This window comes from Nocardia sp. NPDC047038 (assembly GCF_040644075.1).
In the GTDB taxonomy this organism is placed as follows: Bacteria; Actinomycetota; Actinomycetes; order Mycobacteriales; family Mycobacteriaceae; genus Nocardia; species Nocardia sichangensis.
Genome location: NZ_JBEYVQ010000002.1, coordinates 1,001,879 through 1,115,686 on the forward strand (window position 1 = coordinate 1,001,879; position 113,808 = coordinate 1,115,686).

At 68.0% G+C, this 113,808-nt stretch carries 107 protein-coding genes, 5 tRNA genes, 1 other RNA gene and 1 pseudogene (1 of these 114 running past the window's edge); 58 read left to right on the forward strand and 56 right to left on the reverse strand.

The features are described from left to right. Positions 1-54 precede the first annotated feature (54 nt). Positions 55-591: a GtrA family protein gene (locus ABZ824_RS12660; protein ID WP_355073072.1), complete on the forward strand. Its 537-nt coding sequence runs from the start codon at positions 55-57 to the stop codon at positions 589-591. Between the two features lie 134 nt (positions 592-725). After that, positions 726-2,636 carry a glycosyltransferase gene (locus ABZ824_RS12665; RefSeq protein WP_356963360.1) on the forward strand — a complete coding sequence of 637 codons (1,911 nt, stop codon included), beginning with the start codon at positions 726-728 and terminating at the stop codon, positions 2,634-2,636. A 102-nt stretch (positions 2,637-2,738) separates the two neighbouring features. On the opposite strand, the gene ABZ824_RS12670 is transcribed toward ABZ824_RS12665, so the two are convergent. The 7 genes from ABZ824_RS12670 to ABZ824_RS12700 all read right to left on the reverse strand — a co-directional run bounded on the left by ABZ824_RS12670 (position 2,739) and on the right by ABZ824_RS12700 (position 9,469). Continuing rightward, positions 2,739-3,590, reverse strand: a complete 852-nt coding sequence (locus ABZ824_RS12670; protein ID WP_355073068.1) for an NAD(P)-dependent oxidoreductase — start codon at positions 3,588-3,590, stop codon at positions 2,739-2,741. Positions 3,591-3,733: 143 nt separating this feature from the next. Then, the gene (locus ABZ824_RS12675) at positions 3,734-4,450 is read right to left on the reverse strand and encodes a hypothetical protein (protein ID WP_355073066.1); all 717 of its coding nucleotides are present in this window, start codon (positions 4,448-4,450) and stop codon (positions 3,734-3,736) included. A gap of 56 nt (positions 4,451-4,506) precedes the next feature. After that, entirely contained in the window at positions 4,507-5,553 is a 1,047-nt protein-coding gene (gene rsgA / locus ABZ824_RS12680; RefSeq protein WP_356963361.1) for a ribosome small subunit-dependent GTPase A, read from the reverse strand. Positions 5,554-5,825: 272 nt separating this feature from the next. Next, a complete protein-coding gene (locus tag ABZ824_RS12685) occupies positions 5,826-6,842 on the reverse strand; it encodes a glycosyltransferase family 2 protein (protein WP_356963362.1) in 1,017 nt (338 codons plus the stop codon). Positions 6,843-6,912: 70 nt separating this feature from the next. Further along, positions 6,913-7,749, reverse strand: coding sequence for an ABC transporter ATP-binding protein (locus ABZ824_RS12690; RefSeq protein WP_355073060.1), 837 nt, complete (start codon positions 7,747-7,749; stop codon positions 6,913-6,915). A 10-nt stretch (positions 7,750-7,759) separates the two neighbouring features. Continuing rightward, entirely contained in the window at positions 7,760-8,584 is an 825-nt protein-coding gene (locus tag ABZ824_RS12695; RefSeq protein WP_355073732.1) for an ABC transporter permease, read from the reverse strand. A gap of 282 nt (positions 8,585-8,866) precedes the next feature. Further along, positions 8,867-9,469, reverse strand: a complete 603-nt coding sequence (locus tag ABZ824_RS12700) for a bacterial proteasome activator family protein (RefSeq protein WP_355073058.1) — start codon at positions 9,467-9,469, stop codon at positions 8,867-8,869. A gap of 252 nt (positions 9,470-9,721) precedes the next feature. On the opposite strand from ABZ824_RS12700, the gene ABZ824_RS12705 reads away from it, so the two are divergent. Then, entirely contained in the window at positions 9,722-10,924 is a 1,203-nt protein-coding gene (locus tag ABZ824_RS12705) for a cysteine desulfurase-like protein (RefSeq protein WP_355073057.1), read from the forward strand. Positions 10,925-10,931: 7 nt separating this feature from the next. On the opposite strand, the gene ABZ824_RS12710 is transcribed toward ABZ824_RS12705, so the two are convergent. Beyond that, positions 10,932-11,936 (reverse strand): NAD(P)H-quinone oxidoreductase, encoded by a 1,005-nt coding sequence (locus ABZ824_RS12710; protein ID WP_356963508.1) that lies wholly within the window; start codon positions 11,934-11,936, stop codon positions 10,932-10,934. A gap of 117 nt (positions 11,937-12,053) precedes the next feature. Between ABZ824_RS12710 and ABZ824_RS12715 the strand changes: the two genes are divergently transcribed. From ABZ824_RS12715 to ABZ824_RS12725, 3 genes are all read left to right on the forward strand, one after another. Then, positions 12,054-13,232 carry an alpha-hydroxy-acid oxidizing protein gene (locus tag ABZ824_RS12715; protein WP_356963363.1) on the forward strand — a complete coding sequence of 393 codons (1,179 nt, stop codon included), beginning with the start codon at positions 12,054-12,056 and terminating at the stop codon, positions 13,230-13,232. Positions 13,233-13,363: 131 nt separating this feature from the next. Then, positions 13,364-13,774: a MarR family transcriptional regulator gene (locus ABZ824_RS12720; protein ID WP_355073728.1), complete on the forward strand. Its 411-nt coding sequence runs from the start codon at positions 13,364-13,366 to the stop codon at positions 13,772-13,774. Between the two features lie 24 nt (positions 13,775-13,798). After that, positions 13,799-13,883, forward strand: a tRNA-Ser gene (locus ABZ824_RS12725). A 251-nt stretch (positions 13,884-14,134) separates the two neighbouring features. Here the strand turns inward: ABZ824_RS12725 and ABZ824_RS12730 are convergent. Then, entirely contained in the window at positions 14,135-15,208 is a 1,074-nt protein-coding gene (locus tag ABZ824_RS12730; protein ID WP_355073726.1) for a nitric oxide synthase oxygenase, read from the reverse strand. A gap of 517 nt (positions 15,209-15,725) precedes the next feature. Between ABZ824_RS12730 and ABZ824_RS12735 the strand changes: the two genes are divergently transcribed. Beyond that, positions 15,726-16,757 carry a HoxN/HupN/NixA family nickel/cobalt transporter gene (locus ABZ824_RS12735; protein WP_356963364.1) on the forward strand — a complete coding sequence of 344 codons (1,032 nt, stop codon included), beginning with the start codon at positions 15,726-15,728 and terminating at the stop codon, positions 16,755-16,757. 71 nt (positions 16,758-16,828) lie between these two features. Beyond that, the gene (locus tag ABZ824_RS12740; protein ID WP_356963365.1) at positions 16,829-17,899 is read left to right on the forward strand and encodes an alpha/beta hydrolase family protein; all 1,071 of its coding nucleotides are present in this window, start codon (positions 16,829-16,831) and stop codon (positions 17,897-17,899) included. Here ABZ824_RS12740 and hisC read toward each other — a convergent pair. Beyond that, positions 17,896-18,969, reverse strand: coding sequence for a histidinol-phosphate transaminase (hisC, locus tag ABZ824_RS12745; protein WP_356963366.1), 1,074 nt, complete (start codon positions 18,967-18,969; stop codon positions 17,896-17,898). The genes ABZ824_RS12740 and hisC overlap by 4 nt on opposite strands. Before the next feature lie 116 nt (positions 18,970-19,085). Here hisC and ABZ824_RS12750 point away from each other — a divergent pair, with 116 nt between their 5' ends. From ABZ824_RS12750 to ABZ824_RS12760, 3 genes are all read left to right on the forward strand, one after another. Then, positions 19,086-19,790 carry a dienelactone hydrolase family protein gene (locus ABZ824_RS12750; RefSeq protein WP_356963367.1) on the forward strand — a complete coding sequence of 235 codons (705 nt, stop codon included), beginning with the start codon at positions 19,086-19,088 and terminating at the stop codon, positions 19,788-19,790. Positions 19,791-19,878: 88 nt separating this feature from the next. Beyond that, positions 19,879-19,968, forward strand: a tRNA-Ser gene (locus ABZ824_RS12755). A 34-nt stretch (positions 19,969-20,002) separates the two neighbouring features. Continuing rightward, positions 20,003-20,075, forward strand: a tRNA-Arg gene (locus ABZ824_RS12760). A 74-nt stretch (positions 20,076-20,149) separates the two neighbouring features. On the opposite strand, the gene ABZ824_RS12765 is transcribed toward ABZ824_RS12760, so the two are convergent. Then, positions 20,150-20,311: a hypothetical protein gene (locus ABZ824_RS12765; protein WP_356963368.1), complete on the reverse strand. Its 162-nt coding sequence runs from the start codon at positions 20,309-20,311 to the stop codon at positions 20,150-20,152. A 47-nt stretch (positions 20,312-20,358) separates the two neighbouring features. Here ABZ824_RS12765 and ABZ824_RS12770 point away from each other — a divergent pair, with 47 nt between their 5' ends. Together ABZ824_RS12770 and ABZ824_RS12775 are read left to right on the forward strand one after the other, a co-directional pair. After that, complete coding sequence (locus tag ABZ824_RS12770; protein ID WP_356963369.1) at positions 20,359-20,772, forward strand: hypothetical protein; 414 nt, start codon at positions 20,359-20,361, stop codon at positions 20,770-20,772. Further along, complete coding sequence (locus ABZ824_RS12775; RefSeq protein WP_356963370.1) at positions 20,769-20,975, forward strand: hypothetical protein; 207 nt, start codon at positions 20,769-20,771, stop codon at positions 20,973-20,975. Before ABZ824_RS12770 ends, ABZ824_RS12775 begins: the two co-directional genes overlap by 4 nt. Before the next feature lie 303 nt (positions 20,976-21,278). Here ABZ824_RS12775 and ABZ824_RS12780 read toward each other — a convergent pair whose 3' ends face one another. The 5 genes from ABZ824_RS12780 to dcm all read right to left on the reverse strand — a co-directional run bounded on the left by ABZ824_RS12780 (position 21,279) and on the right by dcm (position 25,517). Further along, entirely contained in the window at positions 21,279-21,995 is a 717-nt protein-coding gene (locus ABZ824_RS12780; RefSeq protein ID WP_356963371.1) for a maleylpyruvate isomerase family mycothiol-dependent enzyme, read from the reverse strand. Positions 21,996-22,448: 453 nt separating this feature from the next. Beyond that, a complete protein-coding gene (locus tag ABZ824_RS12785) occupies positions 22,449-22,841 on the reverse strand; it encodes a RidA family protein (protein ID WP_356963372.1) in 393 nt (130 codons plus the stop codon). 209 nt (positions 22,842-23,050) lie between these two features. Continuing rightward, positions 23,051-23,695, reverse strand: coding sequence for a DUF998 domain-containing protein (locus ABZ824_RS12790; RefSeq protein WP_355073724.1), 645 nt, complete (start codon positions 23,693-23,695; stop codon positions 23,051-23,053). Positions 23,696-23,958: 263 nt separating this feature from the next. Continuing rightward, positions 23,959-24,387, reverse strand: a complete 429-nt coding sequence (locus ABZ824_RS12795) for a very short patch repair endonuclease (RefSeq protein ID WP_355073042.1) — start codon at positions 24,385-24,387, stop codon at positions 23,959-23,961. Next, positions 24,384-25,517 carry a DNA (cytosine-5-)-methyltransferase gene (gene dcm / locus ABZ824_RS12800; RefSeq protein ID WP_356963509.1) on the reverse strand — a complete coding sequence of 378 codons (1,134 nt, stop codon included), beginning with the start codon at positions 25,515-25,517 and terminating at the stop codon, positions 24,384-24,386. Before dcm ends, ABZ824_RS12795 begins: the two co-directional genes overlap by 4 nt. A gap of 335 nt (positions 25,518-25,852) precedes the next feature. Here dcm and ABZ824_RS12805 point away from each other — a divergent pair, with 335 nt between their 5' ends. The 5 genes from ABZ824_RS12805 (at position 25,853) to ABZ824_RS12825 (ending at position 34,093) form a co-directional block, all read left to right on the forward strand. Beyond that, on the forward strand, positions 25,853-27,103 hold the full coding sequence (locus ABZ824_RS12805) for a KasA/KasB family beta-ketoacyl-ACP synthase (protein ID WP_356963373.1): 1,251 nt from the start codon (positions 25,853-25,855) through the stop codon (positions 27,101-27,103). Between the two features lie 111 nt (positions 27,104-27,214). Beyond that, positions 27,215-29,140, forward strand: a complete 1,926-nt coding sequence (fadD32, locus tag ABZ824_RS12810) for a long-chain-fatty-acid--AMP ligase FadD32 (protein ID WP_356963510.1) — start codon at positions 27,215-27,217, stop codon at positions 29,138-29,140. A gap of 285 nt (positions 29,141-29,425) precedes the next feature. Further along, positions 29,426-31,237, forward strand: coding sequence for an ABC transporter ATP-binding protein (locus ABZ824_RS12815; RefSeq protein WP_356963374.1), 1,812 nt, complete (start codon positions 29,426-29,428; stop codon positions 31,235-31,237). A 2-nt stretch (positions 31,238-31,239) separates the two neighbouring features. Continuing rightward, positions 31,240-33,429 carry an ABC transporter transmembrane domain-containing protein gene (locus ABZ824_RS12820; RefSeq protein WP_356963375.1) on the forward strand — a complete coding sequence of 730 codons (2,190 nt, stop codon included), beginning with the start codon at positions 31,240-31,242 and terminating at the stop codon, positions 33,427-33,429. A gap of 49 nt (positions 33,430-33,478) precedes the next feature. After that, the gene (locus ABZ824_RS12825; protein ID WP_356963376.1) at positions 33,479-34,093 is read left to right on the forward strand and encodes a putative glycolipid-binding domain-containing protein; all 615 of its coding nucleotides are present in this window, start codon (positions 33,479-33,481) and stop codon (positions 34,091-34,093) included. 328 nt (positions 34,094-34,421) lie between these two features. On the opposite strand, the gene ABZ824_RS12830 is transcribed toward ABZ824_RS12825, so the two are convergent. Beyond that, positions 34,422-35,372, reverse strand: a complete 951-nt coding sequence (locus tag ABZ824_RS12830) for a prephenate dehydrogenase (protein WP_356963377.1) — start codon at positions 35,370-35,372, stop codon at positions 34,422-34,424. 58 nt (positions 35,373-35,430) lie between these two features. Here ABZ824_RS12830 and ABZ824_RS12835 point away from each other — a divergent pair, with 58 nt between their 5' ends. The 4 genes from ABZ824_RS12835 to ABZ824_RS12850 all read left to right on the forward strand — a co-directional run bounded on the left by ABZ824_RS12835 (position 35,431) and on the right by ABZ824_RS12850 (position 37,136). Further along, positions 35,431-35,970, forward strand: a complete 540-nt coding sequence (locus tag ABZ824_RS12835; RefSeq protein WP_195079751.1) for a tRNA adenosine deaminase-associated protein — start codon at positions 35,431-35,433, stop codon at positions 35,968-35,970. Positions 35,971-36,013: 43 nt separating this feature from the next. Continuing rightward, positions 36,014-36,448, forward strand: coding sequence for a nucleoside deaminase (locus tag ABZ824_RS12840; protein ID WP_356963511.1), 435 nt, complete (start codon positions 36,014-36,016; stop codon positions 36,446-36,448). A gap of 66 nt (positions 36,449-36,514) precedes the next feature. Beyond that, a tRNA-Ser gene (locus ABZ824_RS12845) sits at positions 36,515-36,605 on the forward strand. Between the two features lie 75 nt (positions 36,606-36,680). Then, positions 36,681-37,136, forward strand: a complete 456-nt coding sequence (locus ABZ824_RS12850; RefSeq protein WP_356963378.1) for a deaminase — start codon at positions 36,681-36,683, stop codon at positions 37,134-37,136. A 3-nt stretch (positions 37,137-37,139) separates the two neighbouring features. Here the strand turns inward: ABZ824_RS12850 and ABZ824_RS12855 are convergent, their stop codons facing one another. Both ABZ824_RS12855 and ABZ824_RS12860 read right to left on the reverse strand, forming a co-directional pair. Continuing rightward, complete coding sequence (locus tag ABZ824_RS12855; protein WP_356963379.1) at positions 37,140-38,087, reverse strand: antibiotic biosynthesis monooxygenase; 948 nt, start codon at positions 38,085-38,087, stop codon at positions 37,140-37,142. Positions 38,088-38,092: 5 nt separating this feature from the next. Then, positions 38,093-39,322, reverse strand: a complete 1,230-nt coding sequence (locus ABZ824_RS12860) for an amidohydrolase family protein (protein WP_356963380.1) — start codon at positions 39,320-39,322, stop codon at positions 38,093-38,095. On the opposite strand from ABZ824_RS12860, the gene ABZ824_RS12865 reads away from it, so the two are divergent. After that, positions 39,311-39,544 carry a hypothetical protein gene (locus tag ABZ824_RS12865; protein WP_356963381.1) on the forward strand — a complete coding sequence of 78 codons (234 nt, stop codon included), beginning with the start codon at positions 39,311-39,313 and terminating at the stop codon, positions 39,542-39,544. The genes ABZ824_RS12860 and ABZ824_RS12865 overlap by 12 nt on opposite strands. 7 nt (positions 39,545-39,551) lie before the next feature. Here the strand turns inward: ABZ824_RS12865 and ABZ824_RS12870 are convergent, their stop codons facing one another. The 3 genes from ABZ824_RS12870 to ABZ824_RS12880 are packed head-to-tail and all read right to left on the reverse strand — an operon-like array spanning position 39,552 to position 40,838. After that, positions 39,552-40,169 (reverse strand): hypothetical protein, encoded by a 618-nt coding sequence (locus ABZ824_RS12870; RefSeq protein ID WP_356963382.1) that lies wholly within the window; start codon positions 40,167-40,169, stop codon positions 39,552-39,554. Between the two features lies 1 nt (position 40,170). Beyond that, positions 40,171-40,494, reverse strand: a complete 324-nt coding sequence (locus tag ABZ824_RS12875) for a hypothetical protein (protein ID WP_356963383.1) — start codon at positions 40,492-40,494, stop codon at positions 40,171-40,173. A 56-nt stretch (positions 40,495-40,550) separates the two neighbouring features. Further along, positions 40,551-40,838 carry a DUF6191 domain-containing protein gene (locus tag ABZ824_RS12880; RefSeq protein WP_356963384.1) on the reverse strand — a complete coding sequence of 96 codons (288 nt, stop codon included), beginning with the start codon at positions 40,836-40,838 and terminating at the stop codon, positions 40,551-40,553. Positions 40,839-41,008: 170 nt separating this feature from the next. On the opposite strand from ABZ824_RS12880, the gene ABZ824_RS12885 reads away from it, so the two are divergent. Next, positions 41,009-41,209 carry a hypothetical protein gene (locus ABZ824_RS12885; protein WP_039794406.1) on the forward strand — a complete coding sequence of 67 codons (201 nt, stop codon included), beginning with the start codon at positions 41,009-41,011 and terminating at the stop codon, positions 41,207-41,209. Positions 41,210-41,395: 186 nt separating this feature from the next. Next, positions 41,396-41,671 carry a hypothetical protein gene (locus tag ABZ824_RS12890; protein ID WP_355073016.1) on the forward strand — a complete coding sequence of 92 codons (276 nt, stop codon included), beginning with the start codon at positions 41,396-41,398 and terminating at the stop codon, positions 41,669-41,671. Between the two features lie 57 nt (positions 41,672-41,728). Here ABZ824_RS12890 and ABZ824_RS12895 read toward each other — a convergent pair whose 3' ends face one another. After that, positions 41,729-44,023, reverse strand: coding sequence for an MMPL family transporter (locus tag ABZ824_RS12895; RefSeq protein ID WP_355073014.1), 2,295 nt, complete (start codon positions 44,021-44,023; stop codon positions 41,729-41,731). A 203-nt stretch (positions 44,024-44,226) separates the two neighbouring features. On the opposite strand from ABZ824_RS12895, the gene ABZ824_RS12900 reads away from it, so the two are divergent. The 4 genes from ABZ824_RS12900 to ABZ824_RS12915 all read left to right on the forward strand — a co-directional run bounded on the left by ABZ824_RS12900 (position 44,227) and on the right by ABZ824_RS12915 (position 49,082). Further along, the gene (locus ABZ824_RS12900; protein WP_355073012.1) at positions 44,227-44,820 is read left to right on the forward strand and encodes a helix-turn-helix domain-containing protein; all 594 of its coding nucleotides are present in this window, start codon (positions 44,227-44,229) and stop codon (positions 44,818-44,820) included. 36 nt (positions 44,821-44,856) lie between these two features. Next, positions 44,857-45,360 carry an Rrf2 family transcriptional regulator gene (locus ABZ824_RS12905; RefSeq protein WP_355073010.1) on the forward strand — a complete coding sequence of 168 codons (504 nt, stop codon included), beginning with the start codon at positions 44,857-44,859 and terminating at the stop codon, positions 45,358-45,360. Between the two features lie 87 nt (positions 45,361-45,447). Further along, positions 45,448-47,181: an ABC transporter ATP-binding protein gene (locus ABZ824_RS12910; RefSeq protein ID WP_356963385.1), complete on the forward strand. Its 1,734-nt coding sequence runs from the start codon at positions 45,448-45,450 to the stop codon at positions 47,179-47,181. Beyond that, entirely contained in the window at positions 47,178-49,082 is a 1,905-nt protein-coding gene (locus ABZ824_RS12915) for an ABC transporter ATP-binding protein (RefSeq protein ID WP_355073006.1), read from the forward strand. The genes ABZ824_RS12910 and ABZ824_RS12915 overlap by 4 nt, the downstream gene beginning before the upstream one ends. Positions 49,083-49,348: 266 nt before the next feature. On the opposite strand, the gene ABZ824_RS12920 is transcribed toward ABZ824_RS12915, so the two are convergent. Continuing rightward, positions 49,349-49,855: an SgcJ/EcaC family oxidoreductase gene (locus tag ABZ824_RS12920; protein ID WP_356963386.1), complete on the reverse strand. Its 507-nt coding sequence runs from the start codon at positions 49,853-49,855 to the stop codon at positions 49,349-49,351. Positions 49,856-49,917: 62 nt separating this feature from the next. Here ABZ824_RS12920 and ABZ824_RS12925 point away from each other — a divergent pair, with 62 nt between their 5' ends. Next, a complete protein-coding gene (locus tag ABZ824_RS12925; protein WP_356963387.1) occupies positions 49,918-50,385 on the forward strand; it encodes a MarR family transcriptional regulator in 468 nt (155 codons plus the stop codon). 70 nt (positions 50,386-50,455) lie between these two features. Then, on the forward strand, positions 50,456-51,715 hold the full coding sequence (gene tgt, locus ABZ824_RS12930; protein WP_356963388.1) for a tRNA guanosine(34) transglycosylase Tgt: 1,260 nt from the start codon (positions 50,456-50,458) through the stop codon (positions 51,713-51,715). A gap of 62 nt (positions 51,716-51,777) precedes the next feature. Here tgt and ABZ824_RS12935 read toward each other — a convergent pair whose 3' ends face one another. Continuing rightward, positions 51,778-52,557: a queuosine precursor transporter gene (locus ABZ824_RS12935; protein WP_356963389.1), complete on the reverse strand. Its 780-nt coding sequence runs from the start codon at positions 52,555-52,557 to the stop codon at positions 51,778-51,780. A gap of 29 nt (positions 52,558-52,586) precedes the next feature. On the opposite strand from ABZ824_RS12935, the gene ABZ824_RS12940 reads away from it, so the two are divergent. Then, positions 52,587-53,105 (forward strand): DUF4190 domain-containing protein, encoded by a 519-nt coding sequence (locus ABZ824_RS12940; protein ID WP_356963390.1) that lies wholly within the window; start codon positions 52,587-52,589, stop codon positions 53,103-53,105. A gap of 60 nt (positions 53,106-53,165) precedes the next feature. Here the strand turns inward: ABZ824_RS12940 and ABZ824_RS12945 are convergent, their stop codons facing one another. The 4 genes from ABZ824_RS12945 to ABZ824_RS12960 all read right to left on the reverse strand — a co-directional run bounded on the left by ABZ824_RS12945 (position 53,166) and on the right by ABZ824_RS12960 (position 56,125). After that, positions 53,166-53,558 (reverse strand): hypothetical protein, encoded by a 393-nt coding sequence (locus ABZ824_RS12945; protein ID WP_356963391.1) that lies wholly within the window; start codon positions 53,556-53,558, stop codon positions 53,166-53,168. Between the two features lie 359 nt (positions 53,559-53,917). After that, entirely contained in the window at positions 53,918-54,622 is a 705-nt protein-coding gene (locus tag ABZ824_RS12950) for an RDD family protein (RefSeq protein ID WP_356963392.1), read from the reverse strand. Positions 54,623-54,668: 46 nt separating this feature from the next. Beyond that, complete coding sequence (gene gluQRS / locus ABZ824_RS12955) at positions 54,669-55,586, reverse strand: tRNA glutamyl-Q(34) synthetase GluQRS (protein WP_356963393.1); 918 nt, start codon at positions 55,584-55,586, stop codon at positions 54,669-54,671. Between the two features lie 56 nt (positions 55,587-55,642). Continuing rightward, positions 55,643-56,125: a DUF309 domain-containing protein gene (locus tag ABZ824_RS12960; RefSeq protein WP_356963394.1), complete on the reverse strand. Its 483-nt coding sequence runs from the start codon at positions 56,123-56,125 to the stop codon at positions 55,643-55,645. A gap of 423 nt (positions 56,126-56,548) precedes the next feature. On the opposite strand from ABZ824_RS12960, the gene ABZ824_RS12965 reads away from it, so the two are divergent. After that, on the forward strand, positions 56,549-56,758 hold the full coding sequence (locus tag ABZ824_RS12965; protein WP_356963395.1) for a DUF397 domain-containing protein: 210 nt from the start codon (positions 56,549-56,551) through the stop codon (positions 56,756-56,758). A 96-nt stretch (positions 56,759-56,854) separates the two neighbouring features. Here the strand turns inward: ABZ824_RS12965 and ABZ824_RS12970 are convergent, their stop codons facing one another. Continuing rightward, positions 56,855-58,495 carry a cytochrome bc complex cytochrome b subunit gene (locus ABZ824_RS12970; protein WP_356963396.1) on the reverse strand — a complete coding sequence of 547 codons (1,641 nt, stop codon included), beginning with the start codon at positions 58,493-58,495 and terminating at the stop codon, positions 56,855-56,857. A 174-nt stretch (positions 58,496-58,669) separates the two neighbouring features. On the opposite strand from ABZ824_RS12970, the gene ABZ824_RS12975 reads away from it, so the two are divergent. Further along, complete coding sequence (locus tag ABZ824_RS12975) at positions 58,670-60,160, forward strand: WS/DGAT domain-containing protein (protein ID WP_356963512.1); 1,491 nt, start codon at positions 58,670-58,672, stop codon at positions 60,158-60,160. 12 nt (positions 60,161-60,172) lie between these two features. Here ABZ824_RS12975 and ABZ824_RS12980 read toward each other — a convergent pair whose 3' ends face one another. Both ABZ824_RS12980 and ABZ824_RS12985 read right to left on the reverse strand, forming a co-directional pair. After that, positions 60,173-60,685, reverse strand: a complete 513-nt coding sequence (locus tag ABZ824_RS12980) for a hypothetical protein (protein WP_356963397.1) — start codon at positions 60,683-60,685, stop codon at positions 60,173-60,175. A 226-nt stretch (positions 60,686-60,911) separates the two neighbouring features. Beyond that, positions 60,912-61,391 (reverse strand): hypothetical protein, encoded by a 480-nt coding sequence (locus tag ABZ824_RS12985; RefSeq protein ID WP_356963398.1) that lies wholly within the window; start codon positions 61,389-61,391, stop codon positions 60,912-60,914. Between the two features lie 352 nt (positions 61,392-61,743). Here ABZ824_RS12985 and cutA point away from each other — a divergent pair, with 352 nt between their 5' ends. After that, positions 61,744-62,052: a divalent-cation tolerance protein CutA gene (gene cutA, locus ABZ824_RS12990; protein ID WP_356963399.1), complete on the forward strand. Its 309-nt coding sequence runs from the start codon at positions 61,744-61,746 to the stop codon at positions 62,050-62,052. Here cutA and ABZ824_RS12995 read toward each other — a convergent pair. After that, positions 62,033-63,082: a hypothetical protein gene (locus tag ABZ824_RS12995; protein WP_356963400.1), complete on the reverse strand. Its 1,050-nt coding sequence runs from the start codon at positions 63,080-63,082 to the stop codon at positions 62,033-62,035. The genes cutA and ABZ824_RS12995 overlap by 20 nt on opposite strands. 395 nt (positions 63,083-63,477) lie before the next feature. Between ABZ824_RS12995 and ABZ824_RS13000 the strand changes: the two genes are divergently transcribed. The 5 genes from ABZ824_RS13000 to ABZ824_RS13020 all read left to right on the forward strand — a co-directional run bounded on the left by ABZ824_RS13000 (position 63,478) and on the right by ABZ824_RS13020 (position 65,162). Then, a complete protein-coding gene (locus ABZ824_RS13000; protein ID WP_356963401.1) occupies positions 63,478-63,657 on the forward strand; it encodes a hypothetical protein in 180 nt (59 codons plus the stop codon). Between the two features lie 202 nt (positions 63,658-63,859). Continuing rightward, the gene (locus tag ABZ824_RS13005; RefSeq protein ID WP_356963402.1) at positions 63,860-64,111 is read left to right on the forward strand and encodes a hypothetical protein; all 252 of its coding nucleotides are present in this window, start codon (positions 63,860-63,862) and stop codon (positions 64,109-64,111) included. Continuing rightward, complete coding sequence (locus ABZ824_RS13010) at positions 64,090-64,434, forward strand: hypothetical protein (RefSeq protein ID WP_356963403.1); 345 nt, start codon at positions 64,090-64,092, stop codon at positions 64,432-64,434. The genes ABZ824_RS13005 and ABZ824_RS13010 overlap by 22 nt, the downstream gene beginning before the upstream one ends. Further along, positions 64,431-64,868 carry a hypothetical protein gene (locus tag ABZ824_RS13015; protein WP_356963404.1) on the forward strand — a complete coding sequence of 146 codons (438 nt, stop codon included), beginning with the start codon at positions 64,431-64,433 and terminating at the stop codon, positions 64,866-64,868. The genes ABZ824_RS13010 and ABZ824_RS13015 overlap by 4 nt, the downstream gene beginning before the upstream one ends. A gap of 9 nt (positions 64,869-64,877) precedes the next feature. Continuing rightward, positions 64,878-65,162: a hypothetical protein gene (locus ABZ824_RS13020; protein WP_356963405.1), complete on the forward strand. Its 285-nt coding sequence runs from the start codon at positions 64,878-64,880 to the stop codon at positions 65,160-65,162. A 244-nt stretch (positions 65,163-65,406) separates the two neighbouring features. Here ABZ824_RS13020 and ABZ824_RS13025 read toward each other — a convergent pair. Continuing rightward, positions 65,407-65,491, reverse strand: a tRNA-Ser gene (locus ABZ824_RS13025). A gap of 128 nt (positions 65,492-65,619) precedes the next feature. Between ABZ824_RS13025 and ffs the strand changes: the two genes are divergently transcribed. Then, positions 65,620-65,714: signal recognition particle sRNA small type (gene ffs / locus ABZ824_RS13030), an RNA gene on the forward strand. A gap of 214 nt (positions 65,715-65,928) precedes the next feature. Then, a complete protein-coding gene (locus ABZ824_RS13035) occupies positions 65,929-67,218 on the forward strand; it encodes an aminotransferase class I/II-fold pyridoxal phosphate-dependent enzyme (protein WP_356963406.1) in 1,290 nt (429 codons plus the stop codon). 228 nt (positions 67,219-67,446) lie between these two features. On the opposite strand, the gene ABZ824_RS13040 is transcribed toward ABZ824_RS13035, so the two are convergent. Beyond that, the gene (locus tag ABZ824_RS13040) at positions 67,447-67,887 is read right to left on the reverse strand and encodes an SRPBCC family protein (RefSeq protein WP_356963407.1); all 441 of its coding nucleotides are present in this window, start codon (positions 67,885-67,887) and stop codon (positions 67,447-67,449) included. Positions 67,888-67,895: 8 nt separating this feature from the next. After that, positions 67,896-68,702: a methyltransferase domain-containing protein gene (locus tag ABZ824_RS13045; protein WP_356963513.1), complete on the reverse strand. Its 807-nt coding sequence runs from the start codon at positions 68,700-68,702 to the stop codon at positions 67,896-67,898. Between the two features lie 173 nt (positions 68,703-68,875). Here ABZ824_RS13045 and ABZ824_RS13050 point away from each other — a divergent pair, with 173 nt between their 5' ends. The 3 genes from ABZ824_RS13050 (at position 68,876) to ABZ824_RS13060 (ending at position 71,905) form a co-directional block, all read left to right on the forward strand. After that, entirely contained in the window at positions 68,876-69,451 is a 576-nt protein-coding gene (locus ABZ824_RS13050; protein ID WP_356963408.1) for an HhH-GPD-type base excision DNA repair protein, read from the forward strand. 125 nt (positions 69,452-69,576) lie between these two features. Next, positions 69,577-70,287 (forward strand): hypothetical protein, encoded by a 711-nt coding sequence (locus tag ABZ824_RS13055; RefSeq protein WP_356963409.1) that lies wholly within the window; start codon positions 69,577-69,579, stop codon positions 70,285-70,287. A 343-nt stretch (positions 70,288-70,630) separates the two neighbouring features. After that, complete coding sequence (locus tag ABZ824_RS13060) at positions 70,631-71,905, forward strand: ROK family protein (protein WP_356963410.1); 1,275 nt, start codon at positions 70,631-70,633, stop codon at positions 71,903-71,905. A gap of 62 nt (positions 71,906-71,967) precedes the next feature. On the opposite strand, the gene ABZ824_RS13065 is transcribed toward ABZ824_RS13060, so the two are convergent. Then, on the reverse strand, positions 71,968-73,599 hold the full coding sequence (locus tag ABZ824_RS13065) for a DUF2207 domain-containing protein (RefSeq protein WP_356963411.1): 1,632 nt from the start codon (positions 73,597-73,599) through the stop codon (positions 71,968-71,970). Positions 73,600-73,951: 352 nt separating this feature from the next. Here ABZ824_RS13065 and ABZ824_RS13070 point away from each other — a divergent pair, with 352 nt between their 5' ends. Continuing rightward, complete coding sequence (locus ABZ824_RS13070) at positions 73,952-74,806, forward strand: neutral zinc metallopeptidase (protein ID WP_356963412.1); 855 nt, start codon at positions 73,952-73,954, stop codon at positions 74,804-74,806. Between the two features lie 137 nt (positions 74,807-74,943). Here ABZ824_RS13070 and ABZ824_RS13075 read toward each other — a convergent pair whose 3' ends face one another. The 4 genes from ABZ824_RS13075 to ABZ824_RS13090 all read right to left on the reverse strand — a co-directional run bounded on the left by ABZ824_RS13075 (position 74,944) and on the right by ABZ824_RS13090 (position 80,183). Continuing rightward, on the reverse strand, positions 74,944-76,260 hold the full coding sequence (locus tag ABZ824_RS13075; protein ID WP_356963413.1) for an ammonium transporter: 1,317 nt from the start codon (positions 76,258-76,260) through the stop codon (positions 74,944-74,946). A gap of 91 nt (positions 76,261-76,351) precedes the next feature. After that, positions 76,352-76,993, reverse strand: a complete 642-nt coding sequence (locus ABZ824_RS13080) for a TetR/AcrR family transcriptional regulator (protein WP_356963414.1) — start codon at positions 76,991-76,993, stop codon at positions 76,352-76,354. Between the two features lie 44 nt (positions 76,994-77,037). Further along, positions 77,038-79,284, reverse strand: a complete 2,247-nt coding sequence (locus ABZ824_RS13085) for an MMPL family transporter (RefSeq protein WP_356963415.1) — start codon at positions 79,282-79,284, stop codon at positions 77,038-77,040. A gap of 80 nt (positions 79,285-79,364) precedes the next feature. Then, entirely contained in the window at positions 79,365-80,183 is an 819-nt protein-coding gene (locus ABZ824_RS13090) for a hypothetical protein (RefSeq protein WP_356963416.1), read from the reverse strand. A 450-nt stretch (positions 80,184-80,633) separates the two neighbouring features. Between ABZ824_RS13090 and ABZ824_RS13095 the strand changes: the two are divergent. From ABZ824_RS13095 to ABZ824_RS13110, 4 genes and pseudogenes are all read left to right on the forward strand, one after another. Beyond that, positions 80,634-82,781, forward strand: a pseudogene (locus ABZ824_RS13095) (DNA polymerase III subunit gamma and tau); the annotation flags it as partial. Between the two features lie 1,235 nt (positions 82,782-84,016). Then, positions 84,017-85,231 carry an acetyl-CoA C-acetyltransferase gene (locus ABZ824_RS13100; RefSeq protein WP_356963417.1) on the forward strand — a complete coding sequence of 405 codons (1,215 nt, stop codon included), beginning with the start codon at positions 84,017-84,019 and terminating at the stop codon, positions 85,229-85,231. A 115-nt stretch (positions 85,232-85,346) separates the two neighbouring features. Continuing rightward, positions 85,347-87,497 carry a 3-hydroxyacyl-CoA dehydrogenase NAD-binding domain-containing protein gene (locus tag ABZ824_RS13105; RefSeq protein ID WP_356963418.1) on the forward strand — a complete coding sequence of 717 codons (2,151 nt, stop codon included), beginning with the start codon at positions 85,347-85,349 and terminating at the stop codon, positions 87,495-87,497. A 113-nt stretch (positions 87,498-87,610) separates the two neighbouring features. Continuing rightward, entirely contained in the window at positions 87,611-88,708 is a 1,098-nt protein-coding gene (locus tag ABZ824_RS13110; protein ID WP_356963419.1) for an esterase-like activity of phytase family protein, read from the forward strand. Here the strand turns inward: ABZ824_RS13110 and ABZ824_RS13115 are convergent. After that, positions 88,705-89,187, reverse strand: a complete 483-nt coding sequence (locus tag ABZ824_RS13115; protein ID WP_356963420.1) for a MarR family transcriptional regulator — start codon at positions 89,185-89,187, stop codon at positions 88,705-88,707. The genes ABZ824_RS13110 and ABZ824_RS13115 overlap by 4 nt on opposite strands. A 390-nt stretch (positions 89,188-89,577) precedes the next feature. On the opposite strand from ABZ824_RS13115, the gene ABZ824_RS13120 reads away from it, so the two are divergent. Continuing rightward, a complete protein-coding gene (locus tag ABZ824_RS13120; protein WP_355078730.1) occupies positions 89,578-93,159 on the forward strand; it encodes a protein kinase in 3,582 nt (1,193 codons plus the stop codon). 10 nt (positions 93,160-93,169) lie between these two features. Here the strand turns inward: ABZ824_RS13120 and ABZ824_RS13125 are convergent, their stop codons facing one another. Together ABZ824_RS13125 and ABZ824_RS13130 are read right to left on the reverse strand one after the other, a co-directional pair. Further along, positions 93,170-94,486, reverse strand: a complete 1,317-nt coding sequence (locus ABZ824_RS13125) for a class I SAM-dependent methyltransferase (RefSeq protein WP_355078729.1) — start codon at positions 94,484-94,486, stop codon at positions 93,170-93,172. Then, positions 94,483-95,925 (reverse strand): FAD-binding oxidoreductase, encoded by a 1,443-nt coding sequence (locus tag ABZ824_RS13130; RefSeq protein ID WP_356963514.1) that lies wholly within the window; start codon positions 95,923-95,925, stop codon positions 94,483-94,485. Before ABZ824_RS13130 ends, ABZ824_RS13125 begins: the two co-directional genes overlap by 4 nt. Before the next feature lie 206 nt (positions 95,926-96,131). On the opposite strand from ABZ824_RS13130, the gene ABZ824_RS13135 reads away from it, so the two are divergent. Then, positions 96,132-96,566 (forward strand): SRPBCC family protein, encoded by a 435-nt coding sequence (locus tag ABZ824_RS13135; protein WP_355078728.1) that lies wholly within the window; start codon positions 96,132-96,134, stop codon positions 96,564-96,566. 48 nt (positions 96,567-96,614) lie between these two features. Here ABZ824_RS13135 and ABZ824_RS13140 read toward each other — a convergent pair whose 3' ends face one another. The 3 genes from ABZ824_RS13140 to ABZ824_RS13150 are packed head-to-tail and all read right to left on the reverse strand — an operon-like array spanning position 96,615 to position 98,462. Then, positions 96,615-96,962 carry a VOC family protein gene (locus ABZ824_RS13140; RefSeq protein WP_356963421.1) on the reverse strand — a complete coding sequence of 116 codons (348 nt, stop codon included), beginning with the start codon at positions 96,960-96,962 and terminating at the stop codon, positions 96,615-96,617. A 12-nt stretch (positions 96,963-96,974) separates the two neighbouring features. Further along, positions 96,975-97,787: a MerR family transcriptional regulator gene (locus ABZ824_RS13145; RefSeq protein ID WP_356963422.1), complete on the reverse strand. Its 813-nt coding sequence runs from the start codon at positions 97,785-97,787 to the stop codon at positions 96,975-96,977. Positions 97,788-97,838: 51 nt separating this feature from the next. Continuing rightward, positions 97,839-98,462, reverse strand: coding sequence for a hypothetical protein (locus ABZ824_RS13150; RefSeq protein WP_356963423.1), 624 nt, complete (start codon positions 98,460-98,462; stop codon positions 97,839-97,841). Positions 98,463-98,673: 211 nt separating this feature from the next. Here ABZ824_RS13150 and ABZ824_RS13155 point away from each other — a divergent pair, with 211 nt between their 5' ends. The 3 genes from ABZ824_RS13155 (at position 98,674) to ABZ824_RS13165 (ending at position 100,312) form a co-directional block, all read left to right on the forward strand. Continuing rightward, on the forward strand, positions 98,674-99,009 hold the full coding sequence (locus tag ABZ824_RS13155) for a YbaB/EbfC family nucleoid-associated protein (RefSeq protein ID WP_355078724.1): 336 nt from the start codon (positions 98,674-98,676) through the stop codon (positions 99,007-99,009). A gap of 13 nt (positions 99,010-99,022) precedes the next feature. Then, positions 99,023-99,631, forward strand: a complete 609-nt coding sequence (gene recR, locus ABZ824_RS13160; RefSeq protein WP_063018922.1) for a recombination mediator RecR — start codon at positions 99,023-99,025, stop codon at positions 99,629-99,631. 63 nt (positions 99,632-99,694) lie between these two features. Beyond that, positions 99,695-100,312: a LysE family translocator gene (locus tag ABZ824_RS13165; RefSeq protein ID WP_356963424.1), complete on the forward strand. Its 618-nt coding sequence runs from the start codon at positions 99,695-99,697 to the stop codon at positions 100,310-100,312. 6 nt (positions 100,313-100,318) lie between these two features. On the opposite strand, the gene ABZ824_RS13170 is transcribed toward ABZ824_RS13165, so the two are convergent. Next, complete coding sequence (locus tag ABZ824_RS13170) at positions 100,319-100,963, reverse strand: hypothetical protein (protein WP_355078722.1); 645 nt, start codon at positions 100,961-100,963, stop codon at positions 100,319-100,321. Positions 100,964-100,984: 21 nt separating this feature from the next. Further along, the gene (locus ABZ824_RS13175; protein ID WP_356963425.1) at positions 100,985-101,191 is read right to left on the reverse strand and encodes a hypothetical protein; all 207 of its coding nucleotides are present in this window, start codon (positions 101,189-101,191) and stop codon (positions 100,985-100,987) included. A gap of 249 nt (positions 101,192-101,440) precedes the next feature. Here ABZ824_RS13175 and ABZ824_RS13180 point away from each other — a divergent pair, with 249 nt between their 5' ends. Then, positions 101,441-104,530, forward strand: a complete 3,090-nt coding sequence (locus ABZ824_RS13180; protein WP_356963426.1) for a circularly permuted type 2 ATP-grasp protein — start codon at positions 101,441-101,443, stop codon at positions 104,528-104,530. Continuing rightward, complete coding sequence (locus tag ABZ824_RS13185) at positions 104,527-105,471, forward strand: transglutaminase family protein (protein ID WP_356963427.1); 945 nt, start codon at positions 104,527-104,529, stop codon at positions 105,469-105,471. The genes ABZ824_RS13180 and ABZ824_RS13185 overlap by 4 nt, the downstream gene beginning before the upstream one ends. Before the next feature lie 153 nt (positions 105,472-105,624). Here the strand turns inward: ABZ824_RS13185 and ABZ824_RS13190 are convergent, their stop codons facing one another. The 6 genes from ABZ824_RS13190 to ABZ824_RS13215 form a co-directional block, all read right to left on the reverse strand. After that, a complete protein-coding gene (locus ABZ824_RS13190) occupies positions 105,625-106,182 on the reverse strand; it encodes a dihydrofolate reductase family protein (protein ID WP_356963428.1) in 558 nt (185 codons plus the stop codon). 125 nt (positions 106,183-106,307) lie between these two features. Beyond that, complete coding sequence (locus ABZ824_RS13195; protein ID WP_356963429.1) at positions 106,308-107,018, reverse strand: glutamine amidotransferase; 711 nt, start codon at positions 107,016-107,018, stop codon at positions 106,308-106,310. After that, positions 107,015-108,253 carry a Mur ligase family protein gene (locus ABZ824_RS13200; RefSeq protein ID WP_355078717.1) on the reverse strand — a complete coding sequence of 413 codons (1,239 nt, stop codon included), beginning with the start codon at positions 108,251-108,253 and terminating at the stop codon, positions 107,015-107,017. Before ABZ824_RS13200 ends, ABZ824_RS13195 begins: the two co-directional genes overlap by 4 nt. Positions 108,254-108,318: 65 nt before the next feature. Further along, positions 108,319-108,960, reverse strand: a complete 642-nt coding sequence (locus ABZ824_RS13205) for a pyridoxamine 5'-phosphate oxidase family protein (RefSeq protein ID WP_356963430.1) — start codon at positions 108,958-108,960, stop codon at positions 108,319-108,321. 612 nt (positions 108,961-109,572) lie between these two features. Then, positions 109,573-111,348 carry an FAD-dependent oxidoreductase gene (locus tag ABZ824_RS13210; RefSeq protein ID WP_356963431.1) on the reverse strand — a complete coding sequence of 592 codons (1,776 nt, stop codon included), beginning with the start codon at positions 111,346-111,348 and terminating at the stop codon, positions 109,573-109,575. A gap of 151 nt (positions 111,349-111,499) precedes the next feature. Further along, positions 111,500-112,450, reverse strand: a complete 951-nt coding sequence (locus ABZ824_RS13215) for an EamA family transporter (RefSeq protein WP_356963432.1) — start codon at positions 112,448-112,450, stop codon at positions 111,500-111,502. Between the two features lie 110 nt (positions 112,451-112,560). Here ABZ824_RS13215 and ABZ824_RS13220 point away from each other — a divergent pair, with 110 nt between their 5' ends. Further along, positions 112,561-113,490 (forward strand): LysR family transcriptional regulator, encoded by a 930-nt coding sequence (locus ABZ824_RS13220; RefSeq protein WP_355078738.1) that lies wholly within the window; start codon positions 112,561-112,563, stop codon positions 113,488-113,490. Between the two features lie 13 nt (positions 113,491-113,503). On the opposite strand, the gene ABZ824_RS13225 is transcribed toward ABZ824_RS13220, so the two are convergent. Next, on the reverse strand, positions 113,504-113,808 hold the final stretch of the coding sequence (locus ABZ824_RS13225; RefSeq protein ID WP_356963433.1) for an AAA family ATPase. It continues 1,327 nt past the right edge of the window; 305 of the gene's 1,632 nt are visible here — the last part of the coding sequence; the start codon falls outside the window, past its right edge — the gene reads right to left on this strand; its stop codon occupies positions 113,504-113,506.

Here is a 113,808-nt window from a genome sequence, read left to right on the forward strand (position 1 = left end):
GAGGCGGAATTTCCCCGCGCGGGCGCTTCGGCGCTCCTGCGGTACCGTCGGGCCGTGCCATCCAGTGAGTCCACCGCACCCGCGGACGAGCCAGTGACGCAGGAGACCGAAGCGATCGTTCGCAAGGTGCTCACCGCGCTGCGCAGAGGCGGGGCTTTCCTGGTGGTCGGCGCGATCGGGTTCCTGGTGGACGCGGGCACGTACAACCTCCTGGTCTTCTGGGGTGGCGAGGGCGTGCTCTATCACTACCCACTGCCGGCAAAGATCATCGCGATCGCGGTGGCCACGGTGGTGACCTATTTCGGCAACAAGTGGTGGACCTTCGCGCACAAGCGGACCGACAATCCCGGTCGCGAATACCTCTTGTACGCGGTGTTCAACGTCGTCGCGATCGGCCTGCAACTGGGCTGTCTCGGCTTCTCCCGCTACGTGCTCGACCTGTCCAGCCCGCTGTCGGACAACATCTCCGGTACGTTGATCGGGCAGATCGTGGCCGTGGTGTTCCGGTACTGGGCCTATGACAAGTTCGTCTTCACCGGAGCGCGAGCGGGTACCGGCAGCGCCACCGACAACGAATCGGCGAACGTTTAGCAATGCTTCGAGCACACGTCGGCGTGGCCGTACGGCGGGCAGCCGCACAGGGCGGTTGATATCCTCACCCCCGCCGTGAAGGCATCGAGGGGCGTGTCTGTCCCGTCCGGCACAATGAGAATTTCGAGGATTTCATGGATCAGTCGGCTATCGAGGCCGTTACCGAAACAAACGATCGCTCGACGGCCGCTGAGGCGCCTGCCGCGCTGCGCGCCGACCATCGGGCGCCGGACCGGCTCGTGCTCCAGCGCGGTATCTTCGCCGGTCCGTCGGCGAAGGTGAGCGACGAGCTGTACGCCGTCGTGAAAGGTGGCGCGCACCGGGAACGCCAGACCCTGCGTTTGGACAAGGGCGCGACCGCGCACACCAACACCTATTTCGGCCGGTTCGCCGCGAGCTACTGGCAGCGCTGGACCACGGTCACCGATGTGCGGGTCACCATGGTGCTCGACGTCGCCGCCAAGGCGAACATCCGTCTGGTGGCCTCCGACATCGCCGGTCACCGCAGGATCATCGATACCCAGCGGGTCGACGCGAGCGGTTCGGTCACCCTGACCGCCCCGCTGGACCAGTACGTCGACGGCGGCGCGCTGTGGCTGGAGTTCGACGCCATCGGCGGCGCGCTCGGCATCGCGGAGTTGAGCTGGACCGCCGTCGCGCCGGAACGCGTCCGTCCGGTCGCCATCGCGATCTGCACCTTCAACCGTGCCGAGGACTGCGCCGAGACGGTCGCGGCGCTGTCCTCCGACCCGACCGTGCTCGCCGCGATCGACGCGGTGTACGTCGTCGACCAGGGCACCGATCTGGTCGAGAACCGGCCGCGTTACCAGGAGGTCGCACCGGTCCTCGGTGAGAAGCTGCGCTACCTGCGTCAGCCGAACCTGGGCGGCGCGGGCGGCTTCACCCGGGGGCTGTATGAGGTGTCCGCGGTCAACGAGCACGCCGACGTCATCCTGATGGACGACGACATCCTGTGCGAACCGGAGACGGTGCTGCGCCTGAACGCGTTCGCCAACCTGACGGTCGAACCGACCCTGGTCGGCGCGCAGATGCTGTTCCTGCTCAACCCCGACTACCTCAACGTCGGCGCCGAGGAAGTGCATCTGAACCGGCTGCGGCACGGCCAGAAGGTGCCCAAGGCGCTGCGCAACACCAGCATGTTGAAGAAGAACCAGGAGCGCCGCGTGGACGCGGGCTACAACGCCTGGTGGACCTGCCTCATCCCGGCCGAGGTGGTCGCGAAGATCGGCCTGCCGATCCCGATCTTCTTCCAGTGGGACGACGTGGAGTACGGCATCCGGGCGCGCGAGCACGGTTTCGTCACCGTCACGCTCCCCAACGCCGCGGTCTGGCACGCGGACTTCTACTGGAAGGACTACGACGACTGGGCGCGCTACTTCAGCACCCGCAACTCGCTGATCGTCGGCTCGCTGCACACCGAGCTGGACGGTAAGGACATCTCGGGCCGGCTGTTCCGGGAGATGTCCGAGCAGCTGGTCGCGATGCAGTACGGCCTGGTGCACACCACCCTGCAGGGCATCGAGGACTTCTTGAAGGGCCCGAAGGTATTGCGGGACGGCGGTATCGAGGCGCTGGCCGCCGCGCGGACCAGCCGGGCCGACTACGCCGAGACGATCAAGCATCCGGCCTCGACGCCGCCGGTCCGTTCCGCGGACATCCAGTTGCGCCGTGCCGGTGGGGAACCCAGTCGCGCGAAGCTGGTGCTGATCAAGCGCGCGATCAATCAGTGGCTGGGCCGCACCCAGCACGGCATCATCGGCGTCACCAGGGAAGACGCCTACTGGTGGCATGTCTCGCTGTTCGACCACGTGGTGGTCACCGACGCCTCGCAGTCCGGTGTCCGGGTGCGTCGGCGCGACAAGGCCCGCGCGCTGCGGCTGCTGCGTCGGATGGTGCGTGTGCTGCGTCGCCTGCGCCGTGAGCTGCCCGCGGTCCAGGCGCAGTACCGCGCGGCCATGCCGGAATTGACCAGCCGCGAGAATTGGGAGCGGTTGTACGGGATCGAAGGTCAGCGCGACCGCTGAGTTCGTTGGTACATCGGGGACGGGCTGACCAGCCCGTCCCCCATTGCAGCCGCGAACGCTGCTGCCGCGGCAGCTGAATCTGGCCTGGAGACGCGGAGAGGCCTACAGGAAGAGGTCGGTGGTGAGTTCGCCGTCGCCCGGGGTGACGCGATACTTGTCCAGGTCGGTGATGCCGTGGGCGGCCAGGACATCGTCGTCGATGAAGAAGTTGCCGCTGGTTTCCTTGCCGGGCGAGGTGAGCACCAGGTATGCGGCGTCGGCGTAGATGTCGGGGGTGCGCGAGGTGGAGACCATCTCCTCGCCGCCGAGCAGGTTCTTCACCGCCGCGGTGGCGATCGTGGTGCGCGGCCACAGTGAATTGACGCCGATGCCGTCGCCTTTGAGTTCCTCGGCCAGCCCCAATGTGGTCAGCGACATGCCGTACTTGGCGATCGTGTAGCCCAGCGCCATGCCCGCCCACTTGGGGTCCAGGTTCAGCGGCGGGGACAGCGTCAGGATGTGCGGGTTGCGCCCGGCCTTCGCCGATTCGCGCAGATGCGGGATGCTCAGCTTGGACAGCAGGAAACTGCCTCGGCAGTTGATGTCCTGCATCAAGTCGTATTTCTTCATCGGCAGTGCGTCCGTGGGGGACAAGTCGATCGCGGAGGCGTTGTTCACCACGATGTCGATGCCGCCGAACCGCTCGACCGTCTGGCGCACCGCCTCGGCCACCGACTCGTCGACGCGAACGTCGCCGACGAACGGCAGTACCTGCCCGCCCTCCGCCTCGAGTTCCGCGGCGGCGGTGTGGATGGTGCCCGGCAGCTTGGGATGCGGCTGATCGGTCTTCGCGATCAGGGTGATGTTGGCGCCGTCGGCCGCGGCCCGCTTGGCGATCTCCAGCCCGATGCCGCGACTGCCGCCGGACATGATCATCGTCCGGCCCGCTAGCGGCTTGGATCCCGGTTCCGTCATCTGACCTGCTCCTTCGTTTCCGCCGCAGGCATCAGCCCGCGGCTGTACGCGCTTGCAGACTAAGCGTAAACCCGCTCGTTATGCAACCAGTTGCATAGGTGGTGCGAAGAGAGGGCACCGGCGTGCCGGTGCCCTCTTCCGGTTCAGGCCGTGGCGGCGATGAGCACGATGTTCAGCAAGAACATCAGGCCGACCAGGGCCCAGACGATGTACAGGAACAGCAGGCCCGGCGCTTTCTGCGGAACCGGTCCGATCGCGCCGTTGAGGAAGATCACAACCGGCGGCTTGTAGTAGAACCGCGCGGCCTGTCCCTCGGCGATCGGCACGGTCACGTTGGCCGAACCCATGTCGAACAACCACGGGGTGGTGACCCGGACGTGGTACTGGCCAGGGCCGACCGGGATGTGGTTCGCGCCCCAACGGGTGTTGGGCACCCGCTGTCCGTTGACCAGGATCTTCGGCTTGGTCAGCCCGAGCATGAACGTCCAGAGCGAGTACGAGGCATCGATGGTGATGCCCGGCGGATCGGCGGGCCTGCCGTAGCCCTGCGGGCCGAACTGCTGCGGTTGACCGTACGGTTGCGGCTGACCGAACTGTTGCGGCTGGCCGTAGGGCTGCGGCTGCCCGTACTGCGGTGCGGGCTGGGCGAATTGGGGCGCGGGCTGCCCGTATGGCGACTGGCCCACCTGAGGTTGGGCGAGATGCGGTTGGCTCGGATGCTGCCCCGCGGGCGGCGCGTACTGCGCGGGTGCCTGCTGAGGCGGGTACTGGCCGACTGGCGGCTGCTGACCGAATGTCGGCTGTCCGGGCCATTGGCCTGGCTGCTGACCGGGTGGCGGGTACCCGCCGGGCTGACTCATCTATCCCTCCCAGATAGCGAACGATGCGAAGGGCACCCTACCGTGCCCCCGCTCGATCAGCGTCGCGAGTTCCGCTCCCGGAACATCTTGCGGTGCTGCTTGCTGATGTCCCGCCAGGCTCGCTCGCGTTCGGCTTGCAGCCGTTTGTCGGTGCGCGCCCGCATCCACTCGTTCTCCCGGGCCAGCTTGTCGTAGCTGTCGAGCCTGCGCTGGGTGAGTTCGCCGTTGTCGATCGCCTCCCGCACCGCGCACCCGGGTTCGCCGTGGTGCGCGCAATCGCCGAAACGACACTGGGCGGCAAGGGTTTCGATGTCGCTGAAGGTCTTCTCGATGCCTTCGGCGGCGTCCCACAGCCCGACGCCGCGCAGCCCCGGCGTATCGATCAGGGTGCCGCCGCCGGGCAGCGGGCGCAGCTCCCGGTGCACCGTGGTGTGCCTGCCTTTCTTGTCGGCGTCGCGAACCGCGTTGGTGGCGAAGACCTCCGCGCCGAGCAGCGCGTTGGCGAGAGTCGACTTCCCAGCACCGGAGGGTCCGAGCAGCGCGACGGTGCCGTCGAGCAGCGCCGTGAGCACGTCGAGCCCGAGGCCGGTGTTCGCGCTCACCTCGAGCACGGCAGCGCCCGGCGCGACGGCGCGTACCTGGGCGAGCGGGAGGTCGTCGGCCGCGTCGGCCTTGGTGAGCAGCACGATCGGCTGGGCATTGCTCTCCCAGGCCAGCGCGAGCATGCGTTCGATGCGGCCGAGATCCACGTCGCCGTCGGCGGCGGCACAGATCAGCACGGTGTCGACGTTGGCGGCGAGCACCTGGCCCTGGGACCGGCCGGAGACCGACGATCGCATGATCGCCGATCGGCGCGGCAGCAACCGGCGCACCGCCGAGGTGGCGTCGACGGTCACCCAGTCGCCGGTGCACAGCCCACTGACCTCGGAATCCGGGCGCGGGCAGCGAGCGCGGGCGAGCCCGTCGGGCGTGGCCACATCGCATTCGCTGCGGTCCATGCGGATCACTCGCGCGGGCACACAGTCTTCCTCGATCATCGAGGCGTACTGCGTGGCAACGGCTTCGGTCCAGCCGTAAGGGACGAGAAGGTCGTGGTCGACCATGATGGAAGGAGTCCTTCGTCGGGCGCCGAACCCGATCGAAGGGTTCAGCGAGCGGAGAATGAGGTGGAGTTTCGTGTGGCGGCATGACCGACGTCAGCTCGCCTGAACACGACAACCCGAACGTTCCTCGTCACGGTCCACACCTCCTTGCCTCTCTCGCAGTTCTGCCCACTCTTGCACTCGACTCCGGCTCCGCACAACCGAATTACCGATTCGGTCGGAAGCGCCACGCATCGGACTGATCCGAGGCGCCGTGCGGCGACCTTCCGAGCTCAGTCGGGCTTGCCGAACTGCTCGTGGCGGCCGAGTGAGCGTAGGTGGAACCATTCGCGCAGGCCGGCCGGGTCGCGGCGGGTGACGAGGAAGAACCAGGAGAAGCGAACCCACTCCTGGGGCAGGAGTTTCCGCATACCCGGCTGCGACATCAAGTAGCCGCGGTTGCGGTAGGTGAAGTAGCGCTTCACCGGATCGTCGGGATATTGCGTGTGCATCCGGCCGCCGAGAATCGGCTTGAACTCCGCCGCACCGTTGGGATGCAGATATGCCGTCTGCAGGCAGGTGCCGAAGGGCAGCCCGGAGCGCACCAGCCTGCGATGCACCTCCACCTCGTCACCGCGCACGAACAGGCGCAGGTCCGGCACGCCGATCACGTCGACCGCCCGCGCGGAGATCAGCGCGCCGTTGAACAGCGAGGCGATGCCGGGCAGGAAGTCGTCGTCGCCGAGTTCCGAGCGCAGCCTGCGCCAGACCACGCCGCGGCGCAGCGGGAAGGCGAGGCGGTCGGGTTCGTCGATATCGCAGACCACGGGCGAAACCTCGACCAGACCGTGCCGGTTCGCGCAGTCCAGCAGGGTGGACAGCACATCGGGGCCTTCGGGCCTGCCGTCGTCGTCGGCGAGCCACACCCAGTCCGCGCCGATGCTCAACGCGTGCAGCATGCCGAGCGCGAACCCGCCCGCGCCGCCGAGGTTGTGCGCCGAGCCCAGGTAGGTGGATTCCACCGGCTGGTCGCGCACCAGATCGGCGACTTCGGTCTCGTTGCCGTTGTCCACCACGATCAGATGGTCCACCGGCCGGGACTGTGAGGTGACGACCTTCAGCGACTCGGCGAGCAGTTCGCGGCGCTTGTGCGTGACGACGACGGCAACGATGCGCGGCTGCGAATCCGGGTCCGGCGCCGCGGATTCCGCGGCGGGATCGGCGAGCTCGACGGCATCCTCCGGCGCGGAGCCGATCCGGGCCTGCGCCCCTTCGTCGATCGGGGTTTCCTGCCCGGTCGGCTCACTCATGCTGTGGCCTTCCTGGCATGTGCGGGGCCCTCCGTGGTCACGCTTCGCTGCCGCCTCCGGGCCTGACCGCTCATGCCTGATTCCGCTCCAATTCTCGATCTGATTTCTCGCCCCGCTCCGCTTCCATCTCGCGCAGCACGGTCGCGACGTGATTCCCCGCCTCCGGCCCCTCATAGGCTCGCACCACTTCTTCGATGCCGCCACGCAAGCGGATCTGGCCGTGGTCGATCCACAACGCCGTGTCGCACAACTGAGCGAGGAATTCGTTCGAATGGCTGGCGAAGACCAGGATGCCCGAACGCGCCACCAACGACTGCAACCGCTTGCGGGCCTTCTTCATGAATTCCGCGTCGACGGCGCCGATACCCTCGTCGAGCAGCAGGATCTCGGGATCGATCGACGTGACCACGCCCATCGCTAGGCGCACCCGCATACCGGTGGAATAGGTGCGCAGGGGCATGGACAAGTATTCGCCGAGCTCGGTGAAATCGGCGATCTCATCGATCTTCGACAGCATCTGCTTGCGGGTCTGCCCGAGGAACAGTCCGCGGATGATGATGTTCTCGTAGCCGGAGATCTCCGGGTCCATGCCGACGCCGAGGTCGAACACCGGAGCCACCCGCCCGCGGATGCGCGCACTGCCCCGCGACGGTTCGTAGATGCCCGAGAGCAGGCGCAGCAGCGTCGATTTGCCCGCGCCGTTGTGCCCGACCAAGCCCACCCGGTCGCCCTCTTTCAGCGACAGGTTGATGTCCCGCAGGGCCTCGACCACGACGACGTCGGATTTGTTGCGTCCGATCGCGCCGCCGGCCTTGCCGAGGAACGCCTTTTTCAACGACCGCGATTTGGCGTCGAAGATCGGGAATTCGACCCAGGCTTCCTGGGTCTCGATACTCACACGACTCATCGGGGCGCTCCTATACCCAGTACGGTACGCGCGAACGGAACTGCTTCATCGCGAGGATCGCCACGATCCAGCCCAGCAGGGTGATCACGCCGACGACCAGCCAGTGCCGCAGTTCTTGCGGTTCGCCGAGCAGGGGCGCCCGGACGATTTCGAGATAGTGGAACGTCGGCACGAGTTCGGCCAGCTTCGCGCGGTCGCCGTTGTTCATCTGCGATTGCAGCGTCTTGGTCGTCCACATGACCGGGGTCAGCACGAACAGCATCAGCGTCGTGCTGCCGAGAATCGGCGCGATGTCGCGGTAGCGCGTGCTGAAGATGCCGAACACGATCGACACCCACATCGAATTCAGGAAGATCAGCGCGATCGCCGGAATCGCCATGAGGCTGGCCACCCCGAGATGGCGCCACACGCCGAACGCGGCGAGCATCACCACGTAGATGACCATGTTGTGGGCGAAGAAGAGCAGTTGCCGCCACACCAGCCGGTAGACGTGCACGCTCAAGGCCGAAGGAAGCTGCTTGATCAGGCCCTCATTGGCGATGAAGACCTCCGAGCCCTCCAGGATGCTCGCGCTGATCACGTTCCAGATGATCAAGCCGACCGTCACGTAGGGCAGGTACTCCCGCAGCGGCTGGCCGAGCAGCGCCGCGTACAGCACACCCATCGCGACGGCCTGCAAGCCGGTGGCGATGGTGATCCAGAACGGACCGAGCACCGAGCGCCGGTAACGCTGCTTGATGTCCTGCCAGCCGAGCGACAGCCACAGCTCCCGCTGCGCGAAGCCGACCGCGAAGTCCTGGAACGCGCGCCGGAACGTCTGGGAGTCCGGCACGATCTTCGCCACGGTGGCTCCGGCGTGCAGGGTCTCCGTCTCCGGTGTTGCCGCGCTCACCGGGTCCTCCGGTGCGTCGTCGCCGGAACGCTCCGTGTGCTCGGCCGAGGGGGTCGGCGAGCTGTCATCTGAACGTGCTTGGTCATCGGAACCAACTGAGCTCTCTTCAGGACGCACCGCACTCGGATCGGAGACCGAGTCGGAGCGAGCGGCAGCGGCGGGCACGGTGCACGAGACTACCCCGGCCGCTTCCCGCCGCCGCGTGGCACACGCGCGTCGCCGGTCTCACAGGTACTGGCCAGAACCGCCGGTGACGTGACCGGCTTGACCGCCGCGCGGGTCGGCGGCGTTGAGGCCGGGCGGCAGCGCGCCTTGGCGCATCTGTTCGAGCTGGGCGCGCGCGGCCATCTGCTGGGCGAACAGCGCGGTCTGGATGCCGTGGAACAGGCCCTCCAGCCAGCCGACCAGCTGGGCCTGCGCGATCCGCAGCTCGGCGTCGGTCGGGACGGCGTCGTCGGTGAACGGCAAGGTGAGCCGCTCGAGTTCCTCCCGCAGTTCCGGGGCGAGGCCCTGCTCCAGCTCCCGCACGGAGGACGTGTGGATCTCCTTCAGGCGATTGCGGCTGGCCTCGTCCAGCGGGGCGGCGCGCACCTCCTCGAGCAGCTGCTTGATCATGGTGCCGATGCGCATGACCTTCGCGGGCTGCTCGACCATGTCGGCGAGCGATTCGCCGGAGTCGTCCCGATCGCCCGACTCGTCCTTGTTATCGTCGGTCACGACCTGCGCGGTGAAGGGAGCCCCCGGTCCGGCCGCCGCCGGGATGGCCAACGGCCTGCCGTCGGGTCCGACAACGACGATGTGGTCCGGTGCCTCGTCCGAGTGCGTCATGGTCCCTATCATGTCGTGTTCGCTCCGAACGCGCTAAGCCGGTGTTCCGCGGACGGGCACACTGGGCAGGGCGCGGCGCGTCTCGCTGGTACGCACCGCCCTGGGAGCCGGCGTTCTATTCTGTTCGGGTCGTGTGATTCGGATTTGTCGAAAGTCGGTCGCCATGCTGAGTCCCAGGTCGCTGTGCTCTCGCCACGATGTGGAGGGGAACGCGGTTACACAGGCTCGCCTGCTGCCCTTAGAGTGGCCAGCATGACTTACGACGTCGCGCGGGTTCGGGGCCTGATACCGTCCCTGGGCGACGGCTGGATCCATCTCGACCCGCAAGCGGGCATGCTGATCCCGGACGCGGTATCCCGGGCTGTTTCAACGGGTTTCCGAACTTCTTCCTTCTCGCATATCGGCCGAACCGCCGCGGCCGTGCGCAGCGCGGCGATTCTGGACGCGGCCCGCGAGGCCGTCGCGGACCTGGTCGGCGGTGACCCGGCGGGTGTCGTGCTCGGTCCCGACCGTGCGGTCCTGCTGGCCTGGCTGGCCGAATCGCTGAGTTCCCGCCTCGGACTCGGCACCGGCATCGTGTTGTCCAGGCTGGACGACGAGGCCAATGTCGCGCCGTGGCTGCGCATCGCCAACCGCTACGGCGCGCACGTGCGCTGGGCCGAGGTGGAGATCGAGACCTGCGAGATGCCGTCCTGGCAGTTCGAGGAGCTGATCGGACCGACTGCGCGGCTGGTCGCCCTCACCGCCGCCTCGCCCATCGTCGGCTCGGCGCCCGCCGTGCGGGTTGCCGCGGACCGGGTGCACGAGGTGGGCGGCCTGCTGGTGGCCGACGCGTTCGGCGCCGCACCCTACGCGCTCATCGACATCGAGGAACTGAACGCCGACGTCGTCGCGTTGAGCGCACCGGCGTGGGGCGGTCCGCAGATCGGCGCGCTGGTCTTCCGTGACCCCGCGTTCCTGGATCGGATCCCGTCCATGTCGCTCAACCCCTATGCGAAGGGCGCCGAGCGGCTCGAGGTCGGCGGGCACCAATACGCGCTGCTCGCGGGCCTGACCACTTCGATCGATTTCCTGGCCGGGCTGGACGAGCGGGCCCACGGCACCCGGCGCGAGCGGCTGGAGATGTCGATCACCTCGTTGCAGGACTACCACGACCAGCTGTTCGAGCACCTGATGAGCATGCTCGACTCGATCCCGAGCCTCACCGTGATCGGCCGCGCGTCCACCCGCATTCCCACGGTCAGCTTCACGCTCGCGGGCATGCAGGCGGAGAAGGTCGCGGCGAAGCTCGCCGACAACCGGATCGGCACGGTGAGCGGTGTGCACGGCGGCAGCAGGCTGCTGGACGCGCTCGGCGTCAACGACGAGGGCGGCGCGGTGACCATCGGGCTCGCGCCCTACACCACCAAGTTCGAGATCGATCAGCTCGGCAGGGCGCTGCTGGCGCTGGAGTGAGCGCCGCTCAGAGTTCCGCCACCCGCAGCACGACCTTGCCGACCACCTCGCCGGAGTCCAGCAGCCGGTGCGCTTCGGCGGCCTCCTCGATCGGCAGTTCGGCCGCGATGACGGGCGCCACCGTGCCGTCGGCGATCAACGGCCACAGCTGCCCGCGCACCTCCGCCACGATCTCGGCCTTGCCGCCCGCTCCGGTCGCGGGCCTCGCGCGCACGTTGGTGGCGTGGACGGTGCCCCACTTGCGCAACAGGGCGCCCAGGTTCAGTTCGGCGGTCACTCCGCCCTGCATGCCGATAACCACGAGGCGGCCGTGCTCGGCCAGCGCGTCGACGTTGCGTCCCAGGTAGGCCGCGCCCATGTTGTCGAGGATGACGTCCGCGCCGGAGCCGCCGGCGCCCGAGCGCTCGGCACGCACGGCCGCGACGAAGTCGTCCTCTTTGTAGTTGATCAGCACGTCCGCCCCGAGTTCCGCGCAGCGCGCCAGCTTCTCGGCCGATCCGGCGGTCACCGCGACGCGCGCGCCGAGGGCCTTGGCGACCTGGATGGCGTGCGTACCGATCCCGCTGCCGCCGCCGTGGATCAGCACCAGCTGGTTGGCCCGCAGACCCGCGGTCATCACCAGGTTCGACCACACGGTCGCCGCCACCTCGGGCAGCCCGGCCGCCGCGCCCAGGTCCAGGCCGTCCGGAACCGGAAGCACCTGGGTGGCGGCCACCACGACCCGCTCGGCGTAGCCGCCGCCGGACAGTAGCGCGCACACTCGATCGCCGACCGCCCAGTCGCGCACTCCGTCGCCGATTCCGGCGATCACGCCGGAGCATTCCAGGCCGAGTAGCGGGCTGGCTCCCGGCGGGGGCGGGTAGAAGCCCTGACGCTGCAACAGATCGGCCCGGTTGACACCCGCGGCGGCCACCTCGATCAGCACTTCTCCGTGTCCCGGCTTCGGCTCCGGCACTTCGGCCAAGACCATGACATCGGGACCGCCGAAACCGTTCAGATCTATAGCGCGCACCATGCCATAGTGCTCCGCGCGGACGGACGGCCGCGCCCTGGCCCCCGGAGCCGTCCTTTCCGGACCGATCCGGCAAGCGGCCTGCGGTGACCGGCGTCACGGACTACCGTTCCGGTGATGAGTGGCGGCTTCATCGATTTCCAGAACGAGATCTACCTCGGCGGTCTGGGCGGCGTGAGACCCGAATTGCCCATGACCGCAGCGGGTCTGGAGTCGCTGGCGCGGGAGCGGCTGGATCCGGCCGCCTTCGCCTACGTGGCGGGCAGCGCGTCCGCGGAGCGCACCGCCGCCGCCAACCGATCCGCCTTCGACCGCTACCGCATCCTGCCGCGGATGCTGCGCGGCTCCACCGGCCCCGGCGCCCGGGATCTGTCCGTCGAGGTGCTCGGCACGAAACTGGCCGCGCCCGTGCTCACCGCGCCGGTCGGCGTCCTGGAACTCCTGCACGAGGGCGGCGAGGTGATCGTGGCGGAGGTGACCAAGGAACTCGGCCTCGGCACGGTGCTGTCCACGGCCGCTTCCTCCACCATCGAGGACGTCGGCGCGGCGGCCGGTGCGTGGTGGTATCAGCTGTATTGGCCCGCGGATGACGAACTGGCCTGCTCTTTCGTCCGGCGCGCCGAGCAGGCCGGAGCTTCGGCGATCGTGGTCACCGTGGACACTCCGACCCTCGGCTGGCGGCCGCGCGACCTGGAACAGGCGCACCTGCCGTTCCTGCACGGCAAGGGCATCGCGAACTACCTGTCCGACCCGGTGTTCCGGGCCAAGCTGCCCGCCGCGCCGGAGGAGAGCGAGGAGGCGATGCGGACGGCCATCCTCACCTGGGTCGGCCTGTTCGGCAACCACACGCTGCGGCTCGCGGACCTCGCGCTGCTGCGCGAATGGACGGATCTCCCGATCGCGGTGAAAGGCATCCTGCACCCGGACGACGCGCGTCAGGCAGTGGATGCCGGCGCCGATGCGGTGGTGGTGAGCAATCACGGCGGCCGCCAAGTGGACGGCTCGATCGCGGCGCTGGACGCGCTGCCCGCGGTGGTGGCCACCATCGGCGACCGCGCCGACGTCCTGTTCGACTCCGGCCTGCGCACCGGTTCCGACGTGCTCGTGGCGCTGGCCCTGGGTGCGAAGGCGGTGCTGTACGGGCGGCCGTGGGCCTACGGCCTCGGGCTCGCGGGCGCCGCGGGGGTACGGCACGCGCTGCGCACGTTGCTCGCCGATTTCGACTCCACCCTCGGCCTCGCCGGATGCGCCAGCCCGGCCGCGGTGAACCGCGCACTGCTGTCCACGGTGCGCTGACCTGCGAGAGTTGCCCATTTCGGCAGTTCGTCGCGCATAGAATGACCACCGTGCATCCCGAACCGAGCGGTCGCGTCGTGGCCGAGCCCCGCTGGCTCACCCCGGCCCAGCAGCGCGCCTGGCGCGCGTACATGGACGGCCACCAGCGCCTGATGACAGCACTGAATCGTCAGCTGCAACGTGACAGCGACCTGACCGTCGCCGAATACCGGATCCTGGTCCTGCTGTCCGAGGCGCCCGACCGCTCGTTGCGGATGAGCGAGCTGGCCGACGGCGTGCTGTCCTCGCGCAGCAAGCTGACCCACCAGATCCGGCGGCTGGAGGCACAGAAGATGGTCCGCCGCAACACCTGCCTGGAGGACGGCCGCGGCGTGCTCGCCGAACTCACCGACGAGGGCCTGCGCCGCCTGCAAACCGCCGCGCCCGGCCACGTCGAAGCCGTCCGCCGCCATTTCATCGACCTGCTGGCTCCGGCCCAGCTCGAGGTGATCGCCGACGTCTTCGGCCGCGTCGACGAGGAAATCGGCAAGCACTCCGGCTGAGCCGTCCGCTACGATCAGGTCCCTGGAGACGTGGCAGAGCGGCCGAATGCACTCGCCTTGAAAGCGAGCGTCGCGAGAGCGACCGGGGGTTCAAATCCCTCCGTCTCCGCTCCACTCGTCGCTGGCTCATGCTCATGGAGAGCATGAGCCGGGCTCGTTTCGCAATGCTTTGTTGGGGTGCAACCCCCACACCCCTCCCGGCGGGCTTCGCCCCCGGACCCCCGCTGTGGGTTGGGCCGGGTCTTTCGCTGCTGGCTGGGTCACATTGCTGGTCCGGGCACCCGCTGATGGCCGGGGTTGCCGTTGACGGTTGGACCTTCAGTTGTTGGCTCGGCACTGTCCCGTTGGAACCGCCGCTGGTTATAGTCCCATGCCCACGCGGAAGTCTCTGCGGACGAAATTCGGCCGGATGTCCATGTCGGGTGGGTCGTAGTAGCGGTGGAAGGTCGGGGTCAGGCCGGAGGAGATCGGCGGGTTGATCCAGGACCAGTCGGTGGGGCAGGCTCGGCCCGCGGCTTCCTCGCGCTCGACGTGATCGCAGAACTGTTTGGCGACGGTGTGATGGTCGACGATGTACACGCCCGCCTTGCGGAAGCTGTGCAGCACCGCGCGGTTGAGTTCGACCAGAGCCTGATCGCGCCAGAGGTTGCGCTCTGCCCGGGTGTCCAGGCACATCATCTCCGCGATGAGCGGGAGCATGTTGTAGCGGTTGGTGTCGCTGAGATTGCGCGCACCGATCTCCGCGCCCAGATACCAGCCGTTGAACGGTGCGAACGGATAGGTCATGCCGCCGATCTCGAGATTCATGTCGGACACCGCGGGCAGCGCGTGCCAGCGCAGGCCCAGTCCGGCGAACCACTCGAACTCGGGATGCTCTAGTTCCACCTCGCGCGCGAGTTCGGGCGGGATGTCGAACCAGCGAACCGGCTCGTCCGGCGTACTGATCAGCAGCGGAAGGATGTCGAAAGGCGTTCCGGCGCCGCGCCACCCGAGCTTCATCGCGAATTCGGTGAGCTCGACGTTGGCGGCGTCGCCGGTGACCGTCCCGTCCCCGTTGCGGTAGCCCGCGTAGCGGATGATCTGCGGGCTGACGATGCGGAACTCGCGCCCGTCCGGTTGCCGCGGCGGCCCGACGGTGATCATCGACTGAATAGCGCCGTTGTTGGTGGCCATGTGCAGGTGCTGCCAGCAGACCTCGGCCAGGTCGCGCGCCGAGCGGACCCGCCGGGCGTCGAGCAATTTCAACGAGCGCCAATGCTTGCGGCCCACGCAGCGGGCGTGATTGCGCCAGGCGAGTTTGGCTCCGATCAGGATCTCCTCGGCGGTCTGGAGGTAGGAGCCGGTCTGTTCGAGCTGCTCCAGCGCGCAGCGTCGGCGCTGCGCGCTCAGGTGCGCCAATTCGGGCAGCCGGAAGAACTCGTCGCACTCCCGCATCCGGCGTTCCAGATCGGGCGGGAAAGGATTTGTGTCCGGTTCGTTCTCGATCGAGGAGACGGGCGACACTGGATTCACGGTTTTCTCCGGTCGGGCATAGGTGCTGCGATGAAACAGACGAATCGAGCAGAGAATTCGCGCGGGAAGCGCAGCGGGCACCGCTTCGTCGGGATGGCCCGCGCATGGCAGATGCCACGGATTAGCTTTGATTCGAGGCCAACTCAGGAGACACGGGGCCGTCGCGACTGTGAACCGGGCGGCCGGTCTGCACGGTGCGGTGCAGCGCAGTGCGATGACCTCGGCGCCGATAGTGTGGATGCGCGATCATGCCCGTCCTAGTTCGATACCCGGAAAAGGCTCGGCGCTCAGCGTACGGCGGGTGTGCTGATGGTGTGCCGCGATTTGCTGGATTTGCTGGATCGCCCCGAGACGCGGACCGATGTCGGCGCGGTCGAGTATCGTTGACGTGTCTGCATTTCGGGGGTCGAGGGGTTCGCTCGTGCGCAGTGTCATCGGAATGACCATCACCGTCGTGGCTCTGCACGTCCTCGGCTGGGGGACGCTGCTGCTGTTCGTCGCGCCGAACCATTATGTGATCGACGGTTCGGTGTTCGGCATCGGTCTCGGGGTGACGGCGTACACGCTCGGCATGCGGCACGCGTTCGATGCCGACCACATCGCCGCCATCGACAACACCACTCGAAAATTGGTGGCGGAGAGCGGGAAGCAAAAGGTCCGGACAGTCGGCTTCTGGTTCGCGCTGGGCCACTCCACGGTCGTGTTCGTGCTCGTGGCCTTGCTCGCCTTCGGTGTGCGGGCGCTGGCGTCCACCTTGGCGGACGAGGATTCGGCCCTGCAACGCTGGACGGGCTTGTGGGGCACCAGCGTCTCCGGCACGTTCCTGATCCTGATCGGTCTGCTCAATCTGGCGTCGCTGGTCGGCATTTGGCGCGTGTTCCGGCAGATGCGCCGCGGCGAATTCGACGAGGCGCAGCTGGAACGGCAGCTGGACAGCCGGGGCCTGCTCAACCGGCTGCTGCGACCGGTGCTCGGCCTCGTCCGCAGGCCGCGGCACATGTATCCGGTGGGCGTGCTGTTCGGCCTCGGCTTCGACACTGTCACCGAGGTCGGGCTGCTCGTGATCGCGGGCGGCGCGGCGGCGACCGGGCTGCCCTGGTATTCCATCCTGGTACTGCCCGTGCTGTTCTCGGCGGGCATGGCGCTGTTCGACTCGCTGGACGGTTCGTTCATGAGCTTCGCCTACGACTGGGCCTTCGCCGAGCCGGTGCGGAAGATCTACTACAACTTGGTGATCACCGGACTGTCGGTGGCCGTGGCGCTGTTGATCGGCGGGCAGGAGATCGTCTCGATCTTCGCCGAGCGGCTCGAGGTCCAATCGGGCGTCGTCGCCTGGATCGGAAATCTCGACCTGGGTGATCTCGGGTTCATCATCGTCGGGCTGTTCGTGCTCACCTGGGCGATCGCCGTCGCGGTGTGGCGTTTCGCCGGCGTGGAGCGGCGCTGGCAGGACGGTCTGCCCGCACGGTGAGCACAGTTCGTGGTCTTCGACACGGCGACGGCCTTCCTGCGACCATCGACATCTCTGGCAGGATGGTCGGCATGCTGTGTCGCGGGGTGCGGCGTTGGCTTTCCAGCGCTCTGATCAGTGCCGCACTCGTTTCCGGTGTGGTGTCATTCGGTGCACCCCAGGTCACGGCGGCGCCCGGCAATCCGCCGCCGGTCAACACCGGATCGTCGGACGGTCCCGGCCCGGCGGAGCCGACCAGTAAACAGCCCTCGACGCCACGAATCGAGCGCATCGAACCGATCAACGATCGGTGGCTGCGGGTCTATGTCGCCTCGCCCGCGATGAGCCGGGTGGTCGAGGTGCAGGTGCTGCTGCCACGCGACCAGTCGCGCCCGCGTCCCACCGTCTACATGCTCGACGGCCGCAGCGCGAGCCCCGACAGCAACAACTGGACCGAACTCGGGCACGCCGACCGTTTCTACGCCGACAAGGACGTCAACGTCGTGCTCACCGTCGGCGGGCCGGCCAGCTTCTACACCGACTGGCAGCAGCCGGACCCGGTGCTCGGCACCAACAAGTGGGAGACATTCCTGACCAAGGAGTTGCCTCCGCTGATCGACGCGAAGTTCGACGGCAACGGCACCAACGCGGTGATGGGCGTCTCGATGGGTGCGGAGGCCGCGATGATGCTCGCGTTCCGGCAGCCGACGCTCTACAAAGCCATCGGGGCGCACAGCGGCTGCTTCTCGATGGGCACCGACATCGGCCAGGCGCAGGCGCGGGCGGTGGTGGCCACCTACATGGGCGAGCCGGACAACATGTTCGGCAAGCAGGACGACCCGGACTGGCTGGCGCACGACGTCACCCTGCACGCGGACGCGTTGCGGGGCAAGACGATCTACCTGTCGGTCGGCAGCGGCCTGCCCGGTGTGCACGACGTGCCGGGGACGCCGAATGTCGACCTGCCCAGCGCCATCACGTTCGGCGGCCCGCTGGAGGCCGCCACCAACGCCTGCACCCGGCGGCTCACCGACCGGCTGCGGTCGCTCGGCATCCCGATCACCGCGCACTTCCGGGCCACCGGCACGCACTCCTGGCCGTACTGGGAGGACGAGCTCGCCCTCTCCTGGCCCACGATCGCGCCCGCGATAGGCGTCCGCTAACCCAGGAACCGGGCGAGCACCTCCGGGGCGCTGGCGAAGCTCAGGAACAGGTCGTTCTCGTGCGGGTCGCCGATGGTGACGCGCACCCCGTCGGTCCCGTACGGCCGCACCAGTACCCCGGCCGCCGCGCTGGCCTCGCCGAACTCGGCGCTGCGCGCGCCCAGCGGCAGCCAGACGAAGTTCGCCTCACTCGGCGGCACCGGGTATCCCGCCGCCACCAGCGCGTCGCGCACCCGCTCGCGTTCGACGACCAGAACGTCCGTGCGATCCAGCAATTCGTGGCGTGACTCCAGCGACGCGATCGCCGCCGCCTGCGCGAGCCTGCTCACGCTGAACGGGATGTGCACCTTCAGCAGCGCCGTGATCACGGCCGGATCGCCCACCGCGTAGCCCACCCGCAACCCGGCCAGGCCGTACGCCTTGGAGAAGGTGCGCAGCACAACCACATTGGGTCTGGTCCGGCCGATCTCGACGCCGTCGGGGCGGTCGGCGAGCCGGACGTATTCGTAGTACGCCTCATCGAGCACCACCAGCACGTGCGACGGCACGGCGTCGAGGAACCGGACCAGCTCGGTTCGGCCGACCGCGGTGCCGGTCGGGTTGTTCGGGTTGCAGACGAAGATCAACTTGGTCCGCTCGGTCACGGCGGCGGCCAGCGCGTCCAGATCGTGCACCTGACCGGCCGTGAGCGGCACCTGCACCGCGGTGGCGTTGCCCACCTTGGTCACGATCGGATACGCCTCGAACGAGCGCCACGCGTACAGCACCTCGTCCGACGGTGACGAGCAGGTGATCTGCACCAGCTCCTGGCACAGCGCCACGCTGCCGCAGCCGACCGCGACATTCTCGAAGCCGACCCCGAGGAACTCGGACAGCGCCGTCCGCAACTCGGTCACCTGATTGTCCGGATACCGGTTGGCCAGCTCGGCCGCTTCGGCGATGGCTTTGGCGGCGGCCGGCAGCGGACCGACGGTCGTCTCGTTGCTGGCCAGCTTGACCGCGCCGGGATTGCTGCGGCCGGGGGTGTACGCCGGGATCGATTCGAGGTCCGGCCGGATCTGCGCTGTCACACTCCAACCCTAATCGGCGCCGGAAAAGCCCGATCGGCGTACCGGAAATTCTTTGGGATATAGCCCCTCACGTGCAACTTCTACCGAAGTTCAGCAACTCGCCCTACGCTGGTTTCATGTCGGGCACCTACGACGATTTGGCCCCGCTGCGGGCGAGCGACCAGGAAGACGAGCGGCCGGCCAGCGGTGGGCAGGTGCCCATCACGGTGGTGGAGCCGGATGGAAACGCCCGCGGCGGCATCGTGCTGCTGCACGAGTCGCGCGAGTTCACCGGCGCGTTACGCGACCTGATGAACGCGCTGGCCGGCGAGGGCTGGACGGTGGTCGCGCCCAAACTTTTCCATCGGGGCGACGGTGAACCCGGCGCCGGGGTCTTCGGCGACGAGCTGTTCGCGGACTTCGACGCCTGCTTCGACTGGCTCACCCGGCGGGGGGTGTTCCCCGACACCATCGGCGTGCTCGGGTTCGACTCCGCGGGCACCGCCGCGTTCCTGGTCGCGACCAATCGCCCCATCGGCGCCGCGGTGAGCGTCGCGGCGCACGGCATCACCGAGCCGCTCACCCAGCAGGCCGACGCCCTCGTGCGCGCCGCGCCCAACCTGCAGGCGCCGTGGCTCGGCCTGTTCGGCGTCGACGACCCATCCACCCCGCCCGCCCAGGTGGACGAGCTACGCGACGCGACCGCCCGCGCCGCGGTCGCCAGCCTGGTGGTCACCTACTCCGGCCTGCACCACCGGGCCGACACCTTCGAGGCGGACGACGGCGACGCGGTCGATTCGCAGACCAGAATCTTCGATTGGTTCGACAGCAACCTACGCTGACCAGCCGTTTTGTGATCTGGTCGGTAGCTCCTGTAACCTTTCTGCTCGGCGGTTCGAAAGGACCGGTGCCCTCGAAGAGAAGGCTCCAGGAGGCGTGCCAGAGCGGCCGAATGGGACTCACTGCTAATGAGTTGTCCCTTCACGGGGACCGGAGGTTCAAATCCTCTCGCCTCCGCCACACCCGGGAAACCGGGTACAACTGAATAACACATGCGCCCGTAGCTCAACGGATAGAGCATCTGACTACGGATCAGAAGGTTAGGGGTTCGAATCCCTTCGGGCGCACGCAGGTAGAAGGCCCCTCCGGTAGCAGCGGAGGGGCCTTCTCGCATCTCTGACGACACCATTTGACGACAATGTCACTCGAACAGCGCATCCATCCCGGTCACCACGTCGCGCTGAACGGCGTCGATCACGTCCATGTAGGTCGTCCGAACATGATCTTCGGCCGGAGTCGAGTCCAAAATCACCGGTTGACGCCGAACCAGACAGCTGTCTAGATTGATGTCTAGACCCGTCACCCGGGAGGGGTGGACCGTCAAGCCGGAAAGGGCAGATCGTGTCGAAAGTGCCTACCCGCGAAGCCCGTTTGGCGCATGCCGCGCACCATGCTGAGTTGTGGAACGCTGGCCGCAAGGACGAATGGGTGGCCTCATGGCGCACCATGATCCCGGCCGGAGTGCGCATGTTCGACCCGGTCGGCACGGAGGAGAAGACCGGTTTCGACACCGTCACCACCCACGCGTGGGATCTGTTCCAGAGCCTGCTGCGGATCACCATGCTGACCGTGCAGGTCAACGGCGACGAGATGGCCTGGGTGTGCGAGAACCGCTTCGGCACCGGTGACGACGTGATCATGGTCCACAGCATCGAGACCTTCGCCTGGGACGCCGACGGCAACCTGCTGATCAAGACCTACTACCCGATGCCCGAGCACATCGGCGCCGACGCCGATCCGTACACGCACATCCTGGAGTCTTGACGTTCCAGTGCTTCATCCCCACCTGCCACGCCACCGACCTCCACGACGTCGATGGCGTCAGCGCCTGCAACCTACACGGGTGGGTCGCGCACTACTACGAGTTGGCCCAGTTCCGGGCCACTACCCCGGTCTCCCTCACCAAGCGCGCCCCGATCTTCGACGACGGATGCGACCCCCTCACCTGGTACGAGGACCAACTCTGACCCCCCGAGGGGGCTTCGGCCCCCTCCCTCCGAGCCACCGGCAACGACACCGGACAGCGAATGCCCGAAGTTGCGCCAGGTTGCAAGCCCGGGCCGCCCCCTGACCCTCTCGGGACGCTGCGATCCTGCGCGGGCACTCCCTCCGCACTGCTCGTATCTGCGGCCCAGGACTCGTATAGTGCGCTTGCGAGTGCCCCCAACTTTCCAAGCCCCACCAGCCCAACGTACCCGCACCGACGCTCGCGAGTGGCACACCATCGAGAGGTGTTCTCAGCCGATGCCGCAATGGTGTGCCACTCGCGGTCATTTCCAGGCCGGGAGGGGTGGGAGGTCGCCGGTGAGGTCGGTGCCTGGAGTGCGGCCGAGGAGCCAGGCGGCGAGGGAGGAGGCTGGGCCGGAGATGGTTTGGGTGGGTGAGGGGCCGAGGGGGGCGGTGAAGTTGGTGTCGGTGGCCTGGATGGTGATGGGGAGGGGATTGTCGGCGGTGAGGCGGGTGAGGTCGGCGGTGGCCTGGGGGAGGATGCGGGCTACGAAGGAGGCGGGCCAGTCGGCGGGGTGGTAGTCCGCGTTCAGGTCCACGTGGTGAATTTCCACCTCTTGCAGGCGCATCCACAGGACTTCGGTTGCGGGGATGGGGCGGCCCTGGCGGGTGCGGACCTGTGCTCGCCAAGCGTCGTCGGTGAGGGAGCGTGCGAGGCCGAGGAAACGGGTCGCGGCGGCCTCGTTGTCGGCGAGCTGTTCGGCGAGTGGACGGGGCGCGCCCGCCTCGATGTCGGCGTCGCGCAGGAAAGGGCTGGCGTATTGCGGGATTTCGACGCCGGTGTGCGCCCACAGCAGGAGGTTCACCAAGCTGTCGGCGTTGCGAGCGAGGTGCGCGAGGACGTGGCCGCGGGTCCAGCCGGGCAGGAGGGAGGGCTCGGTGACGGCGTGCTCGTCGAGGCCGCGGATGGTGTCGAGCAGGCGTGCGGTCGCCTCGGCGACGGTGTCGAGGTGCACGGGAGTCTGCGAGGCGGTGGTCACGGTTTCGACCCTAGCGATGCGAGACCCGGTCCGCCGCGAACGCCGGGCCGGACCTGTCATCGGAACTGTTGTGGGCCTGCGTGTGTGCCGTCAGTCTTTACCGGTGTCGTCGGCGCTGGATGACGCACTAGACACCGGATGGCGTCGGCTCCGACAGGGGCTCAACGCCGGCGCTACATGGAAACCCGCAGCACCGACATCCGACAACTCCGTGGTCGCACTCGAGGGGAGATCGCCGGGCCCCGGGCGTTTCGGTGCAGGGCGGTGAACCTCCGGCGTGCCGCCGTCGTGGGCGACAAACCGTGATTCCGCCCAGGACTGGCAGCGGGCTGGGCCGATCTGGGATGAGTGCGATCGCCGCTCGTTTCGCGCGACGATCCATCCGCTTCGGCGGCATGACGGCTCGCCAGGTAGCCGGACAGACCACGGCGGCCTGGAAGCCCGCTCGGCGGTCTACCCGCCGACGATCGCGTCGGCCTCGATCTCGACCAGCAAGGCCGGGGTGATCAGCGCCTTGATCTCGTACATCGCCGTCGCGGGACGGATCTCGTCGAAGACCTCGGCGTGCGCCTTGGCGACCTCGGGCCAGCGGGCGATGTCGGTGACGAAGATGCGGGTGCGTACCACGTCAGCCAGGCTCGCGCCCGCCTCTTCCAGGGCGGAGGCGATGCGTCGCAAGATCTCCCTGGTCTGCTCGCCGATGTCGTCGCCGCCGACCGCCGTGCCGCCGGGTGCCGAAGCGGTGGTTCCGCTGACCGCGATGACATCGCCGAGCCGGACCGCCCGCGAGTAGCCGACGATGTCTTCGAACTCCGAACCCGAGGAGATGTTCACGCGATCACTCATGCGCGACAGCATCGCACGGCAATCGGGACGAGCCTTCGGCGGACAGTGGAGTGCGGGATGCCCGTCGGACCGCACTCGGACCGGCAGCGAGCGCAGGTGGGCGGCTCGAACGCGTGGAATCTCCCGGTCGAGCGGGGGCGATGGTGCCGCCGCCCACGACGTTCTCGCCATCCTGGAACAGGCACGAGCGGAGGTCGCGACCCCAGGTGTCAGCTCGACTCCCGGCCCTCCACGATCACCGCGGCGGCCAGCGCGATCAACCACAGCGACATCGCGCCCACCTGGATCCGCTGGGCGATGCCGAGGGCGTAGTTCCCTGGCAGGTTGTCGGCCACCAGCATCCACACCGTCGCCAGCGAGCCGATCACCAGCACGACCAGCCCGGATTCGCGCAGCACCCGCCAGCGTCGATAGCGGAACGCGGCGAGGCTGAAGGCGAAGGCGGCGACCGCGATCGAGGTGACCGCCAGCGTGCTCGTCAGCGCGTGCGGCTGATGCAGTTGCGGAAATAGTTCGCTCGGGCCGCCGCACCCGCTCTCACCGGGGACGCAGTCGTGCAGCGGCAGCAGCACATCGGCGACGGTCGCCGCGCCGAAGCAGAACAACGCGATCCAGCCGACGTTGGTCAGTCTGCGGCGCGGGAACAACACCAGGCCCGCGATCGCCGCGGGCGCGAGGACCACCCCGACGATCAGGTCGGCGGTCGCGAACACCTCCCGGTACGGCTTGCCCTCCGCGTCCAGTTCGCTGAGGAACGTGTCGACCGGGTCGAGGTCGATGCCGAGCACGAACTGCAGCACCCAGGACGAGTAGCAGATCCCAGCGATCGCGATCGCCGCGGCGACCAGCACCATCGCCGGTCGTACGCGCCGAACAGCGATCTTCGAGCCACTCGTCACGCCTTCATTCTGCTGGTCGCTCGAGCGCGCCGGACAGCGGCGGGCCGCACACGTCATTACCATCCGGCACACAGGGTCTTGTCAGCTTCGCCCGGCACGCTGGTCGACAGCTGCAACTCGAGGAGGTCCCCATGCTCGGTTTCGCGACTGCCGCCGCCGGAATCGCGGTCATGACGGTGATGGTGGCGTCCGGTTATCTGGCCGCCCACGCTCCGCGTTCACTCGTGCGGGTGCGACACCGCTGACAGCGCGGCCTGTACGCGGTCGGCCGCACTGACGGGATCTTCGTGCTCCCAGACGCGGACCACGTGCCATCCCGCGGCGATGAGCGCCGCGTCGGTGGCCCGGTCCCTGGCCACGTTGCCCGCCAGTTTGGCCGCCCACCACTCGGCGTTGTTCTTCGGGTCGGTGGCGTGTTGCGGGCAGCGGTGCCAGAAGCATCCGTCCACGTAGACCGCGATGCGCCTGCGCGGGAACACCAGGTCGGCGCGCCTGCGCTGTCCCCGGATCGGCGCGCGATCGACGAAGTAGCGCAACCCGCGCCGGTGCAGTTCCCGGCGCAGCGCCAGCTCCGGATCGGTTCCGGTGCGCCGTTGACGCGCCATCCTCGCGCTGGTCACCGCGTCGGTCGTGGGCCTGCGGGTCATGCCGCCCATCCACCCATCCGATCGAGATGGCTTTCCACGTCGGCGAGGAAGCCGGGCGGAAAGCGCAGACTGCCCATGGTGGTGCGGCGCAGGAATCCGGCCGTCGCGCGGGCGGAGAGCAACTGCGCGTCGGTGAGGAAGTGGGCCAGGTCCTCGTACGGCTCGTGCACCGGCCAGGTGGAAACCGGCACCCGATAGGCGGCACCGTTGTGTCCCCATGCGGCGACCGGCCACGGAGTGCCCGGCGACAGCGGTTGCTCGCCGGAGATCGGTGCGAGCGGAGCGGCCAGCCGGGACCCGACCCAGGCCGCCATTCGCACGCTCACCGCGTTGCCGACCAGTTTCCAGCGGTGGCCCTTCCTGATGCCGGGCACGTCGGTCGCGGGCGCCGTCCAGCCCGCGTCGAAACCTTGCAGACGTTCGGCGTCGGCGATGCCGGGCGTGACGATCTCCCCGGACGGCAGCCGCACCGCGGGCGGGCTGGCGATGCCGAGCGCGGAGCCGCCCTTCAGGGTCGGAACCGCGTTCACCGCCCAGCCAAGTCCGCGCACCCCCTCGGTCCAGTAGAAGCCGCACGGATCGATCTCGGGATCGCCGATCGCGCGGGGACCGGCGTCCTCGCCGAACAGCACCCCGCGCGGGTCCTCGGTGCGGGACGCCAGCATCAGCACCCGCTGCCTGCGCTGGGGCAGGCCGAACGCGCGGGCGTCCACCACCCGGTAGGCCCAGGTGTAGCCGAGCTCGTCGAGCGCGCCCGTGATGTGCCGCATGGCCGCGCCGCGGCCGAGTTGCAGCATGAACGGCACGTTCTCGATCAGCAGCCAGCGTGGGCCCCGCTTCCGGCGGACCAGGCGGAACACCTCGTCGACCAGACCCGAGCGCGTGCCGGTGATACCGGCGGTGCGCCCCGCCTGGGAGAGGTCCTGGCACGGGAATCCCGCCGCGACCAGTTCCGTTCCCGCCGGGATGGCGCGGAGTCTGGTGATGTCGGAATGCAGCGGCACGTCCGGGAAACGGGCGGCGAGCACGCCTTGGGCTCCGGGCTCGATCTCGCACAGCAGCTCGGTGTGCCAGCCGTGCCTGCCGAGGCCGAGCTCGAGTCCGCCGATCCCGGCGAACAGCCCGACCATCCGCGCGCCCGTCAACGACCTTCCCTTCTCGCGTCCACACCGGACGCCGCCCGCGCGTCCTGTGCCCGGGGAGCAGGTTACTCGAGTCGTCCGAGGCGTTCCCCGAACATCGCGACCATCGTCCCCGGCACCTGGTACGGTCCGCGTGTCACGCCGTGCGATCGGTGCGCTTTTCCAATAATGCACAAGGGTGGTCGCACCCGGACGTGATGACCGGCCGATCCGCCTGCGCTCCAGTGCCATCCGCGCGGGCCGCCCACGATCCTGGTGGCGCGCTCGCGCATTGCTTTTGCTCGACGAAGTTCCAGAGCGACGCTAGGGAAAGTGAGCGAAACATGCAGATGCCTTCCACTAAAAACGGACAGTTTCCCTCGGTCGTGGTCACCAGCCTGGCGGCGACCACGTCCATCGCGGGTGACGTGGATTCCACGTGGAAAGGCTTGCTCAACGGCGACAGCGGTATCGACGTCCTGGAAGACGAGTTCATCGACGAATTCGAGCTGCCGGTCCGCATCGGCGGGCATCTGAAGGTGCCGCCCGCCGCGTATCTGGACGCCGCCGAGGCCCGCAGGCTCGCTTACGTGGAGCAGTTGGCCGTCGTGCTCGGGCGTGAGGTCTGGCGCAACGCGGGCAGCCCCGAGGTGGACACGCGCCGTCTCGGGGTGTCCATCGGCACCGGGCTCGGCGGCGCGGAGGCGATCATCCACGCTCGGGACAAGCTGCGCAACGGCGGTTACCGCAAAGTGTCGCCGTACACGGTCCAGGCCGTGATGCCGAACGGCGCGGCGGCCTGCGTCGCGCTGGAGATCGGTGCGCGGGCCGGGGTGACCACGCCGGTCTCGGCCTGTTCCTCCGGTGCGGAGGCGATCGCCAACGCATGGCGGATGATCGTCATGGGCGACGCCGACGTGATGGTCACCGGCGGCGTGGAGGGTTCCATCCAGGCGCTCGCGATCGCGGCGTTCACCATGATGCGTGCCATGAGCACCAGGAACGACGCACCGAAGAGCGCCTCCCGTCCCTTCGACGCCGACCGCGACGGCTTCGTCTTCGGTGAGGCGGGCGCGCTGATGGTGCTGGAGACCGAGGAGCATGCCAAAGCGCGCGGCGCGACCATTCACGCCCGGCTGATGGGCGCGGGCGTCACCTCCGACGGCTTCCATCTGGTCGCGCCGGATCCCGAGGGCACCGGCGCCGCGCGCGCGATGTCGCGGGCGATGCGGACGGCAGGCCTGGCCAAGTCCGATGTCACGCACGTCAACGCGCACGCGACCGCCACTCCCATCGGCGACACGGCGGAGGCGCGTGCGATCAGCGAGGCCGTGGGCACCCATGCGTCGGTCTACGCGCCGAAATCGGCTCTCGGGCATTCCATCGGCGCGGTCGGCGCGCTCGAATCGGTGCTCACGGTGCTCACCGTGCGGGACGAAATCATCCCGCCCACATTGAATTTGGACAATCAAGATCCCGAGATCGATCTGGATGTGGTGCACGGCGGAAGCAGGCCGGGCCGTATCGATTACGCCTTGAACAATTCGTTCGGTTTCGGCGGGCACAATGTCGCGCTCGCCTTCGGCCGGTACTGAGGGCCAGGTGGCCGGGACACCTGCTAGCCTTCCCGACGCTTCGTTATCGACCTGTGTTCGGTGTCATTGCACGGCCCGAGTGTCTGTGCGCTGGAAAAGGATAAGGCGATGATCGACGAAACTTTCGACGACTATCTGGACGATCAGGGCAATATCGAGATTCGTGGGGACAAGACCCTGATCGACTTCGTCGACAAGCACAGCGTGGAGAACGGCGACGACCTCGCCTACCGCTTCATCGACTACTCCCGGGAGCGGGACGGCGAATATCTAGAGCTCACCTGGCGGCAGTTCGGTGTGCGCCTGCGCGCGGTGGCGGCCCGGCTGCAACAGGTCACGCGCCCGGGCGACCGGGTGGCGATCCTCGCTCCGCAAGGACTCGACTACGTCGTTGCGCTCTTCGCCGCGGTGTACTCGGGGAATATCGCGGTTCCGCTGTTCGATCCGGAGGAGCAGGGCCACACCGACCGGCTGCACGCGGTGCTCGGCGACTGCAAGCCCGCCGCGATCCTCACGGTGGGCTCGGCGGCGAGCGGTGTGCGGAAATTCTTCCGGCACCTGCCGCCGCAGGAGCGTCCGCGGATCATCGCGGTGGAGGCCATCCCGGACAGTGTCGGCGCTTCGTGGGTGCGCCCGGACATCAACATCGACAGCGTCGCCTACCTGCAGTACACCTCGGGTTCCACCCGGACGCCCGCGGGCGTGGAGATCACCCACCGCGCGGTGGGCACGAATCTGCTGCAGATGATCGACGCCATCGGCGTCACCGAGAATTCGCGCGGGGTCACCTGGCTGCCGTTGTTCCACGACATGGGTCTGCTGGCCGTGATCCTGCCGACCGTCGGCGGCGGGTTCATCACCATCATGTCGCCGAGCGCGTTCGTGCGCCGTCCGTATCGCTGGATCAAGGAACTGGCCGCCGCGTCGGACGGCGCCGGAACCTTCGCCGCCGCACCCAACTTCGCGTTCGAGCACGCCGCGGCGCGCGGCAGACCCAAGCCCGGCGAGGAATTGGACCTCTCGAATGTGATCGGGCTGATCAACGGCAGCGAGCCGGTGTCGGTGTCGTCGATGAAGAAGTTCAACGAGGCGTTCGCGCCGTACGGGTTGCCGGAGACGGCGATCAAACCGTGCTACGGCATGGCCGAGGCGACGGTGTTCGTCTCCGCCACCAGGGCCGAGGACAAGGCGAAGGTGGTCTATGTCGATCGGGCCGAGCTGAACGCCGGGCGGATGGTCGAGGTCGCGGCGGACGCGGTCAACGCGATCGCACAGGTGTCCTGCGGATACGTCGCGCGGTCGCAGTGGGCGGTGATCGTGGACCCGGAGCACGGCACAGAAAGGCGTGACGGCGAGGTCGGCGAGATCTGGTTGCACGGCGAGAACATGGGCACCGGGTATTGGGGCCGTCCCGAGGAGACCGCCGCCACCTTCCGTGCCGAGCTGACCGCTCGGTTGCCCGAGGGCAGTCACGCGGAGGGCACGCCGCAGGACGCCAATTGGATGCGCACCGGCGACTTCGGCGCGTACCTCGACGGCGAGCTGTACATCACCGGACGGGTCAAGGACCTGGTCATCGTCGACGGCCGCAACCACTATCCGCAAGATCTGGAGTTCTCGGCCCAGGAATCGAGCACGGCGTTGCGCCCCGGCTTCGTCGCGGCGTTCTCGGTACCCGCCAACGAACTGCCCGCGCTGGTCTTCGAGCAGGGCAGCCAGTCCGGTCTGAGGTTCGATGCCGAGGACACCTCCGAGCAGCTGGTGATCGTCGCGGAGCGCAATGCCCGCGCGGGCAAGCTCGAGCCGGAGCCGGTCGCCGACACGGTGCGTGCCGCGATCGCGCGCCGCCACGGCGTCATGGTCCGTGACGTGCTGCTGGTGCCCGCGGGGTCGATCCCGCGCACCTCCAGCGGCAAGATCGCCCGCCGCGCCTGCCGGGCAGCCTATCTGGAGGGCACGCTGCGCGGCGGCCACCAGCAGCAGGCTTTCCCGGACGCGCCGCAAGAGTGGGAGTCGGAGACCGCGGGCGTCGGCTAGAGCTAGGTCTCGAAGTAGCGGTCGCGATCGGTGACCCGCGGGTATCCGGCGATGAGCAGCCGGGAGCCTGGATCCGCGCGACTTGACCTCGAGTTCGCTAGAGGTTGTGAACTGGGCGAATGAGTGCCGAATCCGTCGCCGCGACGAGCCGTGGATGTCCGGCGGCGGCCGGAAAATCGGTTGGTCGACGCGCGTTCCGGTGCGACCCTGAGATGTCGGACCCTGCTGCGAACATCACCGTGGGTCTCGTTCTCCGCCGCCAGTCACATACCTACAGGGGGAGTCTTGTCTGTCACGCTGGACGTTTCGTCGGCCGAATCGGAGGCCGACAGAACGGAGCGGCCCGCCGCCACGGGCCGCTTGCATTCCCTGCGCCGATTCTGGCCGTACCTGCATCCGCACGTCCGCATTCTGCTCGCCGCCAGCGGACTGGCGCTGCTGTCCGGCCTGACGGCCGTCGTCATCCCGCTGATGATCGCGCGGATCATCGACGGCCCGGTCGCCCACCGCGATCTCGCGGGCGCGCTCGGGCCGGTGGCCGTGGTCCTGGCGCTCGGCCTGGTCGAGGCCGGTGGCGTGTGGGGACGCCGCTGGCTGATCGCCGCCCCCGCGACGCGTATCGAGATCACGCTGCGCGCCGAGATCTTCCGGAAGCTGCAAGCGTTGTCGATCGGCAGGCACGACGCGTGGGAGTCGGGTCAGCTGCTGTCCCGCGCGATCGAGGACCTGGCCACCATGCGCCGGTTCGTCTCGTTCGCGGGACCGTTCCTGCTCATCCACTGCGTGATCATTCCGGTAGGCCTGCTCGTGCTGATCGGGCTGAGCCCGCAGATCGGGCTGATCTTCGCGGTGGTCGCCATTCCGCTGGTGTTCATCTGCATTCGTTTCGAGCGCAGGTACGCGGTGGCCTCGCGGCGTTCGCAGGACCAGTCCGGGGACCTGGCCACCACGGCCGAGGAGTCCGCGCAGGGCGTTCGGGTGCTCAAGGCGTTCGGGCGAGGCGTGTTCTTCGGCCGCCGCTTCACCGCCCAGGCGCAGGTATTGCGGCAGACCGAGCTGCTGAAAGCGCGCCTGGACGCGACATTGTGGTCGAGCATGCTGAGCATTCCGCAACTGGCCATCGCGTTCGCGCTCGGCTACGGCGGGTACGCGGTGGCGCACGGCACGATGACGCTCGGCACCTTGATCGCGGCCATCACGCTGGCGACCTTCCTGCAGTGGCCGATCATCTGGACCGGCTTCCTGCTCGCGGAACTGAACGACGCGCGCACCGCTGCCGACCGATACTGGGAGATCATCGACACCCCGGTCGACATCACCGATCCGGCCGATCCGGTGCGCTTGCCGGACCGCATCCGTGGTGAATTGCGGTTGGAGGCTGTGCGTTTCGCTTTTCCCGACGCGGAGAACGAGGTGCTGCGCGAGGTGTCGTTGCGGGTGCGCCCGGGCGAGACGGTGGCGCTGGTCGGCGCGACGGGAAGCGGCAAGACGGCGCTGCTCAACTTGATCCCGCGCTTGTACGACGTGACGGGCGGTGCGATCACCATCGACGGCATCGACATCGCGGCGATGCGGGTCGCCGACCTGCGATCGCTGGTGTCGGTCGCCTTCGAGGAACCGGTGTTGTTCTCGGCGAGTGTGCGGGAGAACGTCGCGCTCGGCGACCCGTCCGCCACGGACGCCGATGTGCGCCGCGCCCTCGAGGTCGCGCAGGCCACCGCGTTCGTCGACGACCTGCCCTGGGGCTTGGACACCAGGATCGGTGAACAGGGCTTGAGCCTGTCCGGTGGCCAGCGGCAGCGCCTCGCGCTGGCTCGCGCGGTGCTCACCGGCGCGGGCGGAGGCAGGCGCAGCCGGATCATGGTGCTCGACGACCCGCTGTCCGCGCTCGACGTGGAGACCGAGGAGCGAGTGCAGGAACGCCTGCGCACCGTGCTGGCCGACGCGACCACGCTGCTCGTCGCGCACCGTCCGTCCACGGCCGCGCTGGCCGACCGGGTGGCGGTGCTCGCCGACGGCCGGGTCGTCGCGGAGGGCACCCACGATCAATTGCTGCGCACCAGTAAGAGCTACCGCGAACTGATGGGAGGTGAGTAGCTGTGAGTACTACGACCACTGTCTCGGAAGACGAAGCGCCGCAGAGTGATCCGACCCGTGCGGAAGGCGCGGCCGACTGGCGCGGCATCGCGGGCGAGGACAAGGAGGTCACCGAGACCGGGAACCTGGTGCTGGCCGGACGCTCCCGGCGGCTGCTGCTCGACCTGGTCAGGCCCTACCGCAAGCTCACCGGCCTCGCGCTGGTGCTCATCGTGCTGGACAACATCGCGAAGGTGTCCGCGCCACTGTTCGTCGCGCACGCGCTGGACACCGGCATCGCGCGCGGTGTCGCGGGCGACTGGGCGCCGCTGGCCAGGACCGTGGGCGGCTACGTCGGCTCGATCCTGCTCGGCTCGATCTGTACGTACTCCTTCCTGCGGGTGACCGGCAAGCTCAGCCAGAGCGTGTTGTTCGACCTGCGCGTGCGCGCGTTCACACATGTGCAGCGGCTCAGCGTCGCCTTCCACGAGAGGTACACCTCCGGCAAGGTGGTGGCGCGGCTCACCGGCGATATCGAGACGCTGCAGGAACTGCTGGAGAGTGCGCTCAACCAGGCGCTGAGCGCGATCCTGTCGGTGCTGACCATCGCGGCGCTGCTGATCTACCTGGACCAGGCGCTCGCCGCGATCGTGCTGATCGGATTCGTTCCCCTGGCGCTGGTCACCCGCTGGGCGCAGCGCAGGCAGCGAGCGGGCTACCGGCGCACGCGCGCCGCGATCGCCAAGGTGGTCGTGCAGTTCGTCGAGTCGATGGGCGGCATGCGGGCGGTGCAGGCGTTCCGCCGGGAGCAGCGCAACGAGTCGGTGCTCGCGGTGGAGGACTCCGAATACCGCCAGGCGACCACCGCGGCCATGCGCGGCATGGGCGACTACGCGGGTTTGACCAAACTGCTCGGCAACCTCACCACGGTGACCATCATCGTGGTCGGCGCTTGGCGCGTGATCGAGGGCGATCTCGCGGTCGGCGTGCTCGCGGCCTACTTGCTGTACCTCAACGAGTTCTACGGGCCGCTGGACGAGCTGGCGCAGGTGTTCAACGCCTACCAGTCCGCGGCGGCCGCGTTGGAGAAGATCTCGGGCGTGCTCGAGGAGGAGCCTTCGGTGCCGGAGCCCGGGCGCCCGGTCGCCCTGGCGAAGGCGTCCGGCGCGGTGCGGATGGAGAAGGTGTGGTTCGGCTACGCGGCCGGTTCGACGGCCGACAGCGGCGCATCCGAGAAGTCGGATGCCGTCCGGCTGGACGACGGCGGCCGTCATGCCGGCGCGGTGGGTGATTCGGCGGTCCGGCCGGGCGGCGCCCCGACCGGTGACAAGCCGGACAGCCCGTCGGATGTGCGAGGCCTGGCCGCGACCGGCAAGCCGCTGGCCGGTTCGCATGTCGTGCCCGGCGCGTCCACGAGTGTCGGCGGGCGCTCGCCGAGCAGCGCCGTCGCGGCGGAGTCGAACGCGCCTGCCGACGCCCTGCCGGTACCGTCCGCGGATTCGCCGGTGCGGTCGGATCGCCGGACGCGACCGGTGCTGCCGGAGTTCACCTTGGACATCCCGGCCGGGCAGATCATCGCCCTGGTCGGTGCGACCGGTGCGGGCAAGTCGACGCTGGCGAAGCTGCTGACGCGGTTCTACGACCCGTCCGGCGGCGTGGTCACCCTGGACGGCGTCGACCTGCGCCTGCTGTCCGACGCCGATTTGCGCCGCAACGTGGTGATGGTCACCCAGGAGTCCTACCTGTTCTCCGGTTCGGTGGCCGACAACATCCGGTTGGGCAGGCCGGAGGCCACCGACGCGGAGGTGTTCGCGGCGGCCCGCGCGGTCGGCCTGTACGACTTCGTGCAGGCGTTGCCCGAGGGCTTCGGCACCGACGTGCGCAAACGCGGCGGCAGGCTCTCGGCGGGGCAGCGGCAGCTGGTCGCGTTCGCGCGGGTGTTCCTGGCCGATCCCGCCGTGATCGTGCTGGACGAGGCCACGTCGAGCCTGGACATCCCCAGCGAACGGCTGGTGCAGCGGGCGCTGGAGACCGTGCTGCGCGGCCGCACGGCCGTGATCATCGCGCACCGGCTGTCCACGGTGGCGATCGCGGACCGGGTGCTGGTGCTCGAGTCCGGCCGGATCGTCGAGGACGGCGCGCCGGATGCCCTGATCGCGGGGACCGGCCGGTTCGCCGACCTGCACGCGGCGTGGCGGGAGTCGCTCGTGTGATGAGCGGCGGTTCTACGGGCGGGGGCCGGACGTCGCTTACGGTAGATACGTGACGACCCCAGCCTCCGACCCCGAGAGCCCCGCCGCGAACACGCAGGAATCCCGGTGGCCGGCGATCCTCACCTGGCGCGCCCACGACGCGACCCGGATGGAGTCGGTGCGGGTACAGCTCAATGGCAACCGCATCCGCGCCACCGGGCGGATGATCGGCGGGGCCGGCGCCGACCACCCCGCGTTCAGCGCGTCGTACGACCTGGTCACCGACGAGAACGGCGTGACGAAGCGGCTGTCGCTGCGCACCACGACGGCCGCCGGGGAGCGGCACGCCTCCATCGCCCGCGACGAGGAGAACTACTGGCTCGTCGACGCGGGCGGCAACCACGTGCGCTCCACCTTCGCCGGAGCACTCGACGTGGACGTGGTGCTCAGCCCGTTCTTCAACACCCTGCCGATCCGCCGCTACGACCTGCAGCACGCGGTCGAGGACGTCCAGGTCCCTGTGGTCTACGTCCGCCTGCCCGACCTGCTCGTCCAAGAGGCCACGCTGATCTACAGCAGCGCCGCCGACGGCATCAGCGTGCTTTCGCCGGTCTCCAGCGCGACGGTCACGGTGGACGCCGATGGCTTCCTGCTGGACTACCCGGGGCTGGCCGAACGGATCTGACGCGGCACCGCGTGACGGCCCACGAGCTGGCATGCGCGAGTCGCGGCTTTCTTGCCGAGGACCGGGTCGTCGAGCCCCGAAATTCCAGAATCGCCACCGGAGCTCCGGGAACGCGCCTGCCACCGAAGGCCGCGCCGGGTCGACACCCGCGGCCGGTCTCTCGGCGCTGCGACTACTGGACGGAAGGCAGTGTCGTCGGAGCTGCCCAGGCTCGCGCACCTCGACGCGGATGGATCTCCGCCGGAGAAAACGTCGCGAGGTGTTCACCCGCGATCAGCAGCGGCCGGACCGACTCTGGAATGTCGGGGAGGGGACGGTTCTCGCGCGGTCAGTTCAGCCGGGTGATGACCCCACCGCGCTCGCCTGCGGCCCGCAGTTCTTCCAGCCAACCGCGGTCGCCGGGACGAATGTCCGTGATCTCCCAGCGGCGCGCGGATTCATAGCGCTGTCGCGCGTCGTGCCCGGCTTCGACCAGGTCCGCGAGGGATTGCTTGTCGCGCAGGCTGTCGCGCGCCGCGCCGAGCACGGTGAGTGTCTCGTCCAGAACTTCCAGTAGCGCCGCGGAATTCGGTTCGCAGATCGCACGAACCAAGTCGGCCGCCGTGCCCGCGACGCGGGTGCCGTCCCGGAACGACCCGGCCGCGAGGCCCAGCGCGAGCTCACCACCGGTGGCGCCCGCCAGGGCCAGTGCCTCGGCGAGCACATGCGGCAGGTGGGAGATGCGGGCCACGGCACGATCGTGTTCCGCGGCCACGACCGGTACCACCACCGAGCCGCAATCCAGCGCCAGGCGCACTACGCGGCTCCACGGGTCGACCCGCGTGCCCTGGTCGACGCCGACCGCCCACACCGCGTCGCGGAACAACGTGGGATCGGTGGCGGCCCAGCCGGATTCGGACGTACCGGCCATCGGATGGCCGCCGACGTACCGCTCGGCGAGTCCGTGTTCGCGTACGGCCGCCGCGACCGGCCCTTTCACGCTCACCACATCGGTGAGCGCGCATTCCGGCGCGTAGTCGGCGATCGCCGAGAGCATGTGGTCCACCGCGGGCATCGGCACCGCGACGACGATCAGCGCGTCGGTCTCCGCGGCGCGCCGCAGCGCGGCAGGTAGGTCTTCGGTGACGTCGAATCCGTCGGCACGGGCGGCCTGCGCACCCACCGCGGAGCGGTTGTATCCCCAGCCGTCGTAGCCCGCGCCGACGGCCGCACGCAACAGCGACCCACCGATCAAACCGGTCCCGAGGACGCACACGGGTGCTTTCTTCGCCGAAGTCACCCGAACAGATTGGCATACGACTTCAACATTTCCGCTCGAGCAGACTACCGTTGCGGCCATGGCAGCACAGCGCTCGGGCACGAACAGGGCGGCGTCGGACGATTACGACGACGTGGAAGGGTTCGCAGTGGCGGTTGTCCGCGAAGAAGGCAAATGGCGGTGCAGTCCGCTGAGCCGGGACGCGCTCACCGATTTGTCCGCCGCGGAAAACGAACTGAAGGCTTTGCGCAGCTCCGGAGCGGTGTTCGGATTGCTCGACATCGACGACGAGTTCTTCATCGTGCTCCGGCCCGCGCCGAGCGGAACCCGGATGCTCGTCTCGGACGCCACGGCCGCGATCGATTACGACATCGCCGCGGACGTCCTAGAGGCCCTGAACGTGGAAATCCCCGATATCGATCCGGATGAACTGGACGACGTGGAGCCGTGGGAGGAGGGCGACCTCGGTGTGCTCGCCGATCTGGGCCTGCCCGAACCGGTGCTGAGCGTCATCCTCGCCGAGACCGATCTCTATCCGGATGAGCAGCTCGGCATGATCGCCCAGCGTCTCGGCTTCGCCGGTGAATTCGCCGCGGTGCTGGATAAACTGCCGCGCTGACGTGCGCGTTCTCCCGGACGACCCGTTCTCCGCCGACGCCGATATGGTGCGGGCGGCCATCGCCGCCGCGGCGGCCGCCGGGGAGCGTGACGTACCCGTCGGCGCTGTCGTGTTCGACTCCGCCGGAATGGAACTCGCGCGAGCCGCGAACGCGCGGGAGGCGCTGGGCGATCCGACCGCGCACGCGGAGATCTTGGCGCTGCGTCGTGCCGCCGCGGTCCACGGCGACGGGTGGCGGCTGGAGGGCGCCACGCTCGCCGTGACGCTGGAGCCGTGCACCATGTGCGCTGGTGCCCTGGTGCTCGCGCGGGTGGGCCGTCTGATCTTCGGTGCGTGGGAGCCGAAGACCGGCGCCGTCGGGTCGCTGTGGGACGTGGTGCGTGACCGCCGTCTCAACCACCGGCCGCAGGTACGCGGCGGAGTGCTCGCGGACGAATGCGCGGCGTTGCTCGACGAGTTCTTCCGCACCCAGCGCTGAGCCCACCCACACCCCAGGTCTACAGGCGATTTAGTGATCCGGCACCGGTCCGGTATCGTTGTCGGCGGTGGCGTGTCCGAGCGGCCTAAGGAGCACGCCTCGAAAGCGTGTGAGGGGTAACCCCCCTCCGAGGGTTCAAATCCCTCCGCCACCGCCAAAGCCCCTCATCTGTTCGCACAGGTGAGGGGCTTTTTTCATCTACCGCAGGACGAGTCGAAGGAGATTGATTCCGGTGACCGAGCCCGACCCCCATTACTGGATGAACCGGGCCATCGAACTCGCGCGCTTGTGCCCGGTGGCGGAGGGCGCGTTCTCGGTGGGTGCGGTGATCGTCGCCGATGGTGCGGAGATCGCCACCGGCTATTCGCGTGAGTCCGATCCCAAGGAGCACGCCGAGGAGGCCGCGCTCCGCAAGGTGGACCCGGCCGATCCCCGGCTGGCGCGTGCCACGATCTACAGCACGCTGGAACCCTGCTCGGAGCGGGGGTCGAAGGATCGGCTGCCGTGCACGGACCGGATACTGCGGGCCGGTATTCCGGTCGTGGTGATCGCGTGGCGCGAGCCGTCGACATTCGTGGCGAACTGCGTGGGAGTGGAGAAACTGCGGCAGGCGGGGGTCACGGTGGTCGAGCTCGCCGACCTCGCCGAGGCGGCGATGTCGATGAACCGGCACCTCGACCTGTCCTGATCTTCAGTCGTAGTCCCAGTACTGCAGCCAGCGCACCGACGCGAACAGCAGCAGTGTCAGCGCGTAGAGGACGACGACCACCGCCGCCCCGACGATGCTGATCCTGGGGTTCGCGCCGTCGACCGGGTCCAGCCACCGGCGGAACCGGCGTGCGACCGCGGGTGAGAGGAAATAGCTCATCACGCCCACGCTCACGATCTGGCTGAGCCACAACGCCAGCCACGGCTGCGCGCCGAGCCGGTCGAGCACCGGACCGAGGAATCGGGACAGCACCATCACCGTCGGATACAACACCAGCAACACCAGCATGGCGGTCTTCCAGGTCGGTGTCATCCTGGTCTCGCCGTCGACCGTGCGGACGGTAGATCCGAACGGCGTGGTGTGCGCGTCCACGGTGAAGTCCTCGGTCAGCTTCGAACGCAATTCCGGTAGCGCGGCGGCGCGTTCGTCCGAGCTCAGCCATTCCGTCAACTGCCGTTGTGTCCGGAATCGGAGCACCGAGAACCAGCGGCCGCCGTCCGCCGGGAAAAGGGCGGCGCCCTCGAATCCTGCAAATCTCGAACTCGCCGCGACGAGCTGCGCTTCGGTCGCCTCGAATTCGAATTCCTTGTCGCGTGCGACACTGTGCCGGAACACGCAGACGCCCGGCGGCGGCGACTCTCCCTCGACGATGATCAGATCGGCGCTCTTGCAATGGAAGCCGCGCGCTTCACCGTCGGCGACGGTGGCTGCCCGTTCGGCCGAGTCCAGGAATTCGTGCAGCAATGGCTCGGATCGGAATGTGACGCTGAATCCCGGTTCGAGCATCGGGCTCTCGGTCACCGCGACGGAGGAATGCGTGAACCCGTGCATCGCGCGGGCGATTTCGGTCAGCCGCGCCAGCCAGTCCCGGAAGGCCGCGTCGTTCGCCGGTCGGTGAAAGACCGTTACGACGGTCGCCGCGGCATTCATCGGTGCTACACGACGTCGACGCGACGGCCCCGCACGTAGACCTCGGTGATCGCGGGCTCTCGGATACCCATCAGCAAGGCGAACAGTGTCTGATCCCGGGCCAGTACGGGGTCGTCGGAGCGAACGCCGTATGCCAGCGTGCTTTCCAGCGCTGGAACACGCGCCGGTTCGACCACGATGAAGTCGGCTTCCTTACCGACGTCGAAATTCCCGAAACGGTTCTCCATATCTAAGGCACGCGCACCGGCCAGGGTGCCGGTGAACAGCATTTCCGCGGGATGCATCGACACGCCCTGCTCGCCCGGCTCGGAGATGTGCACTTTGAACGCGGCGGAAAGTACCTGTGGAATAAGCCATTCGTCGCCACCGCCGTAATCGGTGCCCGCGGCCACCGTGACGCCGGAGGCGAGCGTCCGCTTCCACGGCATCGTGCCGGAACCGAGGAACTGCTGCGATACCGGGCAGTGCGCGACCGACGTGCCGGTTTCGGCCATCCGCCGCAGTTCGTCGTCCTTGCAGTGCACGCAGTGGGCGAGAATGGTGCGCTTGCCGAGCATGCTCTTGCCGCCCACGGCCGACCCGGGCAGGAACTTCCCGTCGTAGGTGTCCAGATAGGTCGCCACGTCGTACGCCTGCTTGGTGGCGTCGACTTCGCCGGTGCCAGGGCGGTTGTTCTCGTTGAGGTGACTGTGGAAATAGACGCCGCGTTCGCGTACCGAATCATAGAGATCGCCCAGGTTTTTCAGCGTCGTGCGAGTAACCGCCAGCGAGAATCGCGGAACGACCGCCACGTGCAGCAGCGCCGTGTCCACGTCACCGGTGTCGGCGGCATGCCATTTGTCGATCTCTTCGCTCGTCAATCGGATGGCGTCGTCTTCGGTGGTGATCAGCGGCGCCGCCGCATCCGCTCCGGTCGTTTGGATTCCCCGGCCTGCGACAATCCGCAGACCACGCCGCCGGGTCTCGGTGAACAGGGCGTCCTGCGCATGCGGGAACGCCGAGCCGAAGACCATCGCCGCCGTGGTCCCCGCTGCGATGCGCCGTGCGCAGAACTCGGTGGCCGCCGATAGCGCGAATTCTGGATCGGCATAACGGGATTCCGCGGGGTACATACATAATTCGAGCCACTCCAGCAGTTGGCCGCCGCCGTAGGCATCGCCCGCGAAGGTCTGTGGGAAGTGGATATGCGTGTCGACGAATCCGGGAAGCAGGAATCCTGGACGATGATCGAACACTTCTCCGGCGCGGTGCTCGGCCGGGATATCGGAGCGCGGTCCGCAGAATACTATCCGGCCGCTTTCCCCGATTATCAGCGCACCGTCCGGCAGGTCGGCCATCGCGTCGGCCGCATCGCCGGCTGCGGGACTTCCGGCGATGTGGAAAATGTGCCCCAAGTGGACTTGGCTCACCATTCGAGGAAAACACACATGGATCCGGCATGCGAGCGGATCGGGTGAAATGCGGTCAGACGCCGCGCGAGAAGAATGTCACCGGAGGCGGCATACGGTAGCCGGCGAGTTTGATGAATCGGGCGCTCACGCTGCGCTGCGCGTCCTCCAGCGGGCCCGCTCCGACCGTGTTCATCATCCGGTTGATCACGTTGAAGCAGGTGCCGACCCAGACGGCCTCGTCGAACGCTTCCCGGGAGACGCCCGCCAGCCGGACCAGCGCGGCGTCCTCGGCGGTCAACCCGCCCGGGTCACGAGCCATCTTCGCGAGGAAGGCCAGCATCGCGCGCGCCTCGGGACGCAGCGGGGAGTCCGCGCCGCCGGCCAAGGCGCGGGTCACCACGTCGGCGTCGACGTAGGCGCCCGCGATCGCCTCGTGCGAGGTGGCGCAGAACGGGCACTCGTTGGCCTGCGAGGTATGCGTCGCGAAGATCTCCCGTTCGGCGACGGTCCAGTACGACGGTCCGCGCATGATGTCCTGGATCAGCTCCGACAGCGGCGACCCGAAGAACCTGTGCCGGTAGAACAACACTTTGAGCACGGCGGGAACCTCCACGCCGCTGAACCGCCGCATGGTCCACAACACGAGTTTGGTCGGCCGGTCGTGACCGGAACGCACTGCCTCCAGCCACATCTCAGTACCCCTCCCAAGCCAGGCGCGCGGCGCGCAGGCGCCGGTCGGCCGCGCCGTAGGCGGCGACGGCGGTCGCCTCGAAGATCTCGTCGTCGGTGTGCCCGGCCGCTTTGAGCGCCGTGATCTCCTGCTCGGTGACCCGATAGGAGCGGTCGGCCACCAGGTCCGCGAACGTGGCGAGTTCAGCGGGAACGTCCTGGCCGGAGTCGGCTGTCCCGGCGGCTCTGGCTCTCAGCGCCCGGCGGACCCGGCTCGACAGCCGCGCCGGGGCGGATTCGAGATGCTCGCCGAACAGCTGCCATTTCTCATTCATCGAGCCGCGCATGGGCCTCATTCTGTCCGACGACGGTCACCTTCGCTGAGAATCACGGGCGCGCAGCGCTACTCGTTACCGTCCCTGCGCAATACGACCTTGCGACCGGCCAGGTCGACACCGATCAGCGGCGGTGCCCCCTGGTCCTGCTCGTCGCGCAACATCGACACCGATTCGCGATGGTCGAGCTCCATGCGCTTGGTCGAGTAGAACAGCGCGGTGAATTCGTCGGTGAACGTGCCGGAGATCGGGGTGCGGCGGCGCCTGCGGCGTTTGTTCACGGTCAGCTCGTAGACGGCCACCAGCACGAGCAGGATCACCCAGCCTGGAATCGTCCACTGGAACAGCGCCGCCATGCCACCGAAGGTACCAGCCGGAGTCCCACCGAACCGGAGTGAAAATTGTCCTTTTCATGACGGGTAACCGACGCGATCGCGGGTATACGCCCGATACGCAAGTGCGGGGAAGGACGCGATGCCAGATGCGCCGTCGGACAATCCGCGCGGGAACGATGCGCGAGAGAAACATGAGAATCGGAAGTGTAATCGTCTTGATCTGGTTGCTGATCGGCGTGGTCGCCGCAGCACAACGGCACTATTTCGACAGCGGGCCGGTCAACTGCGCCGGTTTCGGCACCATCGCCGTCACGGTGATCGCGGGACCGCTCAACTACATGGGCGTCAATCCGAAGGTCGCGGATTGCAATGTCCCGCAACCGAGCCCGTAGTTCGATCGAGTAACCGCGGACGGCCGGGTGGGTATGCCGCCCGGCTGTCCGCTTTTCGTCTGCGCGGGCCGTGAACCAAACATTTGCTGAGACGCGATTCGATCCACACTACCTCGGGCTGATTGGGTAACTGTCGGTGTGGCCGGGTATCCCCCCTCGACGGGGAGCACGGAAGGAGCCGAGGAGATGCGTGATTACGGGCGTCGTGAGCGTGATTACGAACGTCGTGCGCGTGCCGGCCGCGGCCCGGGCATAGGCTCCCGGGTGCTCGGGTTCCTGCTGCTGGCCTGGCTGGCGATCGGCCTGCTCGCGGCCGGGCAGCGGCACTATTTCGACAGCGGGCCGCCGTTGAACTGCGCCGGTTGGGGCACGATCGGTCTCACCGCCCTCGCGGGCCCGCTCAACTATGTCGGCGTCGATCCGAAGGTCGGCGACTGCGAACTGCCGCAACCGAGCCGGTGAAACGCACTCGGCCCCGCATCCGGAGTCCGGATGCGGGGCCGAGCCATGGCCTTCGGATCAGCTGACGCCGACCGGCACCTTCGCCGTCTCGGCGGAACGCCGCTGCAGCTCACGCAGCTTCGTACCCTCGACGTCGATATCGGGCAGGATGCGGTCGAGCCACTTCGGCATCCACCACGACCACTTGCCCATCAGCACCAGCAGCGACGGAATCAGCACCATGCGGACGATGAACGCGTCCAGCAGCACGCCAACCGCCAGGGCGAAACCGAACGACTTCGCGGTCACGTCGGTCTCCAGCAGGAACGAGCCGAACACCGAGATCATGATGATCGCCGCCGAGGTCACCACGCGCGCGCCGTGGTGGTAGCCGGCGACCACCGCGTCCCTGGCCGACCTGCCGTGCACGAACTCCTCGCGCATCCGGGTCACCAGGAAGACCTGGTAGTCCATCGCGAGGCCGAACACCAAGCCGATCAGCATGATCGGCATGAAGCTGACCAGCGGATGCGGGTCCTCGATCAGGCCGAGCTTGCCCTCCTGGAAGATCAGCACGGTCGCGCCGAAGGTCGCGGCCATCGACAGCAGGAACCCGAGCGCCGCCGTGAGCGGCACCAGGATCGACCGGAACACCAGGATCAGCAGGACGAACGCCGCGCCCGCCACGATCGCCAGGTAGGGCACGATCTTGCTGAGCAGCACGTGGTCCACGTCGGCGAAGATCGCCGTGGTGCCGGTAATGCCGTACTCGATGCCGTACTCGGCCTTCAGCTGGCCCTCGGCCTCCCTGGCGTCGCGCACCAGATCCTTGGTGGCCTGGTTGTTGGGCCCGGACTTGGGCACGCCGTTCAGCAGCGCGCCCTGCTGGTCCTGGCTCCACTGCGGCTCGGTCACGTAGTCCATGTCGGGGTAGGACGCGAGCTTGTCGCGCAGCGCCTTCACCGCGGCGTCCCGGTTCTCGGCGGGGACGGCGCTCAGGTCGGCGGCCACGTTCAGCACGCCGTTGCTGCCCTCGCCGAAACCTTCGGTCCGCAGCTCGTAGGCCTTCCGGATGGTGGAGGTCTTCGGCATGCTGTCCTCGCCGGGCAGGCCCAGGTTCAAGCCGGCCGCGGGGGCGGCGAGCGCGCCGAGCACCACGACGCTCAGGATCAGCGCGACCCACGGCGCGCGGCCGATCAGGCGGCCGAAACGCATGCCGTTGGTGACCGAGTTCTCGTCCTCGGGATCGTGCTGGGCGACCACCGGCAGCTTCGGCTTGAACAGGAACCGGCCGAACGCGCCGAGCAGCGCAGGCATCAGCGTGATCGCCGTGAGCACCGCGAAACCGGCGGCGATGGCCCCGCCCAGACCCATGAACGTCATGAACTCGACACCGACGATGCTCAGGCCCGCCAGCGCGATGATGACGGTCAGACCGGCGAACACGACGGCGGAACCGGCCGTACCGAGCGCGGTGCCAGCGGCCTCTTCCGGCGAATCCTGCACCGCGAGTTCATGCTTGTACCTGGACACGATGAACAGCGCGTAGTCGATGGACAGCGCGATGCCGATCATCGAGGCGAGGAAGGTGGTGAAGCTGGGGATCTCGATCACCGAGGTGCCGAGCATGATCAGCGAGGTGGCCGCGCCGAGGCCGATGATCGCGGTGACGATCGGCACGAACGCCGCGACGATGGCGCCGAACGCCACGACCATCACGACCAGCGCGACGGCCATGCCGATCATCTCGGACTTGCCGCTGGGCGCTTCCTGCTTCTGCGCGATCGAGCCGCTCATCTCGACCGTCAGCCCGGCGTTGCGCGCGTCGGCGGCCACGTCGTAGGCCGTTTCCCGCTGGGCGTCGGTCACGTCGGTGACCTTCGCGATCGTGAACGGGACGTTGATCACAGCCACGGTCGCGGGCGCGGTCTTGCTCAGCACGTTCAGCGGGGCGGCGCTGCACTGCGCGGGATCGGGATTGCTCAGGCAGCCCATCTTCTCGGTCGCCTCGACCGGGTTGGTGATGGGTTTGCCGTGGTCGACGATGTCGAGCCGGCCGAGTTTGGCGATGAACGCGTCCAGCGCCGCACGGTTCGCCGGATCGGTCAGCGTCTGCCCCTCCGGCGCGGCGGCGACGTAGGTGCCGGTGACCGCGTCGAACTTGTACGCGGCGGAGGCGCCGGGGAAGTGTTTGTCGAGGATTTCGTTGGCACGCTCCGAGGGCAGGTTGGGCATGCTGAAGTCGTTGCTCATCGGCTTGCTGAGCTGAGCGCCCAAGCCACCGAGGAGCACGAACAAGACGAGCCAGACGGGAAGCACTATCCATTTCCGGCGGAAGGCGAACTTCCCCCATCTGTACAGGTAAACGGACACGACTGGTTACTCCTAGCGATGACTGGGATCGTGCTGGTTCTGCGTGTAGACAGCACTCGCGGAGGTGCCCTGCCTGCCTCCGCCTCCACTGACGCTTTCTGCCTACCGTGCGGTAGGTAGACTACCCAGGAGCTAAGCGGAGGTACAACCTCAATTTTACGGGTGATCTTCGCTCGATGCGAAGGTGATGAGAGGATCGTCGAATGGCCGTGCGTGACGCACCCGGCGCTGTCGCCGCAGGTGGAAGCACTAAAATCGCGATTCGGGACGCTGCGGTAAAGCTGTTCGGAGCCAAAGGATTCGAGCAGACGAGCCTGCGCGAGGTCGCGGATGCGGTAGGAATCACAAAGGCGTCGCTCTACTATCACTACGCGTCGAAGCTCGATCTGCTATTGGCGATCATCGATCCGATCGTCGATCTCATGCGTTCGGTGGTGGACGATCTCGACCGGGTGCCGCACGATGCCGAAGGCATCCGCCAGGTGCTGCGGACGTATCTGCGCGGTCTGATCCATCACCGTGACGCCGGGGCGCTGGTCGTGCGCGACACGGTCGCGATCATCAACGCCATGGCCGACCGCTACCCCGATCTGATGAACACCAGCAAGGCGCTGCGCGAGTGGCTGGCCGGACCGGACGCCACCGAGGAGGCGCACCTGCGCGCCTGCGCCGCGCTCGAGGTGATCGGTGTTGCGCTGGTGTCCAAGGAACTCGTGCCTGGTGCGGACGACTCGCTGGTGGAATCGTCACTGCTGGACGCCGCGACCTGTGTGCTCGCGGGCGGCGGCGCCGCGTAGATTCGAGCCATCCCCTCGACGCCAGGAGTCGCCGCTGTGCACATCACCGCGAAGGTCGATTACGCGGTGCGGACGCTGCTCGAGATCGCCAGTGCGCCGCGGCTGGACCAGTCGGCGGTCGGACTCGGCGCACCCCTTGTGCAGGCCGCGCCGGTGGTCAAGGCCGAAGCGATCGCCACCGCCCAGCGGATTCCGCCCAAGGTGCTCGAGTCCGTGCTCGGCGAGCTGCGCCGCGCGGAACTCGTGATCAGCAGGCGCGGCCCGGACGGCGGCTACTGGCTGGCCAGGCCGGCCGCCGACATCTCCATCGCCGACGTGATCCGCGCGATCGAGGGCCCGCTCGCGTCGGTGCGCGGCGCGCGGCCGGAGGACGTCCGCTATGCCGGTGCGGCCGAGCCGTTGCAGCGGGTGTGGATCGCGCTGCGGGTCAATATTCGCGCGGTGCTGGAGAACGTCACCATCGCCGACATCGCGAGCAACCGGCTGCCCGGATTCGTCGAAACGCTCACCGAAGACCCAGGCGCCTGGGCGCGCCGCTAGCTCCGCAGACCCCGACGGGAGAGCATTCATGCAGGTCAGAAATCTTCACGACGTATCGCGCCGACAGCCGGTAGCCTGCGATTCATCATGCTGACCCAACTGCTCCGCACGCATCTGTACCCCTACCGCACCCAGCTCGCGGGGGTCGTTGTGCTTCAGCTGATTTCCGTGATCGCGATGCTGTATCTGCCGAGCCTCAACGCGGACCTGATCGACAACGGCGTCACCAAAGGTGATCTCGGCTACATCTGGAGCACCGGCTTGTGGATGCTCGCGGTCACGGGCGTGCAGATCGTCGCGTCGGCCGCTTCGGTCTATCTCGGCGCGCAGGCGGCCATGGGCGCGGGCCGCGATCTGCGTGGCGCGCTGCTGCACCGCGTCGGCACCTTCTCCGCGCGCGAAGTGGGCATGTTCGGCGCGCCCTCGCTTATCACCCGCAATACCAACGACATTCAGCAGGTTCAGCTGCTCATCGTGATGTCGGCGACCATCCTGGTGATGGCGCCGATCATGTGCGTCGGCGGCATCATCATGGCGTTGCGCGAGGATCTCGGCCTGTCCTGGCTGCTGCTGATCGCGGTGCCCGCGCTCGGCCTGTCCATGGCCGTGCTGATCTCCAAGATGGTGCCCGGCTTCCGCGACATGCAGGCCAGGATCGATGAGGTGAACCGGGTACTGCGCGAGCAGATCACCGGCATTCGCGTGGTGCGGGCCTTCGTGCGGGAACGGCAGGAGACCTGGCGGTTCGGCCTGGCCAACACCGAACTAACCGACACCGCGCTGCGGGTCGGCCGGTTGATGGCGCTGATGTTCCCCACGGTCATGCTGATCAGCAACGTCACCGCGGTCGCGGTGATCTGGTTCGGCGGGCACGCGATCGACGCCGGGCACATGCAGATCGGTTCGCTCACCGCGATGCTGTCCTACATCATGCAGATCCTGATGGCCGTGATGATGGCCTCGTTCCTGGCCATGATGGCGCCGCGCGCCGCGGTGTCGGCCGACCGGATCGGTGAAGTGCTCGACACCGAGTCCTCGGTGCACCCGCCGCGCCTGCCGCAGCCGTTCACCGACGACCCGGCTGTCGTGGATTTCCGGTTCGCCGAGTTCGCCTTCCCCGGCGCGGAGAAGCCGGTGCTGAAAGCCATCCGATTCGAGGTGCGCCCCGGCACCACCACCGCGATCGTCGGGTCCACCGGCGCGGGCAAAACCACGCTGATCAACCTCATACCCCGGCTGATGGACGTCACCGACGGCGCGGTCTATATCGGCGGCACCGACGTGCGCCACATCGACCTGGAGGTGTTGCGCTCGCAGATCGGCCTGGTGCCGCAGAAGGCGTACCTCTTCTCCGGCACGGTCGCGAGCAACCTGCGCTACGGCAATCCGCACGCCACCGACGAGGAGCTGTGGCGCGCGCTGGAGATCGCGCAGGCCGCCGACTTCGTCCGCGAGATGCCGGAGGGTCTGCAGACCCCCGTCGCGCAGGGCGGCACCACCGTTTCCGGAGGCCAGCGTCAACGGTTGGCCATCGCCCGAGCGCTGGTGAAGAAGCCCCGGGTGTATCTGTTCGACGACTCGTTCTCCGCGCTGGACGTGGCGACCGACGCCAGGCTGCGGGAGGCGCTGAAGCCGGAGACCGCGGACGCCTCGGTTGTCATCGTCGCGCAGCGCATCGCGACCATCCGGGACGCGGATCAGATCGTGGTGCTCGAAGACGGCGCGATAGCGGGCATCGGCACGCACGAGCAGCTCCTGCGGGAGTGCTCGGAGTACCGGGAGATCGTCGAGTCGCAACTGAGTGCCGAGGAGGCGCGATGAGACCCGGAATGCCAACGCCCGGTGCGCCGGGAACCAAGGCGAAATCGTTCGTGCCCTCGCTGAAACGACTGTTGCGCAGGCTCGCGCCGGAGCGGTTACAGGTCGCGCTGATCATCGCGCTCGTCATCGTCTCGGTGGTGCTGAACACCGTCGGCCCGTACATCCTCGGCAAGGCGACCAACCTGGTCTTCGACGGCGTGGTCGGCAAACAGCTGCCGCCCGGCGTGTCCAAGGACCAGGCGATCGAAGCCCTGCGAGCCAAGGGCGACAACACTTTCGCCGACATGCTCAGCGCCATGGACGTGGTGCCAGGGGTGGGGGTCGACTTCGGCGCGGTCGGGCGGGTCCTCGCCTTGGTGCTGGCGCTGTACATCGGTGCGGCCGTCTTCGGGTGGTTGCAGGGGTACCTGCTCAACATCGTGATCAACCGGACCGTGAAGCGGCTGCGCAGCGAGGTCGAGGACAAGATCCATCGACTTCCGTTGCGCTACTTCGACTCCGCGCCGCGCGGTGACGTGCTCAGCCGGGTGACCAACGACGTCGACAACGTCTCGCAGAGCCTGCAACAGACCATGAGCCAGCTGCTCATCTCGGTGTTCTCGGTACTCGGCATCCTGGTCATGATGTTCTGGATCTCCTGGCAGCTCGCGGTGATCGCCTTGCTCACCGTGCCCGCCGCCATCGTGGTCACCGCGCAGATCGCGAAACGGTCCAAGCCGCACTTCGTCGACCAGTGGAAGTACACCGGCCTGGTCAACGCCCAGGTCGAGGAGGCGTACACCGGGCACGAGGTGGTCACCGCGTTCGGCCGCAACCGCGAGGTCGGCAAGGCATTCGATGAGCGCAACGAGCAGCTGTATCAGGCGAGCTTCAAAGCGCAATTCATCTCCGGCCTGATCATGCCCTCGATCATGTTCCTGGGGAACGTGAACTTCGTGCTGGTCGCGCTCGTCGGCGGGTTGAAGGTGGCCACGGGTAGCCTCTCGCTCGGCGAGGTGCAGGCGTTCATCCAGTACTCCCGCCAGTTCAGCCAGCCGCTGACCCAGCTCGGTGCGATGGCCAACCTGCTGCAGTCCGGCGTCGCCTCGGCCGAGCGGATCTTCGAGATCCTGGACGCCGAGGAGCAGAGCCCGGACCCGGTGATGGCCGACGCGCGCCCGGTCGACCGCGGCCGGGTGGAGTTCGAGGCCGTCTCGTTCCGGTACGAACCCGACAAGCCGGTGATCGAGCGGCTGTCGCTGGTGGCGGAGCCCGGGCACGTGGTCGCGATCGTCGGCCCCACCGGCGCGGGCAAGACCACGCTGGTGAACCTGCTCATGCGGTTCTACGAACTGGACGCGGGCACCATCACCATCGACGACGTCGACATCACCGAGATCACCCGCGACAACCTGCGCTCGCGCATCGGCATGGTGTTGCAGGACACCTGGCTGTTCAAGGGCACCATCCGGGAGAACATCGCCTACGGCAACCCGAACGCGAGCGAAGAGGAGATCCTCGCCGCGGCGCGCGCCGCCTATGTCGACCGCTTCGTGCACGCGCTGCCCGACGGCTACGACACGATCATCGACGAGGAGGGCTCCGGCGTCAGCGCCGGCGAGAAACAGCTGATCACCATCGCGCGCGCGTTCCTCGCCAAACCCTCCATCCTCATCCTCGACGAGGCGACCAGCTCGGTGGACACCCGCACCGAACTGCTCGTGCAGCACGCCACCGCCGCCCTGCGCCGCGACCGGACCAGTTTCGTCATCGCCCACCGCCTGTCCACCATCCGCGACGCCGACCTGATCGTCGTCATGGAAGCGGGCCGAATCGTGGAACACGGCTCGCACGAACGCTTGCTCGACGAGCGCGGGGCGTACTACCGCCTGTACAACGCCCAGTTCGCAGGCGCTGTGTGATTTGGCCGCGCCTTCGGCGCGGTGTGTTCGCGGCCCCTTTGTGGCTCGCGTCCGAGCGACCGCCGCTGGCGACTTCGTCGCGGACGCGGCGGCCGCTCGGACGCGAGCCGGGCCGCGAACGCGGATGCTCGGTCTCGCTTCGCTCGAAAGACGTGGTTGCGGTGCGCTGCGCACTTATGCATCAAAGCTCGGCATCAGGCGCACGCGGCGCGTGGTAGTTGACTGTCGGGGCCTATCTGGGACCTATTACGGGCATGGTGTCTCTCTCACGATCGCTTGTGGCCGAAACCGAGGCGTCGCGCCAGGCGGGCCATGAGCTGGGACATTCTCGACGGGAAGGAATCCGGTTCGGGGATGCGTACCGGGCGGACGCGGCCGTTGTGCAGCGCGGTGATCTTCCAGCCCTGGTCGGTGCGGACGGTCACCAGTGTCTGGCGGGACAGGCGGCGTTCGGGCAGCCGGGAACGCCAGGGCATCAGGACCGATGCCGTGCCGTGCAGGATCGCCGCGTCGGGGGTGATGAAGCGGAGCGACTCGAGATCGCCGACCAGTGCCGAACCGGCCAGGACGCCGCGGAAGAGCTTGGCGTGGTTGGCCTGATGCTCGCTGCGGCCGATGGCTCGGGTGCCGTCGTAGGAGACGTAGTCGGAGTCCTCGGTGAACAGCGCGGCGTAGGCGGCGGCGTCGTTATCGGTCCAGGCTTGCATGAGGTTGTCGAACAGGCCGCGCAGGGCTAGATCGTCGGCGCGGCGCTGGTCGAGTGTCGTGTTCATGCGGGCGTGCCTTTCGATGCTAAGATTCGGAGATCGAAATGTACGATAGACGAAAGTTTCGAATGTCGAAAGATGAATTGATCGGTGCGATCGCGCAGGAGTTGCGGCTGCTGCAGCAGAGTTTCGACGCCTTCGACGAGGCCGCGGCGGTGCGCCTGGGATTGAATCGCACCGACCTGCGCTGCCTGGACATCGTGCTCGGCCGTGGGCCGCTGGCGGCGGGGGAGCTCAGCGTCGCGCTGCGACTGAGTCCCGCTGCCACCACCACCGTCGTCGACCGATTGGCGCGGGCCGGATTCGTCTCGCGCGCACAAGATCCCGGCAATCGGCGGCGGATACTGGTGGAAGGCACCGCGCGGGCCGAGGAGGTGGCGCGAGAGATCTTCGAGCCCGTCGGCATGGCGGGGGCCGACGCTCTCACTCGGTTCGACACCGACGAGCTGCACATCGCGCTCGACTTCCTGCGCACCGCACTGCGCGTGCACCAGGAGCAGACCGAGCGAGTGTCGCGTCTCGGTGAATCCGACTGACCGGGGCCGAGGGCTGGGGCGAGCGGTGGCCTGGTTCGGGCGGCGTCTGCCGAACTGCGAGGATAGCGGGGTGTCCGGTCCCGAATCCTTCTCCTTCACCGTCGGTACGCGCCTGGACGGGCGGCACGGCCGGTCCGGTGTGATCGCCACGCCGCACGGGCCGATCGCCACGCCCGCCTTCATCCCGGTGGGCACCAAGGCGACGGTCAAGGCGGTCCTGCCGGAGACCATGCGGGAACTCGGCGCCCAAGCGCTGCTGGCGAACGCCTACCACCTCTACTTGCAGCCGGGCGCCGACATCGTGGACGAGGCGGGCGGGCTCGGCGCGTTCATGAACTGGCCGGGGCCGACCTTCACCGACAGCGGCGGGTTCCAGGTGATGTCACTGGGCGTCGGGTTCAAGAAGGTGCTCGCGATGGAAGCGGTCAACGTACGCAGCGACGACGTGATCGCACCCGGCAAAGAGCGGCTGGCCACCGTGGACGACGACGGTGTCACGTTCCGCTCCCACCTCGACGGTTCGGTGCACCGCTTCACGCCCGAGGTGTCGATGAACATCCAGCACCAGCTCGGCGCCGACATCATGTTCGCGTTCGACGAACTCACCACGCTGCTGAACACCCGCGCCTATCAGGAACAATCGGTGCAGCGCACCCACGAGTGGGCGCAGCGCTGCATCGATGAGCACGAGCGGCTGACCGCCGCGCGCACGCACCGTCCGTATCAAGCGCTGTTCGCCGTCATTCAAGGCGCGCAGTACGAGGACCTGCGCCGAAAGGCATGCCGCGGACTCGAGTCGATTCGCGGAAACGCGGGAACGGGATTCGACGGTTACGGCATCGGCGGCGCGCTGGAGAAGCACAATCTGGGCGCCATCGTCGGGTGGTGCTGTGACGAGTTGCCCGAGGACAAACCGCGCCACATGCTGGGCATCAGCGAGCCGGAGGACATCTTCACCGCCATCGAGAACGGCGCGGACACCTCCGACTGCGTGAACCCGTCCCGGGTCGCCCGCAACGCCGCGATCTACGTCGACACCGGCCGGTTCAACATCAACACCAGCCGCTTTCGTCGCGACTTCACCCCGATCGATGAGAACTGCGACTGCTACACCTGCGCCAACTACACGCGCGCCTACCTCCATCACCTGTTCAAGGCCAAGGAGATGCTCGCCGCAACGCTGTGCACGATTCACAACGAGCGGTTCACGATTCGCCTGGTCGACCGGATCCGCGAGAGCATCGAGGGCGGTTACTTCGATGAACACAAGGCGCAGACACTGGGCCGCTGGAGAAGTAAGAAGGGCGCGGGGCACGAAGTGGATCGGTAACTCCGCGAAGTCTTCGATCGTCTCTCGTGGCCCGCGCCCTCTCGGGTCTGCCGGGAATTTCGTCAGGTGTGCAGCGGATCCACTTCGGTCGGCGAGTAGCTCGGTTCGTGCTTCTTGAGCAACGCGATCACTCGGTAGGTGATCGGGAGCACGAACACCTCGCAGAGGGTCTTCCAGATGAAGCCGACGATCACATAGTTGATGAACTGCTGCCAGGTATCGATGCCGATGGCGCCCGCGGCGATCGAGCAGAAGATCAGCGTGTCGGCGAACTCGCCGACGATGGTCGATCCGATCAGCCTGGCCCACAGGTACTTTTCCTTCGTCCGCTCCTTGATCAGCACCAACGTCGCGGAATTCAGCAGCTGGCCGACGAAGTACCCGGCCAGGCCCGCGATGACGAGCCGAGGCGTCGTCCCGAGGACGGTGCGGAACGCCTCTTGGTTGTCGTAGAAGCTCGCGGCGGGCAGCCGGATCGCGATGGCGAAGCACACGACCGTCAGCAGCAGGGCAGCGAAGCCGTAGTAGATGGCCCGCCGGGTGGCGCGGAAGCCGTACACCTCGCTCAGCACATCGCCGAGGATGTAGGCCAGCGGGAACAGGAAGAATGCGCCGTCGGTGGCGATCGGAAGGATTTGCAGCGGCCCCAGCGACACCGATCGGTCGCCGAAGAACTCCACCCCCTTGGTGGCGCAGATGTTGGAAATGATCAGGGTTGCCGTGAAAAGGGCCACGATCGGTGCGTAGTACCCCCGCGCTACCTGGGCAAATGCCGCGTGGTCCGCGGGGCGTCCAGGCCCGCCGTGCTCTTGTGTGGTTTTCGACTCACTCACCCGCATCATCCAACCAGGTTGTGGAATACGCTGTAGCAATGACGAATCCCGGGGACTCCGACGAGTGGTGGAAGCAGTACGGTGGCCAAGGCGTGTCGCCGGAGTCCGGTGGACAGAATTCGGTCCCGCAATACCCGAGCCCGGAGCAGCAGCCGTCGGGCTACCCGTCGGCGCCGCAGTACCCGGTGCAGCCGCCTTCGCAGCCGATGACGCCGCCTCCGCAGCCGCAGTACCCCTCCTATCAACAGCCCGCGCAGCCGTATCCGCAGCCGCAATACGGCTACCAGACTCCGTACCAGCCCTACGGAGTCCCGGCGCAGGGCACCAACGGCATGGCGATCGGTGCGCTGATCTCGTCGCTGGTCGGGTTCGTCACCTGCGGGCTCGGCTCGATCGTCGGCATCATCCTCGGCGTGATCGCGTTGAACCAGATCAAGCAGAACGGCCAGGAGGGCCGCGGTATGGCGCTCGCGGGCATCTGGATCGGCGTCGGCGCCATCGTGCTCGCCATCCTGTGGTTCGTCGTCGTCATCATCGCGGGGACGACCAGCGCGTAGTTCACCGTACGAGTCGAGCCATCGAGGTGCCATTCGCGAACGAATGGCACCTCGTCCGGCTCATGCGCAGTTGTAGGTCCCGCGTGTGACTTCCGTCGTCCCCGCGAACGTGAGGCCATGGGGAATGAACCGGATGCCGATGCAGTTACCGTTCTCGTAGTAGGTACCCGCGTCGACCGCGATGTCGGTCGCGACGAGCGCGATCACTCCCGCGCAGACGGTACCCGCCACATTGAGGGGAGCGCATATCAGGCCGGAACCGGCACCTACCAGCCAGCTCTTGTCTCTCGCGCTACGTGTCTGCGCGCGATCGAGCCGGACTGTGCAAGTGATGTTCCCGCAATCGCCCTGCGTCGATTGTGCTCCCGCCGCACCTGCCGGCAGGACGGTGCTCATACCGAGCACCGAGCCGACGAGAACGGTGGCGGCTGCCGCTGATCTGATGATGTTCATGCCGAGACTCTCTGTTGTTGCTGCTGACGGGGCCCGCGCGAGGAACTCGAGGCGCTACTCGGTTGCCTGGCCGTACGCAGGCTGACCGGACCCAACAGGTCCACGAAGTCACGCGCTGCCATCTGGCGAATCCCCCCTTGACCTCACTACGCGGCCGCGTGGCCGGAGTGGGTTAGTGGGATCCTACTTTCACAACCCGGACAACGACAGGCATTATCGAGTCGATGTAGACGTAATTATCTGTCGGACAGAACGAATCAGGTGTGAGCGGTATGTGATCCTGCTTGTCCCGCAACAAAGAAAGCGGGTGTGCGCTGGTTCAGCGCACACCCGCTTCGCGGTTCCGGGCCTTCGGCGGATCAGGCCTTCACGACCTGGGTGCCGCCGGCGAACTTGTCGTGCCAGCCCTGCTTGTTCGGGTCCTGCTCGATGGTGATCGCGATGTAGATCGCCAAGCCGAACGACGCGAGGCCGCCGATGCAGTAGATGATGTTCAGGGCGACGAAGAGGTTGCGCTTGAGCGAGGTCTGCGGGTCGATCTTCGCCGCGCCACCGGGAGCCAGGATCTTCAGTCCGAGGATCTTCTTGCCGAAGGTGGCGCCCTGGGAGGTCTCCAGCAGCACGTAGTAGCCGACGATTACGACGTAGGCGATGGCGGTGGCGAGAATGCCGCCGATGAAGCCGCCGATGCCGTACGCGACCAGCCAGTAGACGATGCCTGCCGGAATGCCGCTGAAGATGGCGTCGAGGACGCGTGCTCCGAACCGGGTCAAGAGGTCGCCGGGTTGTCCGCTGTAGTTGTTGAACCCGGGCTGCTGCGGGTACTGACCGTAGGGTTCCTGCCCGTACTGGGGCTGCTGGCCGTATTGCGGCTGTTGTCCGTATTGCGGCTGCTGCTGGCCGTACTGGGGCTGTTGCCCGTATTGCGGCTGCTGCTGGCCGTACTGGGGCTGCTGCCCGTATTGCGGCTGCTGGCCGTACTGGTCGCCCCCCTGGGGGTACGGCTGGCCGTACGGCTGCCCGCCCTGCGGATACTGGTTGGGGTCGTACCCACCGCTTGTCATAGTTGTTTGTCCTCGTCGATTGATCAGTAGTTGGACGATGCGTACGTTACGGACATGGGCTGCTTCGCAACAACCCGTCCACGTCGAATACCGACGGTTCACGGGGTAGCCGCCGGGTGTCGAAACGCTCGAGTAGCTCGGACGACGATGTCGCGGTGAAGCCGAGCGAAGCGGCCAGTGCCGAGACTACTTCCTCCGGCGTGTTGCCGAGCGCCAATCGTTCGCGGAGTGTCACCGCCCCATCCCGTTTCGCCAGCCGCCGCCCCTCCGAATTGAGCACCAGCGGCACGTGGGCATAGTGCGGTACAGGCAGATCGAGCAGCGTCGCGAGGTATGCCTGTCGCGGGGTCGATGGCAGCAGGTCGTCGCCGCGAACCACTTGGTCGACGCCCTGCGCCGCGTCGTCCACCACGACGGCGAGGTTGTAGGCGGGGATGCCGTCACCGCGCCTCAGCACCACGTCGTCGACCGGGCCCCGGTAGCGACCGTGCAACTCGTCGTACACCTCGAACTCGGTGGCCGTGGCGCGCAGCCGGAGTGCGGCCGTGCGGCCCTGCGCGCGCAACCGCTCGCGCTCCAAGGGAATCAGGGTGCGGCAGGTTCCGGGATAGGCGCCCATCGGTCCGTGCGGCGCCGTCGCTGCTTTCTGTATCTCCCTTCGCGTGCAGAAGCATTCGTAGGTGAGCCCGGCGGCGGTGAGACGTTCGATGGCCGCCTCGTACTGCGGCAACCGATCGGACTGTCGTACCACGGGCCCGTCCCAATCCACGCCGATCGCGGCGAGATCGTCGAGCTGCCGCTGCTCCGCACCGGACCGCACTCGATCCAGGTCATCGATCCGGAGCAGGAAGCGGCGGCCGGTGGAACGAGCGAATGCCCAGGCAAGCAGTGCGGTGCGGAGATTGCCCAGATGCAGGTCCCCGGACGGGCTCGGCGCATACCGGCCCGCACCCGGCTCAGGCACGGGCTCGTCTGATGGACGATGAGAAGCGCACCCCGGCCATGGTAGAGGCGAGGCGATCAGCCGCGCAGACGCGGCCGCAGGTCGGCGTCCGCCGGTTCGCCGCCCGCTTCCAGCGTCGCGAGCAGAGCTTCGGCGTGGGCGATCAATCCGGGTAGGTCGATATCGTAGGGCGCCTGCCCGCTCTCCGGTCGGTATGCCGTCATCCGCGACACTGCGCGGGCGAGCAGTGTACGCGCCCCTTTGGGATTTCCGCGCTGTATGTGCGTCAGACCGACAGCGAACTGCGCGAGCGCCTGCCACAGCATCCGCTCGGCGAACGATCCGTTCTTCCATGCGGCCTCTAAAACCTCGTGTGCATTGAATGCGAGTCCCTCGTCCAGCAGTTGCTGGGCGAAGGTCAAGGTTTGCTGGGGTGGAAGATCGAGATCATCCGGAATTCGGGCAACTCCGGTACTGCCGGGAGGCAGCGGACGCCCGAGGCGGTCGCGCGGACGGGCATTACGGGCGCGACCTGCGTCGTCTCGATCGCGTTCGACCATAGGTTCCATCATGCACGGCCGCTGTGCCGCCGTCGACGCGGCCCTCGGCCGGAGGGGAATTGTCGGCCGATAACAGAGCAATCACATCCGTTAAAAACATTGTGGTACGCCAGTGTTTGGAATGAATACCTAGGGTCGGCAATGTTCCCGCAACCCTGCTGCTTCGCAAACGTGTGTGGTTGCGATGATTGAATAGGCAAGAGCCGGGCAAACTTTCGAAGGACCTGCTAGTGTTACCGCGCGGGGACGGGCCCCGCGCGAGGTTAATTTCCTCTCGAACTCGATGTGCGATATCGACGCACCGGGAAAGTGGGCTCCGGCAAAAGGTGCACCACGGGATTCGGCTTTCCAGTCGGATACCGCTGCTAGCTGGAACGATGTCAGGAGAAATCTCGCTCTCGACGCAGCAAAGGAGCTAGTACCGTGGAGGTTGGTTGGACGGGCGCTGTATGGCGCAAGAGCACATACAGCGGTCCGGATGGCGCGTGTGTGGAAGTAGCTTTTCTCGTCGACGGCCGTGTCGCGGTTCGTGACACCAAAGCCAGTGGACGTGGACCGGTCTTGGCGTTTGCGCCGGGTGAGTGGGATGCATTCCTAGTGGGGGTCTCGACGGGAGCATTCCGGTGCGGCTGAACTGCTCCGGAATCGCCTGAACAAGGCAAAGCGGGCCCCGGGTCGTATCGGACTCGGGGCCTTCGCGGTTTTCCGGGCGGGTCGGGTGCCGAATGTTCAGTGGGCGGAACCGTTTCCGTCGCCGTTCGCCCGTTCCTGAACCTTGCGCAGCACCGCGAGTTGCTTGCGTTCCTCTTCGTGCTCGATCTCGAAGTGCTTCGCGCTCTCGTCCCGCGGATCCGCGCGCAGGAAGCTGCCGGTGCCCGGCTTGCCCGCCGCGCCCAGCTTGCTCATCTTCTTCGGCACGGGCGCGCCCTGGTACTCCAGCGGAACCGGGTGGCCGTGCTTGTCCACCGGGCCGAGCGGCTGGTGGACCTCTATGTACTCGCCGTGCGGCAGGCGCACGAGCACGCCGGTCTCCACCCCGTGGTCGAGCACGGCCCGGTCGCTGCGCTGCAGGCCGATGCAGATGCGGTAGGCCAGGAAGTAGGCGATCGGGGGCGCGAGCAGCAGGCCGATGCGTCCGGCCCAGGTCGTCGCGTTGAGCGAGATGTGGAACTTGTACGCGATGATGTCGTTGACGCACGACAGTGTGAGCACCGTGTAGAACGCGATGGCCATCGCGCCGATGGCCGTGCGAACGGGCACGTCGCGGGGGCGTTGCAGCAGGTTGTGGTGCGCGCCGATGTCGCCGGTGAGCCGCTTCTCGATCCAGGGATAGGCGATGAGGACGACGAAGACCAGCCCCATGATCACGGCGACCCAGAAGACGGCGGGCACGGTGTAACGGCCCAGGTACAGCTCCCACGGCGGCATCAATCGCGCCATGCCGTCGGTCCACATCATGTAGAAGTCCGGCTGTGAACCCGCCGACACCTGCGACGGGTTGTACGGACCCAGGTTCCAGATCGGATTGATCTGGAAGATGCCGCCGAGCAGGCCCACGATGCCGAGGGTGAAGGCGAAGTACGCGCCTTGGTCGGCGGCGAACACCGGCACGATCCGGGCGCCGACCACGTTGTTCTCCGTGCGGCCTGGGCCGGGGAACTGGGTGTGCTTCTGGTACCACACCAGCGCCACGTGCGCGGCGATCAACGCCAGGATGATGCCGGGGAACAGCAGCACGTGCGCGACGTAGAGCCGCGGAATGATGATGTCGCCGGGGAAGTCGCCGCCGAACATCAGCCAGTGCAGCCAGGTGCCGATGATCGGGATCGAGATCGTGATACCGGAGAACGCGGCCCGCAGGCCGGTGCCCGAGAGCAGGTCGTCGGGCAGCGAGTAACCGAAGAAGCCCTCGAACATCGCCAGGATCAGCAGCAGTGAACCGAGCACCCAGTTCGCCTCACGCGGCTTGCGGAACGCACCGGTGAAGAAGATGCGGAACAGATGCACGATGATCGAGGTCGCGAACAGCAGCGCCGCCCAGTGATGCACCTGCCGCACGAACAGGCCGCCACGAACCTCGAAGGACAGATTCAGCGCCGTCTCGTACGCCCGGGACATGGTCACGCCGCGCATCGGCTGGTAGGAGCCGTTGTAGACGACCTCCGTCATGGACGGGTCGAAGAACAGTGTCAGGTAGACGCCCGACAGCAGCAGGATGATGAAGCTGTAGAGCGCGATCTCGCCGAGCAGGAACGACCAATGCGTCGGGAACACCTTGTTGATCGACCGCTTGACGAACGCGGCGGCCTTATATCGCTCGTCCGCCTCATCGGCTTGGTTGGCGATTCTGCGAGCTAGATCTATAGCCATGGCCGACACCCCGCCTGGGTGAGTGGTATCCGTTCCTACTACAGACGGTAGCAGAGCTGCGTGGCGGAATCGATGGGATTTTCCGGACGGAATTGTGGAACAAGATCATTCACATTGCTCCGGCCCGCCGGAGGCGATCCGGCCCGAGTCGATATCGTTTTACCTGTGAGCGCGATGGCACCGCAGGACGCGACGATGTATTGGTTGTCCGAACGTACGCGCAACGACCTTTTTCTGTTGTATTGCTTCGCCGATCGTGGGCTGCCCACGGTTGAACTGCGCGCCGCCGTCGCCGAACGGAGCGCGCGGATCGACGACCTTGGGGTCCGGCTGCGCGAACTGCCCGCGGACATCGATTACCCGATGTGGACCCGATGCGAATTCGGCGCCGAGCAATTCGTGGAACACGAACTGCCGGAGCGCAGTTGGTCGTGCCTGCTGGAGGTCCTCGGCGATCTGCTCGGCACCGGAGTCGATGCCGCCGTGCACCCGTGGCGGCTGCACGTGTTCCGTGCCATCGCCGACGCGCCGGGGCTGGGCGGCGAGCCCGCGCTTGTGGCGGTGCTCCAGATGTCCCATGCCCTGGCCGATGGGCGGCGGTCCTCAGCGATCGCGCGTGCGCTGTTCTCGGAGACTCCCGCGGTCGAAGACGGAAGCCGGATGGCGTCGGCGGCGCCCGAAGCGGCGGGTTCGGCGGCGGACGCCAGGACCGCGCCCGGATCGCGGCTGGAGACCCTCGCGCGGTGGCCGGAGGTCACGGCACGGGCGCGGACGATCGGTGACGCGGTGTCGGCGGCCGGGGTGCTGGTCGACTCGGCGGTGGGTGTGCTGCGCACGCCGGTCCGGGTGGCGGCGACCGCGGTGCGCGGCTACCAGGCATTTCGGGCGCAGCGGCGGCTCGCGGAACTGACCGAATCGGGTGAAGTGCCGCCACCCGCAGCCGGTTTCCCGCCGAGTGTACTGAATCGGTATTCACCGCAAGGCATCTCGCGGCACGAAGCTCGAATGCTGGTGTTCCCCTCCGCCGACTTGCGGGTGCCCGGCCGCACCGTCACGGTGGTCGTCTTGACCGCGGTGTCGCTGGCGCTCGCCCGCCACCTGGCCGAGGTGGGCGAGCCGGTGGAGCGGCTCGGTGCGCAGGTGCCGATGGCGCTTCCCGAAGCCGGCCGCGCACGCAACAACTATCGCGGTCTCGGCGTCGACCTGTTCATCGACGAGCCCGATCTGCGCCTGCGCGCCGACAAGATCGCCGCGGCGCTCGCCGACCGGCGCGTCCGCGCACAGCACCCGCTGCTGTCCGCGCAGGGCCGGGTCACCGCGGCCATGCCGGCCCCGCTGCTGCGCCGCGACGTGGATCGCTACCCCCTCGACGCCGTGCCCGACTCGATCGCGGGCCACACCGTCGTCTCGAGTGTCGACCGTGGTCCAGCCGATCTTTCGTTCGGTGGCGGCGCGGTACGGTTCACGGCCGGGTTCCCGGCTCTCGGTTCCGTCATGCATCTCACCCACGGCGTGCACGGACTCGGCGACACCGTCACCATCTCGCTGCACGCCGACCCGGCGGTGCTGCCCGACCTCGACGCCTACGCCGCCCACCTGCGTGCCGCGCTGCTCGAAGCGCACCTCACGCGGGTCGACTCCGCTCCGGCGTCGCCATCGGTGTGACGAGCCCGCCGGTCAAGAACGGGCGAGGGCCGGCTGCGGCGCGGCCTGGTGCACTTCGGCGGAGATCTTGATGTCCAGCTCGAGCCGGGTTGCGTTGATGACCGAGCGCTCCTCCTCGACGGTGTTCTCGATCGCCCGCGACCACAGCGCCTGGATCTCGGTGATCTCTTCGGCGGTGGCCTCGCCGTCGAATTCGATCCGGCGGCGCTGCAAACTGATGTTGAGCGCCGCGGTGAGCGTGCGCATCAGGTCCTCGCAGCGATTGGGGATCTTGCGATGCGACACGACGCGCAGGTTGCTGATGTAGCCTCGCGAGCCGGTGATGATCTGCCGGATCTCCGTATCGACCTCATCGAGCTCGTCGGCCTCCCAGAGTTCGCAATGCAGCAACTGCTGGCGGACGTCGCTCGAGATGGACAGCACGGACGAGACCGCGGTCAGCACCGATTCCCGCCGCCACTTGTCGTGCTCGCGCCGCTCGGCCGCCGCGTTGGTCGACTCCACATTGCGCTGCGCCGCGTCCAAGGTGACCCGGTTCCGCTCGTCCGCGGCGGTGAGCGCCGCACGGTTCGTGCGGTTGTTGACCAGCACGCCGACCAATGCCGCAATGGCAACGATGAGAGAACCGAAGAGCGGGAGCCACTGAGTCACGGAGAAGATCATTCCACCGGAATGGGCAGTCGCACAGCCCAGATCGGACGAACTGGGCTCGTCCGGCAACTCCGAGGGGAATCCGAAAGCTCGACCGGTGTCAGTCCCGTGCGGCGCCGTTCGGCCACACGACATCGACCGGCACGCCACGTTCACGCGCGAGCTCGACCACCGCCCCGGTGCCCGCCTTATGCCCGGCATCGCCATCCCACACGGCGACCAGTCGATCGACCGACCCGACCACGACATCGTTGGCCGCCTCGTACGCTTCCGGGCCCGCGTCGTCGAAATCCATCACACGCACGGCGGTCGCGCGTTTCACGAGCTCGTCGAACAACTGGGCGTGATCCGGTTTCACCTTCCGCTCGCGGTAATTCCGGGACGGCAACACCACCTCCAGCCGCCCGCCCGCAGCGAGGACCGCCCGTGCGAACACCGAATCAGACCCGCGCGCAATACAACTCACTCCAACGAGTTCGCGCGAATCATGCCCCTCGAGCAGCGCACGCACCGCGTCGTACACCAAAGGTGCCGTCGCCTCGGTGATGTTCATATGCCCGGTGACGCCGATCCGCACCATCCCGATGTGCTCCTATGCTGTCGCGGCAACCAGTGGCCGCATCCGCTCTCGCAGTTCGACCACCGCACCCACGGTCACGTAATGGCCGGTGCGGCTGTACACCCTCGCCGAATTCTTGGCGAGATGATATGACGCCGCCTGTTCCACGACACGAGGTTCGGTGTGACCGACATGGCGCGCGTCTTCGAACCTGATGAGCCGGGCGGTCTATGCCCACCTGGTCGGAGCCGTGTAGAAGCTCGGCACCGGGACCTGCCATGTCGAGTCCTGCGGCGAATTTGCATCAAGGACCAAATCCGAGCGTGCGACCGTCGCTTAGGCTGGCGTGATGGCAATCCCGAGTGTCTGGTCCGTGACAACGACCACCCCGACCGAGGAAGCAGCCCAAGAGATCGCTCGCGCGGTGGTGAGCGAGCGGTTGGCGGCCGGGGCATTTATCACGGGCCCGATCAAGTCGGTGTTCTGGCATCTCGGCGAACTCGGTGACGGACAAGAGTGGCGCGTCGAGCTCCGCACATCTGACGCTACGCGAGACAAGCTTGCGGAACGAATCAAGCAACTGCATCCCTGGGACAACCCCGAATTGGTGGGCCAGCCCATCGAGTGGCATCCGGAGGAATACGGGAGCTGGGTGGCCCGCTCTACAAACGCGTCGGAGTAGGAACCCTTGCCGCTCTGGCGCGTGCCCACAGCTGGGCGCCACGAGGTACCGCGGTGACACGTTGTGCAACCTGCTGTACGCGAGCCAGCGGCCGGACTGACGCTACCTTTTCGGCAGAAGCGAGGGCGTTCTCGGTGATCGCGAGCGCCTCCTCCAAGTTACCCGCGTCGAGGTGAGCATCGGCCAGCCAAGTCAGGTACAGGGCTTTGTCCCTGAACCAGTGATCCGGATATGAATCGAGCGCGCGGTTGAGCGGTGCGGTCGCCTTGTCGGGATCGCGCAGAACCGACCACACGCGGCCCGTCATGATGTCCAACTCGTCCCAGTTCATCCACGCAAACCACTTCGCCGCCGGACGGGAGGTGGTGTCGTCGAGCGCGCGTGCAGCGATATCCAAAGCGCGAGCAGCTCTGTCGCGCTCACCAATCGTTGCCAGCGACCAGGCTCGACGTGATTCGAGCAGGGCCCGAGCCTGTGCGGGAGCATCGAGCCCGATGGCTGAACAAGCAGCGTCGGCTGCTACCACCGCTTCGCGATCTTGTGTGGCATAGGCGATTTGAATGAGCGCGTTCGCCGCGAGTTCAGGGTTGTCGGCCTCGTTTGCGGCGCGATGGCTGTACCGATACAGGCGTATTGCGTGCTCGGAGAACCCGGCGTCGAAAGCGGCCCAACCGGCTTGCTGGGCTTGTTCGCCCGCGAGTTCGGTCAGCCCTATGCGTATCGCGGTGCTGTAACTGCCGTGCCGCAACACCTGCTCAGTCCATGTCAACTCGGAGAAGTACAGGTGGAAGGTGTCACCGCCTCCGACGACGTTGTCGAGATCTTGCAGGCGAGCAAACCGGTCACGCATCTCATTCAGGTCCGCCGCGCCCACCCGCCCAGGTGAGCCAGCGCCGACAAGCGGAATCGATACTCCCGCCACTGCCAGAAAATCCCTGCGTCTCGTGGCTTCATCCTTCTCGGCGTCGCGCTGGGTCCGCTTCGGGTACAGCCCTATCTCGGATTCCGAAGCTGCTCCCAACAGTGCCACAAGTGCCCGTCTCGTCGCAGCTCGAGGCCATCGAATCTCGCCGCGCTCGAGTCTGCCGATTGCCTGGGCATCGACCGCCGACCGACGGCCTGTGGCTCGCTCTACTTCGGCGCACACCAATTCCGCCAACTCGCTGTGTGTCCAGCCGCGAGCCAGCCTGAGAGATCTGAACAGCTCGTTCGTCTTCGCCCCCTACGGCCGAAACCGCTTGTTTGCCTCCAGTTTTGCGCTGTTCGTCGGCCTTCGCAGCGAGAACGCTTAAACAGCACGCCGGTATCGGAGGCAGACGCTTCGTCAGGGCTGGATACGCACCCGACCGAGCGGCAGTCGTCCAGCTTGCCTGGTGGGTCGACTTTTGCACCGGTGTACCCGAATCGTTTGTCACGGAGGCTGTCATGCGTATCTCGCGAGACACGCGGGACCTGTGGGACGCGAACTACCGCGACTGCGGTACCGAGCCCGCCGATCTCGATCTGGACCGCGCTCGATTCATTCTGGCCGCTCACTCCGGCCACTGCGGTTGGTGTCTGCAATACCTCGCGGCGATGGCTTTCTCGTTTGGATCGCAGGGGTAGCGCGATTATGGACCCAGGCTGCAGATCCCGGCACGGGTTGCCGGACTGGCATGAGGTATGCGCGGCGATCCGCTGCGTCACCGGCGATAAGCCGGGCGATCACCTGGTCACTCGGTGGACGCGTGCGCTCGCGCTGCTACATCGCACCCGTCGCGTCAGCCCTGAACGCGTCGACGAGATAGACCGGCGTCGAGTCGAACTCGTGACGTTGATCAACCAGTGGGTCGCCACGCACCTTGCGCCGCCCCGTGCCCATGCCGATGCGGTCGGGCCTGTGGCTGACGCGCTCGTCGCCGCATACGTCGACGCCGAGTCGCTGCTGATGGCGCGGGACGAGGTTACCGAGGAGACCTTGCATTCGGCGTGGTCTCAGGTGGGTTACCTCGCCACCCAGTGGGCTGACCTCGTCGCCGCAGTGGCGGACGGACAGCCATGCCCGCCGGGCCGATGCTGATCGTCGCCGCCATGGCCGCCGCCGTCATCGCCTGCATATTCGTCGCCGCCTGGCTGCTGATCGGAGCACCGGCGACCGGGCTGCGGTTCACCGAGATCGACGAACGCCTCTGCCACGAACCGCCGCCCCGGCCGTTGACGGTCGAGCAGGCGCGCCAGCAGTGGGCCCGTCATCTCGGTTGCCGCCTCGGCGGCTGTGCCCGCAAGCGGGAGATCCAGCGGATATTGCGCGCGGCCGGAGTCGCGCCACCTTTCGACGCTACATCGACGGCCCCGGCCCGGCGAGGCGGTCGGCACGCCCACCCTAGGAGGAGAAAAACATGAAGTTACGAATCGGCCGCGACGTGCTCGCGGGGTATGTCGCAGCGGCGGTGCTCGCCGGAGTCGCCCCCGTCGCCGCGTACGCCGACCCCGGATACCAGGCCACCGCTGACCGTGCCTGCACGTTCGCCTTCAACAAGGAGCCTTACCTGCTGCACAAGGCCGTCGTCGTCGGCGGAACAGTGAAATGCGACCCCGCCCCGCTCGAGTTGCGCATCGAGTTGCAGCTATGGCACCGGTCGGGCACCAGCAACCCGAAGCCGAAGGGTGACCACGTCGTGGTCACCCAGATCCCCAACCCGAACCTCCACGTCGCGACGATGGCGTTGGACTGCGTACCCGGCATGTGGCAGGGCAAGATCGTCATGCGGGCTACCTGGGACACCGGGTCGAACGAGGCCCGCAAGGAGACCACGCCCACCATCATCCCGTGCTAGGTTGACGCCGTGAAGCTGCTCCATATCAGTAGCGGCCCTGTCACATTGTCGACTCGCTGGCTCTGGTTGCGCCAAACCCTGTACCTCCGGTTCCGGGGTCTCTCCCGCCCACCCGGCTACACCAGGAAACTCCAGTGGAATTCTCGCCGCGAATACGGCGGATGGGTCATCCGTCCATCCATGGGATGGCGTCGGATCCGCTGGATAACCCCACCGCTGTACTACACGCGCGCCATCCCCGCTGACGACATGTACGCCGTCGGCAGTTGGATGTTGGAGAAGCTGGAGAAGTAGACCGGCGCACCGGACACAACGAATCCCACCCCGTCTCCGAATTAACGGAGGAGGGGTGCGTTATTCATCGGGCAGGCCGACCGACCAGGGCATGGAGTGGGCGCCTGCCCCCGGCGGGTCGCCGTCCAGCGGTGCTACGACCATCAGAACTGTTCCGTCGGCATCTCGCCGATGCGTTCGGCCACTAATGAGAAAAGACCTGGTCAGAACGGCGTAAAACCGTCCTGACTAGGCCCTTCTTCAGCGGAGGATAGGGGATTTGAACCCCTGAGGGCGTTAACCCAACCCGCGTTCCAGGCGAGCGCCATAGGCCACTAGGCGAATCCTCCGTGGAGCAGCATACCGGTAGCCCCCGGTCGGTCGCCAAATAGGTGGGGTGACGTGGGGGAAGTGCCTGGTCGGTCGGGGGTGGTGGACCCGGAAGATGGGTTTGCGGGCCGGAGGCGCTACACTGGCCGACGGATCCCGCGCGGCGCGCATCCTGTGAATCCCCCCAGGGCCGGAAGGCAGCAAGGGTCAACGGGCTCTGCCGGGTGCGCGGGGTCCCCTTTCATTGGCCTCGTGCGGTGCCCGGCCGGTGCGGGCGCGGTTCGGTTTCGCCTCTGCATCCCGCCCTCGGATAACGCCTCCAATTCCGGCCGCTGCACGGGTAACGTGAACACCGTCCGCGGGTGCACGTGCGTCTGCGCGGACAACTGTTCGGTCGCCGCCGCACATCGGTCCGGCCAAACCCATCGTCCCCCCGCTGCTTGAAAGGCTGCCCAGGATGCCCCGGCAAACGCAGATCGGTTTGATGAGCCATGAGGAGCTCGTGCTCGAGCACGACACCCAGACCGCGAACTACGCGACGCTCAAGACCGAGAAGCTCACGCTGGACCTGACCCGGGGGAAACCTTCGCCGGAGCAACTCGACCTGTCCGCCGAACTGCTGCGCCTGCCCGGCGACGGCGATTTCCGGGACGGCACCGGCACCGACTGCCGCAACTACGGTGGCCTGCACGGTCTCCCGGAACTGCGCGCGATCTTCGGCGAGCTGCTCGGCATCCCGGTGGACAACCTGCTCGCGGGCAACAACGCCAGCCTCGAGCTGATGCACGACGTGATCACTTACGCGATGCTGTACGGCACGAATGATTCCGAGCGCCGCTGGGCCGCCGAGGACACGCTGAAGTTCCTGTGCCCCGCCCCCGGTTATGACCGGCACTTCGCGATCACCGAGGCGCTCGGCTTCGAGATGATCCCGATCCCGATGCGCCACGACGGCCCGGACACCCACGCCATCGCCGAGCTGCTGGCGAGCGATTCGCAGATCAAAGGTCTGTGGGCGGTGCCGAACTACTCCAACCCGACCGGCGTCGTCTTCTCCGAAGAGGTTGTCCGCGAACTCGTTTCGATGCCCGCCGCAGCGCCCGACTTCCGGTTGTTCTGGGACAACGCGTATGCGGTGCACCCGCTCACCGACACCGCGGCCCCGGTGATCGACGTGCTCGGGCTGGCCGCCGCCGCCGGAAATCCGAACCGCCCGTTGGTGTTCGCTTCCACCTCGAAGATCACCTTCGCGGGCGCGGGCGTGAGCTTCATCGGCGGTTCCACCGCGAACCTGGACTGGTATCTGAGCCACGCCTCGAAGAAGAGCATCGGCCCGGACAAGATCAACCAGCTGCGCCACCTGCGTTTCTTCCGCGATGCCGACGGCGTGCGCGCGCACATGCAGAAGCACCGCGCCATCCTGGAGCCGAAGTTCGCCCTGGTGCTGAAGATCCTCGAGGACCGCCTCGGCGCCTCCAAGGTGGCCTCCTGGACCGAGCCCAAGGGCGGCTACTTCATCAGCCTCGACGTGCTCGAGGGCACCGCGGCGCGGGTGATCGCCCTCGCCAAGGAGGCGGGCATCGCGCTCACCGCGGCCGGTTCGGCCTTCCCGTACCGGAACGATCCGGAGGACAAGAACATCCGGATCGCGCCGAGCTTCCCGAAGCTGCCCGAGCTGGAGAAGGCGATGGACGGGCTGGCCACGTGCGTGCTGCTGGCGGCCACCGAGAAGCTGCTCGGCAAGTAGGAGCAGACCCCGACGATTGATCGCCCGGCACGGATTTCGTGCCGGGCGTTCCCGTCTGTATCGAACGCCGGAGGCGCGGCCGAAACGAAGGAGACAGTGTTCCGATCGAGGCGGGACGGCTGGCTGCGCCGCCGAAGAGCCCGCTTCGAGCCGTGCTGCGACGCGCGCACAGCTGGCAGCACTGACGGAAACCGCGCCGCGAACGGGACCCTGACCGAGGCCCGACGCTTACCCGGTCTCCAGCAGTTCCTTCAGCCGCGCCAGGTCCGCGCGATTCGCCCGCCGGATCGCTGCTTCCAGCACGGGCGCGGCCAGCCTTCGCAGACCCCTCGGCTCGCCCTGGTTGCGCAGCGTCATGCTGGTACCGCCTTCTGACGTATCGGCCCAGGTGTAGGTGGTCTCCATCGGAAACGGACCTGTCACGGCACGCATCACCAGCCGCAGGCCGGGCGCGTAGTCGGCCACCTCGTAGGTATAGGTGAGCCTGCCGCCGAGAAAGTGGGCGACGAACGTCATCCGCGAGCCCACGCGCAGCGGCGGCTCCGTCTCCCACGTGACGCTGTGGATGCGCGAGTACCAGGCCGGAGCGTGCCCCGGATCGGCCGAATACGCGGCGACCAGTTCGCGCGATCGGTTGATCACGACGTCGGTCAGCACGTCGACGGCCATCGGCCGGGTCAGCGGGGTTTGTGCGCGAGGACGGCGAACATGGTCACCGAGAGGTGGATGTCGCCATTGGCGGCGCCCGCGTCGAGGTCGGCGAGTAGGCGATCGCGCTCCGCCTCGGTGATCGCGCCGCGCGCGACCGCCATCGCCGAGATCCTGGTGATCAGCGAGCCCGCGCCCACGCTGCGGTCCTGCACCAGGGCCTCCGAGCCGATGTCGTCGACCACCAGGCCCGCCTTGGTGAGCAGGCCGGGCAGGCGACGGCCCGACAGCGGATTGGTGGTCGCCGACACGAGTGTGTCGATCACCTCGCGGACAACCCGCCGGTCACCGGGGTGCACGATCGCCGTGCCCCAATCGCTGTCCACCACGACCACGCGGCCGCCGGGACGCAACACGCGGGCGATCTCGTTGGCCGCGCGGGCGGGGGCGGTGAGGTGCTGGAAGACGCGCTCGCACAGAACGGCGTCGAAGCAGTCCGCGCCGAACGGCACGCCGTAGGCATCCCCCGAGTGGAATTTGGCCGTCGAGCCGGCCTGAGCGGCACGGCGCTCGGCGGAGGCGAGCAGCTGCGGGTCCGGCTCGACGCCGACCGCGCTGCCGTTCGGGCCGACCGCTTCGGCGAAGGTGATGACCTCCGACCCGGTGCCGGAGCCGATGTCCACGGCGTGTTCGCCGGGCCGCAGCGCGAGCGCTTCGTGCGCCCAGGTGCGCAAGCGGCGGATACCGGGCAGCGCGGCCTGTAGGTCGCGCACGTCGACGAGCTGGTCGTGGCCTGCCCGGTCGAACCGATCGGGGCGCAATGCGTAGGTGTTCATGGGCCCGTGTCCATCCCTGGCCGTTGCCGTCGTCTTGGTCGGTGTCGCCGTCGTCTGAGGCATGGCCTGGAGCCTACGCGGCAGGTCATCTACCCGCGCGTAGGGGATGTGAGGTGGGTCACTATGGTCGATGACTAGTCTGGTACTGCCCGAATAGACGGAGAGGCGGGACAGTGACGCGCACGCTGTGCCTGGCGCAGGACGCCGAGGCGGATCGGCTACTGACCGAGGACCATTTCGCCACGCTGCTCGGCATGCTGCTGGACCAGCAATATCCGATGGAGCACGCCTTCCGCGGCCCGAAGAAGATCGCCGACCGGATGGGCGGCTTCGACATCCAGCGCATCGCCGAGGCCGATCCGCAGGAGTTCGAGGATCTCGCCGCCACCCCGCCCGCGATCCACCGCTACGGGCGGTCCATGGCCCGGCGCGCCCAGGAGTTGGCTCGCTACGTCATCGAGCACTACGACGGCAAGGCCGAGAACATCTGGACCGCGGGAGACCCGGACGGCAAGGAGGTGCTGCGCCGCCTGCGGGACCTCCCCGGCTACGGCGAGCAGAAGGCGAAAATCTTCCTGGCCCTCCTGGGCAAGCAACGTGGCGTGCGGCCGGAAGGCTGGCGCGCGGCGGCGGGCGCGTACGGCGACGAGGGCTCGCGCCGTTCGGTTGCCGACGTTACCGACGCCGAATCCCTCGCGCAGGTAAGGGAATTCAAGAAGCAGGCGAAAGCGGCAGCCAAAGCGAAGTAGTCCGGTGACCGTAACTCCCCGGTTGCCTATTTGAAATCGCCCTGCGTTTTTTCCTCGTTATCGCAGAGTCGGTGCCCGATGCTTTTGGCTGGTATGGCTCCACCTGAGATGAGGGATTGCAGGACATGAGGATGAGGAAGCTCGCCGTGGTGGCGGCGCTGGTGACCATTGCGACCGGAGTGGCCGCTGGTACGTCCGGTGCCGCCCCGGCAGAAGAAAACGCGGAAAGCGCAATCAATTTCACCGCGCACGCGACCGATACCCAGTCGATCATCGAAATCGACGCGGGCTCGCTGGTGGTCGAGAACGAGGTGCTCGAGGTGAAGGCCTCCAACGGTACCGTGCTCGCCGCGCAGCCGCTGCGGTTTCAGCTCGACGACTTCGAATTCCCGATCGGCGCAGCCATTTCCGGTCGCACCGCGACGCTGACGCCGGTGTTCGACCGGGAACACGCGGTCTACAAGCCGGTCGCTCTGCCGTACGAGGACAAGGCGCCGTGGAAGACCGAGTACGACCGTGAGGTCGCCGCTTGGACCCGTCTGACCAGCACGATCGCCGCCGGTGCGACCATCGGCACGCTCGTCGGCGGCCTGGCGGGCGGCGCCATCGGTTGCGTGCTCGGCGGCATCGCGGGCGCGACCGTCGCCTCCGCCGCGATCGTCGGCCTGTTCGGCGCGTTCATCCCGGCCGCGGCCATCGGATGCCTCGGCGGCATCATCGCCGTCGGCGCGCTCGGCACCCTCGCGGGCCAGATCCTGATCACCGCCCCGGTCGCCATCGGCGCCGCGATCCAGTACTTCACGACGATCAATCAGCCGTTCGTCGCACCGAAGTAATCCTTCCGCGTGAAAAGACTCCGCTCTGCCCGTCTTCCGGGTGAGCGGGGTCTTTTTCGCGTGCTCGCGACCTGGGGAAACAATGTGCGTGTGCACACAGCGGCGCGTCGGGGGTTGGTGCGTCGGGCAAATCGGTGTTAATTTTAATGACATGTCTGCCGGCCGATGGAACCTCCTGCGCGTCACTTACGTGACCGCCGCGTTGGGTCTGCGGCTGCCGTTGACACGCGAACTGTGTCGCCTCTCTTGCTGCAGCTGAGCTGTTTTTCCTGCTCGTTTGCTGCCTCGCCGCCCATGTAGGCATGTCCCGTTCGATTACGGGACTTCAGCAAGGATCTGCACAATGTCCCTTCCCACCCTTGAACGATCCGTCTCCAGGGTTGCGGGCAGCCGTGCCCGCGTCCAGCGCCCGGTTGTCGCCCCTGAACTCCGCATCGGCGACAATCCGGCGGCCGCGGTGCTGCGCTCCGCGACCGGTGGCCCCGTCTCCCGCGACAATGCCGCGCGCACAACGGGTTTGAGCATCGCCACGGTCAACCGCCAGGTCTCCGCACTACTCGCGGCCGGCCTGCTGCGGGAACGTCCCGACCTGACGGCATCGGGTGCGGTCGGACGCCCCCGCGTCCCCTTCGAAATCGATCACGACGCCTACCTGACCATCGGCATCCACATCGGCGCCGCGGTCACCAAGATCGTCGCCGCCGATCTGCGCGGCCGCATCCTCGGCGGCTTGGCCATCGCGACGCCGCAGACCGGCCAGGAATTCGCCACCACCACCGTCGCCCGCAGCGCCAAGGCGTTCCTGCAGCGCTGGCACCGGCGCAAAGCGCTGTGGGCCGGTGTCGCGATCGGTGGCCGAGTCGACCCGCTGACCGGCGTCGTCGACCACCCGAAGCTGGAATGGCGTGGCGCGCAGGTAGGTTCGGTGCTCGGCGAGGTGCTGGAGTTGCCCGTCTCGGTCGCGCCGCACGTCGAGGCGATGGCAGGCTCGGAGCTGTTGCTGCCCACCGGTGAGCCCAAAGACCAGGCCCGCGTCGAGCGGGGCAGCAGCCTGTATTTCTACGTGCGTGAAACCGCCGGTATCGCGGTGACTTTGGACGGTCGCGTGCACACGCCGAGCAACGGTCCAGGATCGATCGCGCACCTGCCCACCGGTTCGGACGTCGAATGCACCTGCGGACGGCGTGGCTGCTTGGAGGTGACCGTCGGTGATCGGTCGCTGCACTCCAGGGCCGTCGGTCGCGGCATCATCCCGGCGCACAACGGAACCGCGGGCTCGACCATCGCGGATCTGTATCGCGCGGCGGAGGCAGGTTCGGAATCCGCGCGCGAGCTGCTCGCCGAGCGGGCCACCATCCTCGGCCACACCGTGGCGATGGTGCGCGACATGCTCAACCCTGATCGGGTGATCCTCGGTGGCCAGGCCTTCACCGGCTATCGCCCGGCGGTAGCGCATGTGGCGCGTGCGTTCAACCAGGGTTCGACGCTGCCGCCCACCGATATCCGCATCAGCGGATTCGGCGGCAAGGTACAGGAATACGCCGCCGTGGTGACCTCGCTGAGCGTCCTCTACGCCGATCCGCTGGCCGCAGTCCGGCGAACCGCGTTGACCGACTGAGCAATACGACGAAGGGCGACCGGACGTGCTGTCCGGTCGCCCTTTTCGTGCGTGTGGGGCGTTTACCGATGCGGGTCGCCCGCGGTCGCGAACAAGCCTTCCAACGCCGTGATGAAGAACGGGAAGTGGCTTGCGAAGCGTTGCAAGTTGCGGTCGCGTTCGAAGCCGCCGAACCAGTAGAGGCCCGGTTGCGCGTCGGCCGACGGATCGAGGTCGCGGAAGGCCCGGATCCAATTGTCGGCCCGCGCACCGAGCACCGTGAACGGCAGGGCGCGAGAGAACACGGTCTCCTGGTCGATCGGCGGGATATGTTCGCGCCGCGTCGTCTCCAGGCCGCGCTGGAGCGCGCGGATCTGCCGGGCGAGTTCCAGCCCCCGGGTCGTCCGCACCGGCAGGTACTTCGGGGAGAGCAGAGTCGCGACACCGCCGAGCGCGATGGCGACACCGACCAAGGCGTGCCCCGAGGTGAGCGCGAGCGCTACGGTCACCGCGATACCCGCGACCACCAGTGCCCCACCGAGCCACACCGCGATGCCGGGACGTCGGCGATCGAGGAAGTTGCCGCGGGCGACGGCGTCGGCGATCAGTGCGGCGCGAACCGGGCCGGAGGTCATCCGCCCCGGCGCGCGCAGCTCACCCAGTGTCACGGCGTCGGCGCCAGCGGGCAGCAGTGCCTGGTAGACGGCCTTCTCGTAGTCGCGCAGCTGATCGTCGGGCGTATTCACCCGGATGATCCGCCAGTCGCTGTCGCTGAGCGGCGTGATCCGGATGTACCGGCGCACCGCGAGATCCACCACCGTGGCGGCGATGTCGACCGGATCGACATACCCGTCCAGCAGCAGGCCGGCCTCGCCGGGCAGCGCGCCCTCGGGTGAGGTGAACTGCACTCGATCGCCTTCGCGCAGCAGCGGGTCGATCGTGTCCGTGCCGCCGCCCACCGTCGCGTCCTGGCGGCGGGCGCGCAGCACGAAGACGACCAAAATCGCCAGCGCGAGCAGCAGGACACCGAACGCCACGAGCACCGGGGCGGTGATCGCGAAGGGGCCCGCGTCGCCGCCGCCGCGCAAGTCGGCGTTGCTCGGCACGGTGCCGGGCGGCAATTGCAGCGTCAGGTCGATCGCGTCGCCCTTGTGCAGGTCGGTTTGCTCGAGAAAGAGGACGCCGTCGGACTCGATCTTGACGTCGGCGCACGGGCGGGTGTTCCCGGGCGGCCCGAGTTTGCAGTCTACGATGCCCATTTCGAAGCTCGGGCTGATCAGCGAGGCGCTGATGGACGCGATGTCGGCGCCCAGCACGCCGAGCCAATGGAACACCTGGGTGCCCGGCGCGTCACTGACGGTGTTCTGCACGGAGTACTGGAAGGTGGACTTGCCCGGCCGTGCCTCGATGGTGAACTGGTCGTTCGCGACCGTCGCGGTGCCAGGGCCTTCGGTGTTCACATCGGTGACCCGGAAGACGCGCTCGGCGTCGTCGCTCACCTTCAGCCGCAGTGGAAGCGACATCCGGAACGATCCGTCCGTCGGCACCGAAATCTGTTCGACGACCTCGAGGACACCCTCGCGATTCAGCTTCAGATCGGCGGTGATGGTCACGCCGTCGGGTGCGGGCTGGGCTTGGGCGACCGGGGCCGCCGCGAACATTGCCGCGATGGCGAGAAGCAGCGCGCCTAGGGCGGCCCCCCGAAAAGTCAGCATGGCTGCCTACTTTAGACAGCTTGCTATTCTGCGTCAGCGGCTGTCGGCGATCACTGAGACGAGGGGGTACGGGGGCGTGACACAACCACCGTACGGACACGGACCGGTCCCGCACAGGGGGCGTCCGGTTCCTCCGCCGCCCGGCTACGGTGCGCCCTATGGACCACGCCCCGGTTACGGTCCGCCACCTGGATACGGCCCGCCACCCGGCTACGGCCAGCCGCCGGGGTATGCCCAGCCCGGTTACGGCCCGCCAGCGGGTTACGGCTCTCCGGTCCCTCCGCCGATGCCCTATGGTCCGCCCGGGCGGCCTCCTTACCCGCCGCGGCGCAAACGCGGTGGCGGTGGATGGGTGGTGCTGCTGATCGTCATCGTGTTCCTGGTCGCGGCGGGGCTGGTGCGCAACGCGATCTCGGTGGGACGCGGCGACAACGACGCGTCCGGCCCGCGACCGAGTTTCACGTTCGACGCCCAGCCGGACGGCTCGACCGGACCGTCGGAAACCGGAACCAACCCGTTGCTGACCGATCCGAGCACGACACTCGTTCCGGCGCGATGCGACTACTCGCCGTGGGGCACCCAGGTCGACGCCGCCCGCAAGTTCTTCGAAAGCGCCGCGTCGTGCCTGGAGTCCGCGTGGAAACCCGTGTTGCGCGAGGCGAACCTGCCGTTCCAGCCGCCGTCGCTGAACGTCAGCGCGACCACGTCGGGCATAACCACGCCGTGCACCGGCTCGACCAGCAATTTCGCCGCGTTCTACTGCCCGGCGAACAAGACCATCTACATGCCGATCAGCCAGTTGCAGACGGACTACTTCAAGGACAACTGGGTGGTCTACCTCTCGGTCTTCGCGCACGAGTACGGACACCATGTGCAGGCGATGTCCGGCATCCTGCGCAAGGCCAACAGCGATCGGGCCGACGCCGGGCCGCGCACCGCCAAGGGTTTGGAACTGTCCCGGCGAGTCGAATTGCAGGCCAATTGTTTCGACGGCATGTACCTGTCCTCGTCGTCGAAGGGCGGCTCGCTGACCGATCCGCAGATCACCGTGGCCCGCAAGGACGCCTATGGGCGCGGCGATCAAGCCGGGGACATGCGCGACCACGGGTCCGCCGAGAACGGCGGTCAGTGGTTCGAGACCGGACTGAACAAGAACCGTGCGGCCCAGTGCAATACGTTCACCGCGTCGGCGGGCTCGGTCAGCTGACGCGCCGAGCGGGCACGGGCCCTGCGGTGGTCATCCGGTCCGGCTCAGGCCGGGCGAAGGGCGGCAGCGCTCTCCGGTGAGATAGTCCGCGATACCGCCCCGAGCCCGGTGCCGATTGCGGGGAGTGGCCCCATCGATCAGAGCTTCGGATCGTCGTCGAGCGTGCGATCGGGATGTGGACGTCCGAAATGCCCCTCGCCGAGGCGACGGGGCGCGTGTCCGTGCACCCCTTCCGCATATGCCGTCTCGGCGTGCAGGGCGAAGTCGATCCCGGCGGTCTCGTCCTCCTTGCTGACGCGGAAGCCGACGAGCCGGTCGATGCCCTTGCCGAGCGCGAAGGAGACGCCGAAGGCGTAGGCCGCGACGACGAGCACCGCCACCAGCTGCTTGCCGAGCTGGGCGAGTCCACCGCCGAAGAACAGCCCATCGGCGCCGCCGGTCATCACCGCGGTGGCGAGCAAGCCGATCAGCACGGTGCCGACGACTCCACCGGCGAAGTGCACGCCGACCACGTCGAGTGAATCGTCGTAACCGGCCTTGAACTTCCAGCCCACCGCGAACGAGCACACCACGCCCGCGGCCAGCCCGACCAGCACCGCGCCCAGGGTGTTGACCGACCCGCACGAGGGCGTGATGGCGACCAGGCCCGCCACCACGCCGGAGGCGGCGCCGAAGGTGGTCGGCCTGCCGTCGCGGATCTGCTCGACCGCCAGCCAGCCGAGCATGCCGAGGCAGCCCGCCACCAGGGTGTTCAGGAAGACGGCCGCGGCGAGGCCGTTGGCCGCCAGCGCCGAACCGGCGTTGAAGCCGAACCAGCCGAACCACAGCAGGCCGACGCCGAGCAGCACGAAGGGCAGATTGTGCGGGCGCATCGCGTCGGTCCGGAATCCGATGCGGGGGCCGAGCACGAGCGCGAGGGCCAGGGCCGACGCGCCGGAGGCGATCTCCACCACCAGTCCACCCGCGTAGTCCAGCGCGCCGAACCGCGCGAGCCAGCCGTCCGGGCCCCACACCCAGTGGGCGATCGGCGCGTACACCGCCAGCGCCCACACCGGCACGAAGATCATCCACGCGGAGAATTTGGCGCGGTCGGCAATGGCGCCGCTGATCAGCGCTGCGGTCAGGACGGCGAAGGCGAGCTGGAACGTGACGAACAACAACTCCGGTACCGAGCCGTGCACCGAACCCGGATCGATGCCCGCCATGCCCAGGTGATCGAGGCCGCCGATCAGGCCGCCGCCCGCGTCCGCGCCGAACGCCAGGCTGTAGCCGAAAAGTAGCCAGGCCACGGTCACCAGCGGGATCGCGATGAAGTTCATCATCAGCATGTTGAGCACGCCGGTCGAGCGCACCATCCCGCCGTAGAAAATGGCCAGGCCGGGGGTCATCAGCAAGACGAGGGCCGTGCTGATCAGCAGCCAAGCGGTGGCCGCGGGGTCGATGGTCGGGGACACGGGTTACTCCTTCCGCGCGAATGCGCTGCGAGGAAGTTACCGAATGGTCGCTCGCGGGCCGACAACAGATCGGGAAAGTGTGACTCCCGGGTCAGGCGGAGGGCTGATCCTTCCGGACACCGCGCAGCCACGCGGCGACCGCGTCCGGCGTGGGCGGGTCCGCGCCGACCAGGTCGAGCACGGTGTAGCCGATGCATGCCGCGCCCATCACGCGTGAGGCGGTCGCTTCCGCGTCACCCCAGGGTAGGAAGGGTTTGGCGAGCAGGAGGGAGGCGATGCCGTGACCCACCGACCACAGCTCCAGCACGATCGGCAGCGGGTCGCGCGGCGCGATCGTCCCCTCGTCCATGCACTTGCGCACGGTGGCCGCGAAATGCTGGAAGGCCCCGCTGGTGAGGACCTGATCCACCGCTCCTCCGGTCTCGGTGGGCGCGGTCGCCAGCCGGTACTGCTCGGGATGCTCGAGGGCGAAACGGACGTAGGCCATGCCTTGGTCGTGCAGCTGGGTCAACGGGGAGGTCGCGGGGTCGGTGGCGGCCCGGATCGCGTCGGCGAGGTCTTCGAAGACCTTGGCCACGACCGCCTCGAGGAGCTCGTCCTTATCGGCGAAGTGCCGGTAGATCGACGGCGCGCTCACCCCCACCAGCTTGCTCACCGCCCGGATCGAGACGGCGTCGGCGTGCCCGGTGCTGGTGAGCAGCTCGGCCGTGGCCCGCAGGATCTCGTCGCGCAACTGGGCTCCGGAACCGCGCGGCGACCGCGGACGCCTCCCACCGATCATGCGCGTCCCGCGGTTTCCAGCGGGCGTGCTGCGGTGTCCTCCTCGCCCTCGGTCAACCCGATCTTGGCGTGCAGGCGGGCCAGGGGTGCGGGCGCCCACCAGTTGGCCGGACCGAGCAGGCGCATGAGCGCGGGCGCGAGCAAGCCGCGGATGAGCGTGGCGTCGGCGAGCACGGTCAGCGTGAGGCCGAGCCCGAGCAGCTGCATGAACGACACCTTCGCGGTCACCAGGGCACCGAGCACGATGGCCATCAGCACGGCGGCGGCGGTGAAGATCCGGCCCGTGCGCGCCAGGCCGATCGCGACCGCGCGGGTGTTGTCGTGGGTGGCCAGCCATTCCTCGCGCACCCGCGACAGCAGGAACACCTCGTAATCCATGGACAGGCCGAAGGCCAGGCAGAACATCAGGATCGGCATGGTCGGCACCAAGTATCCGACCGCGGTGAAACCGAGCAGGCCCGACAGGTGGCCTTCCTGGAACACCCACACCATCGCGCCGAACGCGGCGGCCAGCGACAAGGTGTTCAGCACGAGCGCTTTGATCGGCAGCACGACGCTGCCGGTGAACAGGAACAACACGACGAACGTGGTCAGCGCGATCAAGGCGGTGGCGAGCGGGAGCCGGGCGGCCAATGCCTGCAGCGAGTCGGCGTTGGCCGCCGCGGCGCCGCCGTAGAGCGCGTCACCCGGTGCGGGGACCGCCCGGATCGCTTTCAGCTGACGGTCACCGGCGGGCGAGAAGGGGTCGAGTTTGGTCGCGACGCTCAAGTAGGTCCCGGTGTCGTTGCTCATTCCGGGCGGCGGCGGCGCGACTCGCGCGCCGGTCACGTAGACGCCCGCGGCCGAAAGCACCGCGGGCACGCCGTCCACCTTGGACAGTTGCGCGGCGTATCCGCCGAGGGCCGCGCTGTCGCCGCGATAGCCGTCCAGCACGATCGTGGTGCTGGCGACCGGATCGGCCTGGGGGAACTCGGTCCGCAGGGCGTCGCCGACCTGACGGCTGGCGGCGGAGTCCGGCAGCACCCGATCGTCTGGATAACCGAACTTGACCGAGAGGAACGGCGCGCCCAACGCGAGCAGCAGCGCGATGATCGCGACCGCGACCGGCGCGGCGTGCCGCATCACCACGCCGGCCAGCCGGTACCAGGCGGTGTCTTCCGGCGCCTGCGGACCGGGTGCGGGCGCGCCGCGACCGAACAGGCGGCGCAGCGGAGCCCGCAGGTCGAGGGAGTTCACCCGATGGCCGAGCAGCACCAGCGCCGCGGGCAACACCACGATCGACGCGATCGCCGCGGCGGCGACCACCGCGACGCCCGCGTACGCGAAGCTTTTCAGGAAGTACAGGTCGAACACGCTCAGGACGGCCATCGATAGTGCGACGGTGAGCGCGGAGAACAGCACGGTGCGCCCCGCGGTCTGCACGGACCGGATGGTGGCCGCGGCTGGATCCAAGCCGTTGGCGAGTTCTTCCCGGAAACGGCTGACGATGAACAGGCTGGAGTCGATGGCCAGCGCCAGCCCCATCGCCGTCGTCATGTTCAGCGCGTAGATGGAGACATCGGTGAACAGCGTGAACATGCGCAGCAGCGCCAGCGTCGCGAGAATGGCGAACACCCCGATGGCCAACGGGAGGGACGCGGCGACGAGGCTGCCGAACACCAGGATCAGCACGATCATCGACAGCGGCACCGCGACGCCCTCGGCCAGCGCGAGGTCGCGGGTGGTCTGCTCGGTGACGTCGTGATAGATCGCGGCGATGCCGCCTTGGCGCACGGTGATGCCGTTGGAGACGCCCGCGAACTGCCGTTCCAGGTCGCTCGCGGTCTGCTGCACTTGGGTCTCGTCGCCTTCGATGTAGGCGACCACCAAGGCGCTCTTGCCGTCGGTGCTGCGTAACGCGTTCGCCAGCGGCTGCGGCGTGGTCCAGTAGGACTGGACGCCCTGGACGTCCGTGCGGGATTTGAGCGAGTCGGCCAGCACTGTGCCCGCCGCCTTGGTGGCCGGATCGTCCGCGCCCCCGTCCGAGCTGACCAGCAGGACGAAATTGGGCGCCGCCCCGGCGAAGTTGTCCGCGATCAACTGGGCGACGCGAGCGGACTCGGCATTGGCGGAGGTGAAACCGCCCGATTTCAAGTGCGCGGGCGCGGTAGCGCCGAAGACGCCGCAGAGCACGGCTACCGCGAGCGCCGCGGCCAGCACGGTACGCGGAGATCGGGTGATGAATCGGGCCATCCGGGTCAGCATCGCGGCTCCGCTCGCTAGGTTAACGGCGTTAGAGTAACGCCGTTAACCTATGCTGTCGAACCCGCACGACGCGCCCGAGGTCAACCGCGGGACTTACGGATGGCCCGCAAGCCCCTTCGGCCGGGCACGGGAAGGTCGTCGCACATTTCCACCCATTCCGCGGTGGTCAGCCACAGCTGCTGGGCGCGGGCATCGGCTGTGTTGTGGAAGATCCGGCGGCCCCGGTCGTCGCGCAGTTCTTGCGCGACCACCGACCAGCGCGGCGGGCGGCCGTGCTCGGCCTGGTAGTCCGCCAGATACGTCGCGATCGCGGTGCCGATGGTGTTCACGGGACGCAGCGAGACCCGGTTGCCGTACTGCGCCGCGTAAAAACGTCGCGCCGCGCACAGGGACCGGGGATTGGCGTTGGAGGCGATCCACCCCGCGCGCTGCGCGCGCTCGATGAGCCAGAGGTGTTTGACCGCCGACGGCGCGATATTGCCGACGCGGGTGCGGATCAGCGTCATGATCTGCTCGGTGCACAGCACGTCACGGCGGGTGGGGCCGTAGCCGTGCGCGGTCCAGTGCGCGTCCGCGAGTTTGGCGAGCACCCGGCCGAAGTCGTCGATGCTGCGCTGGGCGCGGCGGCCGAGGCGTTCGATGCGCTCGGCCTCGCGGCGCATCTCGTTCTGCGCGGTCAGGGTGCGGATCGCCGCCATGGTTGGCACCTGGCCGCGTTCGAGAAGTTCGAGGATGGCGGCGGCGGTGGCCGGATCCGCGGCCGCGGTCACCGGCAGCGAGTCGCGCTTGATCGCGAACTCCTGGGGACTGATGGCGCGGCTCAAGAGGGCGACGGCGGAGCGGTCGCCTGCGAAATCGGTGCTGGAGAGCCAGGCGGCGGCGATGTCGTCACACGACACGTGGACGGTCCTCCGGTGGAAGTGGGGATTGGCGCTGGTCACCCGTTGGCGGAGCTTTGTTGGTTGTGCCCCGGTCGGGATGAGGGACCGGCCGGGGTCACCAACCTGATGAAGGTTTGGCTACCGAAGTTGCCGTCTGCCACGTTAGCCAGACGATTGCATCGATGTCACCCATGGTGACGGTTTCGTTATTTCCAAAAAGTGGAGGTAAATCGGGGTCGGAGTCCATCTTTTCCGGCCGCGGCGGGATGCCGCGGCGGGTGCGTCCGGTATTCGCACGTGCAGGATAAGTGATAGCTCTGAGGTTGCTGTTGCGTATGTCCCGGTCGGCCGTCGAAGAAGGCGACGCGCATGTTGTGACTTGGATCACATTTATCGGCGACCGTGTGCCGCTGATCCGGGCGGTAGGCGGGCATGCGCGTTGTCGGTGGTCGCCGGTAACCTCTGGCCGTGGCTCTGTACCGGAAGTACCGACCGGCAACATTCGCTGAGGTGGTGGGTCAGGAGCACGTCACCGACCCGCTGAGTACCGCGCTCGACACGGGCCGGATCAGCCATGCCTATCTGTTCTCCGGTCCGCGCGGCTGCGGCAAGACGTCTTCCGCGCGCATCCTCGCCCGATCGTTGAACTGTGTGCAAGGGCCCACTTCGACGCCATGCGGCACCTGCCCGTCGTGTGTGGCGCTCGGGCCGGGCGGCCCGGGCAACTTGGATGTCATCGAACTCGACGCCGCGAGCCACGGCGGTGTCGACGACACCAGGGAATTGCGGGACCGCGCCTTCTACGCGCCCGCGGAGTCCAGGTACCGCGTGTTCATCGTCGACGAGGCGCACATGGTGACCACCGCAGGGTTCAACGCGCTGCTCAAGATCGTCGAGGAGCCACCAGCGCACCTGATCTTCATCTTCGCGACCACCGAGCCGGACAAGGTGCTGCCGACCATCCGTTCGCGCACGCATCACTATCCGTTCCGGCTGCTGCCGCCCGCCACCATGCGCGGACTGCTCGGGCGGATCTGCGAGCAGGAGCACGTGCCGGTCGAAGAAGCCGTGTACCCCTTGGTGATTCGCGCAGGTGGCGGTTCACCGCGCGACAGCCTGAGCGTGCTGGACCAGCTGCTGGCCGGCGCAGGCCCCGAGGGCGTCACATATGCCCGCGCGGTCTCGCTGCTCGGTGTCACCGACGTGGCGCTGATCGACGACGCGGTCGAAGCGCTGGCCGCCGACGACGGCGCAACCTTGTTCGGCACCGTCGACCGGGTGATGGAGGGGGGCCACGATCCGCGCCGTTTCGCCGTCGACCTGCTCGATCGCTTCCGCGACTTGATCCTCCTGCGGGCGGTGCCCGACGCCACCGAACGCGGCCTGGTCACCGGCCCCGGCGACGTGCTCGACCGGATGCGCGATCAGGCCGAGCGATTGGGTTCGGCCACCTTGACCCGTTACGCCCAGCTGCTGCACGAAGGTCTCGGGGAGATGCGCGGCGCCACAGCGCCGCGACTGCTGCTGGAAGTCGTCTGCGCGCGCATGTTGCTGCCCTCGGTGTCCGACGCGGAATCCGCCACCCTGCAACGGTTGGAACGGCTCGAGCGCGGTCTGGCCGGTGGTTCCATCGCCCCGGCGCCCGCCGCGTCGTCGGCGCAGGCTCCCGCGCCGTCGCCTGCGGCTGGTTCGCCGTCGGACCCGCCTCGTCGCCGAGGTGCCGAGGCGCTGGCCGCGATTCGTCGCGAGAACCGCGGGGGTGACCGCTCGGGAAGCGCTGCGGAAACCGGTGGTTCGGCGCATGTCGGGGCAGGGGACCGCGCCGGAGGCGCATCCGCGGGTGCGGCGAATGTCGATGACACGACGCCGGTCGGTGGTGTGCGAGCCGAGAATCCGTCTGCCGATACGGCGGGCTCCAGTGCCGGTGCGGAATTCCCGGGTGCCGGAGGCGGGCGTCCGACGGAGCCTGTCGTTGGCGAGTCGGTCGCGCCGGGTTCGCCTGCGCGAGGGGGTACGGATCGCCCTGTGCGGGTGGCCGAACCGGATTTCGCCGAATCCGGTGGTGCGGCAGGAATGACGCCGCGGCGAGAGGCGAGTGCGACCATCGAATCGAGTGCTCCGCAACGCGGGACGGCAGGCTCGGCGTCTGCGTCATCCGCCGCCGCGCGTGATGCGAGCGCGATGCCGGGCGATCTCTCGTCCGAAACCGAAGAGGCACGAAGGCCTTCCGACCCTACGGCGACGTCTGAGCGCGGATCGTCTGAGCAGGAAACGAATGCGCGGGCGGCCTCGTCGGTCGTCGATCCGGCCGCCGGGCGACAGCAAGGGACCGATCCGGCTGCCGGACAGGGTTCTACCGCCGGGCGGGAGCAAGGGGCTGATGCGGCTGTCGGACGGGGTTCTGCTGCGGGGCGGGAGCAGGGGGCTGATGCGGCTGTCGGACGGGGTTCTGCTGCGGGGCGGGAGCAGGGGGCTGATGCGGCTGTCGGACGGGGTTCTGCTGCGGGGCGGAAGCAAGGGGCTGATGCGGCTGCCGAGCAGGGATCTGCTGCCGGGCGGGAGCAAGCTGCCGGGCGGGGTTCTGCTGCCGGGGGCGAGCGCGGGGCTGATTCGGCTGCCGAGCGGACCGTCGGGCACGGCGATCAGGCTCGGTCCGCCACGCCGGCGTCTCATGCGACCGGTTCGTCCGCGCAGGAGTTCGCCGCCGGTCCTGTTGCCACACCGAGCGCTGATCTGTTGCGGGAAGTGGAAGCCGCCTGGGCGGACATTCGCGCCAAAGTGCGTGAGTTCGGTGCGGCCGTGCAGGCGATGCTCGCCGGTGCGTCGGTCGCCCGGGTGGAGGGCGAGGTCATCGTCTTCGCGCACCAGCACGCGCCGCTGGCCAAGCGCCTGTCCGATCCGCGCAACCTGGAGGCGGTCCGGTCGGCAGTACGGGCGGTGCTCGGCCGCGACCACGAGGTGCGCTGGGAAGCGGGCGGCGCCGCGCCACGGCCCGCCGCCGCGCCGAGATCGGGCGGTGCCGCGAACCGACCCCGCGGGCAGGCGGGCAACCAGCCGGGACGTGAATCCGGCAACGCGGCGAGCCGTGGTTCGGCCGCGCCAGCGCCGCGCTTCTCCCGCCCGAGTCAGGCGAAGAACGCGAACGCCGACAAGGCTGGCGGCGCGGGGCGTTCCGGCGCAGGCGGCGCCGACAAGCGCCCGTATCCTGCGGACGACGATATCCCGCCGCCCGACTACCCCGACCTACCCGACGACCCCGGCCCCGCGGACTATCCGCGGTATGACGCCGGGCCGAGCGCGGGCGACGCGTCGGCCGACCTGGACTGGGACGGGGCCCGGGTCATTCCCGCCTCGACCCCGGAAGAGGAGCAGGAGATGATGGCAGCCGCGGCCGATCCGGTGGCTCCCGGCGACCGTCGCGACCCGGACGAGGTCGCCCTCGAATTGCTGAAGAGTGAGCTGGGTGCCACACGATTGGATGGTTGACAACCACCGTTCTCGCAACGTTAAGTTAACCGGAGTTCGCACTCCACGGTAGTATGGACGGGTAGCCGGGAGCTTCGGTACGCCGACGTTCTATGGTATGCCCAGGCGTACGGGCGACCTGGCCGTACGTTCGTCCTGTCTTGCCTGGTTTTGTACAGCGTTAGGAACGGTCGGTCGCAAGGCCGGTCGGCGAGGTCAGCCGCAGCCATGCCGCACCCGCGGTGTCGCCGCACCCCAGCGCTCGGACGGACGAAAGTCCGCCCGACCGCCCAGGAGCGCTCGGACGGACGAACGTACCGGCCGACCGCAAGGAGCGCTCGGACGGACGAACGTCCGGCCGCCGCACATTGAGGAAGGAACACTCCATGACCACAGAGGCCTACATTTACGAGGCCATCCGCACTCCGCGCGGCCGTGGCAAGAAGAACGGCTCGCTGCACTCGGTCAAGCCGATCGACCTGACTGTCGGTCTGATCCAGGAGCTGCGCGGGCGCTTCCCGAACCTCGACGAGGACCGGATCTCCGACCTGATCCTCGGCGTGGTCGCGCCGGTCGGCGATCAGGGCGCGGACATCGCCCGTACCGCGGTCACCGTGGCAGGCCTGCCCGACACCGTCGGCGGCTTCCAGCTCAACCGCTTCTGCGCCTCCGGCCTCGAGGCGGTCAACCTCGCCGCCCAGAAGGTTCGCTCCGGCTTCGACGACCTGGTTCTCGCCGGTGGCGTCGAGTCCATGTCGCGCGTGCCGATGGGCTCCGACGGCGGCGCCTGGGCACTGGACCCGGCCACCAACTACGACACCTACTTCGTCCCGCAGGGCGTCTCCGCCGACCTGATCGCCACCATCGAGGGCTTCAGCCGCGACGATGTCGACGCCTACGCGGTGCGCTCGCAGGAGCTGGCCGCCAAGGCCACCACCGGCGGCTACTTCGCCAAGTCGATCGTGCCGGTCAAGGACCAGAACGGCATCGTCGTGCTGGACAAGGACGAGCACATGCGTCCCGGCACCACCGCCGAGGACCTGGCCAAGCTGCAGCCGTCCTTCGCCGTGATCGGTGAGATGGGCGGCTTCGACGCGGTGGCGCTGCAGAAGTTCCACTTCGTCGAGAAGATCAACCACGTGCACCACGGCGGCAACAGCTCCGGCATCGTCGACGGCGCCGCGCTCGTGCTCGTCGGTACGGAAGAGGCGGGCAAGGCCTCCGGCCTGACACCCCGCGCGCGTGTCGTCGCGACCGCCACCAGTGGCGCCGACTCCACCATCATGCTCACCGGTCCTACTCCGGCCGCCAAGAAGGTGCTGGCCAAGGCGGGTCTTACCCTCGATGACATCGATCTGGTCGAGATCAACGAGGCGTTCGCCTCCGTGGTGCTGAAGTTCCAGAAGGACCTGAGCATCCCGGACGAGAAGCTGAACGTCAACGGCGGCGCGATCGCGATGGGCCACCCGCTGGGTGCGACCGGCGCGATGATCACCGGCACCATGGTCGACGAGCTGGAGCGCCGCAACGGCCGCTACGCCCTGATCACCCTGTGCATCGGCGGCGGCATGGGCGTGGCCACCATCATCGAGCGGGTCTGAACCCCAACCGACAGCTGAGAATTCACGGCGGCGTGAGCGTCAGGCCCGGAGGCGGCAGCCTGCGTATCCACGTAGGGCCGCGAACGCTGCTAATTCACCAAGGAGACACAGAGCTGTGAGCGAAACCAACATGATCGGTTGGGAGCAGGATTCGGACGGCATCGTCGTACTGACGATGGACGACCCGAACCAGGGCGCCAACACGATGAACGAGCTGTACAAGAAATCGATGACGGCCACCGTCGACCGGCTCGAGGCGGAGAAGGACAACATCACCGGTGTCGTCCTGACCTCCGCGAAGAAGACCTTCTTCGCCGGCGGCGACCTGAAGAACATGATGAAGGTCGGTCCGGACGACGCCCAGACGCTGATGGAGGAGCTCACCGAGATCAAGAGCGCCCTGCGTCGCCTGGAGCAGCTGGGCAAGCCGGTCGTGGCCGCCATCAACGGCGCGGCGCTCGGCGGCGGCCTGGAGATCGCGCTGGCCACCCATCACCGCATCGCGGCGGACGTGCCGGGTTCGCAGATCGGTCTGCCCGAGGCCACCCTCGGCCTGCTGCCCGCGGGCGGCGGCGTCATCCGCACCGTGCGCATGCTTGGCCTGCAGAACGCCCTGATGCAGGTGCTGCTGCAGGGTCAGCGCAACAAGCCGGCCAAGGCCAAGGAGATCGGCCTGATCGATGAGCTGGTCGGTTCGGTCGAGGAGCTGGTCCCCGCCGCCAAGGCGTGGATCAAGGCCAACCCCGAAGCCGGCGTGCAGCCTTGGGACAAGAAGGGCTTCAAGATCCCCGGCGGCACCCCGTCGTCCCCGGCCTTCGCGGCCAACCTGCCCGCGTTCCCGGCGAACCTGCGCAAGCAGATCAAGGGTGCGAACATGCCCGCGCCGCGCGCGATCATGTCCGCCGCGGTCGAGGGCTCGCAGGTCGACATCGACAACGCGTCGCTGATCGAGTCCCGCTACTTCGTGCACCTGCTCACCGGCCCGGTCGCGAAGAACATGATCCAGGCGTTCTTCTTCGACCTGCAGACGATCAACAACGGCGGTTCGCGTCCGAAGGACGTGCCGAAGAAGGAGATCAAGAAGGTCGGCGTGCTCGGCGCGGGCATGATGGGCGCGGGCATCGCGTACGTCTCCGCGAAGGCGGGCTACGACGTCGTGCTGAAGGACGTCTCCATCGAGGCGGCCGAGCGCGGCAAGAACTACTCCGAGAAGATCGAGGCCAAGGCGCTCTCCCGGGGCAAGACCACCGAGGAGAAGTCCAAGGCGCTGCTGGACCGGATCAAGCCGACCGCGGACGCGGCCGACTTCGCCGGCGTCGACTTCGTCATCGAGGCCGTCTTCGAGAACACCGAGCTGAAGCACAAGGTGTTCCAGGAGATCGAGGACGTCGTCACCCCCGACGCGCTGCTCGGCTCGAACACCTCCACCCTGCCGATCACCGGTCTGGCGACCGGCGTGAAGCGCCAGGAGGACTTCATCGGCATCCACTTCTTCTCGCCGGTCGACAAGATGCCGCTGGTGGAGATCATCCGGGGTGAGAAGACCTCGGACGAGGCGCTGGCCCGGGTGTTCGACTACACCCTCGCGATCAAGAAGACTCCGATCGTCGTCAACGACAGCCGCGGCTTCTTCACCTCCCGCGTGATCGGCACCTTCGTCAACGAGGCGATCGCCATGCTCAAGGAGGGCATCGAGCCCGCCACCATCGAGCAGGCCGGTCTGCAGGCGGGCTACCCGGCCGCGCCGCTGCAGCTGTCGGACGAGCTGAACATGAAGCTCATGCAGAAGATCGCCAAGGAGACCTTGGAAGCCGCGCAGTCGGGCGACACCACCCTGGGCGTCAAGCGGCACCCGGCGCAGGACGTCATCGACTACATGGTGTCCGAGGGTCGTCCGGGCCGCCTGGAGAAGGCGGGCTTCTACGAGTACGACGAGAACGGCAAGCGCACCGGTCTGTGGCCGGGCCTGCGTGAGCACTTCAAGACCACTGCGGGCTTCGGCGTCCCGCTGCAGGATCTGATCGACCGCATGCTGTTCGCGGAGGCGATCGAGACCCAGAAGTGCTTCGACGAGGGCGTGCTCACCTCCACCGCCGACGCGAACATCGGTTCGATCTTCGGCATCGGCTTCCCGGCCTGGACCGGTGGTGTGCACCAGTTCATCGTCGGTTACCCGGGTGGCCAGGAGGCCTTCGTGGAGCGTGCCGACTACCTCGCCAAGACCTACGGCGAGCGCTTCGAGGTTCCGGCCTCGCTGCGTAAGTAATCGCGCGCCGCGACGCAACGCCGAAGCCCGCCATCGCTTTTCGCGGTGGCGGGCTTCGGCCGTTTTCCGGCCCGTTCGCCTGCGCGTCCGTTCGGCGCGATAGGTTGGCAGCCGTGCCGAGACGTAGTCGCCATGTTCTGATCGCCAGTTGCGCCCTCGCGCTCGCATCGGCCCCGGTGGCGGCCGCCGATCCGGTGACGACGCCATCGGTGCGTCTGCTGGGCGAGCAAGTCGTCGCGTCGAGCCTGGACTTCGCGGGCACCACCGTGGGTGGCCTGTCCGGGATCGACTACTCCGCGCGCACCGGTGAATTCGTGCTGATCAGCGACGATCGTTCGAACAAGAACCCCGCGCGGTACTACACCGCGCGCTTCGAGGTCGGCGAGCGCGGAGTCGGACCGGTGACCTTCACCGGCACGCACCCCCTGCTGACCGTGGCGGGCGCGCCCTACGCGCCGATGTCGGTCGACCCGGAGGAGATCCGGGTGGACCCGTGGACCGGCGATTACTACTGGACGCAGGAAGGCGAGCGGGACGGCGCCCTGCTGCAAGATCCGTCGGTGCGGATCGCGCACCCGGACGGCTCCTATGTCGGTGACCTGCCGATCCCGGAGAACGAGCGGATGCGCCCCGACTCCGGGCCGCAACAGAACCAGGCACTGGAGGCCGCGACCTTCCTCGCGGGCGGCACGTTGTTCGCCACCGCCACGGAAGGGCCGCTGCTGCAGGACGGGCCGGCGGCGACCACGACGAGCGGGGCACTTACCCGGATCACCGTCCAGGCGCGATCCGGGCCACTGCTCGCCCAGTACGCGTATCCGCTGGATCCGGTCTTCGCCGAGTCGCGGCCGCAGCCCGGCCGCGGCGCGAACGGGATCGCGTCGATCCTCGCCGCCGATCCGCTGGACCCCACGAAACTTCTTGTGCTGGAACGGTCCTTCTCGCCCGGCACGCCCAACAAGATCCGCGTCTACGAGGCCGATCTGAGCGCCGCGACCAACATCCTCGACGGCTCGATCGGCGCTGCCCGCCCGGTGGCCAAGCGGCTGCTGGTGGATCTCGACGACGTCGGGCTCGCCGCCGTCGACAACGTGGAGGGCATGACCTGGGGGCCGCGTCTGCCCTCCGGTGAGCGCACCTTGGTTCTGGTCAGCGACGACAATTTCGACAGCCGCCAGATCACCCAGATCATCGCCCTCGCCGTGGCCTAGTCCGTGCCACGCAGCTCCTCGGCGGCGGCCTGGTACGCGGCAGCCGCCCTGGTGAAGTAGTCGAACAGCACCTCGCGCTGTTCGGGTGCGTAGCCGCCGATGATCTCGCCGATGCGCTGCCGTGCGGGGGCGAGCACCTCGTCGAGATCGGCTGGCTTGCCGATCAATTCGACGATCACCTTCCGGCGGTCGCCGGGGACCGGCGCGCGGCGCACGTAGCCCGCGTCCTCCAGGCGGTCGATCAGCCGGGTGGTCGGGCCGGTGGTCAGGCCGCTGCGCGCGCCGAGTTCGCCCGGCGTCATCGGCCCGGCCAGTTCGAGGATGTTGAGCGCGTACAGATCGGTGGCGCCCAGATCGACCGCCCGCGCCCCGGCTTGTCCGTGCAGCATGACCGCGCTCAGGTAGCGCCGGTAGATCTCGCGGGCGTCGGCGCGGAGTCCGGGCGCCGTGGCCTCGCGGTCGGGTTCAGGTGTCGACACGGGTATTCCTCCGCACCTAATGTCTGCTCATATAAAGATAGTTCTACAAAGAAGAAAGCTCTCTGAAGAAGTAAAATATCACGGCAGGTCACCACCGCGCCGACCGGGTTCCCGTAACCGAGGTGGTTGGTCGAATCGCCTCGGGGTATCCGCTCATGTGGATCTGAAGTGGCGGTGGTCACAACCAAGGCGGCATCGGCGCCGAAACCGCTCAGCGGCGCGAAACACGCGGATTCGGAACACACCCGACCTGTTCGGAAACGTCACCCGCGTGATACCGCACCGCGCTACGTTGGAGTATGCGCAGGCATATCGGACACGGCGTCCGGCGGTCGGCGCGGAGTTGGTCGCCGATGTCGCCGATTCGATGTGAGTGTTCGAGGTGATCACATGAATCCACAGACGCGTTCGGGCCGGGTGCGCCCCGAATCCCCTGCGGCCGAGGCGAAGACGCAGCGGCAGCCGCCCGTCGACATCGCCGACGAACTGGAGGCGATGGGCCTGTCCGGTGCGGTGGAGATCGGCCGCGGCGGATTCGGGGTGGTGTATCGCTGCATCCAGACCGCGTTGGACCGGGTGGTCGCGGTGAAGGTGCTTCCCTCGGAGATCGACCAGGAGAGCAGAGAGCGGTTCCTGCGCGAGGAACAGGCCATGGGCAGGCTCTCCGGCCACCCGAACATCGTCGACATACTCCAGGTGGACGTGACGGCGACCGGAATGCCGCTCATCGTCATGCCGTACTGCACCCACGGGTCGCTGGAAAAGCTGATTCGCGATCAAGGCCCATTGACCTGGGCGGACTCGCTACGAGCAGGCGTCAAGCTGGCAGGAGCCATCGAGAGCGCGCACCGCGCCCGAATCCTGCACCGCGACGTGAAACCGGCGAATGTGCTGCTCAGTGGTTACGGCGAGCCGCAGCTGACGGATTTCGGCATCGCCCGCATCCCGGGCGGGTTCCGCACGTCCAGCAGCATGATCACCGGCTCGCCCGCGTTCACCGCGCCGGAGGTCCTCAAAGGTGACGAGCCGACCATCCGCTCCGACGTCTACGGCCTCGGCTCGACGTTGTTCGCCTTGCTCACCGGGCACGCGGCCTTCGAGCGGCAGGCGGGCGAGCGGGTGGTCGCGCAGTTCCTGCGGATCACCACCCAGCCGGTGCCCGATCTGCGTGAACAGGACATTCCGCCGGATGTCGCCGGCGTCATCGAACAGGCCATGTCCCCGAATCCGCGGGATCGCCCGGCCAGCGCCTACGAGTTCGGCGAAATGCTGCGCGCGGTGCAGCGCGGCCACGATCAGTTGCCGGACGAGATGGCGCTGCTGGAGACCACGCCGGAGCCCGAAACGACCACCCCGGCCGCCGTGGGCGAACCGACCGCGGTGTGGACCGCCTCCCGTCCCGCGGTCACCGCGCGGCGCAGCTGGCCGTTGACGCTACGGCCCGCCGTCTCCCAGCATCCGGCGGTCGTGCCGGCGACGCCGCCGACGGCCGTGACCAAGTTCTGGCCGCCCACGCCCACGCGAGAGCCGATTCCACGGCCGCGTCTGCTGGACATCCTGCGCGCGGGCGGGCGGCGCAGGTTGGCAGTGATCCACGCGCCCGCGGGCTTCGGCAAGAGCACGCTGGCCGCGCAGTGGCGCGCCGAGCTCAGCGAAGGTGACACCGCGGTCGCCTGGATCGGCATCGACCGGGACGACGACAACGAGATCTGGCTGCTCGCCCATCTGATCCAGGCCATCCGCCGGGTGCATCCGGACGTCGGCGCCGGTCTGGACCAGGTACTGGAGGAACGGCCCGCCGACGCGGCCGCTTTCGTGATTCCCACCCTCATCGACGAGATCCACGCGGCGGGCAGGACGGTCGTGGTGATCGTCGAGGACTGGCAGCGGATCACCGACGCGGGCGCGCATCGCGCGATGGAAGCTCTGCTGGACAACTGCTGCCACCACCTGCGTTTCGTCGTGACCAGCCGGGAACAGTCCGGCCTGCCGACCAGCCGCATGCGAGTGCACGACGAACTGGTCGAGATCGGCTCGGCCGCGCTGCGCCTCAACGAGGCGGAGACCAGGCAGATCCTGGTGGAGCGCAACGGCTTCGACCTGACGCCGGAACAGGTCACCGAAATCCACACCGCCACCGACGGCTGGCCCGCGGCCATCCAATTGGTGGGCCTGTCCTTGCGCGGCAACGCCGACCCAGCTCAGCTGATCGCCACCCTCTCCGAAGGCAACCACGGCATTCGCGAATACCTCGCTGAAAACGTCTTGGACACTTTGGAACCGAAGATGCTCGAGTTCCTGATGTCGATCGCGGTGACCGAGCGGGTGTGCGGTTCGCTCGCCGCGGCGTTGTCCGGGGAGCCGGATGCCGAGCAGCTGCTCGAGCAGGCCGAGCAGCGTGAGCTGTTCCTGCGGCGCATCGAGCACGACCCCGAGTGGTTCCGGATGCAGCCGCTGTTCGCGGAGCACCTGCGGACCCGGCTCGACCGCGTCCACCCGGGGAAGCTGAAGTCGCTGCACCGCAAGGCTTCGCGCTGGTACGCCGAACACCAGCTGCTGCGCAAGTCGGTCGACCATGCGCTGGCCGCGACCGATCTGAAGATGGCGCTGGACCTGCTCGAGGGTGGCGGGATGGACCTGATCGACGGTTCCCGGCTCGCCACGCTGCTGGGCAGCGTGTCGAAGCTGCCGATGCAGCAGGTGGCGTCGCGCTCGAAGTTGCTGATGGCGGTGGCCAGGGCGAACGTCAACCTGCAGCAGTCCGGCGCGGCGCGCAACGCCCTGGGCAGGCTGTCCAACATCCTGGCCCGCGGGTCCACCGGCGACGCCGATGTGCGGGTGCAGCGCTGCCAGGCGGCCGTGCTCGCCGCCTCCGACCAGATCGCGCGCGACCACACCGATGGCGTGCTGGATCGAGTCGCCGACTGCCTGCGGGAGCCGGACGATCTACCCGTGTGGACGGTCTCGACGGCGGCCAACCTGACATCCTTCGTGCGCCTGTGCGAGTTCGACTTCGAGGGCGCGAGGAACATCCAGGAGTGGGCCGAGGAGTACCACGAACGCTCGAAGGATTCGCTCGGCCTGGTGTTCGGTCGCTGCGGCCAGGGCGCCGCCGCCTACGAGCAACTCGACGTGGACACCGCCACGCGCTGTTTCCAGCAGGCCTGGGACTTCGCGCGGGAACGCTCGGGACCGCGCTCGCACGCGGTGCGGGTCGCCGCGGCGCTGCTGGGCGAGATGAGCTACCGCAGGGGCGATCTGGCGACCGCCGACCGGTTGCTCGACGAAAGTCACGAGCTGGTCACCCGGGTCGGTCCGGTGGACTTCCTGATCTCCACCTTCGTCGTCGGCGCCCGGGTCAAGGCGGTCGGGGGAGATCTGTTCACCGCGGCAACGCGGCTGGACGAGGGCGCGCGCATCGCCGCCGACAACCGACTGCCCCGGCTGGCCGCCCACATCCGGGCCGAACGGCTGCGTCTGGGCATGGCGCTGGAGTCCGCGGATCGCCGCTACACCGACCTCAGTGAATCCACGCCGCTCCAGGCGGCGCATCGGCTGACCGGCGCCGCCCTGCTCACCGCCGAAGCCGAGGAACTCGCCGCCATCCGCGCACTGCTCGCCGAACGCCGGCTCGGCTCCGACGACCGGGCGGTGCGCCGCGCCCGCGCGCTGTCCGACCACACCCGCCAGAAGCACCGCCCGCGCGCTCAATTGGACGCCGCGCTGCTCCTCGCGGAATGTCTGGCCACCGCGGGCTGGGTCGGTGAGGCCACCAACCTGCTGCTGCCCGCCGTCGCGACCTGCGCCGACCTCGGCTGGACCAGGCCGCTGCTGGACGCGGGCCCCGGCGTGGTCGGCATCCTGCGCGTGCTGCGCGCCGACCTGCCCGCCTCCGCCCAGGTCGGCGACGTCGAACTGCCCGCCCCGTTCCTGGATGAACTCCTGAACGAGGCGGGCAGCAACGCCTTCTGAACGTCCCGGTCTACGGCTGCCACCACGGGCGCAGCGGTACGGTCCAGTCGCCGTCGGCGGGCAACTTGACGCCGAGCACCTGGTGCAGCTGCACCACGTTGCGCTGGAAGCCCAGTCGGCAGCCCGCCATATACAGGCCCCACACCTTCGCGGTGCCCTCGCCGACCTCCGCGACGCAGGCGTCCCAGTTGGCGACCAGGTTCTTGCACCATTCGTGCAGAGTCAGGGCGTAGTGCTCGCGCAGGTTCTCCTCGTGCAGCACTTCGAGCCCGATGTTCTGGATCTCGGAGATGATCCGGCCGGAGCCGATCAGCTCGCCGTCCGGGAACACGTAGCGGTCGATGAAATCGCCCGCCTTGGTGGTGCGGGTGTTGTCCGGGCGGGTGATGCAGTGGTTCAGGAACAGGCCGCCGTCGCGCAGCTTGTTCTTGATGTAGTCGAAGTAGTACGGGTAGTTGTGCACCCCGATGTGCTCGGTGAGCCCGATCGAGGACACCGCGTCGAACTCGCCCTCCGGCACGTCGCGATAGTCGGAGTGCCGCACTTCGGCCAGCTCGGCCAGGCCCTCCTCGGCGATCTTCTTCTGCGCCCAATCCGCCTGCTCGGCCGAGAGCGTCGCGCCGATCACCTTGACGCCGCGCTTGGCGGCGTAACGCACCATGCCGCCCCAGCCGCAGCCGATGTCGAGCAGCCGGTCACCCTCCTTCAAGCGCAGCTTCTCGAACACCAGGCGGTACTTGTTCTCCTGCGCCTGCTCGAGCGTCCAGCTCTCGTCGCCGTAGGTCGCGCAGGTGTAGGTCATCGACGGGCCGAGCACGTGCTCGTAGAAGGCGTTCGAGACGTCGTAGTGGTGGTGGATGGCTTCGGCGTCGCGCGTCTTGGAGTGGCGCAGTCCCTCGAAGGCGATCCGCCGCCAGCGCGGCAGCGTCTCCTGCGGCGGCGGGGCGACCGGCTTGAGCCGCTCCCAGCCCAGCGAGCGCGCGATGGTCACCAGGGCCAGCGCGGACGGACGGCGGAACTTCAAGCTGTCCATCGCCTTCAGGATCGCGTACGGATCACCCGGGTGCACCCCGCTGGCGGTCATGTCGCCTGCGATGTAGGCGCGCGCCATGCCCAGGTCGCCGGGGGCCGTGGCCAGGTAGTTGATGCCACGCGGAGTCCGGATGTCCAGCGCGAACTCCGAGTCCTCCGGTCCGGTGGCGCTGCCGTCGTAGGCCGTCAACCGGATCGGGACTTCGCCCTCGACGAGGGTCTCGAAGATCTCGGCAATGCTGAGTTTGGTTCCGAGATCGGCGAAGACATCGGAACGGTCCTTGAATGTCGTCATTTGCGTTGCACCGCCTTCGAATACAAATCCAGCAGGCGCTGGTTCGGGTCGTAGCGTTTTTTCAGTTCGGTGTAGGTGTTTCCGCCGTAGAGCGCCGCGAACTCATCCTTGTCGTAGAAGGAATCCGAGTACAGCGACTTATGACCGTCGAATTCGGTCACTTTGTGCTCGATCGCGCGGTTGGCCGCGCCCTCCTGCTGCCCGGGAGCGGTGGGCACGGCCGACCAGAATCCGACGTTCACGTAGGTCCGGTCCGGCTCCAGGGGATACAGCGGCCAAGCGCGTTCGCCGGGCCGCTGCGTGCGGCCGGTCTCGCGCAAACGCAGCGGGCACAGCCAGATCGGCTCGATCGGAATCTCGCGCAGGAACCACTCCACGAAGTCGGCGGTGCGGTCCACCGGCACCTCGATGTCCTGCACGACCCGCTCACGCGGGGGGTTGCCCTTGCGGGCCTCCAGCTTGTCGCCGATGTCGTACTTGTGATCGAGCGCAACCAGCTTCCAATAGAAGCTGCTGCGCCGATAGCGCTTCGGCCAGAACCGGCGGATCCTCGGATTCTGCGTGCCGAAGGCGCGGGAGCACCAGAACCAGTCGGTGTCCCAGCGCCACAGGTAGTCGTGGATGGTCAGGCGGTCGCGTTTGGGCGTTTCGCCCTCGTGCTGGATGGACCGGTAGTAGATGTCCATCCCGGTGTAGTCGCTGACCGGGCCCGGCTCGTCGGTGCGGCGGCCCAGCGTCAGATAGCTCTCCTCGGCGGAGAAGACGACGCCGTCGAGGTAGTCCACGGGCTCGTCCTCATAGACCCGATCCGTGACGATCGTCGCGAGGGTGGCCTCCAGTTCGCGCAGGTCCCGGAAGCGAACGTGCCGCAGCGCGACGTACGGTTGTACTTCTTCCAGCTCGATCTTCAGCCGGACCGTGTAACCCAACGTCCCGTAGGAATTCGGGAAGCCGTGGAACAGATCGGCGTGCTCGTTGTCCGGCGTGGCGGTGAGGATCTCGCCCGCGCCGGTCAGCACGTCCATCTCCAGCACCGACTCGTGCGGCAAACCGCTGCGGAAGGAGGTGGACTCGATGCCGAGGCCGGTGACCGCTCCGCCCAGCGTGATGGTCTTGAGCTGGGGAACGACCAGCGGCGCGAGCCCGTACGGGAGGGTGGCGGCGACCAGCTCCTCGTAGGTGGTCATGCCAGCGACGTCGGCGGTCCTCGCCACGGGGTCGACCGCGATCACCCTGGTCAGCCCCGAGACATCGAGGCCGGGCGCGGTGTTCTTCGCCCTGGCGCGGAAAAGGTTCGAGGTCTTCTTGGCCAAACGGACGTTGGCGTGCTCGGGTATGGCGCGGTAACTCGCCAGAAGGCGATCCACGCCGGCTCGATGCGCGGCAAATCCTGATTCGCGTGCGGCCGGTGCGTGTCCGGCCTTCCCCAACAGACTCACTGCCACCCCTCGACGCTAGTACGGACCATACTGCGGGGCCACCGCGAGGTCTCGGTCGTGGAGAAATGTCACGCATATGTTGCGAAACGGAATACCGAATCGTCCGGAGAAGTTCGCCACACGCTCCGCCCTCGCCGTTATCATCCGGGGCCGACAGGGCAGGATGGAGATCCGTCGAGACACCGCATCCGGACAAGGAGCTCATTGTGGGACAGGTCAGCGCCAGTAGTTCGATCGACGTGGCGGCGGATCCGCAGCGCGCGCTGGAGGCCATCGCCGACTACGACACGGTGCGTCCGCGCATCCTCTCGTCGCACTACCGCGACTACAAGGTGGTCGAAGGGGGCAAGGGCGCGGGCACCGTCGCGGAATGGACGTTGCAGGCCACCGAGAAGCGCTCGCGCAACGTGCACGCGGTCGTCTCGGTGTCCGATTCCATTGTCACCGAGCGCGACTCGAATTCGACCTTGGTGAACACCTGGACCGTCACCCCGGAGGGCGCGGGCGCGCGAGTCACGCTGCGCACCACGTGGAAGGGCGCGGGCGGCGTCGCGGGCATCTTCGAGGGCATCTTCGCGCCGCTCGGCCTGAAGAAGATCCAGGCCGAGGTGCTCGGCAACCTCCAGCGCGAACTGGCCTGATCGTACGGCCGCGACGACGGCCATGGCCGTCGTCGCGGTCTGCTGGGTCTATTCGGCCGCGATGTCGAAGAGGTTCCCCTCGGGATCGGCCAGCGTCGTCCACTTCATGCCCCACTCGTCGAAGTCGGCGACGTGCTTCGCGCCGAGATCGATCGCGCGCGCAACCTCGTCCCGGCCGGAAGCGAGCAGGTCGAGGTGGATGACGTTCTTGCCGGGGTTCTTGTCGGGCACGCGGATGAACATCAGCGGGGTCGCGGCGTTCGCGGTCCGGCCGACGGTGGCGAACTCCGGGGTGGGGTCGGGATCGACGGGCGTCTCCAGCAACTGTGACCAGAATTCGGCGAGCGCGCCCGCGTTCGCACAATCGATGGTGACGTGGGCGATCGAGATCGTCATGGATATCTCCTTTTATGGTTGGGCGACGGGCCAGCACACTTCGGTCCGGTAGCCGGCGGGTTCATCGGACGTGTCCGGTCCGAGCAGGTACATCTCGCGGATCGGCTCGGGCAGCGCGACAGCGTGTTCGGCGACGTGACTGCCCAGTGCGCCGTAGGTCCGGTCGAAATCGTCGAACGGGCCCTCGTGCACGGCGACGGCGAAACGGCGCGCGGGTAGCTCGATGAGTGAAAGCATTGCCGGCAGCACCACATCCGTGTCGGCGACTGGGACGAACGCGACTACTTCGCCTTCGTCCTGCTCGAAGAAGTCGGTGCTGTAGGTGGCGCCGGCGACGCCCGCAGGCGCGATGCTCGCGGCGGCCAGCGACTCGTACAACGCCTGGAACGTCGAAGCGCACCACTCGCCGATGTGTTCGCGCGCCACCGTCGCGCCGATCGCCGCCGCCGGGAACGCCCCGACCACGCGATACTCCACGGCGATCGGAGCCGATGGCGTCAGCAGCGCGCGCAACGAGGCCACGACCGCGCGGGTGCGGGTCAGCTCGGCTTCCATGCGCTCCAGATGCGCCCGCAGCGTGGCGTCACGGGTGTTCTCGTCCGGCGCGGCCAGCACGGCGCGGATCTCCGGAACCGGCATGTCCAGCTCGCGCAGCCGCCGGATCAACTGTGCCTGCGTCACCTGCGCCGTCGCGTACCGCCGATAGCCCGAATTCGCGTCTATGCCGGCCGGAGCGAGCAGACCGATCTCGTGGTAGTAGCGCAACGTCTTCACGCTGAGATTGCTCAGCCTGGAGAATTCCCCGATGGGGACGGTGGCCGTCATGGCACCAGCCAACACCCTCCAGTGACGGGAGGGTCAAACGACACCCGCTGTTCAGGCGAGCGCGAAGGTCAGCAGCAGGGTGGTCTGGAACATGCCGCGCCACCACGAGTAGCCGAACCACACACCGGGAGTGACTTCCCGGATCTCGTCGTAGACCTGCGGCGTCGGCGAGGGCGCGTAGTTCAGTGCCCAGGTCGGCTGCCCATCGGTCAGGGCGGGCGCGACGTAGACGTCGGCGCCCCAGGCCTCGAAGCCCGCACCGGTGAGGCGGTTCATCAGGAAGCCGCCGTCCGGGCCGGTGTAGAAGGTCTTGCCGATCCACAGCGGGGGCGCGATGGCCTGCATGACCGGCGGGCGAGTGACCCAGCCCGATTTCACGCCGACCGGAACGGCGCCGAGCGGTGCGGCGCGGAAGATCGCGTCCTGCTGCTCCGGCGAGCACCGGGAACGCAGCGAATCGAGCGTCGCGGCCTTGTCGTCCGGGTAGAGGACGCAGCCGCCCCCGTAGTCGGCGGCCGCCGGGGTCGTCTGGGGCTCGTCTGCCCCTTGCGCGTCGATCACTCCGGGCGTGTCGGTGATCTCCGTATCCGCGGACGCCGCTGCGCCGAGAAAGATGCTGGGAACACCGAGCGTGAGCACCAGGGTGCTCAGGAAACGTGCACGAACTGCGATCATCATTGGCTCCAGATTTGCACACCGCTTTCCGACTCGGTGTCGATGGTAAGGCGCGCATGGTCGGTTCCGATCGGAACTACCCAACCTGTTATCCGCCATGCGCGCTGTTATCCGTCCTGCGCCGCGGACCTGGGACCGTCGGGCCGCGCCGGGGACCGGCCGCGGCAGGACTAGGCTGGCCGGTGACACCTTCTTCAGAGAGGACGCTCCCGTGCAGCCAGGTGGCCAGTTCGATATGCAACAGTTGCTCGCCCAGGCGCAGCAGATGCAGCAGGCGGTGATGGAAGCCCAGGCCGAGATCGCGGCGACCGAGGTGGACGGCGCTGCCGGCGGTGGCTTGGTGCAGGTCAGGCTGAAGGCGAGCGGTGAGGTGGTGTCGCTGACCATCGACCCGAAGGCCGTGGATCCCGACGATGTCGAGACATTGCAGGATTTGGTCATCGGTGCGGTCAACGACGCGATGGCCAACGCGCAGCGCATCGCCGCCGAACGGCTCGGACCCCTGTCCGGTGGCTTCGGCGGCGGCGGTTCGCTGCCCGGTTTCTGAGCCGAGGCAGCAGTTGTACGAGGGTCCGGTCCAGGATCTGATCGACGAATTGGGCAAACTGCCCGGCGTCGGTCCGAAGAGCGCGCAGCGCATCGCCTTTCATCTGCTCCAGGTGGAGCCGCCGGAGATCGATCGGCTGCAGGCCGCGCTGCAGAAGGTGCGTGACGGGGTGCAGTTCTGCGTGACATGCGGAACGGTGTCCGACGGCGAGCTGTGCCGCATCTGCGCCGACCCGCGCCGGGACCGGACCATGATCTGCGTGGTCGAGGAACCCAAGGACGTGCAGGCGATCGAGCGCACCAGGGAGTTCCGCGGTCGCTACCACGTGCTCGGCGGCGCGCTCGATCCGCTCAGCGGTGTCGGCCCCGACCAGCTGCGGATCCGGGAACTCCTGGCGCGTATCGGAAACCAGGAGGACGGCGTCGACGTCAGCGAGGTGATCATCGCGACGGACCCGAACACCGAGGGCGAGGCCACCGCCACCTACCTGGTCCGGATGCTGCGCGACTTTCCGGGTCTGAGCGTGACCAGGCTGGCCTCGGGCCTGCCGATGGGCGGCGACCTCGAATTCGCCGACGAGCTCACCCTCGGGCGCGCGCTGTCCGGCCGCCGCGCGCTATAGCTTGCGAAAACGCCTCCCGCGACGGGGATTGCGCCGCGCCGGGCGTGCGTTACCGTGTCGGGGATGAGCATCGAATTCGTGCTGACGACGCTCGTCATCGTCGCCACCCCCGGCACCGGTGTGCTGTTCACGTTGGCGGCGGGGCTGTCTCGCGGTGTGCGAGCCGCGGTGATCGCGGCCTTCGGCTGCACGCTCGGCATCGTTCCGCACATGATCGCGGCGATCACGGGTCTGGCCGCGCTGCTCAACGCCAGCGCGGTCGCGTTCCAGACGCTGAAGTACCTCGGCGTCGGCTATCTGGTGTACATGGCCTGGACCACGTTCCGGGACAAGGGCGCGCTCGCCGTGCCGGAACAGACCGGGCGCACCGCACCCTCGGCGCGGAAGGTGATCACCTCGGCGGTGCTGCTGAACCTCCTCAACCCCAAGCTGACCATCTTCTTCTTCGCGTTCCTGCCACAGTTCGTGCCCGGCGGCGCGCCGAACGCACTGGCGCGCATGCTCGAACTGAGCGGCATCTTCATGCTCGCCACCCTGGTGGTGTTCGCGGTGTACGGCGCGTGTGCCGCCGCCGTCCGCGACCAGGTCATTTCCCGTCCCGTCGTGGTCACCTGGATGCGCCGGGTCTTCGGCGCGTCGTTCCTCGCGCTGGCGGGCCGGTTGGCCACCCAGAACCAGTGACCGGGTTCAGAGGTCGACGCGCGACCAGGGCAGGCCGGGGAACCGGCTGCGGTCGTCGTTGGCCCAGCCCCAGATGAGGGCGGCTACGGTGGCGGGATCGGAGATGGTTGTGCCGAAATGCTTGTCGGGGGAGCCGTCCCGGTATTCCACGGTGTAGGCGCCGGAGTTCTCCCGGTAGGTCTGGATGTAGAACTGCTCGCCGCGTTCGACGACGAGGTACGGGTTGGGCGGGGCCAGCTCCGGAATCCACTGCTGGACCAGCGCTTCGGTCAGGTACGGGAACTCGCCCGCGCCGCCGTGCGTGACGATGGCCTCGACGTGCTCGGCGGGATCGATCAGCCAGGCCAGTTGCGGATCGTAGACGGCATAGTTCAGCGGTGTGGCGAGTTCGAACAGCAAGTGGCGGACGAAGCCGACCGCGTCGTAGGGGCACGGCACGTGCAGTGCCGCACCGGTGGCCGCGCCGCCGACCGGCACGGTGCTGAGGAAGTTGTCCTCCTCGGGCAGTTCCGCGTTGCGTCTGTTCAGTTCGGCCGCGATCTGCGCGACCGCCCCCGACTCGGGGACGCCCTGCTGGGTGCTCAGGTAGGCGTCGACCTCCGCGATCGACGATGCGACACCGGACGGCAGCAACACGTGGTCATAGCTCACCGGGCCAGGGTACGGAACCGCTCAGGCGCGGCGCCGGGCCGTCTCGCCGTCGCCACACCGGCAGCCGCCCGCGAGGTCTCGGCAATCGAGGACGAAGGCGTGCCTGGCGTGGCTGAGCTCCAGGCAGTGTTCGTCGGTGCATTCGGCGATCCGGCTCACGTGCACGATCAGGGTTCCGTGGCAGTGGTCGAACGCGGATTCGCAAGACGAACAGTCTGATCTACGCATAATGACCTCCTGACGAGATCGTTGTCGTCGTTCGGTGATACCACCGGTGCGGGCGCCACGGTGGGACGCGGGACCGTGTGTCGCTGCGCCGATGTTGAGCAAATGTTGAGCAAACAGTTGTCGCCGCACAGCGTTTTACCCGTTATGACCCCTGCTACATGCGAAAATGGCCGCAAAGACCACTGATGCGGGTGTCCGGCACAAGGTTTCCGGACCGCACCGGAAGCATTCGGCGACCGTTGGGCATGGATGGCGGAAGTGAGGTCGGCGGTGACGTTGCGCGATGAGCGGCAAGATACCGCGACCACCGTGCGGGAACAGGTCGCGCGCTACCGCGAAGATGCTTCTGCCACCGCCGCCTACGACGAGTGCGGCGCGCCGGTCGCGGGCTACTACGACGAATTGGTCGACGCCGACGGCAAGGTGCGCCGGGTGTGGTCGCAACTGTCCGCCGACTTCGCCGAACTCGGCGGGGACGGTTTGGGCAAGCTGGACAGCCGGGTGCGCAGGCTGATCGACGACGACGGCATCACCTACCTCGAGGCCGGCGCGTCGGCCGAGAACACGCCTGCGCCGTGGCGCCTCGATCCGATTCCCTTGCCGGTCGCCGCGGACGATTGGACCCGGCTGGAGGCCGGGCTGGAACAGCGCTCCCGCGTGTTCGACGAGGTGCTCACCGACATCTACGGTCCACGCAGGACGCTCGCCTCGGGACTGCTCCCACCGGAAGTCGTGTTCGGTAATCGCGGCTACGTACGAGCCGCGCACGGCATCACCGTGCCGGGGCGGCACCAACTCTTCCTGCACGCCTGCGATCTCAGTCGCTGGGGCGACGGCCGGTTCCGGGTGCTCGCCGACTGGGCGCAGGCGCCGTCCGGCGCCGGATACGCGCTGGCCGACCGCAGGGTCGTGTCGACCGCGATCCCGGAGGCGTTCGAGCACGCCAATCCGCGTCCGCTGACACCCTTCGCCAGGGCGATGCGATTGATGCTGATCGAATCCGCGCAGACCGACGACGACGAACCGGTGGTCGTCGTGCTCAGTCCAGGCGTGCATTCCGAGACCGCGTTCGATCAGGCCTATCTCGCCTCCACACTCGGCTTTCCGCTGGTTGAGAGCGCCGATCTGGTGGTGCGCGACGGCGCGCTGTGGATGCGGTCGCTCGGCACGCTGAAGCGGGTGGACGTGGTGCTGCGCCGGGTGGGCGCCGAATTCTCCGATCCGCTGGACCTGCGGCCGGATTCGCGGCTGGGCGTGGTGGGACTGGTCGAGGTGCTGCGCCGCGGCGCGGTGACGGTGGTGAACACGCTCGGCAGCGGGCTGCTGGAGAATCCCGCGCTGGCCGGATTCCTGCCCGCCCTGTCGCGCGCACTGCTCGGTGCGGACCTGTTGCTGGAGAACGCGCCGTCGTACTGGGGTGGTCATGAACGGGAGCGCGGACATCTGATCGCGAATCTGGACAAGCTGATCGTTCGCTCGGCGGTCGACGGCGCCACGCTGTTCGGCCCTGAACTGAGTCGGCGGCAGCGCGACGAGATGAAGGCGCGGATCGATGCGCACGGATGGCAATGGGTTGGCCAGGAACCGGCGCAGTTCTCCGTCGCGCCCGCCATCCGCGAGCACGACGGACTCGCCGCGGCTCCGGTCGGCATGCGATTGTTCTCGCTCGCCCATCGGCGCGGCTACACCGTGATGTCCGGCGGTCTCGGGCAGCTACGTCAGCGCACGACCGATCGCGCCGCGCGGAAAGTCGCCGCCAAGGACATCTGGGTGCGGGCCGCGCCGACGGCCGCCGCCGCGATCAGCACCGAGCCGTCGCGCGAGCCGCGGCGCACCGCTCCGGTCGTGGCGGGGATCAGCTCCCCCCGCGTGCTCAACGACCTGTTCTGGATCGGCCGCTACGGCGAGCGCGCGGAGGACACCGCCCGTCTCTTGATCGCCACCCACGAGCGCTACCAAGAGTTCCGGTATCGCCCCTGGCTGGAAGGCGCGGGCGCGTTACCGATCCTCTTGGCCGCCCTCGGACGGACCACCGCCACCGCGGCTCCGACCGACGGGCTGTTCGGTCCCGAGGTGCGAGCCTTTGCGCCGCAGCAGAGCTCGGTCGATCGCGGCCTGCTCGCTCCGTCGGGTGCCGGCGTCGACGAAGGTGTCGCGCAGTACGGCGACGAGCGGTCGCACGCTGCGGCCGGATCGTTTCCGGATTCTGGTGATGCTCCGGCATCGCCCGGTGCGGGCGAGTGCGCGCAGGGGACTTCGGTGCCGGTCCGGTCACGATCTTCCGGCCACGGGACAGACGAAAAATCCTCGACTGCCGCGCCATCCGGGCCGGGGACGCCGGAAGACATTGGGGGAGAAGGTGGTTCGGATCACATTGAGCACCACGCTGCCGTGCCCAGGAACGAAGCTATGGCCGGAGCCGGGGCGCGACAAAAGGTTACGGCTGGTGTGGAGGCCGTCGCCGAAGGGGCGGACGACGGCGTGGCCACCGGTGCGGCGCAGGACAGCGCTCCGGCGGCACACCGGGTGCCGGGCGCGTCCCGCGCGGGCCACGACTACCTCGTCGCACTGACGATAGACCGCGAGCTGCCCGGATCGCTGGCCTTCGCGATCGACCGGTACGGCAGCGCCGCGCGCGCCGTGCGCGACCAGTTGTCGGTGGACACGTGGATGATCCTCGGCTCGGTCGAGCGCGCGCTGGCGTGCTACCCCGCCGCGGTGGACGACCAAGAGGCGGAGTTGTCGGATGTGCATTCGCGAACCCTGGCCGGGCTGCTCGCGCTGTCCGGGATCGACGGCGAGTCGCTGATCCGCGACACCGGGTGGCACGTCAGGGACATCGGTAAGCGGATCGAGCGCGGTCTCGCCCTGACCGCGTTGCTGTCGGCCGCGCTGACCCAACGGTATCCGGAGGAGATCGAACGCGAGGTCACCGAATGGGTGCTGCGCGCCACCGAGTCCTCGGTGAGTTACCGTCGGCGCCACCAGGATTCGGTGCGGATCGCGAACGTCGCCGAGCTCCTGCTGTTCGACACCGCCAATCCGCGATCGCTGGCCTATCAGCTGGGCCGCCTGCACGCCGATTTCCAGGCGCTGCCCGGTGCGTCCGGCTCGTCGCGTCCGCAGCGGCTGCTCGCGGACGCGCGGCGCATGCTGCGCCGCCTCGATCCCGATGATCTCGAGGTCACCGACGCGAACGAACGGCGCACCGAACTGGCGGAGCTGCTGGAGGGAGTGCACGTGCGCCTGCGCAAGGTATCCGAGTCCTTCGAGACCACGACGCTGTCGCTCCCGGTCGACATCCAGCCGCTGTGGGGCAGCGCGCAGGTCGTCGGATGACCGGCCGTGCGGTCCGGCGCTACCGGATCGAGCATCGCACCAAGTACTCGTACTCCGGCGAAGTCATCAACTCCTATGGGCGCGCGTACTTGACGCCGCGCGATCTCCCCGGTCAGCGTCTGCTCGCGCACGAGATCCGGATCGACCCCGCCCCCTCGGACCGGTCGGTCGGCGCGGATGTGTGGGGCAACATCACGTCCTACTTCCACGTCACCACCGAGCATCGTGCTCTGACGGTCGTCGGCGAATCGCTGGTCGAAGTCGACGCGCCCGCCCGCGACGACGCGGGCTCGGCCGCCGAGCCGTGGGAACGCGCGCGCCCGACGGGGGCCAACGGGCCGTTCGCCGTGGAGTTCGCCCTCGACCTGCACCCGCAGGAGATCACGTCGGAGATCGTCGCGTACGCGGCCGAATCCCTCCGGCCGGGCAGGCCGCTGCTGGACGCGGTGGCCGAGTTGAACACCAGGATCTACACCGACTTCGCCTACCGGTCCGGCGCCACGACGGTGTCCACCCGGGTGGCCGACGTGTTCGCGGCCCGGGCAGGCGTCTGCCAGGACTTCGCGCGCCTCGCGGTCGCCTGCTTGCGGTCGCACGGCCTCGCCGCCCGGTACGTGTCCGGCTACCTGGCCACCGATCCACCACCAGGGAAGGAGCGCATGGTCGGCGCCGACGCCACGCACGCCTGGGCGGCGGTATGGGTGCCCGGCGCCGACGGACCCGACCGCTCGGGCCGGTGGATCGACCTCGACCCCACCAACGACCAACTCGGCGACGAGCGCTACATCACCGCCGCCTGGGGCCGCGACTACGCCGACGTCCCTCCGCTGCGCGGCATCATCTACACCGATGCGAAGGACAGCACGATCACCGTCTCCGTCGACGTCACCGAGGTGGGTGTACCAGGCCATCTACTCGTGGCTCGCGAATACGGACGGTGAAGGCATGGTCCCGGAACGCCGACGAGATCGAGCGCCCACCGCGCCGACTGGCACGGTGGCGAGGCGAACCACCCAGGCAAATCGGCTCGGGCCCGTGGCGGGGTGACGGATGGTCGGACCGTCCGGTTGACGCCGTCCGCCGGACGTCGGTCGTCAGCGCCCGGCTCGGACGTAGCGGGTCAGCACGGCTGCGCCGACCGTGTCGACCGACAGCAACTCGAGGTCCGCGGGCGGCTCGCCATCGGCGAACAAACGGTCACCGCTACCGAGGACCGTGGGGAAGATCAGCAGTCGGTACTCGTCGATCAGATCTTTTTCCCGCAATGCGCAAACGATGCTCAGGCTGCCGGTGACGATGACGTCGCCGGGTGCGTTCTCCACCGCCGTATGGAGGTCGCCTTCGACAAGCGTGGAATTCGTCCAGCTCGACGTGTCCGCCAGCGTGTGCGAGACGACCAGTTTCGCGGCCTTGTTCATGCGCGTGGCGAAGGGATCGTCGCGACCGGGCCAGATGGTGGCGAACAACTCCCAGGTGCGGCGGCCCAGCAGCAGCACGCCCTCATCGAGGGCATGCGCCAGGCGGAACTTGTCACCGCCGACGCTCTCGGGACCGTAGCGGAAGGCCCACCCGCCGGTCGCGGTGCCGCCGCGGCCGTCGGGATCGGACACTCTGCCGTCGAGGGTGACGAACTCGCAGACGATGACGCTCATGACCGGATTCCTTTCGATGGTGTGGCTGTGCACCGGTATGTACCGGCGAACACGCCCGAACTCATCGCTTCGATCCGGATTGCCGCGAATCAGCTACTCCGGCGACCTGACCGGCGGGAACAGGCTCAGGCGCGCAGGCGCTCCCGGCGGAGCTGGTCGACCTCGGGCAGGTCGAGGGGCGCCAGTTCGGTGACGCCGAGGGCGCGCATCAGCAGCAGGTCGGCGAGTTCGGGGTTACGGGCCAGCGCCGGGCCGTGCATGTAGGTGCCGATCACCGAACCCTGGACGACGCCCTCCAGCCCGTCGCCGACGCCGTTGCCGACGCCGCGGGTGACACGGGCCAGACCCTGCGCGTCGCCGCCGAGTTTCGTTCCGCCCCGGTGATTCTCGAAGCCGGTGAGTGGTGCGGTGAGCCCGTCGAGCAGTGGAGTGGTGGTCACCTCGCCGATGGCGCGTTTGTGCTGCGGCGAGGTGGTGACGTCGAGCAGGCCGACGCCGTCGACTCGCTCGCCCGCCGAGGTCTCGTACCACTGGCCGAGGACTTGGATGGCCGCGCAGATCGACAGCACCGGAGCGCCTCGCCCGGCGGCGCGCTGCAAGCCGGGGTAGCGCTGCAGGTGCCGGGTGGCCAGACGCTGGGCGGAATCCTCCGCGCCGCCCAGGGTGTAGACGTCCAGGGAATCGGGCACCGGCTCCGACAGCGTGATCTCGACGATCTCGGCGTCGTAGCCGCGCATGCGCAGTCGTTGCCGCAGCACGAGCGCGTTGCCGCCGTCGCCGTAGGTGCCCATCACGTCCGGCAGCACCAGGCCGATGCGGAAGGTCGACTCGGTCATGAAGCCCGCTCCTCGAGGTCACGGTTGAGATCACGGAAGGCGGTGTAGTTGGCCAGCACTTCCACATGGCCCGCGGGGCACGACGCGATGGCGCGGACCGGATCGGGCACCAGGGTGTGCTCCACGCCCGCGTAGGTCAGTCGCACCGCCAGGTCGGTGGCGCGTTCGCCCGCCGCCACCACCTGCACGCCTTCGAAGTGCTCGAAGCGCACGTCCCACAGCCAGGACAGGTCCTCGCCGTCGGGTACCTGGCCGTTCACCGCGATCACCAGGCCCGCCGAGGTCGGCTCGATCATCGACAGCGCCTCCTGCCAGCCGGCCGGGTTCTTGGCCAGCAGCAGACGCGCGTCGTGCTCGCCGACCTGCACGGTGCGGTAGCGGCCCGCGATCTCGCGGACCGTGCCCGCGGCCGCGACGGCCTGCTCCGGGTCGGCGCCCAGCGCGACCGCGGCGGCCACCGCCTGTGCGGCGTTGCCGCGGTTGGCCCGGCCCGGCAGTGCGAGCCGCAGCGGGAAACGCTTGCCCTCCCGCCCGACCAGATCGTCCCCGTCGAGCCACCAGTCCGGTTCGGGACGCTGGAAATCCGCTCCGGTACTGCGCCAGTGCGCGCCCTCCCAGACGATCGGCTCGCCGCTGCGCGGGCAGCTGGTCGCGTCCATCGCCCAGCCGCTGCCCGCGGCGACCCACACCACGTTGGGATGGTCGTAGGCGATGGAGGTGACCAGCACGTCGTCGCAGTTGGCGACCACCACGGTGGCCGGGTGCTTCGCCAGGCCCGCGCGCAGCTTGCGCTCGATCATGTTGATCTCGCCGACCCGGTCGAGCTGGTCGCGGCTGAGGTTCAGCAGCACCACCGCCGAGGGGTTCAGCGAATCGGTGACGTGCGGCAGGTGCAGTTCGTCGACCTCGATGGCGGCCAGCGGCGCGCGCCGGTGCGCGTTCAGCGCGGCGACGATGCCCGCGTCCATGTTCGCGCCGTCGGCCTGGGTCGCGACCGCGCCGAGGGTGCTGAGCGCGGCGGTGGTCATCCGCGTGGTGGTCGACTTGCCGTTCGTGCCGGTCACCAGCACGGTGCGCCGCCGCTGCCCGAGCTGGTCCATGACGGTCGGATCGATCTTCAACGCGATCAGTCCGCCGATCATCGACCCTTTGCCACGACCCGCCTTCTGCGAGGCCCAGGACGCCGCGGCCGCCGCCGCCAGCGCGAGCCGTCCGCGCACCGATAGTTCTGCCACGTCGCGAGTCTATGTTCGACGCGCGATCCGGGCGCGCCGCGGTCGGGTGGCGTGGGCCACGCGGGTCAGCCGCGGTAGAGCTTGGCCGCGTAGTTCTCCGGCGAGTAGTAGCGCTCCAGCTCCTCCACCGTCTCCGCGACGTTCGTCTGCACCTCTTTGACCAGGCAGGCGGTACTCGGCAGGGTGTCCTCCGGCCACTGCTCCGGCTCCCAGAGATGGCTGCGCATGAACGCCTTGGCGCAGTGGAAGAAGATCTGGTCGATCTCCACCTCGACAGCGAGGATGGGGCGGTGCCCGCGCACCACCATGTCGTCGAAGTACGGCGCGTCGCGCACCAGGCGGGCGCGGCCGTTGATCCGCAGCGTCTCGCGGCGTCCCGGGATCACGAACAGCAGGCCGACGTGCGGGTTGGCCAAGATGTTGAGGTAGCCGTCGGCGCGGCGGTTACCGGGGCGCTCCGGGATGGCGAGGGTGGTGTCGTCGAGCACCCGCACGAACCCCGCCGGATCGCCTTTCGGCGAGGCGTCGCAGTTGCCGTCCGCGTCGCTTGTACTCATCACCAGGAACGGGGAGAGCGCGATCCACTCCCGGTCCCTGGCATGCAGGACGGGGCGCTCCTTGGTGGCCGCGCGCGGCGCCACCTCGCCGAGCAATGCCCGCAGGTCTGCCGGGTCGGTGATCTCGTCGGAGGCGGTGCTCTCACGCATAGTTCGATTCAAGCACCGCGGCCTGGGGGATGGCGATCGAATTCGGCTCCGGCGAAGGGAGATCGATCACATCCACGCAGACAGGACGTCGAAGGTGTTGGGACTGTTCGGCTATGTAGCGGTCAGCGCAACGACATCAGGCCATCGCCGATCGGTCGCTCCCCGGAGAAGTCCGACTATGCCAAGAGTTCGGATTTCTGGCGATCGAGTAGACAGCCGCGTCCGTATTTCGGGCTGCATCACTTATTCGTCCCATGGAAGGGTGCGGTCCTGCAGCCAGTGTATTCTTATCGCGCGCAGAGTGTGGGAGTCTTGTTGAGCGAATTCATACTCCACCTCGACGTTGTCACCTATCGAGATGTCGTCGAAATTCCTCCCGCGTAATGAGTCCAGTCCGAACCAGACGTGATCTCCAGTAAAAGACTCGACGATTCCTGTCGCGCGCTTGCGGTTCCATCGCCAGATCTTCCCCCGCGTTTTGAGTGCCCCTTCTTCCCCATGCATAGTCAAAGACTATCGATTTTGGGACGACAGTGGTGGCGGCGCGGGCCGCTCCGTCCGAGCCGGGCATGACGCCAGACCTATCACCCTGCCGCGCGGATCGATCGCGATTCACGCGGGGACGTCGAACATGTTCGGCTGGCCGGCCGCGTAGCGGTCGGCGTCGATGCGGCGCAGCGGTTCCAGTTCGGTGGCGCGGTAGAGGGTGTACATCCGGCAGCGCTCCGCGTTCGAACCGGCCACGTCCAGCAGGGCGTTCACCGCGGCACGCGCGGACTCGTTGGCGCCCTCCATGGTGGCCAGGTCGACGTTGGTGCGCACGTAATCGCCTGCCAGGAAGAGGTTTTCCAGTGCGCCGTGCGGTTGCGGACGGTACTCCCACGACCCGGCGGTGTTGATGAGCAGCGGGTCGGCGTTGGCGTTGCGCCGCTCGCCCTCCTGCCAGGTGATGCCGGGATCGAGGAACCAGGAGTGCAGGTCGGCGTCGCGCAGCACCTCGCCGCGATCGTCCAAATGGGCCTTGATCTGGGCCCACGCCTCCCGAGCGATCTCCTCGTGGGTGCACTCCTTGGCGGGTTTGCCGAACACGATGCCGGGGGTGTTCCAGTCGGAGATGTCCACCGAAAGGCAGTCCTGCACGCCGCCGTCGCCGAACTCGGTCAGCTTGCGGCGCCACAGCTGGTTCTGGCTGATCGAGGTGAGCGACCACGGCGCGTCGATGTAGGCGGTGTGACCGCGCGAGATGTCGGCCGGTCGGCGCAGATAGAACTGGATGCCGTTCATCCAGTCGGTGAACAGGTTGTCCATCCCGGCCAAATCGGGCCTGACCTCGAGTACTTGCGGCGACCACAGCGTGCGCGCCCGTTCGGCGGGCAACGCCACGACGAAGTAGTCGGCCTCGACCGTGCGTTGCGCGCCGGTCTCGTCCACGACCCGGGCCGCGACGATCCTGCGGTCGCGCACCTCCAGCTCGCGCACCTCGGCGCCGAGCACGAAATCCGCTCCGAGTTCGCGGATCCGCCGCGTCCACGGCTCGATCCAGACCGCGTTGGTCGGACCGTTCAGTACCCGGTCCAGGCTGCCGTCGTTGCCGATCCCCAAGGGATTGCCGAGGAACTGCTCGCCCATCGTTCCGATGGTGCGCACGCTCGCGATGTTCTCTTTCGCGGCGACCATGATGCTGGTCAGCGTGCGCGACAGCAGCGCGCGGAACTCGTGCGAGCGCGCGTGGCCGCCGACGAAATCGTGCCATGAGGTGCGCTCCCATTGGCCGAGGCGGCGGGCGTCGCAGCTGGTGTTGAAGACCAGCAGGCGTTCGGCGAAGTAGACGCCCTCGTTGGAAGGCATCTTGAGTGCGGTCGACAGCGCCGCGCCGAGCGTTTCGCGGAAACTGTCCGGGGAGAACTCGGCACGGGCGCGCGGACCGAGCGGGACGCGGAAGTCGTCGCCGCCGTGCCGGGCGAATCGTGCTTCCGGCACCGCGACCAGGTTGTCCCACACGCCGTTCGCGTTGCCGGGGAACGGGATTCGGCGCATCGTGTCCGGCACGTGCTGATAGAAGCCGGGGAAGAAACGGAAGCCGTGTTCGCCGGGCAGATCCGGCCGTCCACCCGTTCCGGTGCCGGGCACGCCGACGCTGCGGGCTTTGCCGCCCCACGCCCGTTTCTCGTAGATGGTGACCTGGAAACCGCGTTCCGCCAGCTCGTGTGCCGCGGTCAGGCCCGCGACACCGCCGCCGAGTACCGCGACCCTTTTGCCGCCGGGATTCGCTGCGGCAGGCGTGGGTTTCAGCGCACCCGCCGTCAGTGCCCCCGCCGTAGCCACCCCCGCCGCGACCGTGTTACGAAGCAGTGCTCTTCGCGATACGGTCCACTGATTGTCTGCCATGCGCCGCTCTGCTGCCTAGCCTAGGGACCAACTTCCACGCCGGGCACTACTGTAAAGCGGCAAGCCGATCGATTCGCACCGACCCCGTACAGCGGCCGGTGCGGAATGCGAATTTCGTGACGGAATGCACACCGAACGTGGGTACGGCCCGCTAGGCCGCGCGACCGGTACCTGCCATCGCGGGTGTTCCCGATGGCTCGATGCGGGCGTTCACCGTAGTCGCGCGTGGCCTGCTCGACGTGGCGGCGAACGCTCCCGCCAGCACCACCACCCCGCCGATCAGCGACAACGTGGTCGGAGTCTCGCCCAGGAAAGTCCACGCCGCGGCGATGCCGACGATGGGAACGAGCAGGGAGAACGGCGCGACCAGGCCGGCCGGATAGCGACCGAGCAGATAGGTCCACAACCCCGTGCCGACCACAGTGGCGAGGACGGCGATATAGGCGAGCGCCAGCAGAGCGGGCAGGCCCGCCGGTGTGAACGCTTCGGCCAAAGCCCGCGCTCCCGTGGTCGGCCCCTCGGCGAACGCCGACAGCGCGAACAGCGGCACCGGCGGGATGGCGGTGGTCCACAGCATCAGGTGCAGCGGGTTGACGCCGGGGGTCTCGGTACCGGCCAGTCGTGCGCCGATATTGCCGAACGCCCAGCCCAACCCACCCGCCAAGGTCAGCAGAACCGGAAGCAGGGTGGCGTGGGCGAGCCGGTCCCAGCCGATCACCGCCATGCCCGCCACCGCGACGGCGATGCCCGCGATCTGCACCGGGCGGATCCGCTCGCCCAGCAGCAGCGTGCCGAGCAGCACGGTGAACGGCGCCGAGGATTGCAGTACCAGCGAGGCCAGCCCGGTCGGCATGCCCACCCGCATCGCGGTGAACAGGAACGCGAACTGCAGGATGCCGAAACCGGTGCCGTACAGAAGGATCCACCGCATCCGCACCGGAGGGCGCGGGATGAAAAGCAGCGCGGGCACCGCGAGCACGGCGAAGCGCAGCGCCGCGAAGAAGAACGGGGGGAAGTGGTCGAGCCCGACCCGGATGGCGAGGAAATTCAATCCCCAGAGCAGGACGACGGTCAGGCCGAGCAGGCGGTCGCGGTTGGTCACGCCTCCATCGTGCGGTCTGCTAAAGATCAGAACAATCGAATAATTATGGATCAATGATGTAGCTTCACTTAATGAATTTCGGTTCCGAACCGGTCGTGGCCGGCCCGCCCATGGCGCTGGAGAGGTTGCGTGTGCTGCGTGAGCTGGCCGATCGGGGCACAGTGGCCGCCGTGGCGGCAGCACTGTCCATGACGCCCTCCGCCGTTTCCCAGCAGCTCAAGGTGCTCGCGCGGGAGGCGGGCGTGGCCCTGCTCGAACCGGACGGCAGACGCGTGCGGCTCACCGACGCGGGTCGTGCACTGGTGGTGCGCGCCGACGAAGTGCTCGCCGCAATGGATCGCGCGGTCGCCGAGATGGCGCACTATCGCGGCTCGCCGCGCGGACGGGTCCGCGTCGCGGTGTTTCCCTCGGGCGGTGCGTTGCTGCTGCCGCATGTGCTGCCCGGCATGGTGGACAGCGGAGTCGAGGTGATCGCGCGCGACGAAGACGTGCCGCCCTCGGAAGTGGCGCGACTGCTCGCCGATTACGACGTGGTGCTGACCCATCGCGACGAGCGGGCCGCACCTATCGCCGACCCGCGCGTCGCGACCCGGGTGCTCATGCGCGAGCCGATCGATGTGGTCGCGGCGCCGACGCATCGGCTCGCTGGCCGTTCGGCCGTCGCGCCGGAGGAACTGGCCGACGAGACCTGGCTCAGCGTGCGGGGCGGTTTTCCCGTCGACGACGTACTGCGCTCGATCGCCACCGTGACCGGCGTGCAGCCGCGTATAGCGCAGCGCCTCAACGATTTCCGCGTCATCGAGACGCTGGTCGCCACCGGCTACGGTGTCGCGCTCATGCCTCGCTACGCGGTCGGCCACCCTGATCTGGCGGTGCTACGGCTGTCCGGCGTGCGCGCCGCTCGGATATACGAACTGGCCACCCGGCCCCGGGCCGAGGCCCGTCCGGCGATCGCGGCCGTGCTCGCGGCGTTCGAGTCGGCCGCCGCACTCGCGACGGCCGACTCCGCGCACGGAAAGGGTTCCGCCGCAGGAGCATGATTCCGCGCGACGATCAGAATCCGTGCGGTGGCTGGTGCCGGTAGGGGTGCTGGGCCTGCGAGCTGACGTAGCCGAAGTCGTCGGCGACCATCGCCGCCAGCTCCAGCAGCGCCCGCCGGGTCGGCTTGCTCACCAGTTCCAGATCGATTTCCGCGCCCTCGGCGAGGTGATCGTCGAACGGCACGACCTGCACCGCGCGGGTGCGATCGAGGAACAGCTTGCGCAGCTGGTCGAGGTCGACGGTGGACGCGCCGCGCCGGGAAGCGTTCACCACCACGACGGTTCGTTCCACCAGCTTGCCGTAGCCGTGGTGGTCGA

Bases quoted from the DNA above. Each gene is read 5' to 3' on its own strand.
- ABZ824_RS12940 (WP_356963390.1), top strand. From the start codon at position 52,587: ATGACGAATCCCGGGGACTCCGACGAGTGGTGGAAGCAGTACGGTGGC.
- ABZ824_RS13145 (WP_356963422.1), bottom strand. From the start codon at position 97,787: ATGACGGCCACCGTCCCCATCGGGGAATTCTCCAGGCTGAGCAATCTC.
- ABZ824_RS12750 (WP_356963367.1), top strand. From the start codon at position 19,086: ATGTCGGGCACCTACGACGATTTGGCCCCGCTGCGGGCGAGCGACCAG.
- ABZ824_RS13175 (WP_356963425.1), bottom strand. From the start codon at position 101,191: ATGCGTAGATCAGACTGTTCGTCTTGCGAATCCGCGTTCGACCACTGC.
- rsgA (WP_356963361.1), bottom strand. From the start codon at position 5,553: ATGGTCGACCACGACCTTCTCGTCCCTTACGGCTGGACCGAAGCCGTT.
- ABZ824_RS12880 (WP_356963384.1), bottom strand. From the start codon at position 40,838: ATGGCGGCGCTGTTCCAGTGGACGATTCCAGGCTGGGTGATCCTGCTC.
- ABZ824_RS13010 (WP_356963403.1), top strand. From the start codon at position 64,090: ATGCCCGCCGGGCCGATGCTGATCGTCGCCGCCATGGCCGCCGCCGTC.
- ABZ824_RS12935 (WP_356963389.1), bottom strand. From the start codon at position 52,557: ATGATGCGGGTGAGTGAGTCGAAAACCACACAAGAGCACGGCGGGCCT.
- ABZ824_RS12885 (WP_039794406.1), top strand. From the start codon at position 41,009: ATGAGAATCGGAAGTGTAATCGTCTTGATCTGGTTGCTGATCGGCGTG.
- ABZ824_RS12670 (WP_355073068.1), bottom strand. From the start codon at position 3,590: ATGACGGAACCGGGATCCAAGCCGCTAGCGGGCCGGACGATGATCATG.
- ABZ824_RS12960 (WP_356963394.1), bottom strand. From the start codon at position 56,125: ATGGTCGAACGCGATCGAGACGACGCAGGTCGCGCCCGTAATGCCCGT.
- ABZ824_RS12730 (WP_355073726.1), bottom strand. From the start codon at position 15,208: ATGCGGGAGTGCGACGAGTTCTTCCGGCTGCCCGAATTGGCGCACCTG.
- ABZ824_RS13015 (WP_356963404.1), top strand. From the start codon at position 64,431: ATGAAGTTACGAATCGGCCGCGACGTGCTCGCGGGGTATGTCGCAGCG.
- ABZ824_RS12715 (WP_356963363.1), top strand. From the start codon at position 12,054: ATGAGTGGCGGCTTCATCGATTTCCAGAACGAGATCTACCTCGGCGGT.
- ABZ824_RS12900 (WP_355073012.1), top strand. From the start codon at position 44,227: ATGGCCGTGCGTGACGCACCCGGCGCTGTCGCCGCAGGTGGAAGCACT.
- ABZ824_RS13055 (WP_356963409.1), top strand. From the start codon at position 69,577: ATGAGGATGAGGAAGCTCGCCGTGGTGGCGGCGCTGGTGACCATTGCG.
- ABZ824_RS13195 (WP_356963429.1), bottom strand. From the start codon at position 107,018: ATGACCGAGTCGACCTTCCGCATCGGCCTGGTGCTGCCGGACGTGATG.
- ABZ824_RS12735 (WP_356963364.1), top strand. From the start codon at position 15,726: ATGACCATCACCGTCGTGGCTCTGCACGTCCTCGGCTGGGGGACGCTG.
- ABZ824_RS12920 (WP_356963386.1), bottom strand. From the start codon at position 49,855: ATGAACACGACACTCGACCAGCGCCGCGCCGACGATCTAGCCCTGCGC.
- ABZ824_RS13165 (WP_356963424.1), top strand. From the start codon at position 99,695: ATGAGCATCGAATTCGTGCTGACGACGCTCGTCATCGTCGCCACCCCC.
- ABZ824_RS13205 (WP_356963430.1), bottom strand. From the start codon at position 108,960: ATGCGTGAGAGCACCGCCTCCGACGAGATCACCGACCCGGCAGACCTG.
- dcm (WP_356963509.1), bottom strand. From the start codon at position 25,517: ATGGTCGGGCTGTTCGCCGGGATCGGCGGACTCGAGCTCGGCCTCGGC.
- ABZ824_RS12925 (WP_356963387.1), top strand. From the start codon at position 49,918: ATGTCGAAAGATGAATTGATCGGTGCGATCGCGCAGGAGTTGCGGCTG.
- ABZ824_RS13040 (WP_356963407.1), bottom strand. From the start codon at position 67,887: ATGGCCGTCGACGTGCTGACCGACGTCGTGATCAACCGATCGCGCGAA.
- ABZ824_RS13085 (WP_356963415.1), bottom strand. From the start codon at position 79,284: ATGCTGACCCGGATGGCCCGATTCATCACCCGATCTCCGCGTACCGTG.
- ABZ824_RS12740 (WP_356963365.1), top strand. From the start codon at position 16,829: ATGCTGTGTCGCGGGGTGCGGCGTTGGCTTTCCAGCGCTCTGATCAGT.
- ABZ824_RS12985 (WP_356963398.1), bottom strand. From the start codon at position 61,391: ATGGTGCGGATCGGCGTCACCGGGCATATGAACATCACCGAGGCGACG.
- ABZ824_RS13045 (WP_356963513.1), bottom strand. From the start codon at position 68,702: ATGAACACCTACGCATTGCGCCCCGATCGGTTCGACCGGGCAGGCCAC.
- ABZ824_RS12705 (WP_355073057.1), top strand. From the start codon at position 9,722: ATGACTTACGACGTCGCGCGGGTTCGGGGCCTGATACCGTCCCTGGGC.
- ABZ824_RS12840 (WP_356963511.1), top strand. From the start codon at position 36,014: ATGGTGCGGGCGGCCATCGCCGCCGCGGCGGCCGCCGGGGAGCGTGAC.
- ABZ824_RS12915 (WP_355073006.1), top strand. From the start codon at position 47,178: ATGAGACCCGGAATGCCAACGCCCGGTGCGCCGGGAACCAAGGCGAAA.
- ABZ824_RS12690 (WP_355073060.1), bottom strand. From the start codon at position 7,749: ATGAGTCGTGTGAGTATCGAGACCCAGGAAGCCTGGGTCGAATTCCCG.
- ABZ824_RS13100 (WP_356963417.1), top strand. From the start codon at position 84,017: ATGACCACAGAGGCCTACATTTACGAGGCCATCCGCACTCCGCGCGGC.
- ABZ824_RS12795 (WP_355073042.1), bottom strand. From the start codon at position 24,387: ATGACCCGCAGGCCCACGACCGACGCGGTGACCAGCGCGAGGATGGCG.
- ABZ824_RS12870 (WP_356963382.1), bottom strand. From the start codon at position 40,169: ATGTGGCTGGAGGCAGTGCGTTCCGGTCACGACCGGCCGACCAAACTC.
- ABZ824_RS12720 (WP_355073728.1), top strand. From the start codon at position 13,364: ATGGACGGCCACCAGCGCCTGATGACAGCACTGAATCGTCAGCTGCAA.
- ABZ824_RS13125 (WP_355078729.1), bottom strand. From the start codon at position 94,486: ATGACGACATTCAAGGACCGTTCCGATGTCTTCGCCGATCTCGGAACC.
- ABZ824_RS13220 (WP_355078738.1), top strand. From the start codon at position 112,561: ATGGCGCTGGAGAGGTTGCGTGTGCTGCGTGAGCTGGCCGATCGGGGC.
- ABZ824_RS12805 (WP_356963373.1), top strand. From the start codon at position 25,853: ATGCAGATGCCTTCCACTAAAAACGGACAGTTTCCCTCGGTCGTGGTC.
- ABZ824_RS12890 (WP_355073016.1), top strand. From the start codon at position 41,396: ATGCGTGATTACGGGCGTCGTGAGCGTGATTACGAACGTCGTGCGCGT.
- ABZ824_RS13150 (WP_356963423.1), bottom strand. From the start codon at position 98,462: ATGATCGCAGTTCGTGCACGTTTCCTGAGCACCCTGGTGCTCACGCTC.
- ABZ824_RS13120 (WP_355078730.1), top strand. From the start codon at position 89,578: ATGAATCCACAGACGCGTTCGGGCCGGGTGCGCCCCGAATCCCCTGCG.
- ABZ824_RS13210 (WP_356963431.1), bottom strand. From the start codon at position 111,348: ATGGCAGACAATCAGTGGACCGTATCGCGAAGAGCACTGCTTCGTAAC.
- ABZ824_RS13060 (WP_356963410.1), top strand. From the start codon at position 70,631: ATGTCCCTTCCCACCCTTGAACGATCCGTCTCCAGGGTTGCGGGCAGC.
- ABZ824_RS12700 (WP_355073058.1), bottom strand. From the start codon at position 9,469: ATGACGCACTCGGACGAGGCACCGGACCACATCGTCGTTGTCGGACCC.
- ABZ824_RS12665 (WP_356963360.1), top strand. From the start codon at position 726: ATGGATCAGTCGGCTATCGAGGCCGTTACCGAAACAAACGATCGCTCG.
- ABZ824_RS12950 (WP_356963392.1), bottom strand. From the start codon at position 54,622: ATGACAAGCGGTGGGTACGACCCCAACCAGTATCCGCAGGGCGGGCAG.
- ABZ824_RS13035 (WP_356963406.1), top strand. From the start codon at position 65,929: ATGCCCCGGCAAACGCAGATCGGTTTGATGAGCCATGAGGAGCTCGTG.
- ABZ824_RS13185 (WP_356963427.1), top strand. From the start codon at position 104,527: ATGACCGGCCGTGCGGTCCGGCGCTACCGGATCGAGCATCGCACCAAG.
- ABZ824_RS12855 (WP_356963379.1), bottom strand. From the start codon at position 38,087: ATGAATGCCGCGGCGACCGTCGTAACGGTCTTTCACCGACCGGCGAAC.
- ABZ824_RS13140 (WP_356963421.1), bottom strand. From the start codon at position 96,962: ATGACGATCTCGATCGCCCACGTCACCATCGATTGTGCGAACGCGGGC.
- ABZ824_RS12865 (WP_356963381.1), top strand. From the start codon at position 39,311: ATGATCGAACACTTCTCCGGCGCGGTGCTCGGCCGGGATATCGGAGCG.
- ABZ824_RS13190 (WP_356963428.1), bottom strand. From the start codon at position 106,182: ATGAGCGTCATCGTCTGCGAGTTCGTCACCCTCGACGGCAGAGTGTCC.
- ABZ824_RS12685 (WP_356963362.1), bottom strand. From the start codon at position 6,842: ATGAGTGAGCCGACCGGGCAGGAAACCCCGATCGACGAAGGGGCGCAG.
- ABZ824_RS12785 (WP_356963372.1), bottom strand. From the start codon at position 22,841: ATGAGTGATCGCGTGAACATCTCCTCGGGTTCGGAGTTCGAAGACATC.
- ABZ824_RS12975 (WP_356963512.1), top strand. From the start codon at position 58,670: ATGGCACCGCAGGACGCGACGATGTATTGGTTGTCCGAACGTACGCGC.
- ABZ824_RS12790 (WP_355073724.1), bottom strand. From the start codon at position 23,695: ATGGTGCTGGTCGCCGCGGCGATCGCGATCGCTGGGATCTGCTACTCG.
- ABZ824_RS12675 (WP_355073066.1), bottom strand. From the start codon at position 4,450: ATGAGTCAGCCCGGCGGGTACCCGCCACCCGGTCAGCAGCCAGGCCAA.
- ABZ824_RS12875 (WP_356963383.1), bottom strand. From the start codon at position 40,494: ATGCGCGGCTCGATGAATGAGAAATGGCAGCTGTTCGGCGAGCATCTC.
- ABZ824_RS13000 (WP_356963401.1), top strand. From the start codon at position 63,478: ATGCGTATCTCGCGAGACACGCGGGACCTGTGGGACGCGAACTACCGC.
- ABZ824_RS13180 (WP_356963426.1), top strand. From the start codon at position 101,441: ATGGCGGAAGTGAGGTCGGCGGTGACGTTGCGCGATGAGCGGCAAGAT.
- ABZ824_RS12835 (WP_195079751.1), top strand. From the start codon at position 35,431: ATGGCAGCACAGCGCTCGGGCACGAACAGGGCGGCGTCGGACGATTAC.
- ABZ824_RS12970 (WP_356963396.1), bottom strand. From the start codon at position 58,495: ATGGCTATAGATCTAGCTCGCAGAATCGCCAACCAAGCCGATGAGGCG.
- ABZ824_RS13065 (WP_356963411.1), bottom strand. From the start codon at position 73,599: ATGCTGACTTTTCGGGGGGCCGCCCTAGGCGCGCTGCTTCTCGCCATC.
- ABZ824_RS12910 (WP_356963385.1), top strand. From the start codon at position 45,448: ATGCTGACCCAACTGCTCCGCACGCATCTGTACCCCTACCGCACCCAG.
- ABZ824_RS12945 (WP_356963391.1), bottom strand. From the start codon at position 53,558: ATGAACATCATCAGATCAGCGGCAGCCGCCACCGTTCTCGTCGGCTCG.